Below are 111,953 nucleotides of genomic sequence, written 5' to 3'. Positions count from 1 at the left end.
CCCACGCATAAGACAGCCCGGAGTCGCCGAATTTGCGCTGCAGGTTCATCATCGTCAGGCCATAGCCCTCAACCGTGAGGATCAGCAAAAAGACGCAGAACACAACGTATAGCGCGCTTTCCAGCCACAGCCGCGCGCGCTCGGGCAGCAGGCGCACAACGAAATCAACGCCCAGATGCACCCGCTTGCGCATCGCGCGCGCCGCCCCCACGAAACACAGCCAGATGAACAGAAGCTGGGCCAGATCGACCGACCAAATCAACGGATGATCGAAAAAGCGCATCACCGCCGCGACAAAGACAAGAAGCGTGATGATGCTGAGCAAAGCGATGCCAGCCACCAGCTCCGCGCGCTCAAGTATCCGTGCCATATCGCTCTCCTGGGTTGGGGGGGCGCTGCGTAACCGGCGCAGGGCGCACGCAGCGCAGGTTGGCCGCATTGCGGGCGCGCCGGGACGCACCCGCGCCTTGGCCTAGCTGTTTGCCATCGCCTGCAATGTGTCGCGCAGATCGCCATAGCCCAGATCGTCATAGACGGGCGCGGTCGCCTCTTTGAACGGGGTGGTGTCGATATCGCGCACCGAAAGCCCCTTATCCTTCAGCGATTGCTCGATCGAGGCAAGGGAATCGCGTGTTCCGTATGAGGCAATATCGCCCGCCTTGAGCGTCTCATCACGCAGGATCGTCTTGAGATCGGGGGCAAGCGTGTCAAACCACGGCCCCGAGGTGACAATTCCGGTGATCAGATTGATATGGCCGGTCTTGGTGATATGGCTGATCACCTCGTAAAGCTTGGCCCCCTCGATTGCGGGGAACTGCGCTTCGGCCCCGTCGATGACATGGCTGGACAGCGCCGAATAGACCTCGCCCCAAGGCATCGGCGTGGGGGTGGCGCCCATTGCAGCAATCGTCTTGGTCCAAACTGGCGCGCCGGGGGTACGCATACGCACGCCTTTTAGATCGGCGGGCACATTGACCTCTTCTTGGGTAAGCACATGGCGCAGCCCCTGCCACCAGTTGAACGACAGCACTTGCAGTTGCGCGCCATCATGCAGCTTGCCCACCCAATCCTCAAACATCGGCGAGGTGACAACCTTGCGAATGCCGTCATAGCCGGGCGCAAGATAGGGCGCACCCAGCACGCCGAATTCCTTTTGATACAGCGCCAGCCGCCCGCCATCGACGACCACCGCCACCGGAGCCCCGGCGCGCGCCTGTTCCAGCACGTCCTCATCCGGGCCAAGCTGGGAATTGGGGAAAAGCTTGATCGTCAAGCGCCCATCCGAGGCCTTGGCGACATTGGCCTGCAGCGCCTCGAGCCCCTTATAAAGCGGATCGCTGGTGGCCAATGCGGTGTTGATGGACAGCGATTGCTCTGCCGCCATGGCGCGTCCGGCGAAAGACATCGCCCCCGCCGCTGTCGTCGCCGCCGCCACGCCCATCATCCCCTGAAGCGCCTGTCGGCGGTTCATTGCGGTCTTAAACATTTGGTCTCCTCCCATTTGTTTAGTCTGTCTTGGTCGTTATTTGCCCTGCGGTGCCCCACGTTTCTGGGGCCCACCTTGCGGCGCGTCAAAAAAGGCCGGCTTCTCAGCCACAACTTCGGGCAGATCTGTCAGAATGGCGCGCAGGTGATGGCGGATCGCCGCCTCGGCCTGCACCGGGTCGCCCTGCATGATCGCGCTCAACACCACCCCGTGCTGGGCCACCAGCTTCGCCATTGGAAAACGCTGCGTGCTGAGATGGCGCACCCGGTCCATCTGCGATTTGACGCTTTCCACCACCGCCCAGGCGTGGCTTTTGCCCGCCGCCTCGGCCAGCGTCTTGTGAAAGCGCTCATCCAGTTCGATAAAGCCGAGATGGTCCTGCTTGGCGGCGCATTTTTCCTGTGCCGTGATTAAACGCCCCAAAGCACGCCCCAGCGCAGGATCGGGCTTCGCCGCCAAAAGCTTGACGATATCGGCCTCGATTGCCTCGCGCACAAAGCGCGCATCCATCACCTCAGAAACGACGATACGGCGCACGAATGTGCCGCGCTGCGGACGCACCTCCACCAGCCCCTCTTCGGCAAGCTTGATGAAGGCCTCGCGCACCGGTTGGCGGCTGACCTCATAGCTTGCGGCAATCTCAGCTTCGGAAATTCGGGTGCCCGGTTCCAACTCGCCGCGAATGATGCGCTGGCGCAAAAGGCGAAACACCTGCGGTGAGACGGCTGCGGCAAGATCAAGCATGACGCGGGGTAGCTGTGCACTCATGGCGAGCCTCCTCTGGGTGGCAAATTTATACCATACTGCCATACTAGTCAACTACAGCAAAAGCTGCTAAAAAGGCCAAAGTCCCGGACCGAACCACCCGGAAATCCTGCGCGGGAGGACACGATGAGGCAAACATGGCGCTGGTTTGGACCGCACGATTCGGTGTCGCTCAGGGATATGTTGCAAGCCGGTGTTGAGGGCGTGGTCAGCGCGCTGCATCATGTGCCCACCGGCGCGATCTGGACCCCGCAAGAGATCGCGCAGCGCCAAAGCGAGATCGCGCAACTGCCCTCTGGCGCGCCCTCGGGGCTGGCTTGGGAGGTGGTGGAAAGTCTGCCCGTTACGGAAGAAATCAAGCGCCAGGACGGCGATTGGCGCGCCCATATAGCCGCCTATACGCGCAGCCTTGAAAACATCGCGCACGCCGGGATCAAGGTGGTGTGTTACAATTTCATGCCCGTGCTGGACTGGACGCGCACCGATCTGCACTGGCCGCGCCCGGACGGGGCCACCTGCATGCGCTTTGATCTGGTGGCGTTTGCCGCGTTCGATCTGTTTATCCTGCAACGCCCCGGCGCGCGCGACGATTGCCCCGCCGAGATTGCGGATCTGGCCACGGCTCGGTTCGCGCAGATGGATAAGGGCGCGCGCGCAGCCCTTGCGCGCAACGTGGTTTTTGGGCTGCCCGGCGCGGCGCAACAGGTCACGCTCAGCGATGTGCGCCAGCATCTTGCTGCCTATGACGCGATCCCGGCGCAGTGTCTGCGCGCGCATTTCATCGACTTCCTGAGCGAGGTCGTTCCGGTCGCAGAACGCTTGGGTCTACGGCTGTGCTGCCATCCAGACGACCCACCCTTTGATCTGCTGGGCCTGCCCCGGATCATGTCATGCGAGCAAGATTTCACCATGATCACGACAGAGGTGGACAGCCCCGCCAACGGGATCACGCTGTGCACCGGCTCGCTGGGCGCGCGCAGCGACGTCGATCTGACGGGCATGATGGAGCGGCTGGGGCCCAAGGTGCATTTCCTGCATCTGCGCAATGTCAAACGCGAGGGCACGCGCTGGCCCGGCTCATTTTATGAATCGCGCCATCTGGAAGGTGATGTGGATATGGTTGCGGTGATGGATGCGGCCTTGCGCGAAGAGGCGCGGCGCAAAGCCGAGGGGCGCGCGGATTGCTCGATCCCGATGCGCCCCGATCATGGTCAGGATATCCTAGACGATCTAAGCCGTGCCGCCCAACCCGGCTATCCCGCGATCGGGCGGCTCAAGGGACTGGCGGAGTTGCGCGGTATCCTCACGGCGCTGTCACATCCCACGATCCGCGCGCCATCGACCCAATTCTGGCCTTGACGGCATGCGATGACGGGCGCGAAGGTGGGCCGTGCTGGTTCGGACCTGTCGCTCCCGCGCGTTCAGGCCCCACGTTCAGGCCCCGCGTTCACGGGACGTGATCTGGATCAGCGCGCGCAGCCCTGATCAAGGCTAGGCTTGCCCAAGCACTTGGCATCTTTAGCAAAGGAGCCCCTCCATGCGCCCCGTTATGCCCCTCTGCCCCCTGCCCGACCCCGGCACGCCGCGCGTCAGGCTTGCGCCCGCGCGCGTCATGTTCTGCGGGGACTTGCAGTAATGGCACAGAGCACAGACAACACCGCCCACCTTGATCCTTATGAGGCACTTGGGCTGAGCAAAACCGCGACGCAGGCAGAGATCAAGAAAGCCTATCGCAAGCTGGTGCGCACAAGCCATCCCGACATCAACCCCGATGACGCGGGCGCCGAGGCCCGGTTCGTGCAAATCTCAGCGGCCTATGATCTGCTTAAAGACCCCGACACACGGGCGCGCTTTGATGCGGGGGAAATCGACGCTTCGGGGCAGGAAAAACCGCAGCGGCAGTATTATCGCGACTATGCTCAAAACCAACGCTCGACGCGCGATAGCGCAGGGTTTGAGGGCATGGACCCCGACGACATCTTCGCCCAGATGTTTCGCCAGCGCAGCGGCGGCGCGCAGCAAGGCCATGGGTTTTCGGCGCGCGGGCGCGATGTTGGCTACACGCTGGAAGTGCCGTTTCTGGATGCAGCGCGCGGCGGCTCTGCCCATATCAGCCTGCCCGGCGAAGGTCAGATTGATCTGAAAATCCCGGTCGGCTTGCGCGATGGCCAGACGCTGCGTTTGCGAGGCAAGGGCGGTGAGGGCTTTGGCGGTGGCCCGCGTGGGGATGCGCAGGTCAAGATCCACATCCAGCCCCACCCGCTGTTTCGCCGCGAGGACGACACGATCCTTTTGACCCTGCCGATCACCTTGGATGAGGCCATTCTGGGTGCAAAAGTCACGGTGCCTACGATCCACGGCGATGTGGCCCTGACGATCCCGAAAGGGTCAAGCAGCGGCAAGGTGTTGCGCCTGCGCGGGCGCGGTGTTGAGCGCAAGGGTCAGGCGGGCGATCAGCTTGTCGAGCTGCGTATCGTGCTGCCCAAGACGGTGGACGACAAGCTGGCGGCCTGCATTGAGGAATGGGCGAAAACCAACACCGAAAACCCGCGCGAGGCGATGCTGAAAGGAGTGCCGAGATGATGCAGGTATTCACCGTAACCGAGACGATTTCGCGTGTCACCCGGCTGACGCAAACCCGCCTGAGCGCCTATATCGAAGCCGAGGCCGTCACGCCCGCCCCTAGCCCCACTGGCCCGCTGTTTGACACGGGCGATCTGGCGCGGCTGGACCTGCTATGCGAGCTGGATGAACTCTATGACATGGGCCCCGAGGCTTTGGCGGTGCTGATCTCGGTGCTGGACCAGCTACACGCGGCGCGACGGGATCGCTCGGCTTTGCTGGAGGCGATCGGCAAGGAACCCCCCGAGGTGCGCGCCCGGATTGCCGCCACGCTGACGCAGGCGCAAAGTGACCCCGAGGGCGAACAATAGAGCGCCCTTTTGCGCAAACGCGAAAGGTTGGCGTGTTGAACCGGAAAGCGTGGTGATGGCGCCCCTAAGCGCAGTTGAGTGCGTCACATGGAATGTGCATCGCGGGCGCGGTGGCGATGGTCGGGTCGATCCGGGTCGGGTGCTGGATGTTCTGGGTCGCGAGGTCTGCGCCCATCAGCCCCATATCCTTGCGCTGCAAGAGGCCGATGGCGAAACCCCGCCCCATGCCGGTATTTTCGATCTCGCGCGGATCACGGCGCAAACTGGTCTGGTCTATGCCCATGACACCCCCGCCTTGCGCTGGGGCGATCAAAGCCACGGCTTTTTGGGCGCGATCCTGTTCGTGCATCCCTCTTTGCGCATTGTGGGTGCGGATGTGATCGACCTGCCGGGGCATTGTCATCGCGGCGCGGTCTCGTTGGAGCTGCGCAACGGGGCACAACCGCTGCGCATCATCACGGCGCATCTGTCGCTGAGCCAGATTTTGCGCATCGCGCAGATGCGCACCCTGGGCCAATATCTGCGCCGCCGCCCGGTGATGCGCACGATCTTGCTGGGTGATCTGAACGAATGGCGCCCTTGGGGCGGGTTGGCGTTTTCACGCGCGATTATCGGCACCCGGCTGGGGGGGCCGGTGCGGGCGAGCTTTCCCGTCAACCGCCCCTTGCTGCCGCTTGACCGCATCCTGAGCGACCGCCCCGAGCAAATCCGCGATCTGCGCGTGCTGGATGGGCCGGGCATTCGCGCCGCGTCGGATCATCGTCCGCTTGCAGGGCGAGTTCTACTTGACTGAGCGGCGCGGTACCATCCGCGCCATTACCCCATCGCGCAGCCACAGCGCATGAAACAGCGCCGCCCCGATATGCAGGCCAATCAGCACCACCAGCGCCAGACGGGTGATCGCATGGGTGGTTTTCGCGACCGTCTCCAACCCCGGATTGCGGCCCATCAGATCGGGCACCCCAAGCGCGTCGAGCCCTTCAATCGGAAAGCCCCCCGCCATCACACGCAGATAGCCCGACACGACCATCACAAAGACCAGCAGATACAACAGGGCATGGGTGATGCCCGCAATCCGGGCCTGCAAGGGCGCAACCGAAGGCGGCAAGGGCGGCGGCGGATAGCGCAGCCGAAAGCCCAACCGCACCAGCATCAGCAGGCCAATCACCACCCCCGCATTCTTGTGAAACAAGAACAGCGCGTCTTGCAGCCCGCGCGGCAGCCCCTTGACAATCATGATCTGACCCGCCGGGATCATCAGCAAAATCAGCGCCGCGATCAACCAATGCAACAGTCGCGCCGTGGGACGATAGGCAGGGCTGTCGAAAGTATCCTTGGGTGGCATCTTTTTGCTCCTCCCATGAGAATTCGCGACAAAATGCAGCAAGAGGACATAAAGTCATCCCAATCTGACCCGATCACGTTTACTTGACAATCCTAAAGGCGCAATAGCTTCCCTCTCATGACAACTCCCCTGACCTCACCTGATCGCATGACGCGTTTGATGCAGCCCTTGGGCGCGACCTCGCCCTCGGGGGCATGGATGCGGCTGCTTTGGCTGGCGCTGCCGCTAGGCGTGCTTTGCGCCGCTCTGGCTGCGCGTCTGGCGCCGAGCGGGGCAGCGGTGTCGGTAGGGCTGTTTGTGGCGGTGACCGCCCTCGCCGCCGCCCTGATGCGTCGGCGCTATGCCCATCCGCGTCTTGGCCTGTGCAACACGGTGACGCTGACGCGCGCGGCGCTGGCCTGCGCGCTGGTGGCACCTCTGGCGGGGGGCGGTTTTGCGACCACACACAGCGCGATCGACGCGCGCTGGCTGAGTGTGATCATCGCGACAATCGCGCTTGCGATGGATGGGCTGGATGGCTGGTTGGCGCGGCGCAGCGGGCTGTCTTCGGCGTTTGGCGCACGCTTTGACATGGAGGTAGACGCCGCCCTTGGGCTGATCCTGTCGCTGCTGGTGGTGGCCTCTGGCACGCTTGGAATCTGGGTGCTCGCATTGGGCACCATGCGCTACGCCTATGTTTTGGCCGGGCTTTTCCTGCCATGGCTAAACGCCCCCCTCCCCGAGCGGTTTCGCCGCAAGGCGCTCTGCGTGGTGCAGATCGGCGCGTTGATCATGCTCTTGATCCCCGGCCTTGGCGCGCTGGGCGCAACCCTGATCGCAACAAGTGCCACGCTGGCCCTTGCGGGATCTTTTGGCGCTGACATCCTTTGGCTGGCGCGGAGACGGCGGACATGAGCATTGCGCGTCGCGCCGCCTGTCTGCTCGGGGCCGCCTTGATCCTTGATCTCATGCTGGTCTTGCCAAACCAATCGCGCGGCTTGGTTGTGGCAACGGCGTTGCGCCTGCCGCTGGAACTGCCGGTGATCTTGCTGGTTTTGGCAGCGCTACCCCGGGACGCGAGGATCAGCTACGTCCTTCGCGTGGTTTTGGTGGCCGTGTTGGTGGCGTTGGTCGCGCTGAAACTGGCCGATATTGGCACGTTCACAGCCTTTGCCCGCCCCTTCAACCCGGCGGTCGATCTGTTCATGATTGAGGCAGGCACCCGATTTGGCATCAGCACGATTGGCCTGCCCTTGGTGATTTTGGCCGCTCTGGGCGGCGCGCTGGCGCTGGCGGGGCTGATCTGGACGCTGTGGTGGGCTAGCGGGCAGTGGCTTGGCCTTGCGAGCGGGCCCGTTGCGCGCAGCCTGACGGGAGTGGCCGCAGCTTTGGGCGTGCTGGTGATTGGCGCGCAGCAAAGCAATTCTCTGCCGCTACGCCTGCCGTGGTATGCGGGCACGACCCATCTTGCCAGCGCGCATCTGCGCAGCTTCACCCAGACCTTGGCCGATCTCAAACGCTTTCGCGCCGCCGCCGCAAACGATCCCTTCGCCGGGTCGGCAGGGCTGTTTGACCGCCTGCAAGGGCGCGATGTGCTGATCGTGTTTATCGAAAGCTATGGGCGCGCGAGCTTCGACAACCCGCTTTATGCGCCCACCCATGTCGCGACACTTGAAAACGCCGCGCCCAAGCTGGCGCAGGCGGGGCTGGCGATGCGCTCGGGCTGGCTGACCTCGCCCACCGAGGGCGGGCAAAGCTGGCTGGCCCATTCCACCTTGGAATCCGGCCTGACGATTTCGGATCAAACCCGCTATCGCGCGCTACTGGCCAGCCCCCGCCGCACGCTGTTTGATCTTGCCGCCGCCTCGGGGCTGCGCACCGCCGCCGTGATGCCGGGCATCACGCTAAGCTGGCCCGAAGGCCCGATGCAGGGCTTTCAAACCATCCTTGAAGCGGCGGATCTGGGCTATCAGGGTCAGCCGTTCAATTTCGTCACCATGCCCGATCAATATACGCTGTCGGCCTTTGATCGGCTGGTGGCGCGCGAGCCGCAGGCGGGGCCGCTATTTGCGCAGATCGTGCTGCTGTCCTCGCACGCGCCTTGGGTGCCAGTGCCCGAAATGATCGCTTGGGATCAGGTCGGTGACGGGCGCGTCTTTGATCGCTGGGCCCTGTCGGGCGATCCGCCCAAAGTGGTCTGGCGAGACCGCGACAGGGTGCGCGATCAATACCGCCAAGCGATCGATTATTCGCTGCAGGCGATCTTGTCTTACGCCGGGCGGCACGCCAACAAGCCGCCATTAATGGTGGTTCTGGGCGATCATCAGCCCACCCCCTTCGTGGCCCAGATCGACAGCAAAGACGTGCCCGTACATCTGATCGGCCCGCCCGATCTGATTGCGGATTTCGACGCTTGGAGTTGGACGCCGGGGCTGGTGCCCGATGCCCAAACCCCGGTCTGGCCGATGCGCGATTTCCGCGACCGGTTCATCAATGCGCTCACCAGTTTGCCGATCAAGGTGGCGCAATGATCGGGCTCGCCCTGCGTGTGGGGGCTGCGCTGGTGCTGCTGGCGCTGGCCTGGCATTTCGCCAATGGGGACGCAGCGCTAGAGCGCTTGGCGCAGGCCGATTGGCGCTGGCTCGGCGCGGCGGTGTTGGCGGTGAACCTGCAAACGGTGCTCTCGGCGCTGCGCTGGCGTTTGACCGCCAGAGCGTTGGGACAGCGGATTGATCGGGTGCAGGCGGTGGGCGAATATTACCTCGCCCAATTGGTCAATCAAACCGTGCCGGGCGGCGTCTTGGGCGATGCAGGCCGCGCCGTGCGCGCGCGCCATTCGGCCGATCTGCTGCGATCTGGCCAAGCCGTGGTGATTGAACGGCTGGCGGGGCAAATCGCGCTTGCGGCGGTATTGCTGCCAGCACTGGCGCTGACGGGACATGGGCTGTGGGCGCTGGGGCTTTTGGCGCTGGGCCTTGGTCTGGTCGTGGGGACGCGCGCGCTGCCAAGGTTGCGTGCCTTGCTCACGCCCCTGCGCCGCGCCCTTGCGGGGCGGGATGTGCGCAACCGACAAATCGCGCTTGGCTTTGCCATCGTGGTCGCGAACTTGGCGAGCTTTGCCTTTTGCGCCTATGCCAGCGGCACCGCGCTGCCGCTTGCGGCGATCCTCACCTTGGTGCCGCTGATCTTATCGGCGATGTTGGTGCCCCTCAGCATCGCGGGTTGGGGCTGGCGCGAAGGGGCTGCGGCGGCGCTGTTTCCCCTCGCCGGAGCCACCCCCGAGGCCGGTCTCGCCGCCAGCGCGGCGTTTGGCGCGGTCTTGCTGCTGTCCTCTGTGCCGGGCCTGTTCTGGCTGGCATGGCAACACCAAAGGATACGCACCGCTTAAGCCCGAGACGTTGTCGCACAGCACCGTCACCTTATATCGAAACGCAAAGACAGGAAACGACATGACACATCATAGCTTTTCACGGCGCGGATTTCTGGCAGCAGGCGCGGGCGGCGTTTTGGCCGCCACGATGGGCGCACGCCCGGCCCTTGCAGCGACCGACGTCGCCTTGCAACTGTCCTGGCTGCCCTCGGTGCAGTTTGGCGGCAGTTATATCGCGCAATCGCGCGGCTATTGGCGCGATCTGGGTCTGAATGTCGCGCTTAACCCCGGCGGACCAAACGCCCCGGTAGAGCCCCCCGTTGTGGCAGGCAGCGCCTTGATGGGCATTTCGGCCGCTGATTATACCGCCGCCGCTGTGGCCCAAGGCGCGCCCTTTCGCATCATTGCCGTCGCGATGCAGAAAAACCCCTTCGCCATCGCCTCGCTGCCCGCCAAGCCGGTTAATGTGCCCAAGGATCTTGAGGGCAAGAAGATCGGCATGGCGCTGGCCAATACGCCTGTTTTGAAGGCGCTGTGCAGCCTCAACGATGTCGATTTTGACGCGATCGAGATCGTTCCGACGCAATATGACGCCGCCCCCTTGCTGGCCGGTCAGGTCGATTGCCTGCTGTGCTGGGAGACCGATCTGCCCGTGGCGATGATCATGCGCGGGCTCAAACCCATAACGATGCTGATGGCCGATTACGGTTATGCGGTGCAATCGCAAACCTATATCGCGACCGACGATAGCATTGCCAACCGACGCGCTGATCTGATTGCATTGCTGCGCGGCGAAATCCACGGCTGGAGCGACTACCTTGCCGATCCCGCCGCCGCCGCCGCGCTGACGGTGAAAATGTTCCCCGATGCGGGCCTTGATCTGAAAACGCAAGAACTGCAAGCCGCGCGCCAAGTGCCGCTGATGTTTTCACCGGTGACCGAGGCTCATGGCTTTGGCTGGTTCACCGATGACAGCATCGCCGCCAATATCAAGACCTTGGCGCTGCTGGGTCAGGATGTCAGCCCCGATCTTTGGGACCGCTCGCTGCTTGAAGAGATCCATGCCAGCTGAGTCCCCGCCCCCGATCCAGTGTCGCGATCTGTCGCGCAGCTTTGGTCACGGGCCGGCGCGTGTGGACGCGCTTGAGCCGTTCAATCTGAACTTTGCGGCCGGTCAGACCACCGCGATTGTCGGTCCCTCGGGCTGTGGCAAATCCACGTTGCTGCGCCTGATCGCGGGGCTGGATACGCCGAGCACCGGCTCGGTGCGGATCGGTGGCGAAACCCCGTTGCAGATGCGCCAACGTGCTGCCCTGTCGGTGGCGTTTCAGGATGCGGCCTTGTTGCCATGGCGCAGCGTGCGCGGCAATATCGCGCTGGCGCGCAAGCTGGCGCATTTACCCCCCGATCCGGGCGGCGTAGATCGGCTGATCGCGTTGGTCGGTCTGGCCGGATTTGAAGAGCGCCGCCCCGCTGATCTCTCGGGCGGGATGCGCCAACGCGCCGCGATTGCGCGCTGTCTGGCGACCGATCCGCGCCTGTTGCTGCTGGATGAACCCTTTGGCGCGGTCGATGAGTTGACGCGCGCGCGCCTGAACCGCGAGTTGCCCGCGCTGTGGCAGGGGCATGGCGTCACGACCTTGCTGGTGACCCATTCGGTCTCTGAGGCCGTGTTGCTGTCGGACCGCGTCATCGTGCTGTCGCCGCGCCCGGCGCGAGTCGTGGCCGATATCGCGATTGATCTTGCGCGCCCACGAAATCCGGGCGCTGAGGCGGATGCGCTGATCGCCGCTGTGACCGAGGCGCTTGCCCAAAGCGCTCCGCCACGCCCCGAACCCTGCGTGAGCGCGCGATGACAATCGCGCTGCATCCGTTGCGCCAACGCAGCAGCGATCGGCTTTGGTTGGTGCTGGGTGTGCTTGTCGCGCTGCTCATCTGGGAGCTGTTGGCGCGCGCCTTTGCCCATACCTACCTGATCGCGAGCCCGGTCGAAATTGCGCGCTATCTTTGGGCCAATGCCGGGCTGGTTGCGCGTGCGGCGGGTATCACGGGGCTTACGGCTGCGATTGGGTTTGTGTTGGGCAATGCGGTTGCGATTGCGCTGGCTGCACTGGCGGTGCTGGTGCCGGGTCTGGCGCGGATGATCTCGGCGCTCGCCTTGGTGGTGTTTTGTCTGCCGCTGGTGGCGACCGGACCGATCTTGCGCGTCCTTTGGGGGCCCGGTCTGGGACCGCAAATCACGCTCGCGGCGCTGGCGGTGTATTTCACCACCTTTTTGCCGCTGATGGTGGGACTACGCGCGGCCCCGCCCAGCTGGTTTGATCTGGTGCGCAGCTATGGGCGCGGACGGCTGACCGCCCTGATTGAGGTGCGCGCCATGGCCTCGCTGCCCTATCTGTTTGCGGGGCTGCAAATCGCGGCCCCCGCGGCAATCCTTGGCGCAATGTTCGGCGAGTTCACCGGCGCCGAGCGCGGCATGGGCGTGCTGACATTGCGCGCGATGCGCAGCCTTGATGTTGCGGGCACCTGGGCACTGGCGAGCACGGCGGCGACGATTTCGATGCTGGCCTATGCGGGGCTGGGGCGGTTGGGACAAGCGCTCAACACCGGGCCGCCTCCGCTGATCCTTGCGCCGCTTCTTGAAGGTGGACGGCGCAAGGGATGGCGCGTGCTGGCGCATCCGATCCTTGTCGTTCTTGTCCTGATCGCGCTTTGGTGGCTGTCGATGGAGAGCGCCGGGCTCAGCCAATTTTTCGCCAAGCGGCCCGGCGATGTCTGGGCCTTTCTGATCACCGCCCCCGAGGCCGCTGCCCATCGCGCCACGCTTGGCTCGGCGTTGCTGGAAACGCTTGTGTTGGCGCTGCCGGGCTATCTTTTGGGCTTGGCGTTGGGGGTCGGGCTGGCGATGGCGATGGTACTGGCACCGCGGCTGGCGCGCGCCGTGATGCCCATCGCGATTGCCCTGCGCGCCATTCCGATCGTGATCACCGCGCCGCTGATTGTTATCGCCCTTGGGCGCGGCGCAACAGGCACCATTACAATCGTCGCCCTGATGATCTTTTTTCCCAGCCTAATCGCATGTTATCAAGGGCTTGCACGCACGCCGCGCCAAGTGCTGGAGCTGTTTGACAGCTACGCCGCCAGCCCATTGCGGCGCATGGCCAGCGCGCAATTCCCCGCCATGCTCCCTGCCTTTTTCGCCGCTGCGCGCATGGCCGTGCCCGCCGCAATTCTGGCCGCGACAACGGCGGAATGGCTGGCGACAGGGCGCGGGATTGGCGGGTTGATGGCACTTACCGCCTCGACCTCGGGCTACGGAATGCTGTGGAGCGCGGTGGTCGTGCTGGCGGGCGTTGCGGTGGCGGGCTATGTCGGCATTGCGCAGATCGAACGCGCGGTGCTGCGCATTTATGGCGCCGAGCAACTGACGCGCTAAAAGACCAAACTGGAGCCTGACATGACCCCTGCCGCCTTTGCCATTCCCGGTGACATCGCGCAACTGACGGGCGGTTTTTTGTATGAGCGCCACCTTCTCGAGGCGCTGCGCCGTGCCGGGCGCGCGGTGACTCATGTGCAACTGCCCGCCGGGTTTCCCGATGCCAGCGCGGAGGAAGCCGCCGAAGCGCGGGGAATTCTGACCGCCCTGCCCGCACAGACACCGGTGATTTTGGACGGGTTGGTTTTTGGCTCTATCGAGCCCACGACGCTGAAAGCGATGCGCGCGCCGATCATAGCGATGCTGCACCATCCTTTGGGGCTGGAAACGGGGCTATCTGCCGTACGCGCGCGTCATTTGCTGGCGCGCGAGGCCGAAAACCTCACTCTCGCTGCCCATGTCGTCGTGCCGAGCCCGCATACCGCGCAGATCCTGCAAACCGAGTTCGGTGTGGACCCCTCGCGCATCTCCATCGCCTTGCCGGGATTTGAACGCCCTGCTGCAATCGCGACACCGCGCCGCCGCCCGCCACTGATCTTGTCGGTCGGGCTGCTGGCCGCGCGCAAGGGTCATGACGTGCTGTTGCAAGCGCTGGCGCAGATCACCGATCTGGACTGGCAGGCCGAGATCGTGGGCAAGGCGCATGACCCCGCGATTGCATCAGCCCTATCTGCGCAACGCGACGCGCTGGGTCTGGACGAGCGCGTGCGGTTTAGCGGAGTTTTGGCGCGCCCCGATCTGGATCAGCGCTATCGCGCGGCGCATATCTTCGCGCTCGCCACGCGATATGAGGGCTATGGCATGGTGTTTGGCGAGGCGATGCTGCATGGACTGCCCATCGTCACCTGTCACACCGGCGCGGTTCCCGACACGGTGCCCGAAGGTGCGGGATTGCTGGTGCCAACGGATTCTCCCGAAGCCTTCGCGCAAGCGCTGCGCAGCGTGCTGAGTGACCCGGCCCAACATCGCGCGATGTCACACGCATCCGCAGCCGCCGGGGCGCGCTTGCCCACATGGGACGACACCGCTGCGGTGATGGGGCGCGTGTTGGATACGGTGGGCGCCGAGCATGAAGATCGACGCCCAAGCTATTGATCAGGAAACCGAAACGGCAGGCTCGGCTACAGTCTTGATCTGACACAGTTGCAAAGCCGCCTGCGCCGCTTCGCGCCCCTTTTCCACGAAATGCGCGTGAAAGAAGGCATGGTGTTGCCCCGTGGGTTGGTAGTGATGCGGCGTGAGCGAAACCGACAGCACCGGTACCTCGGTTTTCAACTGCACCTCCATCAAGCCAGTCACCACGGCTTGGGCGACAAATTCATGGCGATAGATGCCGCCATCCACCACCAGCGCCGCCGCAATAATCGCATCATATTTTCCCGAGCGCGCCAGTGTTTGCGCCAGCAGCGGCATCTCGAACGCACCGGGCACGTCAAAAACGTCCACCTCTGCCTTTGGTGCCGTCTCGGCCAGGGTTTCGGTAAATCCGGCAAGCGATTGATCCACGATATCACCATGCCAACGGGCCTTGATGAACGCGAATTTTGGGGATTTTGTCATAGCTCCAGATCCTTTCCAACATGACAAGATCCCAGAGCGTGAGAAACGCCCGGCCAAGGCCGTTCGCTCCCGTTCTCTACCATCCGGACTATACCGTCGGCCCCGGAATTCCACCGGATCTGCTGACCCATCCACCGGATGGCGCTCGCGGGCTTTTACCGCCGGTCGGGAATTGCACCCCGCCCTGAGAACGCCTTTGCGATACCCAAGGCGCGCTGTGCTGTCAAATGTGATTGGGGAGACGCGGGGACAGGCCAAGGCTGCCACCGGTGTCAGACGTCTTTGAGCAGCGATATTACGCGCTGTGTCGCGAGCGCATAGCCCTCGATCCCAAAACCCACGAGCACCCCATCAGCGCGCAGGCTGACATAGGAGTGATGGCGAAACGCCTCGCGCTTGTGCACGTTGGAGATATGGCACTCAAACACCGGCCCCTCAAAGGTGTTGAGCGCATCCAAAATCGCCACCGAGGTATGCGTGTACGCGCCCGGATTGATCACGATGGCGCAGGCGTTTTCGCGCGCGGCGTGGATCTGATCGACGATCTCGCCCTCGTGGTTGGACTGAAACAGCGCAATCTCAAAGCCCGCAGGCGTGGCCACGTCGGTGCAGATGCGCGTGACATCCGCAAGCGTGTCCGAGCCGTAAATCTCGGGTTCGCGCTTGCCCAGCAGGTTCAAATTCGGCCCGTTGAGCACATAGATGGTCTTTGACATAAGGCTTCTCCGCTTGCGCCGCGCCCCAAGGATCAGGCGCGCCTTGCCCACGTCTTTACCCTAACCCAAGGATAAACACAGCAAAAGATGGATCAGCGTGGCGATGGGCGTGAAACTCTGTCGTGGCGCGGGCGCGTGATTTATGATTGGAATTGGGCAAGCAACAGGCGTGCCAAGGCCTGCACAAACGCAACTCAAAGGCGGATCATGAGTAAAAATTCCTATTACGCGCCGACGGGCGGGCTGCCGCCGCAGACGCAAATTTCGACCGATCGCGCGATGTTCACGCAGGCCTATGCGGTCATTCCCAAAGGCACATTCAGCGATATTGTCACCAGCTTTCTGCCGTTCTGGGAAGCGACGCGGTTCTGGGTTCTCTCGCGCCCTCTTTCGGGGTTTGCCGAGACCTTCTCGCAATACATTGCCGAAGTGCAGCCGGGTGGTGGCTCGGATCGGCCTGAAACCGATGCGTCTGCCGAGGCGGTGCTGTTTGTCGTCTCGGGCGAGATCACGCTGACCATCGCAGGCAAGCCGCATGTGATGGGTCCGGGGGGCTATGCCTATTTGCCGCCGGGGTGTGAATGGACCTTGCACAACCGCGCCAGCGAACCCGCGCGCTTCCACTGGATCCGCAAGGCCTATGAGGTCGTCGAGGGGTTGGATGTGCCCGAGGCTTTCGTGACCAACGAAAACGACGTGCCCCCGACCCCGATGCCGGGAACCGAGGGCGCATGGGCCACCTCGCGCTTTGTCGATATGGCCGATATGCGCCATGACATGCATGTCACCATCGTCACCTTGCAGCCGGGTGCGGTGATCCCGTTTGCGGAAACCCATGTGATGGAGCATGGGCTTTATGTGCTTGAGGGCAAAGGGGTTTATCGGCTTAATCAGGATTGGGTCGAGGTCGAAGCAGGCGATTACATGTGGCTGCGCGCGTTCTGCCCGCAGGCGTGTTATGCGGGCGGACCGGGACCGTTTCGCTATCTGCTTTATAAGGACGTGAACCGGCATATGCGCTTTTCAGGTGGGTTTGCGCGCTAGGGCCTCTTAGTCGGGAACGGTTTCGATCACATAAGGGGTGGCCAGCCAGTGTTCCTCAAGGTTGGCCCCCGCCCCGATCCGGTCGATCACGGCGTAAAGCCCCGGAGCCTCAAACGGCGCGAGCACGCCATGCCAGACGCCGCGATGCAGGTTCACGGCTTGCCCCGGCTGCGTCAGGAAGGCCCTGATATTGCTGGGCGCGCCGTCCTTGTCCTCGGCCACGATCACCAGAAACCGGGTTTGCGTCATCGGGATAAACGCCTGACTGCCCGCGGGGTGACGTTCAAGCAGATCGACGACATAGGGCAGATGGCGGGCCTTGGCGTCAAACAGGCTGATCCCGGCATGCCCGTCTGAGAAATCGAGGCTCGCACGGTCGTGATAGCGCCCGCACATCCCGGCATTGATGATCTTGTCGGGCGCGCCGCTGATCTCGATCACGTCACCAAACAGCGCGAAATCTTTGCTATTCAAAGGACTTACATCAAGAAGTTGAGACATTTCGAGGATCCTTTTTGTCGCCCTTTGATGAGGTGTCAGTCTGATCGGAGCGTTCCGCCGTCTTGGTTTCACACGCATCCCATGATCGTGCAAGCGCGCCAAACTTGCCAGTAGCCCGCCTGCCCCTTGCCCCTGCGGCGGGTGCGGCCTAATTTGCGCCCAAACGACAAGCCCGGAGACCCCATGAGCCAGAAACGCAGCATTTTCGAGGAGGTCGGCGCGCAAGATGCCTCGACACGCAGCGAACCCAAGGGCGGGATGATCGACGCCAAACCCAAGGGTGCGCGCCGCGCGATCCGCGTCTGGCTGTTCATCATGTTCGCGCTGGTGGTGGCGATGATCGGCGTGGGCGGGGCGACGCGACTGACCGATAGCGGGCTGTCGATCACGCAATGGAAGCCGATCTCGGGGGCGATCCCGCCGATGCATCTGGCCGATTGGCAGGCGGAATTCACCAATTACAAGCAAAGCCCACAGTTCCAATACATGAACCCCGATATGACCCTGTCGCAGTTCAAGGGCATTTTCTGGTGGGAATGGGGGCATCGTCAGCTTGGGCGGATCATTGGCCTCGTCTGGTTTGCGGGCTTCATGTTCTTCTGGCTGACCAAGAAAATCCCGCAAGGCTGGTGGGGGCGGCTGTTCAGTCTTGGGATATTGGGCGGTATGCAGGGTGCGATTGGCTGGTGGATGGTGTCGTCGGGGCTGGTCGGACGGATGACCTCGGTGGCGTCCTATCGGCTGGCGACGCATCTGGGGCTCGCTTTTATCATCCTTGGCCTGATCGCGTGGTTCGCCTTTCAACTTGGGCGACCCCAAGCGCAACTGCTGCAAGCACGCCGCCTTGCCGAGCCGCGTTTAACGGGGCTTGGCACGGTGCTGATCGTGCTGGTCTTCCTCCAGATCATTCTGGGCGCGCTGACTGCGGGCATCGACGCCGGGCTGGCCTTTCCGACATGGCCCTCGATGAATGGCGAGTTCCTACCCTCGGAAAGTTTTGACTACACGCCGCTTTGGACGAATTTCTTTGAAAACCCCGCGCTGGTGCAATTCAACCACCGCATGATGGGCTATCTGGTCGTTCTGCTGGGCCTGTTCGCGGCATGGCGCGCGCGCAGCTCGGCCCATGTAGCCACGCGTCAGGCATTCGCGCTGATGGCGGCGATGATCGTGTTCCAGATGGTGTTGGGGATATCCACAGCGCTGGAACTGGTGCATTACTGGTGGCTGGGCCTGATCCATCAATTGGGCGCCGTTGTTACTTGGGTGCTGGTGATCCGCGCACGTCATAACGCGCGCTTCCCCCTCATCCGATCCATTCGGGAGGGACGAGCATGAGCGCGTTTGACGAACTCGCCGCGCATCAGCGCGAAACCGAGGCGCTAGGCAATATTTCGGGGCTTTTGGGCTGGGACCAAGAGGTGATGATGCCGCGCGGTGCGAGCGATCAGCGCGCCGAGGAAATGGCCGCGATTGAGAGCGTGCTGCACGCCCGGCGCACCGATCCGCGTATCGAGGACTGGCTGGTGCGCGCTGAGGCGACGGATGCAGCCCAATCCCGCATGCTTGATCTGATCGCGCGCAGTTACAATCGCTCTACCCGTATCCCTGCGCGGCTGGCGACGGAACTGGCCCGCCTCACCTCGCTGAGCCAAGGGATCTGGGCGCAAGCGCGCGCGGATGAAGATGCCAGCGCCTTCCTGCCCACGCTCGACGAGGTCGTGCGGCTGAAACGAGAAGAAGCGGCCTGTGTCTCAGATGGCGATCTGTATGACGCACTACTGGATGATTACGAACCCGGTGCAAGCGCCAAAGAACTGGGCGCGATGTTTGACCGGATGCGCGCCCCGCTGGTGGCATTGCGCGATCGGGTGCTCGGCTCTGAGGTCTCACCGCAGCCGCTGAACATGGTCTTCCCCGAAAACGCCCAGCTTCGCTTGGCGCGCATTTGCGCCAGCGCTTTTGGCTATGACTGGACGCGCGGACGGCTTGATATGTCGGTGCATCCGTTCTCATCTGGCGGAGGCGATGACGCGCGCATCACCACGCGAATTTCCGAAAGCGAGCCCTTCGGAAATATCTACTCCACGATCCACGAAACCGGCCACGCCACCTATGAACAGGCGATCGACCCGGCCTATCGCTTCACCCCGCTTGGGCATGGCGTGTCGATGGGCGTGCATGAAAGTCAGTCGCGCATTTGCGAGAACCAGTTGGGTCGCTCGAGCCCGTTCACCGGCTGGCTGTATACCCGCATGATTGAGGCGTTTGGCGATCTGGGTCTGGCGGGTCCCGAGGCGTTCCATGCGCTCGTGAACCGCGTCGAGATGGGTTTCATCCGCACCGAAAGCGATGAGCTGAACTACAACCTGCATATCATGCTGCGCTTCGATCTTGAGCGCGACCTGATCGCGGGCAAATTTGAAGTCGCCGATCTCGAAGAGGCGTGGAATACCCGCTTCAAGCACGATTTTGGCGTGAGCGTCGCCAAGCCTTCGCAAGGGTTTTTGCAAGATGTGCATTGGTCGCTGGGTCTGTTTGGCTATTTTCCGACCTATGCGTTGGGCAATGTCTATGCGGGCTGTCTCGATCAGGCAATGCGCGCCGCGGTGCCCGATCTCGATGCTGGGTTGGCCAAGGGCGATGCCAGCGCGGCCAAAGGGTGGCTGGATCAGAACCTGCGCCAATTCGGCGGGTTGCGCCCGCCGCGTGACACCATCGAGCACGCCTGCGGTTTTGCGCCCAATGAAAAACCCCTGCTCGACTATCTGAGCCAGAAATTCGAAGCTATCTATCGGCTTTGAGTTTAACCGCGAAAGGGACGCGACCCAGCGTCACACTAGGGAAATGCGGTGATCGTTGTTAAATTGGTGGCTCAGGCGATAAGGAGCCAGCATGACCCGTCACCAACTCGATCACTCTGCACAAGAACATATCGCCGACGGGGTCGTGCATGTTCTGGGCGTCGCTTTTGCCGTGGCCGGGGTCAGCGCGCTGATCGTCTGGGCGTCGCTCAGCATTCCGACAGGGCGCATCTGGCCTTTGACGGTCTACAGCCTTGGTCTGATCGCTTCCTTCTCGCTCTCGGCTGCGTATAATCTGACGCTACACGCGCCGACTCGTCGGATCTTGCGCCGACTGGATCACGCCGCGATTTATCTATTGATTGCCGCGACTTACACACCGATGGCGTTGATCGGAATGGGTGGAATTTCGGGCTGGATGCTGACCGGGGCAGTTTGGCTTTTGGCCACGATTGGCATGGTGATGAAGCTGGGCTTCTTTCACCGCTCCGAGCGCTCGGGTTTTATCCTGTATCTCGCGATGGGCTGGCTGGGTGTGCTGGCGGCTTGGCCCCTGTTCAGCGCGCTATCGGTGACCGCGCTGGTGCTGGTGGTGATCGGCGGGCTGACCTACACGCTGGGCACGATATTTTATCAAATCGACCGCATCCCGTTTTCGCGCGCGATCTGGCACAGCCATGTGCTGGCCGCCGCGGCCACCCATTACGCGGCAGTGATCGTAATCACCAGCGGCGCGGTCTGATCACAGCGGATCGATATCGCCTGCCGCGCGCTGAGCGTGGAAATCCGTCACAAACGCGGACAGTGTCCCTGCCGCAATCGCGTCTCGCAAACCCTGCATAAGCTCTTGATAGTAATGCAGGTTGTGCCAGGTCAGCAGCATGCCCGAAATCATCTCTTGCGAGCGAAACACATGGTGCAGATAGGCGCGTGAATAATTGGAACAGGCCGGACAGGTGCACGCCTCATCCAAGGGGCGCGGGTCATCGGCGTGACGGGCATTCTTGATATTTACCTGCCCATGACGCGTCCAAGCCTGGCCGGTGCGCCCCGAGCGTGAGGGCAGCACACAATCCATCATATCGATGCCGCGCTCCACCGCCCCCACGATGTCATCGGGCTTGCCCACGCCCATCAGATAGCGCGGTTTATCGGCGGGCAGCATGGCGGGCGCGTAATCGAGCACGCCAAACATCGCCTCTTGTCCCTCACCCACGGCCAGACCGCCGACCGCATAGCCTTCAAAGCCAATTTCCGTGAGTTTCTGGGCACTTTCAGCGCGAAGTTCACGTGTCACGCCACCTTGCTGAATGCCAAATAGCGCATATCCGGGCCGATCGCCAAACGCCTCACGGCTGCGCAGCGCCCACCGCATCGACAGCCGCATCGACTTGGCGACCTCGTCGTCGGTGGCAGGCAGAGCGGGGCATTCATCAAACGCCATCACGATATCCGAGCCCAGCAATTTCTGGATTTCCATGCTGCGCTCGGGCGTCAGCATATGTTTCGAGCCATCGATATGCGAGGCGAACCGTACCCCCTCCTCGGTCAGCTTGCGCAAGGACGCGAGGCTCATCACCTGAAAGCCGCCCGAATCCGTCAGGATCGGCTTGTTCCAGTTCATAAATTTATGCAGCCCGCCGAGGCGCGCGATCCGTTCAGCGGTGGGGCGCAGCATCAGGTGGTAGGTGTTACCCAGCAGAATGTCGGCCCCCGTTGCGGCCACCGATTCCGGCATCATCGCCTTGACCGTCGCCGCCGTGCCCACGGGCATAAAGGCGGGCGTGCGAATCTCGCCACGCGGCGTGGAAATCACGCCGGTGCGCGCAGCCCCGTCGGTGGCGTTAAGGGTGAAGCTGAATTTCGACATCTGGGCGCTCCTGCGGATCAGGGCGCGGGTGTAACGCGGATGGCGGCGGATGGGAAGACGGGCTCAGGCCAACAAGCGCCAGAAGAAAACCGCGCTCATCGTGAAACCCACCAGCGCAATCAGCGCGCGCACGACCGACCGGGGCAGCTTGCGCGCAATCGGCGCACCGGCATAGCCCCCCACCGTCGAGGCCAGCATCATCGCGACCGCGTAATGCCATTGCACCAAACCGCCCGCCGCAAACACGGCCACCGAAATCGCTGACAGCGCAAAGGAGAGCCCATTTTTTAGCCCATTCATCTCGTGCAGATCGACCATCCCCCACAGCGCGAACAGCGCCAGCAGAACGATCCCCAGCCCGCCATTGAAATAGCCGCCATAGATGCTAACCAGCAGCAGCCCGACCGAGCCAAACGGCGTCACCGCCCGGCTATTGCGCGCCGCCCAGCCCCGAATCTGATCGCCAAACAGAAAGGCCAGCGTGGCGGCCAGCAGCAGGAAGGGCACGACCAGCGAAAACGCTTTGTTGGACGAGACCAGCAACAAGAGCGAGCCGATCAACCCGCCCGCGAATGTCACCGCCAGCAGCTTGAGCATCCGCGTCTTGTCAAAGCGCGCCAGCTCGGCGCGAAAGCCAAGGGCACCGCCAAGATAGCCGGGAAACACCGCGACGGCGCTTGTCGCATTCGCCATCACCGGCGGCAGGCCGATAAAAACCAGCGCGGGGAAGGTCAGAAACGTGCCGCCCCCGGCAATCGTGTTAAGAACGCCCGCGCAAAAGGCCGCGATCACGATCAGCAAAATATCCATGTCTTCCCCCCGCGCCCGGTTCGCGCGCCTGCTCAGCTTTCGGCCTTCTTCTCCCAGCGCCCCGACTCTTCGCTCCAATATGCGGCCTTTGCGCCCGCCCCAGTCAAGGCGCGCCATTGCCCGCGCGCCACGTTCAGCGCCTGCGTGTCATTGCCGTCAAACAGGATCCAAACGCGTTTATGGGTCTCGGTCTCGGTGGCGCTGATCTCGGCCCCATCCAGCGCCATCAGCGCATCGCGCGCATCTCCCGCAGGCGCGGTGGTCAGCAAAAGCGGCTGCAACCCGTCATGCGGCCCGCCCGCCAGACCATGGGGCAAAAAGCTGGCTTCTCCCATCTGCCAAAGCCGCAGATCAAGCTGGTCGAGCCGCGCAAGGTCACGCCCGCGCAGCTCGATCTTCCAGCCCTGTTCAATCGCGCGGGTGGCGAGATTGCTCACCACCTGCTCAGGCGCCGAATGCGTCAGATGATAGAAATTGACCTGCCCCATCCTAGCCTTCGAATTTGTCGCGGATCAGCCGATCCAGCGTCATCACGCCCCAACCGGTCGCGCCTTTGGGGGCCAGATCGGTCGCTGCCGGGGGCAGCGCCACGCCCGCGATGTCGATATGGCACCACGGCACCTCATCCTTGACAAACCGCTTGAGGAACGCCGCCGCCGTGATCGAGCCCGCAGGCCGCCCGCCGGTGTTTTTCACATCGGCCAGACGCGATTTGATCAGCTTGTCATAGGCGGGTTGCAGCGGCAGGTGCCAAGCACCTTCGCCCTCGGCATTTGCTGCTTTAAGAATGTCGCCTACGAACTTGTCATCATTGGCAAAAAGACCTGCGTTCTCGTGGCCCAATGCGACAATCACAGCGCCGGTCAGCGTGGCGAGATTGACCATTGCGCAGGGCTTGAAACGCTCTTGCGCATACCACAGCACATCGGCCAGAACGAGACGGCCTTCGGCATCGGTATTGATCACTTCAATCGTGTCGCCCTTCATGGATTTCACGACGTCACCGGGGCGTTGGGCTTTGCCATCGGGCATGTTTTCGACCAACCCGACGAGGCCCACGACATTGGCCTTGGCCTTGCGCAGCGCCAGCGTGCGCATCACGCCCGACACAACGCCCGCGCCGCCCATATCCATCGTCATCTCTTCCATGCCCGCGCCGGGCTTGAGGCTGATGCCGCCCGTATCAAACACCACGCCCTTGCCCACCAGCGCGAAAGGGGCCTCATCACCGCCGCCATTCCATTGCATCACAACGACTTTCGAGGGGCTTTCCGAACCTTGACCGACACCCAGAAGCGCGCCCATGCCCAGCTCTTTCAGCTGTTCTTCCTCAAGGATCTCGACCTGCAGGCCCAGCTCGTGCATCGCGGCGAGGCGCGCGGCGAAGTCGTCAGTCGTCAGGATATTGGCGGGTTCATTGACCAGATCGCGGGTGAAGAACACGCCCTCGGCCAAGGCGGCATGGGGCGCGGCCTGTGCGGCGAGTTCCTCGGGGTTTGTCGACATGACGGTGACAGGGCCGAAAGCGCTATTTCCCGAGGTGTGATAGTTGAACTGATAGGCGCGCAGCGCCAGGCCAAAGGCGACATCGGCGGCCCGGTTCACACCCTCGGCCAGCACAATCGCGCCACGCTCGCCCAGCTTGGCCCCCACGGCCCCGCCCGCTTTGCGCGCCTGCGCCTGATCGGCGCGCCGCTCGAGACGCAGGATTTGCACCGCCTCGGCTGCCAGCCCCACCGGATAGCCCAAATCCATCGACTCGCCCGCCCCCAGCTTGGCGAAGCTGTCAGATTCCACCGCACGGCGCAGCGCGCCCTTCATTGCGCGATCCAGCTTGCGCCCGGTCGGGCCCAGCTTGCCTTCTTCGCCCACGCAAAGCGCGATCCGCCCCGCAAAGGCACTGAGCGCATCAAGGTCGATCTCTTTGAAAGCAATGGCAACGGGTTGGGTCATAAAGGTCTCCGAATTTCGCCCGCGCGCGACGCCTAGGCGCACCATGCTACAGGCGGGGGGGTGGCAATGTGATCTTGCGCGACCCTAGACCGACGCCCGGAAAATGAAAAGCGCCCCAACTGGCACCTTTCTTTGACCCGCGCGACAGGCTAGAGAGAGCAAAACCTCCCGGAGGATGGTAGGGCATTTGACGCAACTGGACCGATATCTGTTGTCCAAATTGATGGCGCTGTTCGGGTTCTTTGCACTCGTTCTGGTCTCTGTTTATTGGGTCAACCGGGCTGTGCTGATGTTTGACAGCCTGATTTCGGATGGGCAAACGGCGGTGGTGGTGCTGGAATTCACCGCGCTGACGCTGCCTTACGTGATCCGGATCGTGTTGCCGGTCGCGGCCTTTGCGGCCACGATCTATGCGGTCAATCGGCTGGATCAGGATAGCGAATTGGTGGTGATGCGCGCCACCGGGGCATCCAATTGGCGCCTTGCACGCCCGGTTGTGGTGTTTGGGCTGATTGCCTCGATCATGATGGCGATCTTGATCAACGTGCTGGTGCCCGCCGCAAAGCAGCGCCTTACCGAGCGCCGTCAGGAAGTCGCGCAAAACGTCACCGCTCAATTTCTGCGCGAGGGCAGTTTTCAGCACCCCGTCAAAGGCGTGACAATCTACATTCGCAAGATTTCGGAACTGGGAGAGTTGGAAGACCTGTTTCTGGCAGATCGACGCGATCCAGCCCGAGCGACAATCTACAGCGCCGACAAGGCGCTGATCGTGCGCTCTGACAGCGGGCCGAAACTTGTGATGCTGAACGGTATGGCACAAACGCTCCAGCAGCCCGGCGATCGTTTGGCAATCACCCGATTTGCGAATTTCACCTACGATATCGGGACTTTGTTCAACGTGAGCAGTAATAGCAAACGGTCGCTGGATGAGATCGGGACACTGACGCTGCTGCGAGGGGGCGCGCAACTCGCCGCGCAGAGTGACGCCAGCCCGCAGCAGATTCGTCTTGAGTTGAACCGCCGCATCAGCCAGCCGCTATTGGCCCCCATCGCCGCGCTGATCGGCTTTGCCGCGCTGATGATCGGGACGTTTTCGCGCTTTGGCATGTGGCGCCAGATCACGCTCGCGATCTTTGGCCTGATCGTGGTGCAAGCGCTGCAAAACGGCGTCGAAAGCGCGTCATCCTCTGATCCCGGGCTTTGGCCACTGTTATATCTGCCCGCATTGGGGGGCGGACTGATCGCGGTTGCGATGTTGTGGTGGTCCGGCAGGCCTTGGCGGATCCGCGCGACTGCTACTCTGCAAGAGGGTGGCTCATGACCCTAGCGCTGTATCTGGCAAGGCGGTTTTCGCGCGCGTTTCTCATTGTAGGGGCTAGTTTCTGGGGCATATTGTTCCTGATCGATATCGTCGAACAGGTGCGTCGTTTTTCTGACGCGCAGATGGGACTTGGACGTTTGGCGCTGATTTCGGCGCTCCATACCCCGGCCACGATGTATAATATTCTGCCCCTGATCGTGATGCTTTCAGCGGTCGCATTGTTCATCGGCTTGGCGCGCTCATCGGAACTGGTGGTGATCCGGGCGTCGGGGCGTTCGGCGTTGCGGATGTTGGCCGCGCCGCTGATTGTCGCAATGCTGCTTGGGGTCGCCGCCCTGTTCATCGGCAATCCTTTGGTCAGCGCGACAACGAAGCGCTATGAATCAATGGTGGAGCATTATCAGGCCAAAGAGGGCGAGGCCGTCTCGATCGGGCGTGAAGGCGTCTGGATGCGTCAAAGCGCAGGGCTCAGCAACGATGGCAAGGCGCTTGCGCAGGCGGTGATTCACGCCACGCGTGCCAATGCGAATGCAACGACGCTGTTCAATGTCACCTTTCTGATCTTTGAAGCCCCGCGCGGCCCGGTCCGGCGGATCGACGCCGCCAAGGCCGTGCTGGAACCCGGACATTGGCTGCTGGAAGACGTCAAAGATTGGCCACTGGGCAGTTCGACCAACCCCGAACGCGATGCCACGCGCCAAGCCAGCCTGACCCTGCCCTCGGACCTGACGGTGGAACGCATTCGCGACAGTTTCGGCAAACCCTCGGCTGTGCCGATCTGGCAGTTGCCCAGCTTTATCGCCGCCCTTGAAAACGCCGGATTCTCGGCGCGCCGTCATCAGGTCTGGTTCCAGATGGAACTGGCGCTGCCGCTGATGTTGGTGGGAATGGTACTGATTGCGGCCAGCTTTACGATGGACCATATTCGCTTTGGCGGGACGGGTGCCAAGGTGCTGATGGCGCTGGCGGCCGGGTTGGGGTTGTTTTTCTTGCGCAATATTGCGCAGGTTCTGGGAGATAATGGGCAGATTCCCGTCACCCTCGCGGCGTGGGCGCCCCCGGTGATCGGACTGATGTTACCTTTAGCGCTGGTGTTGCACCGGGAGGATGGATGATGGGGTCGCGCGATCTGAAAGCGGCGCTGGGGGCGGTGGTGCTGGGCGCGCTGACGCTTGCCAGCCCGGTAGCGGCCCAAACCGCCAGCCCAGAGGCCGCGCTCAGCCCAGCCGATGCAACAGCGATTCCCGCTTCCGATGAGTTGGCCACGCTGCTCGCCGATCGGGTGCAGATCGAGGGTAAAAACCGTCTCATCGCACAGGGCCATGTCGAGATGTATTACCGCTCGAACCGGCTAACGGCGTCGAGCGTGATCTATGATCAAGCGCAGGACAAGCTGTTCATCGAAGGCCCGATCCGTCTGGAGCAACCGGGCCAGACGGGCAGCGTGATCCTCGCCTCTCAGGCCGAACTGTCGCCCGATTTGCGCAACGGCATCTTGCTGAGTGCGCGCATGGTGATGGCGCGTGAATTGCAGCTTGCCGCCGCCTCGATCGAACGCAAGAACGGGCGCTACACCGTGCTCAACCGGGTCGTGACCTCGTCCTGCCGGGTGTGCGTCGCCGATCCCACCCCGCTTTGGGAAATTCGCGCCCGCAAGGTTGTGCATGATTCACAAACCCGTCAAATCGTCTTTTACGACGCGCAGTTTCGTGCAGGCGGCGTGCCTATCGCCTATCTGCCGCGCCTGCGTATGCCCGCCCCGGGCGTCAAACGGATGTCTGGTTTTTTGCGCCCGTCGTTTCGCACCACCTCAAGTTTGGGCGCAGGGATCAAGGTGCCGTATTTCTTTGCGCTTGGTCCCTCGCGCGATCTGACGGTAACCCCTTATGTCTCGGCGGCGCGCACGGAAACGCTGGGGTTGCGCTATCGCGAAGCCTATAATTGGGGCACACTGGAACTGAACGGCGCGGTGTCTAAGGATGACATCATCCCGGGCGCGACGCGGGGCTATCTGTTTGGTGATCTAAGCGCTCGCCTGCCAGATGATTTCAAACTCGGCGCTCAGCTGCGCTTGGTGTCAGATGATAGTTATCTGCTCAATTATGGCGTCACCAGCGATGACCGGCTGTGGTCGGGCGTGACATTGGAACGGGTGCGCGCGGGTGAGATGATCACCGCGCGGTTTGGCAACACTCGTTCGATTCGCGATGGGGAAAGCAACTCGACCGAGCCGATGCTGTCAGGCACCGCGCAATGGGTGCGCAGCTTTAGCCCGCAGGCTTTGGGCGGGCTGGCAACGGTGCGCTTTTCCACACTGGCCGCGCGGCGCGCCTCAACGTCCAGCATTGATGGCACCGACGCCGATCTTGTGCCAGATGGCCGCGACATGCTGCGCGGCTCGGTCTCGGCCAATTGGCAGCGCAACTGGCTGCTTGGCGGCGGGCTTCTTGGTAAGATTGAGGCACAATATAGCGGCGATCTTATCGAGACCCAGTCCGATCCCGCCTATCCCAAGATGATTTTGCGCGGCCAGCCAACTTTGGCCACCGAACTGCGCTGGCCTTGGGTGAAATCGAGCACCCGCGCGGCATATGTCATTGAACCGATTGCGCAAATCGCCTGGGCCCCGAACACGCTCAAAGCCTCGCCCAATGAAGACAGCCTGTTGCCGGAATTTGACGAGGGCAATCTTTTCTCGCTCACCCGCTACCCTGGAGAGGACGCCCGCGAAACCGGATTGCGCGCCAATCTTGGTGTCAGCTGGACGCGCTATGACGCCTCGGGCTGGTCGCTGGGCGTCACGGCCGGGCGCATTTTCCGCCAGCAGGATCTGGGCGCATTCGCAGGAATCTCGTCGCTGGCGGGGATCCGGTCCGATTGGCTGGTTTCCACCCAACTGAGCACGGCAAATGGGCTGATCTTTTCAAACCGGATGCTCTTTAACGATAATTTTTCGGTGTCGCGCGATGAGCTGCACGTGGCGTGGTCGCGAGAGCGCTATCACGTCACGGCGGGCTATCTTTGGCTGGATGCAAATTCTGACACCACGCTCACCACCGACCTGTCCGAGCTGACATTGGATACTGGCTATGACTGGGGCAACGGCTGGTCGGGCACCTTTGCGACCCGCTATGATCTGACCGCCAAGCAAGCGGCACGCGCGAATCTGGGGCTTCAGTATGTCAACGAATGTGTTTTGGTTGATCTTTCCCTCTCGCGCCGCTTCACTTCCTCTACTAGTGTAACCCCCGAGACGGATTTCGGCCTGTCGGTGCAACTTGTGGGCTTTGGCTCGACGCAAGGCAGCGCAGTGCGCCGCATGTGCGCGCGCTAGATCGCAGACCGAAGGCCGAATACGACGCGAATAAACGGATACAGGCACGCCATGACGATGATGACCCGACTGCTCCCCCTTCTGACCCTCGCGGTGACTCTGGTGTTTGGCGCTCTGCCCGGCTTGGCACAATCGAGCGGCAGTTTTTCCCCTGTGATCACCGTGAACGGCTCTGGCATTACCGCGTATGAAATCAATCAGCGCCTGCGCTTCATGCAGTTGCTGAACGCCGCAGGCACTACACCCAAAGACGCCGAAGAGGCTTTGATCCAAGACCGGCTGCGGATTTCGGCGTCCCATCAGGTCGGGCTGAAGCTGGATGAGGCAGGGCTTGAAAAGGGCATGGCCGAATTCGCCGGGCGCGCCAATCTGACCAACGAAAAATTCCTTGAGGCCCTAAAGCAAAACGGCGTCGATCCCGCGACCTTCCGCGATTTCGTGCGCGCAGGCATGCTGTGGCGCGAACTGGTGCGAGCGCGCTTCGGCGCCAAGGTATTCATCAACGACGCCGCCATCGACCGCGCGATGATGCAGGAATCGCAAGTGGGAAAAGGCGTAAAAGTCCTGATTTCCGAGGCGATCATTCCGGCACCGCCCGGCAATGAGCGCAACGCGATGGGACAAGCCCGGCAGTTGTCAGCAACGAAAGGCGAGGCCGCGTTTGCAGCCCTTGCCCGGAAATACTCAGCCACCGCCTCGCGCAATCGTGGCGGGCGGCTTGACTGGATGCCGATCGAAAACCTGCCCGTGCAGCTGCGCGCAGCAGTCCTTGCGCTCAAGCCGGGCACCGCGACAGCGCCGATCACGCTGAAGGGCGCTGTGGCCGTATTCATGCTGCGCGCCATCGGCGATGGCAGCGCGCCCAGCGGGCCACAATCGCTCAGCTACATGACCTTCAATCTTGGTGCAACGGGCAGCGAACAGGCGGCGAAACTCGCCGGTCGGGTCGCGACCGATGCGCGCCGCTGCAACGAGCTTTACACCATCGCCAAAGGCCTTCCTGCCAGCGCGCTGACCGCTCATGACGGGGTAACACAAGCACAGGTGCCCACCGATATCGGCCTGACACTGGCCCATCTGGATATTGGCGAAACCGAGGTGCTCTCGCGCGGCGGTTCGGACACATTGGTGATGCTGTGCAATCGCGAAAGCGTGCCCGGCAAGGACGAGGTCGCCCCGACGCGCGATCAGGTGCGCGCGCAGTTGGAAAACAACGCGCTCGCCTCCTATGCCGAGGGCTATCTGGCCGATCTTGAGGCCGATGCGGTGATCGTGCGCAAATGAGTGCGCCCGCCCTTGACCGCCCGGTGATCCTGAGCTGCGGAGACCCCTCGGGCATCGGCCCCGAACTGGCCGCCCGCGCTTGGGAGCATTTCGGTGCCCGTCTGCCCTTCGTATGGATCGGCGACCCTGCGCATCTGCCGCGCGGCACCAAAATCCGCGAGATCAGCCAGCCAAGCGAGGCGATCACCCATGCCAGCGCTGGCCTGCCGGTGCTGCCCCACCCGTTTCCCGCCGCCGCCGAGCCCGGCAAACCCGACCCGGCCAATGCGCGCGCGGTGATCGATGTGATCGCACGCGGCGTCGATTTGGTGATGCGTGGGCAAGGCTCGGCGCTGACCACCGCCCCGATTCACAAAAAGGCGCTGCATGACGGCGCGGGATTCGCATTTCCCGGCCATACCGAATTCCTCGCTCATCTGGCCGGGGTCGACCGTGTGGTGATGATGCTGGCCTCCTCCAATGCCAACCCGCCGCTGCGTGTGGTGCCTGCAACCATCCACATTGCGCTGGCCGATGTGCCAACAGCCTTTACCCCGCACCTGCTGCGCGAAACGGTGCGCATCACCGCCGAAGGGCTGCGCCGCGATTTCGGGTTTGAATCACCGCGCATCGCCGTGGCGGGGCTTAATCCGCATGCCGGTGAAGGCGGTGCGATGGGGCACGAAGAGCTCGACTGGATGATTGACGAAATCGCCAGCCTGCGCGCAGAGGGCTACGCGCTCTCGGGCCCGCTGCCCGCCGATACGCTGTTTCACGCCCGCGCGCGCCAAACCTATGACGCCGCGATCTGCGCCTATCACGATCAGGCCCTGATCCCGATCAAGACGCTCGATTTCGACGGCGGGGTGAATATTACACTGGGCCTGCCCTTCGTGCGCACCTCGCCCGATCACGGCACCGCCTATGATATCGCAGGGCTCGGGCGCGCCAATCCCGCCTCGCTGATTGCCGCACTGGAAATGGCCGCGCGGATGGGCGCGGCGCGACGGGATTAGGTCGATGCTCTTTCATCTAGCAATAAATACTCCCGCCGGAGGCACCTGCCGCCGGGGTCGCACGCTCCGCGGGGAGTATTTCAGGCTAGATGAAATGAGGAGCGTTTAAATGGCCGCGCTTGACGGATTGCCGACGCTGCGCGAGGTGTTGCGCACGCATGACCTGGTGGCCAAGAAAAGCCTGGGGCAGAATTTCCTTCTTGATCTCAATCTGACGGCGAAAATTGCGCGCGCGGCGGGCGATTTGAGCAGCGCGGATGTGCTGGAGATCGGCCCCGGCCCCGGTGGGTTGACGCGCGGGCTTTTGGCGGAAGGCGCGCGCCGGGTTCTGGCGATCGAGAAAGACTCGCGCTGCCTTCCCGCGCTGGCAGAGATCGCAGCCGCCTATCCCGGGCGACTTGAGGTGATTCACGGCGACGCGCTGGCGATCGACCCGCTGGCGCATCTGACGCCACCGATCAAGGTTGCGGCCAACCTGCCCTATAATGTGGGCACCGAATTGTTGGTACGTTGGCTGACCCCTCCCAGTTGGCCGCCGTTCTGGGAAAGCCTGACCTTGATGTTTCAGCGCGAGGTGGCCGAGCGGATCGTGGCCCAGCCCGGTGACAAGCATTACGGACGGCTCGCGATTTTGGCGCAATGGCGCACGCAAGCGCGCATCGTGATGGGCCTGCCGCCCGAGGCCTTCACCCCCGCCCCCAAAGTTCATTCCGCCGTGGTGCATCTGCGCGCCCTGCCCGAGCCGCTGTTTCCCGCCGATCCCGCGACCCTCAGCCGGGTCGTGGCTGCCGGGTTCAATCAGCGGCGCAAGATGCTGCGCGCCTCGCTGAAATCGGTGGCCCCCGATATCGAGGCCAAGCTGGAAGAGGCCGGGATCAAGCCGACCGAGCGCGCCGAGCAGGTCACGATCGAGCAATTTTGCCGCTTGGCCCGGATCGTGAAAGCCGCCAGCTGAGCCATCAACGAGGTTGCGCAATGCAAAAGACCCGCGCCAAGGCACGGGTCTTTTTGGTAGGTTTGGCGCAGAGATTACTCTGAGGAGGTTTCGGGCGCGGCCTCGACCGGCGCGGATTTGGGCTGGCGCGGCTTGCGCGGAGCGCGCGGGCGCTTGGGCTTTTCCGCCTTTTCCGTCACTGGTGCGGTCTCGCTATGCGCGCGGCTTTCGGGTGTGTCGACCAAAGCCGAAGACGCGTCTTCGTCAGGGGCGGGCATGGGCGGCATCATCGCGCTGCCCTCATCGGCCACTGCGCGTTGGCGCCGCCGCGGAGCGTCAGAGCGAGCTGTGTCCGCACGCGGCTGCTCGGTGCGGCCCGATTCCGTCTGAGTAGGCTCTGCCCGGCCAGAATCAGAGCGCGCGGAGTCAGATGCGTTGGGCGTTTGATCGCCATTCGAACTCGCGTTTTGACCGCTATTCTGGTCGTTATTCTGGCCATTACTTTGGCCGTTATCCGATCCGCCAGACTGGCCAGTGTTCTGACCATTATTCTGGCCATCACCGCCTTGGCTTTGTTGACGCTGCTGGTTGCGGGCCTCTTGCTCGCGCGCTTGTTCGCGCTGCGCCTCGCCCAGCATGCGTGTGTAATGCTCGGCATGTTGCAGAAAGTTCTGCTCGGCCACGCGGTCATTGGACAGTTGGGCATCGCGCGCCAGCGTCAGATATTTGTCGATGATCTGCTGGGGGGTGCCGCGCACCTTGCCTTCGGGGCCGGAGCTGTCGAAGACCCGGTTGACGACATTGCCCATCGAGCGTTGACGGTTCGACTTGTTGCGCGAACGGGATTTGGAAGATCTCATGGTTTTCTTTTGGCTTGTGGCACCTCAAGGGCGCATTTTCGGGGTCAGGCCCCGAAACGGGGCGCGTGCCGCGCGGGATGGCCGGATCAGGCACAGGCCAGAAAATGCCTGCTATTGATCCGCGACCCGCAGTGTGAAGCTGAGCCGTGCGAGGGGAGATACTCTCCAATCTGCACAAGGTTGCAGTAAACATGGGCCGCGCGCGGTTTCAAGCCTCTAATTGCGCAGATACGGCTATTTATCGGGAATTTGGTGTAATTTATCCATAGATCGGCGGAATTTGGCAAGAAAATCTGGCGCTCAGGCGCAGCCACAGCTGTCCGTATCGCCCGGTTGCAGCGCTGTAACCACGCGATCGCGCCCGTCAAAATCCTGACGTATCGCGATATCGTGAAAGCCTTGCGCGGCCAGAAGCGCGCGGACTGCGGCCCCTTGCGTTGGCCCGATTTCCAGCAAGATCCGCCCGCCCGCCATCAGCCGCGCCCCGGCCCCGCGCGCAATCGCACGGTAAGCGTCCAACCCGTCACCGCCCGGCGTCAACGCGCCCAGAGGCTCCCAGTCGCGCACATCGGCGCTTAGCCCCGCCATTTCGTCCTGCGCGATATAGGGCGGGTTCGACACGATCAGATCAAAGCGCCCCGGCACGGCAGAAAACCAGTCCGATTCAATCAGCGTGGCGCGAGGTGCGACGCCCAGCGTCTGCGCGTTCTCGCGTGCGATCTCAAGCGCGGCTGGCGAGATATCCGTACCGGTTCCACGCGCGAAGGGCATGGATTTGAGCAGCGAAATCAGGATGCAACCGGTGCCCGTGCCCAGATCCAGCAGGCTGACAAAGGGCTGTTCAAGCGCTGTGGCTACCAGCGTTTCGGTTTCCGGGCGCGGGTCGAGCGTATCGCGGGTGACACGAAATTCTTGCCCCCAGAACATCCGTTTGCCAGTGATCTGGGCGACTGGCTGATGCGCTGCGCGCGCTGCAATCGCGGCGTCCAGACGCATCTGCGCGCCCTCGGGTAGCGGGTCTTGCAACGCCAAGGTCAGCCGATCGGGCGCGACCCCCAAAGCATGGGCAAGCAAGCGGCGCGCATCGCCCGCAGCGCCCTCGATCCCGGCCTGCGTCAACTGGCGGGTGGCACCAACCAGCGCCTCTTGCGCCTTCACCCCTCCATCTCCGCCAGTTTGGCTGCCTGATCATCGGCGATCAGCGCCGAGATCACCTCGTCCAGCTCGCCCTCCATCATTTGCGCCAGCGCGTAGAGCGTGAGATTGATGCGGTGATCGCTCAGCCGTCCTTGGGGGAAATTATAGGTGCGGATGCGTTCCGAGCGATCCCCCGAGCCGACCTGCGATTTGCGGCTTTCGGCGCGCTCAGAGGCGGCGCGCTCACGCTCGACCTCAAACAGACGCGCGCGCAGAACGGCCATCGCATTGGCGCGGTTCTGGTGCTGGGATTTCTCGGAAGACGTGACCACGATGCCGGTCGGGATATGGGTGATGCGCACCGCCGAATCCGTCGTGTTGACGTGCTGCCCGCCTGCCCCAGAGGCCCGCATCGTGTCGATGCGAATATCGCTGGCGGGGATGTCGATATCGACCTCTTCGGCCTCGGGCAACACGGCCACGGTAGCCGCCGAGGTATGGATACGCCCGCCTGCCTCGGTTTCGGGCACGCGCTGCACCCGGTGTACGCCGGATTCGAACTTGAGCCGCGCGAACACGCCCGCGCCCTCGATGCGCGCGACCGCCTCTTTGACGCCGCCGAGTTCGGTCTGAGTCAGTTCCATCAGCTCAAAGCGCCAGCCATGTTTCTCGGCGTATTTCTGATACATCCGCAGCAGATCACCGGCGAACAACGCCGCCTCTTCGCCCCCTGTTCCGGGGCGAATTTCCAGAATAGCCGGGCGCGCGTCGGCGGCATCTTTGGGCAATAGCGCCAGACGCAAAGCCTGCTCCATCTCGGGGATGCGCGCCTTGAGTTGGGGCAGTTCTTCCTCGGCGAGACCCTTCATTTCGGGATCATCCAGCCAGCCCTCAGCCTCGGCCAGATCGGCGCGCGCGTGTTGCCACGCCTCGATCTGGGCGACGACGGGTTTCAGTTCGGAATATTCGCGGCTGATCTGGGCGATTTTCGCAGAATCAGCGCCACTGGAAAGCTGCGCCTCGAGATATTCGAAGCGTGCAAGGATCTGGACAAGTTTCTCTTCGGGCAACATGCAAGCGGTTTGGCGTGAAGCGCCCCGTTGGTCAAGTGGGCGCGAACGGAGCGCAGAAAACAGGGCCTAGCAAGGTGACGCACGCGCCCTGCCCTTCTAAAGCGGTTTCAGGGAGCGTTTTGCGAGTGAATACGACCATGCGCGCCAGACGGATCGCCGCAAGCCTTGCGCTTGGGGCACCGTTGCTTGCCACACCCGCGCTGGCGCAAGACCTAGGCTCACGCTTGCGTCATGACGCGCTCCCTTTACCCGGGCCATGCAATCCCTATATAAACAGTCGAGATATCCGCGAACCGCGAGAGAGACCCCATGACCGCCACTCCCGAAAACCCGCTTGAGGGCACGCCGCTGATCAAGCCCTCCAGCACCGATCATCCGCTTTATGAGCAGGTGGTGGATGCCTGTCGCACCGTCTATGACCCGGAAATTCCGGTCAATATCTATGACCTCGGCCTGATCTACACGATTGAAATCAGCCCCGAAAACGACGCCAAGCTGATCATGACGCTGACCGCGCCGGGCTGTCCGGTGGCCGGTGAGATGCCGGGCTGGGTGCAGGATGCGGTGGCCTCGGTCGGGGGCTTGCGCGATGTCGATGTCGAGATGACCTTTGATCCGCAATGGGGCATGGACATGATGTCGGACGAGGCGCGCCTCGAACTGGGCTTTATGTAACCATTCGTGATGCGCTTTATTGAAGGGCGGTGCGGGGCGATCCCGCGCCGCCCTTTGCATTTTTGCACACCCCCCTTGCGCGCCCTTGTCGCCCTGCCCGCGCGCCCCATTTCGGGGACAGGAAACCCTCTCCAATCAAGGATAAAGGCGCAATGACCGATATGCTGTTTACCCCCACAACGCTTGGCCAGATCGAGATCGCCAACCGTTTCGTCATGGCTCCGTTGACGCGCAACCGTGCGCCCGATCTGGTGCCTGTCGATCTGACGGTCGAGTATTACCGCCAGCGCGCCACCGCCGGGCTGATCATCTCCGAGGGCACGCAGATTTCGCCGATGGGTCAGGGCTATGCCTGGACGCCTGGCATCTACAATGACGCGCAGGTCGCGGGCTGGCGCAAAGTCACGGATGCGGTACATGGCGCGGGGTCCAAGATCGTCGCGCAGATCTGGCATGTCGGGCGCATTTCCGTGCCCCAACTGCTGGATGGGCGCGATCCGGTGGCCCCCTCGGCGATCTCGGCCGAGTCGAAAACCTTTGACGGCACCGGCTTTGTCGCAACGACCGTTCCCCACGCGCTGACGCAGGACGAGATCGCGGCGACGGTCGCGGATTATCGCAACGCGGCCGAATGCGCCAAGGCAGCAGGCTTTGACGGCGTCGAGATTCACGCCGCCAACGGCTATCTCATCGACCAGTTTCTGCGCGACACCTCAAACACCCGCACCGACAGCTACGGCGGCTCGATCGAGAACCGCACGCGGTTCCTGCGCGAAGTGGTCGAGACGGTCATCAGCGTCTGGGGGCCGGGCCGTGTGGGCATCCGCCTGTCGCCCTATTCGAACGCGAATAACGTCGGCATTTCCAGCGACACCCCCGAGCTGTTCGCCGCCGTGGTCGATTTCCTCAACACGCAAGATCTGGCCTTTGTGCATCTGATCGAGGGGCAAACGGGCGGTGCGCGCGACTGGCCAGAGGGTGCGATCGAGGCGCTGCGCAATCGCATCACCGCCCCCTATATCGCCAATAACGGCTATAGCCACGAGATGGCCGAGGCCGCGCTGGCCGATGGTGCTGCAGCGGTGGCGTTCGGGCGGCTGTTCATCGCCAATCCCGACCTGCCGCAGCGCTTTCAAACGGGCGCGGAGTTGAACCCGCTGGATGGCGAACACCTTTATGGTGGCGGGGCCGAGGGCTACACGGATTATCCCGCGTTGGGCTGATCTCGGGCAGACATGCCGTCACGACGACCAAAATGCAGGCTTTAGGGCCTGCATTTTACTATCCGCAGGCAAAATAGCTTGCATTCAATCAAGTGCAGGCATTATAACCTGCATATGGATCAGATCTGCGTTCTCACCGGCGATCTTGTCGCCTCATCACGCCTCTCAAGCTGCGCGCTGGACGCAGCACTTGAGGCTGTGGCGCAAGCCTGCCGCGATTTGGGCCCTCAAATCGGGGCGACGCGCTTTGCCCGCAACCGCGGCGATGGCTGGCAAATCGCGCTGGACACGCCGCGATTTCAGGCGCGCCTTGCGCTGCTGATCCGGGCGCGATTGCGCGCGGTTGGCCCGGAACTTTCGACCCGGATCGCGATTGCCCAAGGCGCAGGCACCCTCCCCCTCGGCACCGATCTGAACGCCGCGCATGGGCCAGTTTTCACGGCCTCGGGGCAGCTATTGGATGCCCTAGAAGGCCCGCGCATCGCCCATGCCGGGGGCGGCGCGCTGGGGGCGGCGCTGCGGCTGTTCGATCACATCTCACAGGGTTGGACACAGGCACAGGCGCGCGCGATGGTACCGATGCTGCGCCTCGATCCGCCCACCCAAACCGCCGCGAGCGCCGAAATCGGCATTACCCGCCAATCGCTGTCACAAGCCTTGCAAGGCGCGGGCTATGAAGCGATCCTTGATGCGGTAACCCTGATCGAGGACAGCGCATGATCGAGACCTTCACCGCCCTGATCTGCGCCCATGTGCTGGCCGATTTTGCGTTTCAAAGCAATGAAATGGTCGCAGGTAAAGCGCGTCGTCACATGCCCACACTGGCCACCCATCTGGCGATTTTACTGGGCTTAAGTACCTTGCTGCTGCTGCAACTCTCTGGCGCATTACTGGCCGCTCTGATCCTTGTCGGGCTAAGCCACTTCCTGATCGACATCGCCAAAACCTTTGCCCCCAAAAGCCGCGCGCTGATGGCGTTTATTGCCGATCAAGGCGCGCATCTGCTGGCCACCGCCGCGATTGCCGCCTCCTTCCCCGGCCTGTTTGCCGACGCGTTTTGGGCGGATCAAAGTTGGTTGCCCGGCCTGCTGGCGCTGATCGCAGGGGCGATCGTGGCGATCCGTGCGGGCGGCTTTGCCGTGGGGTTACTCATGGCGCGCTTTGACGATAGCGCCCCACCCGAGGGGCTGCCCCAAGGCGGCCGCCTGATCGGCCAGCTCGAACGCGGCGTTATTTTCTTGCTGGTGCTGGCCGGACAGCCTGCCGCTATCGGCTTTTTGATCGCGGCGAAATCGATCCTGCGCTTTGAGGCCGTGTCAAAAAACGGCGCGAACCCGAAAAGCGAATATGTCATTATTGGCACGCTGGCCTCGTTTGGCTGGGCCTTAGCGGGCTCTTATGCGACGCTCGCACTGATGAGCCACCTCGCCCCCCTTGGAATCCTACCCCCAGCGAACTAGATTTGAGTCACAAGGAGAGCCCCCATGTTTAACGTCCCCGGACAAGACCCTGTGACCATGACCGACGCCGCCGTGGCCCAAATCGCCAAGCTGATGGCGCGTGAAGACGCGGCTGGCTTTCGCATCGGCGTCAAAAAGGGCGGCTGCGCGGGCATGGAATACACGATGGAGGTCGCCGCCGAAGCAGGCCCGATGGATATCGTCGTCGAAAATGGCCCCGCGCGTGTACTGATCGCCCCGATGGCGCAGATGTTCATGCTAGGCACCGAGATTGACTATGAAACGGGTTTGCTGGAAAGCGGCTTCAAGTTCCGCAACCCGAATGTCGTCGAGGCCTGCGGCTGCGGTGAATCGATCAAATTCGCCGATATGGACGCAGCAGACGCCAAGGCCTAAGCCTGCGCGTTTTTGCCCTTTGCGCTGCCCTGCGCCCTGCCCTAATCTGCCGGTGTAATCATTCAGGGAGAGAGAGCGCATGCGCACCAAACTGGCCGCTGGCAATTGGAAAATGAACGGGCTTAAGGCGGATCTGGCCGAGGTCGAAACGCTGGTGGCAAACCACCCCGCGCCGCTTTGCGATGTGCTGCTCTGCCCACCCGCAACGCTGATTTCTGCGATGGCGCAGATTGCGGGGGCAAGCCTCGATGTGGGTGCGCAGGATTGCCACATGAAAGGTTCCGGCGCGCATACTGGTGATATTTCCGCCGCGATGATTGCCGATGCCGGGGGAAGCCACGCGATTGTCGGCCATTCCGAGCGCCGCGCCGATCACCACGAAAGCGACGTGCTGGTGCGCGCCAAGGCCGAAGCCGCGATCGAGGGCGGTCTGATCGCTGTCGTCTGCGTCGGCGAAACCGAGGCGCAGCGCGATGCCGGCGAGACGCTGACGATCATTGGCAACCAGCTCAAGGGCTCGCTACCCGATCATGCCACCGCCGCCAATTGCGTCGTGGCCTACGAACCGGTCTGGGCCATCGGCACCGGGCGCACGCCGATGCTGGAACAGATCGCCGAGGTTCATGATTTCATGCGTAACGCTTTGGTCAAACGCTTTGGCGCCGAGGGCGACGGGATGCGGCTGCTTTATGGCGGCTCGGTCAAACCCTCGAATGCGACCGAAATTTTCGCTGTCTCCAATGTCGATGGCGCACTTGTCGGCGGCGCATCCCTGAAAGCCGCTGATTTCGGCGCGATCATCGCCGCGCTGGACGCCGCCTGATCCGGCCCCCGCGCGGTATCCGTTTTCACGCGATACCGCGCGGCATCCGTTTTGCGCGAGACCGCGCGGGACCCGAACTTTGCGCGAGACCGCGCAGGGGCTTGACTTTGCGTTCAAACTCCCCCATTTGACCCTCAATGGTTGCTGCGCTGCCGCGTGAGTAAGCCTGCGCCCCTCCCTTGAGGCGCATCAGCAACCGCCAAACTTCCGTTCCCCATCACGCAGGGTTCTCAAGGCAAACGGCGAAACGCGCCGCGCGCCACCAACCCTGTTGCCCGCCTCCCGCTAGATCGGGACGTGCAGCACATCGCGCGCGCCATTCCGGCACGCGCCAAAGGAATTATTTTGTCCGACTTTGCAACTCTTGGCCTTGCGCCGACCCTGATCGAAGCCCTCACCCGCGCGGGGCTCACCCATCCCACCCCGATCCAGCAGCGCGCGATCCCGCTCGCTCTGTCAGGGCGTGACGTGATGGGTCTGGCCCAGACCGGCACCGGCAAGACGCTGGCCTTTGGCCTGCCGCTGATCGATCAATTGCTGGCCGAACCTGGCAAGCCCGCTCCGAAAACCGTCAAGGCGCTGATCCTTGCCCCCACCCGTGAGCTGGTCAACCAGATCGCAGATCACCTCAAAAAGCTGACCGACGGCTCCAAGGTCAAGGTCGCAACCGTCGTCGGCGGCCAGTCGATCAACCGCCAAATCGGCCTGATGCATCGTGGCAATGACATTCTGGTGGCAACACCGGGCCGTCTGATCGACTTGATGGACCGCCGCGCGGTGGACCTGTCGACCGTGCGCTATCTGGTGCTTGATGAGGCCGACCAGATGCTCGACATGGGCTTTATCCATGCGCTGCGCCGGATCGCGCCGAAACTGGGCACGCCGCGCCAGACCATGCTGTTCTCGGCCACGATGCCCAAGCAGATGGATGAACTCTCGCGCGCCTATCTCACCAACCCCGAGCGCGTGCAGGTCACCCCGCCCGGCAAAGCCGCCGATAAAGTCACTCAATCGGTGCATTACCTCGATGGCAAGTCCGCAAAAGGCGACAAGCTGCGCGATATTCTGTCGGCTGATCTCAAAGCGTTGACGCTGGTGTTTTCGCGCACCAAACATGGCGCGGAAAAGCTGATGAAGGGGCTTGTGGCCGATGGCTATAACGCGGCCTCGATCCATGGCAACAAATCGCAAGGCCAGCGCGATCGCGCGATCAAGGCATTCCGCGACGGCACGATCAACGTGCTGGTGGCCACCGATGTCGCCGCGCGCGGGATCGACATTCCCGGCGTATCTTACGTGATCAACTTCGATCTGCCCGAAGTGCCCGACGCCTATGTACACCGGATCGGGCGCACCGCGCGTGCGGGTCGTGAAGGTGAGGCAATGTCCTTCTGCACACCCGAAGATGTGGACCTGCTGGTTCAGATCGAAAAGCTGATGAAGATCGAGATCCCGACCGCCTCTGGCGAGCGTCCCAACGCCGTCAATCGCCCCTCGGTGCGCAACCAGCGCGGCAAATCGGCGGGCAAATCCAGCGGCGGACGTCGTGGCAATGGGGGCAATGGGGGCGGCCAGAAATTCGGCGCACCCAAGGCCAATCACGGCGCTCCTGCCGGCGCACCCGGTCAGGCCAAACGCCGCCGCCCGCGCCGCACCGCCGCCTAAGGGCGAATGAATTCCGCGCGGGCAGCCTCTGCCCGCGCGTGATGACCACAGCCCGGCATATGATCATTGACCATCCCCATCGCCTGCATGAAGGCGTAAACGGTTGTCGGGCCAACGAATTTCCAACCATCCTTGCGCAACGCTTTTGACAGAGCCTCCGAGGCGGGTGTCTTGGCGGGCACGTCACCGGGCGCATGTTCGGGGTGACCCGGCGCGAAAGACCAGATCCATTTGGCAAGCGAACCTTCGCGCGCCACCACCGCTTGCGCGCGCGCCGCGTTGTTGATCACCGCTTCAATCTTGCCACGATGGCGCACGATGCCCGCATCCCCGAGCAGACGCAGAACATCCGCCTCGGTGTAGCGCGCCACTGTGTTGAAATCGAACCCGTCGAAAGCGGCGCGGAAATTCTCGCGCTTGGCGAGGATCGTGCGCCAGCTTAGTCCCGCCTGAAACCCTTCCAGACACAGCTTTTCAAATAGGCGGATGTCGTCGCTGACAGGATAGCCCCATTCATCGTCATGATAGGCGATATAGGGCTCCCAGCCTTCGCACCAAAAGCAGCGGTTCACCCCGTCAGGTCCGGTAAAAATGCGTGACATACAACCCCCTCTTCCCGCCTGAGCATCCTAACAAGACGCGCCCTGCTTGGCCACTCACGCAAGGGGGCGCTGCCCCCGTTTGCCTTCGGCAATCTCCCCCGGGATATTTAGATCAAGAGGAAGAGCAAACCCGTCCGCTATTCCAAATTCTGCAAATATCCCGGGGGGAGTCCGAAGGACGGGGGGCAGCGCCCCCCCTCCCCGGTTTGAGCGTTATTTCACCACTGTTTCCGGCCCCATCGCCATCATTGGCAAGAAGGTCGAAATGATCGGCACATAGGTGATCAGGATCAGGAAGACGAACAGCACTGCAAGGAAGGGAGCCGAAGCCTTAACCACCCGCATAATCGGCATCCCCGCCACGCCAGATGTGACGAACAGGTTGAGTCCCACCGGGGGCGTAATCATCCCGATCTCCATATTGACCACCATGATGATGCCCAGATGGATCGGGTCGACTCCCAGTTGGATCGCAATCGGGAAGACCAGCGGAGCGACGATCAGGATCAGGCCCGAGGGTTCCATAAACTGCCCGCCGATCAACAGGATCACATTCACGATCACGAGGAACATGATCTTGCCCAAGCCTGCACCCAGCAGCGCTTCGGTGATCTTTTGCGGGATCTGCTCGTCGGTGAGTACATGTTTGAGGATCAGCGCATTGGCGATGATGAACATCAGCGTGATCGTCAGCTTGCCCGCCTCAAATAGCGTGTCGCGCGTGCCCTTGTGCCAGATCACCTCGATCAGGGCCTGCGGGCGTTTGAGCAGGCTGATCTTGGTGTCGCCCTGATCGAGCGGCCCCATGTCGCGATAGATGAAATTCGCCACAATCCAGGCATAGACAGCGGCCACGGCGGCGGCCTCGGTCGGGGTAAAGATACCGCCGGTGATGCCTGGGATGCCGTACAGCCCGACCATGATAATCGCGATCAGCATCAGCCCCCAGAAGGCGTCGCGGAAGCTGGCCCAGACCTCGCCCCAGCCCTGCCACTCGCCTTTGGGCAATTTACGCCGGATCGCGATGAACAGGATCGTGGCCATCAGCATCGTGCCTGCCAGAAGGCCCGGAATGACCCCGGCCAAGAACATCCGACCGACCGACACATCGGTGGCCGAAGCATAGACCACCATCACGATCGAAGGCGGGATCAGGATGCCCAGCGTGCCTGCGTTACAAATCACGCCAGCGGCGAAATCCTTGGAATAGCCGACCTGACGCATCGCGGCGATCACGATCGAGCCGATGGCGACGACAGTCGCGGGGGACGATCCCGAGAGCGCCGCAAACAGCATACAGGCAAACACCCCCGCAATCGCAAGGCCACCGGGCAGATGCCCGACCACCGCGATGGCAAAGCGGATGATGCGTTTGGCCACGCCCCCCGTCGACATAAAGGACGAGGCGAGAATGAAAAACGGGATCGCCAGCAGCGTCGCGTGATTGTCCATCGCATCATATAGCGACTGCGCCACCGAGGCGAGCGAGGCATCCGAAAAGATTAGCAAAAACAGCGTCGAGGCCAGCCCCAGCGACACCGCAATCGGCACGCCCACCAGCATGAAGCCGATCACCATCAAGAACAGGAATAGGATATCCATGCGCTCAGTCTTCCTTGTTCATATGGGCGACATCGGCGATCTGATCCTCGGCCTCATGGCTGACAATCAAGGCCGTGCGGGAGCCGCGCATAATGCCAATACCCGCTTGGATAAAGCGAAACAGCAGCAGCGCGACACCGAAGGGCAAAATGAAATAGGGCAGGAAACGGGGCAGTTTGTCATAGGTTTCGCCGTCATTGACCCAGCCCTCAAGGAAGGACAAAAACTGCGGGAACGGCACCTGATCGGTCATGTAAAACGCGCGATCACGGGTCTGGATAAAGCCGGTCGGGAACCAGCGCCCACCGGTCTGATTGAGCCCGGCAAACGGGGCCCAGTAATCCCACGCCCCTTTGAGCAACAGGACCGCATATAAAATACACAAAGCCGCCGCCAAAAGCGCCATCGCCTTGCGGGGGCGCAGCGGCAGCATATTGATCACCGCATCTACACCCAGATGCGCCGTGACCTTGACCGCATAAGACATACCCAGCAACACCAGCCAGACAAACAAGATCAGCGTCACCTCTAACCCCCAGATCAGCGAGGAGTTGAACACATAGCGCAGCACCACGTTGACGAAGGTGATCAGCGTCATCATCCCAAGGATCAGCGCAATCGCGCCCTCTTCGATATGGTGGATCACATAGGACAAACGAGAGCGCGGCTCATAGCGCTGGGTCATGGGGTCACTCCGGTTCTGGTGGGCCCAAAGGCGACAGGCGCGCGCGTGTGTGGGGTCGCGCGCGCCTGAATATCCGGGCAAATCTGTTGGGGTTTGCCCGGAATACTTGGATCAATAAACTTCGATCAATGCTTGGCGTTGATCGCTTGAGCGGCGTCGATGTTTTCCTGACCGACATCGTCGGTGAACTCGGCCCAGACCGGCTTCATCACATCAACCCATTCTTGACGCTGCTCGGGGGTCAATTCGCGAATAACCCCACCCGCATCAAGGATCGCCTGCTTGGATTGCGCTTCGACATCGTTGATCGCGGCGTTGCGTTCTTTGGTGACCCCATGCAGAATCGTTGCAAGCTGGTCGCGCATCGCCGGGTCAAGGCTGTCCCACCAATCGACCGAGGTCACGACCATGTAATCCAGCAGACCGTGGTTGGTTTCGGTGGTGCCGTCCTGCACTTCGTAGAACTTCTGGCCATAAATGTTGGACCAGGTGTTTTCCTGACCATCCACAACGCCGGTTTGCAGCGCCCCATAAACTTCCGAAAACGCCATCGGCTGCGGGCTGGCCCCGAGCGCCTTCATCTGCGCAATCAGCACATCAGAGGGCTGCACACGGAACTTCAGACCCTTGGCATCGCCGGGCACCAGGAGCGGCTTGTTGGCCGAGAACTGCTTGAGGCCGGAATGCCAGAAATCAAGCCCTTGCAAGCCGCGCTTGACCATCGCGTTCTTCATCTCCTGCCCGGTTTCCGAGTTCTGGAACTCGTCCACAGCAGCCATGTTCTTGAACATGAAGGGCAGATCGAAGATGCGGTATTTCTTGGTGAAGGTCTCGAATTTCGACAGGCTGGGCGCGGCCATTTGCACATCGCCCTGCAACATCGCCTCAAGCACCTGATCGTCGTTATACAGCGTCGAGTTCGGATAGACCTCAACACAGGCCTTGCCGTCCATTTCCGCATTCACCCGCTTGGCAAACAGCGCCGCCGCGATGCCTTTGGGGTGCTTGTCGGTGTTGGTGACATGGCTGAACTTGATGACCATTTCGCCCGGATCGCATTTTGTGGGATCGGCCGAAGCGATCGAAGCCGAAGCCAGCAAAGCGAGCGCCGAAACGGCGGCGGTGAATGTCTTCATGATGTCCTCCCAGACGTGTTTTTTGTCGCGCACCGGTCCTCTCCGGCACTTATGCGCAGCAAAGAGCCACTGGCGCGCACGATCAACAGTTTCGTGAAGGTGATGTGACGCAGGAATAATTGGCTTAAAAAACATATCGTTAGAAGAAGTTCTATCGAACTCCGCACCAAGCCTTGTGCGAAATTCCGCACAGATCGATGTCTTGGGACGCGAATCTTCGCGCACTGCCCTCCGGTGGACGCGCGGAGATGAGATGAAGATCACAGGGTCGCAGTGTCGATGTCGTTTAGAGGTATCTGCCTTTGTTTTAATACACTTCGCAAACATCATTATTGCAGATATTGAAAGCGGAATTTCTTGCTATGCAATATTCAATGCAGTTGGCGTCAGAGCGTACAAGGCACATTTTAATTGTGACGTTTGCACTTTGCATGCTCAACTCTGTCATCCACATCTTCCCAGTGTCGCTGATCGCGACCTTCGGCCCTTATCCAAGCGATTTTAATCCTAGACTTTCTGGCGTGGCTGGAATGGGGTGGATGTCTGCTTTTGCAGATTGCCCTTAATCTTCTTCTCCTCGTCTTTATCTACGGGCGTGAACTATCTCGCTTTATACGAAAGAGACGAAGTGGCCTTTTGCTAAAGCGTTTTGAATACATTGGGTATTTTTGGAGGCGGTATTTTTTTTCGGCGGCGCTGGCTGTCTTTCTGGAGCCGGGAACTTCTCTGAACAACATTCGCCAAGCCAGATCTTCTTGGCGCCGACGCTAAACGTGTCTCAACTCGCATTCACCCTCTGTCCGCTCCGTTCAAATCATCAAGCTGAACATAAAGCGCCCGCTACCCCCGGTAATCCTCGGGTCGCAGCCCATGCCGGGCGAGCTTGTCGTAAAAGGTCTTGCGCGGGAGTTTGAGGGCGGCGGCGGCCTCGGTGGCGTTGCCTCCGGCATGCGCCAAGGCCTCGGCGAGAAGGGATTTCTCGACGCTCGCCATCCGTTCGTTCAGGCCCAGCGGTTGCGCCTGTGCGGTCTGCGCGCCCAAACCCATCGCAAAGCGCATCGCCTCGGACATCAGCGCGCGCGAATTGCCCGGCCAGTCGCGCGCCATCAGGGCCGCGCTCAGATCGGGGGGGATTTCGGGGATCGCCAGATTGGCCTGCTCGCAGGCGGTCGCGACATAGTGGCGAAACAGGTCGGGAATATCTTCGGGGCGCTGCGAGAGCGAGGGCACGCGCAGACGCAACGCCTCAAGGCGCCAATAGAGATCGGGGTGAAAGCGGCCCGCGCGCGCCTGCGCCCCCAGATCGCGATAGGTGCCTGCAATCAGGCGCGTGGCGGGGCGGGTTTCCAGCAGTTCGATCAGCGCGAATTGCGCGGGTTGGGGAAGATCGGCCACCTCATCAAGATACAGCGTGCCGCCCTCGGCCTGCGCGAACCCGGCCTCAAGCGCGCTGGCATCCAGCTCGGCGGCGGCGCGTTTCACAAAGGGGCGGCGCGCGTGAGTGGACAGCAGATGGATCACCTCGGCGATCTTGGAATTGCCCGCGCCGGGAGCGCCGGTGATCAGCACCTCCGCCCCCGAGCGCGCGGCGCGGCGGGCACTTTCGCGCAGCTCTTCGGCGACGGGCGAATGGCCCACCAAGATGCGCGCCGCCGCATCGCCGCGCTTGCCCTCACGCTTGAACAGCCGGGTCTCCATGACCCGCGCGCGCAGCTCCAGCGCCTTCTCAACAACGGCCAGCAAGTCCTTGCCTGAACAGGGTTTTTCCAGAAAATCAAAGGCCCCGCCCGCCATCGCACGCACCGCCATTGGCACATCACCCTCGCCCGTCAGCAAGATCACCGGCAGATCGGGATCGGCCTTTTGCACCAGATCGAGCAGTGCAAACCCGTCCTTGCCGGGCATGCGAATATCGGTCACCACCACGCCCTCGAAGGCTGGCCCGATATGGTCCTTGGCCTCGATATAGCTGCTGGCAAGCGTGGGCCGCAGCCCCGCCAGTTCCAGCGTCTGGCCCAGCGCCTCGCGCACCGCGCGATCATCATCGACAAACAACACCCGGCGGATCATAGGCTGCCTTCTCTTTGGGGGGCCTCGCGCAGATCGACGCTGAACACCGCCCCGCCCGTGGCCGCGTTTTCGCCGCGCAAACTGCCGCCAAACCCTTGCACCAGACCGTAGGAAATCGACAAACCAAGGCCAAGCCCTTCGGCACTGCCGACCTCTTTGGTGGAATAAAACGGGTCGAAAATGCGCGTCGGATCGGCGATGCCGGGGCCGGTATCGGCGACGGTCAAGCGAATGCGATCCTCAGCGCGCGAGATCGCGATGCTGAGGCGGCGCAGGGGCGCGCCCTCCATCGCATCCAGCGCATTCGAGATCAGATTGAGAACCACTTGGCTGAGGCGCACCTCGCCCCCCATCACGATGGCGGGAAAATCGGGGCGCTGCCATTGCACGCTCACCTCGCCCTGTTTGATGCGGGCATCCAGCATTTCCAACGCGCTTTCCACCACCGCCGCAAGACCGACACGGCGCGCAGGTTCGCTTTCCTGACGGGCGAAGGCGCGCAGGTTGCGGATGATGCGCCCCATCCGATGCGCCATGGCGGCGATGCGCCCCAAGGTTTCGCCCGCCTCTTGCATGCGCCCTCGCTCCAGCAGCAACTCAGCATTCTCGGCCTAAGAACTGATCGCCATCACGGGCTGGCTCAACTCGTGGCTGATGCACGACGACATCTGGCTCAGCGCCGCCAGCTTGCCCGCCTGCACCAATTCAGCCTGCGTGCGCCGTAATTCCTCGTTCGCGGCGCTCAATTCGGCGGTGCGCGCGGCGACGCGCATCTCAAGCGCGGCGTTGGCAAGCGCGAGGGCGCGCCTGCGCTCCCACAGCGCGAGCAGCACCGCCCCAAGCGCCAAAATCCCCGCCGCCGTCGATAGCGCCGCCAGCCGCGCCGAGCGCAGAACCGGATCCGCCAGCGCCAAGGCATGCCCCGTCATGTCAATCACCGGCAGCGCGCGCGTGACTTCCAGCCCCGGCCCTATAAGCGAGCCATGCCCCGAGATCACCATGCGCCCCGCCAACTGGCGCGTTACCCAAGGCGCGCGCGGCGCAATCGCACCTGCGGGATAGGATTGCGGATCGGGATGCGTGGCCCGCTCCGAGGTCAGCACCAGATCGGTGCGGTTGGTGAGAAAGCTGACACCGTCGCGATCAGTGAACCAGACCGGCACCGGGTTGCCGCGCCCCTCGGCCTCGACATCGCCCGCGCGCAAGCGCAGCCGCACAATCGCAATTACCCCGCCTTCGGGCGCAAAAACCGGCGCGGCAAAGGTAAACAGGCGCTGGCCCGTGGCGGGGTCGACGAAATGATCCGAGCCGGTAGCGCCTTGTACCGCACGCGTCAGCGCCCGCGAGATATCGACATGCGCGGGTGCGTCAGGCGGCCCGGCCAGCACCGCCCCATCGGGCGCGATCAGCCAGATGTCGCGCGCCCCCGCGTGATCGGCCAAGCGCTGCAAGGTCAGGCTGACGGCCTCATCGCGCCACGCGCCCCCCGCGCGCCCCTCTTGGGCAAAACTTTGCGCCAACGCCACCACATCGGGATGATCTGCCGCCAGCACCGCCACTTCGCGAAACTGCAACAGCGCCGCAACAAGCCGATCCGAGGCGAGACGCAGATCGGATGCGCCTTGCACCTCGATCCGCGCCAGCCCTTCACGCATCGAAATACGCCAGACTGAAAAAGACGCCGTCAAAGTCAGCGCCAGCCAAAGCAGTAGCAGGGTGACGCGCAGCCGCATCTAGAGCGGGAAGGTATAGAGGATGAAATCGGATGCCGGCGCGAAACGATCATATAGCTTACGCGCGGTAGCGTTGCCCTCTTGCGTGGCAAGGCGCACCGCTTCGATACCGCCCTTGCGTGCCGCGTCTTGCACATGCTCGATCAACGCGCGCCCGACGCCTTGACCGCGCGCCTCTGGGCTGGCGAACAAATCATGGATGTAGCACAAGCGCTGTCCCTTGAGCGGGCGCAAGATCACCTCCCAATGCACCAGGCCAAGTGCGGTGCCATCAGGCGCACGCGCCAACGCGCCCCGCAGCGCGCTGTGTTCATCGCAAAGCCAGTCCCAGACCGTGTCGAGCGCGGGTTCGGGGGCGCTTTTGTAAAACGAGCAATAGCCGCGAAACAACGGCTCCCAGTCGGCGCGATCGTTGGGCGTGATTTGGGTGATCTGAACCATGATATCCTCCGCTGCGCTTATTGGTGGCGCGGCAGACGCCAAAGTGCAAGCGCGAGGCTTGCAACAGGCGGGCGTCTCGGGCCAATTGGGGCCATGCAACTGGAGCCGATATGCAGACCCTGACCCAATCGCCGCTGGATGCGGAATTCGTGCAAAACCCCTATCCGTTTTATGACCGTGTGCGCGCGGCCGGCCCGTTCGTGCATTGGTCCCATTACAAGATGCCCGTCACGGCGCGCGCGGTTGTTGTGGGCGCGGCGCTGCGCGATCGACGTTTGGGGCGCGAAATCCCGGCAGAACATGCCCACCCCACACCGCCCCATCTTGAAGCGTTTTACGCGCTTGAGCGCCATTCGATGCTGGAACTTGAGGCCCCGCACCATACGCGCTTGCGCCGCTTGGTGGTGCGCGCCTTTACCTCGGGGCGGATCGCGGCACTTGCGCCCGATATCACCGCGCTATGTCATCGCCTGATTGACGACATGCCCGATGGTGGCGGTGATCTGCTGAAGCATTTTGCCAAGCCCCTGCCCGTGATCGTGATCGCGCGGTTGCTTGGCGTGCCCGAAACCGATGCGCCCGATCTGCTGGCGTGGTCCAATGCGATGGTGCAGATGTATCAGGCGCGCCGCAATGACGTGCTAGAGGCCGAGGCCACGCAAGCCGCGCAGGCTTTCACCGACTATCTGAGCGCGCTGATCGAGACACGGCGCAAAGCGCCCGGCGATGATCTGCTATCGGGTCTGATCGCAGTGCAGGAAGACGGCACCCATCTGAGCCGCGATGAGTTGATCGCAACGGTGGTCTTGCTGCTTAATGCCGGGCATGAAGCGACTGTGCATACCATTGGAAATGGCGTGAAAACCCTGCTGGAGCAGCGCGATGCGCCCCTGCTGGGCGAGGATCGCGTCGATGGCACACTGGAAGAAATCCTGCGTTTTGATCCGCCGCTGCATCTGTTTACCCGCTGGGCCTATGAAGATGTCAGCTTTCAGGGTGAGGTGATCAAGGCGGGCACTCAGATCGGGCTGCTGCTGGCCGGGGCCAATCGCGACCCCGACACCTGGGACCGTCCCAACACGTTCAATCCGACGCGCCCGGTAAAGACCAATTTCTCGTTCGGGGCGGGGACGCATTTCTGTATTGGCGCACCGCTCGCGCGTCTTGAGATGCGCATCGCACTGCCGATCCTGTTCGCACGCCTGCCCGCGATGCGCTTGGCCCAGCCGCCGCTTTATGGCGATCTGTATCATTTTCACGGGCTGGAGGCGCTGAACCTGCGCTACTGAACGGATTTCCATCCGCAACGCGCGCATGCGAATACTGTTTCGCGCCAAACGCTTTTCCCTGCGGCATTTCCCCGCTATCACCGGGGTTCTGGCGAGGTTTGCGCCAGATCAAGGAAGACCGAGCGGGAAACCCCGTATCCGGACCCGATAAGTTGTGTTGCGATTTTAAATCCTGAGCCATGAACGAGAGTGCCGTGAACGAGATTCCCAAGGTCAAGACCCTGCCCGATGCCCAGACCGTGACCGAGGTCACCCATTGGACCGACCGGCTGTTTTCCTTTCGCGTGAGCCGCCCGCAAAGCTTGCGCTTTCGCTCGGGTGAGTTCGTGATGATCGGGCTGATGGGCGATAATGGCAAACCCTTGCTGCGCGCCTATTCCATCGCCTCGCCCAACTGGGACGAAGAGCTGGAGTTTTATTCGATCAAGGTGCCCGATGGGCCGCTGACCTCAAAGCTGCAACATATCCAGCCGGGGGACGAGGTCATCCTGCGCCCCAAACCCGTGGGCACGCTGGTGCATGACGCGCTACTGCCGGGCAAGCGGGTGTGGTTTCTGGCCACTGGCACCGGGATTGCGCCCTTTGCCTCGCTGATGCGCGACCCCGAGACTTATGAGAAATTCGACGAGGTGGTGATGATGCATACCTGCCGCACCATCGAAGAGCTGGAATATGGTCGCCAACTGGTTGAGAACCTCGTCAATGACGAGCTGATCGGCGAGATGGTCGAGGGCAAGTTGAAATACTACCCCACCACCACGCGCGAAGAATTCCCCCATATGGGCCGCATCACCACGAACTTGGAGAACGGCAAGGTGTTCAAGGATCTCGGCATCGCGCCGATGGACCCGGCCACCGACCGCGCAATGGTCTGTGGCAGCCTTGCGTTCAACAAGGACGTGATGGCCGTGCTTGAAGGGTTCGGACTGCGCGAAGGCGCCAATTCCGAGCCGCGCGAATATGTGGTCGAAAAGGCATTCGTCGGCGAGGGCATCTAGGTCGGACTCAGGCGGTCGGCCCTTTTCGCGCCCTTAGCTGAAATCCTCGCGAATGATATCTGACTTGGCGATGCCGAAAGAAATCAACATTTCCTCGATATCATCGACCATCGCATCCGGACCGCAGATATAGAACGGCGCATTGGCGGCGGTTGCGTGATTGCGCAGGAAATGGCGGTCAATCTTTTCGTTTTGCACACCCGGCCCCGGATTGGCCTCATCCGTGACAAGCCAGATCGTTTCCAGCCCCTCCATCGCCTCGAACTCTTTGCGCAAGATGATGTCGGCCTCGGTTTTGTTGGAGAAAATCAGGGTCGACCCGCCCAATGCCCCCTCACGCAACAGGCGCGCGCGCAGGATTGCGATGAACGGCGTGATCCCTGCGCCGCCCGCAATGAACGTGCCGGGGCCCGCATCATGAATAGCGCCCCACGGGTCCGAGATTTGCACCTTTTCGCCCGGCTGCAGCGTCGCGATTTGCGCCGTGACGCCCTCATGGTCAGGATAGCTTTTGATAATGAAATCCAGCGTGTCGCCCTCACTGCCATTAACGGGCGTGAACGGGCGGGCCTGATCGCTCCAACCCTCGCGCATCAAGCTCAGATCGACCGCCTGACCGGGAGTGCACGACAGGTCTTTCGGGCGCTTGAAACGTAGGTGATGGGTGTCGTGGGTGACGGATGCGCGCGATTGCAAGGTTAGGTCATGTGTCATGGGGCTCTCCTTTGCTGTCATAGGACAACGCGCGCCAAGCCTGACACGTTCCTGCGCGCACCCTCGCTAAAACGGAAAACCCCGCGCAACCTGAATTGCGCGGGGCTTGGTTTCGCGTGCGACAGCGGGGGCGTTACATGCCCAAAGCCGAGCGCACCTGATCCAGCACACCCTTCACCAAAGCGGGATTGTTGCGCGCACTTTCAACGGCGGTTTTGAGCGGCATCTTGGTCGCAGCAGGCAGCGCCGAGTCGTCGATCATCTTCTCGACCATATCGGCGTCAAACCCGTCAACCGTGAGCGCCTTGGCGGCATCCATCACACCGGGCACCGCGCCCTCGCCCGTCGCTGCGGCATTGCTTTGCGCATTGGCGGCGGTGTCATTAGCGGTTTGCGATGCGGTTTCCGCCGCATTGGTCGCAGCCGAGGCCGCATCTGCAGCCGCATTGGCGGCGTTGGTGGCGGCTTCGGCGGCAGATGTGGCGGCACTCGCGGCCCCCTCGGTCACCGAATCATCGGCATTCACCGTCGCTTGCGAGGCCGCGTTGGCGGCGGCATTGGCGGCATCGGTAGCGGCTTGCGCAGCTTGCGTTGCGGCATCGGCTGCCTCACTGGCGGCATCCGTGGCGCTTTGCGTTGCGGCATCAACCGTGGCCTTTGCAGCATCGCTGGCCGCTTGCGAGGCATCGCCCGCAGCCGCAGCCGCCTTATCCGCAGCCGTCTTGGCCGCATCCACTGCCGTTTTTGCCCCGTCAGCCGCCGATTGCGCCGCCTCACTGGTGGCATCAACCGCTGCATTCACGCCGTCTTTGGTGGATTGCGCGGCATCGCCAACGGCCTGTTTGGCGCCGTCGATCACTGAGCCGGGCGTTGTTTGCCCGCTTGTCTGCGCCTCTGGCGCGGCGGGGGGCATCGGATTTTGCGAAGTGGTGACAAAAACGGCAACGGCCGCAACGATCACAATGGCCGCAATAGCATAGCCTACATTCTTATTCATGGTGAAATCCCTCTTACTCAACTGACACTAATATTATGCACATACTTATGTCAGCGCGCTAAGATTGCCAAACGCAACCTCCCAAAACGGGCCGGTTTCCCACCGCTCTGCGCGCGCAAACCCGCCAATCTTGACAACGCGCATCCCTGCAGCCCGGTTCCCAACGCTTTGCGGTTGAAAGCCAAGGCGCGTAGGACTATGTTTTGCGCCTGAAATCATATTGGCTACAGAAGGATTCCCACCATAGCCCGCAGACCGCATAACGCCCCGCCGACCCGCGACACCGGACCCCGTGTCAATGGCCGTATCCGTTCGAACGAAATTCGCCTGATTGGGGCAGAGGGCGAGAATGTCGGCGTTGTGACGCCGCGCGAAGCGATGAGCATGGCCGAAGAGGCCGGTCTCGACTTGGTGGAAATCTCTCCCAATGCCGACCCGCCGGTCTGCAAAATCATGGATTTTGGCAAGTTCAAATATGAACAGCAAAAGCGCGAAGCCGAAGCCCGCAAAAAGCAAAAGATCATCGAGATCAAAGAGGTCAAGTTCCGGCCCGGTACCGATGTGCATGATTACGAAGTGAAAATGCGCAACGTGATCAAGTTCCTCGAGAATGGCGACAAGGTGAAAGTCACCCTGCGCTTCCGGGGCCGCGAGATGGCACACCAGAACCTTGGCCTTGAGCTGCTCAACCGCGTGCGCGACGATGTAGGCGAGTTGGGCAAGGTTGAATCGATGCCCCGTCTTGAGGGCCGCCAAATGGTGATGATGATCGGCTCGACGCGCTAAGACCGATCCAGTCTGAAATCGACAAAGCCCTCCCCATTTCGGGAGGGCTTTTTCATGGGCGCAGGCACGTGAGAGTCAGCCGGAAAGAGCCGCGCGCTTGATCAAGACGCGTTTGTTTTTGGCGTGACGCTCAATTTGCCCAAATCCCTGCGCGAGACATTGAATAGCTTGGAAATCTCATTCAGCGCAGGCTTCGGGATCGCGTCCAGCGCCTGATCTCTCAGAAACAGGCTTTCGCTTGGCACGCCGTTTGAAACGGCCACTCCATGGCGCTCTAGCTATGAAGTTGTCAAAGGTGCCGTCAGTTTGCGGCAAATCCAGCGAGACTCTCGTTGATAACACTCCCGTTGAGCAACGAGTCTGCCGCCCTCCCCCTGAAACTGCGCGTGTCTCGATCACTGTTTCCACTGATGTGTCAATGACAGAGGGCTGGGCGCACTTGAGACGGTTTTCAAACAATCCGTTAGGACGTCCCCTCGTGCGCCACGCATCACGCATCACCCGGATCAACAGCCTTGAGAAAAATTAAAGCGCCGCGGGAGGGAGACCCGCGGCGCATTTAGGGGAAAGACAAGGGAGAACGTCTATCCTCTGATCGGGTCCAATTGGCCGAAGCCGCGATTGGGAGATCTAGGACCCGATGCACTGATTGATATGGGAGTATCTCTGTGCTGAGATTGATTTATGTCAAAAACCACGCGGATGAAACTGCGACAAACTGTTCCGCGGGTCACGTTTCTGACAGAGTGGAGTGAGCCCTGCGTGAGATTTCCCCAGTTTTCTTGCAAATCCATGGAAACGCGGCGCAATTCTCGCCAAGAGCGCGGCGCAATGTCGCAGTTCCTGCCTTGCGCCACGCGCCTTTGACGCCCGCAAACTTGCGCCGGGCTGGAGTGCCAGTCGCACTCGTCCCGCAAGCTGCGCAGAGATACCTTTATTCTGCCGCCGTCTTGACCGCGGCGCTGCCAAATTCACATGAAACACATGCCCCACACCCCCACGCGCGGGCTTCGCGACAGCACATGCGCATGTTAGGACAGCATAAAGTCGAGCAAGAGGTTTTTATGGGCGAGCACCGCGTGATCCGGCGAAAGATGCACTCACAGGCTGGCATCGGGACTGGTCCTGCGCTGCTGGATACGGTGGGATGGATGCAAGATGGCACCCCGCAGCTGCGCGCCTTTTTCGCCCGCCCCTCAGCCCCCGAGCAGTTCATCGACACGCCAATCGCCGGTGCCGCCCGTCTGATCGAGGCGCGCGGTGTCGCAGGAGCCACGATGACCGTGCTGGCCCCCGACGCCCCCGGCCCCACCCAGATTGCGCTGCGCGGCGATGACGGGGCTCAGGTGCTGATGCCGCTCAACCCCGCCGCGCCCGATTGGGATATTTTTGAGGGGCGCAACTGCCTGTTTGGCCAGCGCCTTGAGGAAAGCGTCGAAACCGTGCTGGATTGGCTAAGCTGGCATCACGATCACCATGGGGCAACGGGGGCGGTGATCTTGAACCGCGCCCCGCCCGATAGCCCTGCTGGCAGCCCCGCTGATTTTGCCAAAGCGCTGCAAGAGGGGATGGATCTGCGCGAGCTGGATTTGCCGGTCGTGCTGCTGGAATGTGACTTGCCGTTGGGCAAGCCCGATCAAGGCCCAGAATCACACGTCTTTTTGGCTCCCGACGCACCGGGCAAAGACCGGATGGAGCCGCCCGCCCCCGATCCCTGGCGCGCCCCCTTGGGCGAGGCGCTGGTGTTTGAGATCGTCAAATGGCGCTTTTTTGCCAAGGCGGCGGCGGTGTTGATCCTCGATGTCACCGACCTGCTGCGCCCGCATGATCACACCAGCCCCACCGCGTTTGAGGCCGCGCAGGCCGCCGAAAACGGGGTGATCCTGCTGGCGGGTCACCGGATTTATCCTTGGCGCGTGCGTGAGGGCGCGTCCGAGCGTTTCCCCGATCACATCTGCCGCCCCTTCGATGCGCGCCGCGGCATTGCGCGCTGGGGATGCGCGCCTGCCAAAGCGGGTCTCGAAAGCACCTGGCGGCTGCTGCGCGTCAGCTATGCCAAGCCCGATCCGGGGCTGATCTACGGCTTCTGGCGCGCGATGGCGATTCGTGTGCCGGGCGTGTCGGCGGCGGAACTGGTGCCCAAGACCTCATTGGTCGAAGATGCCCAGCTGTTGGAGCTATCCAAGCAGGTCTGGGGCCATAAGCCGATCCGCCCGCCCGTGTCCAAAATCAAGGCGGCCCCGAAAAAGGCGCTCCATGCCGGGCGCACCGCGATCATCACCACGATGAAAAACGAAGGGCCCTTCATTCTAGAATGGCTGGCCTATCACCGCGCGATCGGGGTCGATGATTTCCTGATCTACACCAATGATTGCACCGACGGCACCGACACAATGCTGGACCTGCTGGAACGCAAGGGGATCGTGGCGCATCGTGAAAACCCGTTTCGCACGATGGTGGATATGAAGCCCCAGCACGCGGCCCTCGCCGCAGCGGAAAACGAGCCGATGATCCAGAATGCTGGCTGGTCGATCTGCATGGATGTGGATGAGTTCATCGATATCAAGATCGGTGATGGCACCCTGCCGGCACTGTATAAGGCGTTGGGCGAAGCGAATATGATTTCGCTGACATGGCGGCTCTTTGGCAATGATGACGTGCATCATTTCGAGGATCGCTTTATCACCGAACAATTCACCCGCTGCGCCCCCGAAGTCGTGCGCAAACCCCATCAGGCGTGGGGGTTCAAGACACTGTTTCGCAATGTCGATCTGTATAAAAAGCTGGGTGTGCATCGCCCCAAGGGGTTGGTGCCCGACCTGTGGGATCAGGTGAAATGGCTCAACGGGTCAGGCAAGCCGATGCCGCGTGAGATGTTTCGCAATGGCTGGCGCTCAACGCTGGACACTTACGGCTATGATTGGGTCCAGCTCAATCATTACGCGGTGCGCTCGGCGGAAAGTTTTCTGGTGAAACGCGACCGCGGCCGGGTGAACCATGTCGATCGGGACCAAGGGCTGAATTACTGGTTTCGCATGAACCACAATGCGCAGCTCGAAACCTCGATCCAGCGCATGCTGCCCGCCGCCAAGGCCGCGTTCGACCGGATGATGGCTGACCCCGAAATCGCCGCCGCACATGCCCATAGCGTTGCCTGCCACCGCGCCAAAATAGCGGAACTGATGGCGCGCCCCGATCAGGCAGAATTTTACGCCACGCTCACCTCGCAACGCTTTGAAAAACTCTCAACGCTGCTGACGCATTTCGGCTCTGCGGTGTTCAATGTCGGGCCCCATGTGATCCCGGAGGATCTGCATCTGCGCGACCTCCCGCGCGATTTCTTTTTCACCGTGGATCCGCCCGATGAGGCGGCACACTAAGGACGGCTCTCTGGATCGTGCGTGGGGACGCTCCGCGGGGAGTATTTAGGGGCTAGATGAAATGTGGATCTTGGGTTTCATCTAGCGCTAAATACTCCCGCCGGAGGCACTCCGAACCAGGCCAAGAACGCGACGGCGCGCCTTTCGCGCTTGCGCGCGCAGATGGGGGCGGGCATCTTGAGCGCATGCGCGCCCTTGCCATCACCTCCGTCAAGAACGAAGCGGCTTTCCTATTGGAATGGCTGGCCCATCACCGCACTGTCGGGTTTACAGATTTCCTTGTCTTCTCAAATGATTGCTCGGACGGCACGGCCGAGATGCTGGATCGTCTCGCGCAGTTAGGCTGGCTCACGCATCAACCCAATCCCGGCCCTTGGAACGCGGGGCCGCAATGGGATGCGCTCAAAGCCGCTGACCGCCATCCGCTGAAGGCCAGTGCCGATTGGATCGCAGTGCTGGATGTTGATGAGTTCGTTACGATCAAGACTGGCGATGGCACGTTGGGCGCATTGATTTCAGCCTGCGCACCGGCCACGGCGATTGCGATGACATGGCGGCTTTTTGGCAATTGCAGCAAGGTCGCGTTTGAGGATGCGCCTATCACCGAGCAATTCACCCGCGCCGCACCTGTTGGTATGCTTTGGCCGTGGCGCGCGTCGATGTTCAAGACCCTGTTTGCCAATGATGGCACCTATGGCAAGTTGGGGGTGCATCGGCCGCGTTCGCCCAATAGCGCGCGGCTGAAATCCGCGCTTTGGGTGGATGGGTCGGGACGCAAATTGCCCCCGCTCTATCAGCGCCAGAAGCTCTTTACGCCGCTGGGGAGCGATCCTTACGCGTTGGTGCAGCTCAATCACTACGCCTTGGGCGCGATGGAAAGTTATATCGTGAAATGTGATCGCGGCCGGGCCAATCGTGAGTCCGGGGCTTTTGATCTGTCTTATTGGGTGGAGCGCAATTTCTGCGACGATCGCGACACCTCTGCGGCGCGCTATGCGGGGCCTGCGGGGGCGTTGCGCACGGAATTGATGGCCGACCCGGAACTCGCGGCCCTTCATGCGCGTGCGGTCGCCTGGCGCATGGAGAGATTCGCGCAATTGATGCTGGAGGAACCCTATCGCGCGGTTTTTGGGCGGCTGCTGTTAACGCCGCCGAGCCGCCCGCTGGCGCCCGACGCGATGCAGCGCATGGTCACATTGGGTCTGCGCGCGAATGATGCCAAGAACGAAACAAAGCTGGCGAAGCAAGAGGATAGCTAGAGGGCACGACAACAATCCGCGACAATTCCCCCTAACTCCCTCATTTGTGCCCGGTTGAGGTAATGTTACATTAACCTAAATACGGTTTTGATCGAAGGACAGGCAAACTTCGATCGGATGCGGCGAATGAACAAGGACGAGCAGTTAACAATGGCGAATCTCAGCGAAAGCGAATGGAGCGCACGGCTCGAAGAAATGGCCGAGGAGACGGGCTATTTTGAACCGCTGGGGGGCGCGCATAGCGTCTTTTTTCATGACGACAGCCCGGTCTTGCTGGTGACGTTTGAAACACGCGCAGGGATTCGCGCCGATGGCGGCGATCAGTTGCCGCGCGGATACCGAATTGCGCGCGGGGCGGGGTTTTCGTCGCTGACGCTGATCTGCGATCATGACAGTTGGTTTCGCGACCCCGCTGTTTATGCCTATTTCGACCGCCTCGTCGATGAGGCGTTCTTCGAAGATTTCGACCGCGTGGTGTTTTACGGCGCGGGCCCGTGCGGCTATGCAGCCGCCGCCTTTTCGGTTGTCGCCCCCGGTGCCACGGTGGTTGCGCTGCAACCCCAAGCCACGCTTGATCCTGAGATTGCGGGATGGGATGATCGGTTTCGCGAAATGCGGCGCACCTCGTTTACCGATCGTTACGGATTTGCGCCGGAAATGCTGGAAGGGGTCGGGCAGGCATTTATCGTTTATGACCCGCTCCAAAGCCTTGATGCGATGCATGCCGCCCTGTTTGCCCGCCCTTGCGTGTCTTTGATGGCTTGTCGCAACATCGGTGCAAACGTCGAATGGATGCTGCGCGGGATGACCATTCTCGACGACATTCTGATTGCCGCCTGCCACGGAGAGTTGGACCACCAGAAATTCTGGAAACTCTATCGCGCACGGCGCAATCTGGCGCGTTTCTTGCGCCAGATTACCGCGCGGCTCAGCGATCAAAAACGCCCCTATCTTGAGGCATTGGTCTGTCGCAACGTAGCGCGCCGATTGAACGGGCCACGCTTTCGCGCGCGCCTCGGCGTGCTTGAGGCCGAACTGGCGGAACAGGGCATCACCCTGCCCGATCCCGCAAAGATCGGCGCGATTTAAGCAAATATCTCAGGCGTTTGAGGCCGGTGGCTCTGATGCCTCTTCGGGATCGTCCGCGACATCAATCTCTGAAATATGGGTGCGCACGCGACGCCGAGCATCTTTCGCGACCTGCGCCAGAACAACCTCATGCGGCACGAAAACCGGCGCTGGCGTGAAAGGTTCGACCACGGCGGCCATGTGGATGCCCAAAGCATCAAGCGCCGCAATCAGGGGCTTGTCCGCGCGCACCAGCAAGCGGTCATTATCAAGCTGGCAGGGCGCGTGGAACTGGCCCACGCAGAGCGCTGCGAGCACAAGATCGCCGCGCAATTCTGTAAGGGTTTCGGGCGTAGGACTTGCGGGCATCGGAGCCTCCGATCACTGAGTGTTCAAACCCAGACTATCGCGCGCCTCTGCCCAATCAAGCAAGCCCAGTTGTTCAGCAGTAAAAGCGGTCGCGGAACACGTGGCGCACGATCCCCTCGCGGGTGATCCCCATGGCGGCAAGTTCGGCATCTGTTTTCGCTTCGAGACGGGCGACTTCTTCTTGGCGCGACTGACGCTCCATGAAATGCATGAACCCTTCGGCAAAGCCGTGAACCAGCTTGCTGAGAATCGATTGTTCGCCACGTGCATTGGTGGTGATGAAAGCCATTGGAAACCTCCTGAAGTGTTGCTGTGTCAGGTCGTTTCCTCCCTGCGTCCAGAGATAGGTCAGCTTCGCTGTCCAGACCACCGCCAATCCCGCATTGCCGCCATGCACGCGCTGCAGTGCGGCGTAAACACATCCCTAAGAGCGGCGCCTATTGGCGCAGAATCTCTGGATTTGCCAGCGCGCGCGCGCTATGGGCTTGATCATGAACACACTCACGATCCCCCGCCCCGACGATTGGCACCTGCATCTGCGCGATGGTGCGATGCTGCAAGGCATCATCGGCGAAAGCGCGCGCGATTTCGCCCGCGCGATCATCATGCCCAATCTTGTGCCCCCGGTGGTCACGGGCGCGCAAGCCGCGGCCTATCGCGACCGCATTCTGGCCGCCCTGCCAGAGGGGGCCGCGTTTGAGCCGCTGATGACGCTCTATCTGACTGAAGATACCGATCCCGCCGATGTGGCCGCTGCCGCCGCTTCGGGGCTGATCAAGGCGGTGAAACTCTATCCCGCAGGCGCCACGACCAATTCGGATTCGGGCGTGCGCAATTTCGACAAGGTGCGCCCGGTTTTTGAGAAGATGGCCGAGATCGGCTTGCCGCTCTGCACACATGGCGAAGTTACCACGCCAGATGTCGATATTTTTGACCGCGAGTCGGTGTTCATCGACAGCGTTCTGGACCCGATCCGGCGCGCCACGCCCGGTCTGCGTGTCGTGATGGAACATGTGACCACCAAAGACGGCATCGACTATGTCGCCGCGCAAGGCGCGGATATGGGCGCCACGATCACCACCCACCACCTGATTATCAACCGCAACCATATCCTCGTGGGTGGGATCAAGCCGCATTACTATTGCCTGCCCGTCGCCAAACGCGAGCATCACCGCCGCGCCTTGGTCGAAGCCGCGACCTCGGGCAACCCGCATTTCTTCCTGGGCACCGACAGCGCGCCCCATTCCGACCCGGCCAAGGAAAGCGCCTGTGGCTGTGCGGGCTGCTTCACCGCCACCAATACGATGCCGCTTCTGGCGCATATCTTCGAGGCCGAGGGGCGGCTCGATGCGCTGGCCGCCTTTGCCAGCGAAAACGGCCCGCGTTTTTATGGTCTGCCGGTGAACGAGGCGACGCTGAGCCTGCACAAAAGCGAGCACCCCGCAACATGGCCCGCCAAGATCAACACCGGCGCGGGCCCCGTCACCCTGTTCGATCCGGGCTTCCCGGTCTATTGGCATGTAAAGAACTGAGTTTCATCTAGCCTGAAATACTCCCGCCGGAGGCTCCTGTCCGATCTGTGGGACGCTCCGCGGGGAGTATTTGGCGCTAGATGAAACCCACGCAAAAGGACAAAGCGATGATCCCCAGCACCTATCCCGCCCGCGAAGAAATTGCGCGCCTCACGGCCCGGATGCTTCTGGAAATCGAGGCGGTGCATTTCAACGCCGATGAGCCCTTTACGCTCGCCTCCGGCCTGCCCTCGCCGACCTATATCGATTGCCGCAAACTGATTTCGTTTCCCCGTATCCGCTCGACCTTGATGGATTTTCTGACCGTGACGGTGATGCGCGATGCCGGGTTTGAGGCGTTTGACAATATCGCGGGTGGCGAGACGGCGGGCATTCCCTTTGCCGCGATGGTGGCCGAACGCATGGCGCTGCCGATGACCTATGTGCGCAAGAAACCAAAGGGCTACGGGCGCAATGCCCGCATCGAGGGCGCAATGAGCGAAGGCCAGCGCGTGCTGCTGGTCGAGGATTTGACCACTGATGGCGGCTCAAAACTGAGCTTTGTCGATGCGATCCGCGAGACCGGCGCGACGTGCGGGCATACTGCGGTGATCTTCTATTACGGAATCTTTCCCGAAACCGTGCCGAACCTGCGCGAGCATGGCGTCGAGCTGCATCATCTATGCACCTGGTGGGACGTTCTGGCAGAGGCGCGCGATCAGGGCAGCTTCAGCAAGGACACGCTGGACGAGGTCGAAGCGTTTTTGACCGCGCCGCGTGCTTGGCAGGATGCGCGCAAGGGCGCATAGCGCGCGCGAATTTCTTGTGGATAAAACTGTGGACCGCTTGGGGGTAATTCTCCTGCGAATCTGTGATGGGCGCAGGCTGCCACCAAATGTGGTAGGGTCGAGGACACATGCCGCTTGATCTCGGCCGCAAGACAGACTTCACCCGCAGTTTTCCACATATTTATCCAGATACCCAAAGCGTCCCGCTCTCGTTAGAAGGGCGCAAGAACAACCGGGAGCAGGGCCTATGAACGATCAAACAAACCGACCCGATGAAAGCGCACCCGGCATCGAAGCTGCCCCCGCCCCGCCCCATAATATTGAGGCGGAACAACAGCTTCTGGGCGCGATCCTGACCAATAACGACATTTATGACCGCATCGCCTCGGTGATCAAACCCGAGCACTTCTACGAGCCGGTGCATCAGCGCATCTACGAGGTCGCCACCGCCAAGATTCAGAAAAACGCGCTGGCCTCGCCGGTCACGCTGAAAGCCTATCTTGAGGATGACGAGGGTCTCAAAGAGCTGGGCGGACCGGCCTATCTCGCGCGCATCGCGGGGGCGGCGATCTCGGCGCATGCGGCGCGCGATTACGCGGTGATGATCTATGAGATGGCGGTGCGGCGCGGGCTGATCGAGCTGGGCGGTGATATTGCCTCGCGTGCGGCACGCCCCACGATCGACGATGACGACCCGAAAATCCAGATCTCCGAGGCCGAGCAACGCCTTTACACCTTGGCCGAGGAAGGTCAGGCGCAAAAGGGCTGGACCTCGTTCCTGTCAGCGGTGACCGAGGCCGTGCAGTCGGCCAATGCCGCCTATCAGCGCGATGGCGGGTTGGCGGGCGTGTCCACCGGGTTGATTGATCTGGACAAGAAGCTGGGTGGTTTGCACCCCTCCGATCTGCTGATCCTTGCGGGGCGTCCCTCGATGGGTAAGACCTCACTGGCCACCAATATCGCGTTCAACATCGCCAAAGCCTATAAGCGCGGGCGGCGGTATGACGGGCAGGAAGGTGCGGTCGAAGGCGGCGTCGTAGGCTTCTTCAGTCTCGAAATGAGCGCCGAGCAATTGGCGGCGCGGATCTTGTCGGAAGCCTCGGAAGTGCCCTCGGAACGCATCCGGCGCGGCGACATGTCCGAGGGCGAATTCCGCCGCTTCGTCGAGGCCGCCAAGTCGCTCGAAACCTGCCCGCTTTACGTCGACGACACGCCTGCCCTGCCTATCGGTCAGGTGGCTGCGCGCTGTCGTCGTCTCAAGCGCACCTCGGGGCTGGATGTGGTGATCGTGGACTACCTGCAGCTGCTGCGCGGCACCGGACGGGGCGACAACCGCGTGCAGGAAATTGGTGAGATTTCGATGGGTCTAAAAGCCATCGCAAAAGAGCTGCATATCCCGGTGATCGCGCTGTCACAGCTTAGCCGGACGGTCGAAAGCCGCGAGGATAAACGCCCGCAACTCAGTGACTTGCGCGAATCCGGCTCGATCGAGCAAGACGCCGATGTGGTGATGTTCGTCTATCGCGACGAGTATTATCACGAACGCCTCAAGCCACAGGAAGACGACCCGAAATTCGCCGAATGGCTGCAAAAAGCCGAACGCGTGCATGGCAAGGCCGAGGTGATCTTGGGCAAGCAGCGCCACGGGCCAATCGGCACGGTGGATCTGTCGTTTGAAAGCCAGTTCACCCGCTTTGGCAACCTCGCGCGGCAATATCAAGGCGATGGCGGCGACGCCTTCTGATTGGCTCGCCTGCCTTAGCGCTCCGTCAGCTTCAATTCGATCCGGCGATTTTGCGCGCGCGCCTCGGGGGTGTCGGCTGTATTGACCGGGTCGAATTGCGCAAATCCGGCGGCGGCGAGGCGCTGGGGCGGAAAGCCAAGACTGTCCACCATATATTTCACCACCGACAGCGCGCGGGCCTGGCTGAGTTCCCAGTTATCCTTGAACTGGCCCGTGCCCGACAGCGGCGTGTCATCGGTGTGCCCATCAACGCGGATGATCCACGGAATATCGCCGGGAATTTCCGAGCGCAGTTGATCGAGCAGCCCCGTCACCTGCTTGATCTGCGCCTTGCCCGCATCTGACAGCGTGGCTGACCCTGCCGGGAACAGCACTTCGGAAGAGAACACGAACCGATCGCCCTCGACCTTTACGCCCGAGCGGCCCTTGAGCAGCTGCGACAGCTTACCGAAAAACTCCGAACGATAGTTTTGCAGATCCTTCGCCTCGGCCTCGGCCTTTTTGCGCGCGGCCTCTTCCAGATCGGCACGTTTCTTTTGTTCTGACGCGGCGCGAGCAAGAGCTGCGTTCAACTGCTGGCCCAGATTATCCAGTTGCACCTTAGAGGCGGCATCCTTTTGCTGCGCCTCATCGAGCACCGATTGCAGCTGCGCCAATTGCGTGCTCAGTGCCGCAACCTGCTGATTGAGCAGCGCCACTTTTTTGGCGGCATCATCCGAGATCTGCGTCTGTTCCTGCAGCGCCTTTTGCGCGGTCGCCTTTAGCGCGGCCTGTTTCTCGGCCTCGCTAAGCTGCTGATTAAGCTGAGATTCGATGTCTTTCTTTGCGGTTTGTGCGGCGGCCAGAAGGGTCAACGTGTCTTCCGCCTTTTTGCGCGCCTCTTCCAGTTGCAGTGTCATCGCCGCCACCGCATCGCCCGATTGCGTCAGCTTGGTGCGCAGATCGGCAATGGTTTCCTTGCTGAGGCGGATCTCGTCGGCCTTGGCGGTGGCATCGCTTTGCGCCGCGTCACGTTGCCCGATCAACTGCGCGACGCGGGCCTCGAATTCGGTGATCTTCTGACCCGCTGCGTCAAGGGCAGCCTTGCGATCAGCCAGTTGCGAGGTCAGCGTCGCGATCAGCGAATTTTGCTGATCGGCGGCGTCGCGGGCATCTTCCAACTCGCCCGTCAGGCGCTGCGTGCGCGTCTGTTGCAGCGACAGCGCGCGCGCCAGATTGCTGACCTGTTCATTCAGCGCCACCAGTTCACCCTCTTTGGTGCTCAGGGTGTCGCGCAGAACCGATTGCACGATCATGAAGATCGACAGCACAAACATCAGCACCAACAACAGTGCCGTCATCGCATCGACAAAGCCGGGCCAGATATTGCCCGAGAACCGGTTGTTATTGCGCCGCGCCAAGGCCATGGATCAGTCCTCGCGCGGGGGTTTATAGCCCAGAATGGCGCGGGTAAGCCCGGCGAAATCATGGCGCAGCTCGGCCATGCTTTCTTGCCGCCCGGCCGAAATTTCCTCGAGCATGCGCATCATTTGCTGATCAATCGAGCGCAGGCGCATCCGGGTTTCCGCCAGCGCTTCGGCCTCGGGCGCGCCTTCGGCGGTGCGTGCAGACAGGTTATCGAGCGCATAGATCAGCCGATCTTGTCCATCCGCCATATGCTGGAGCGAGCGCGCCTGAACCGCGCGGGCGTCAATCTCTCCGCCCATGCGTTCAGACAGGTCATGCAGGGCGTTGGACAGATGCGCGATACGCGCCTCGGTTTGCACCCGCCCGGCGTCTGATCGCACGAACAGAGTCTGGATTTGCTCCATCTGCTCGGACATGTGATCAAGGATGCCCGCCACCATCGAGCCCTCGCCGTCACCCCCTTCAAGCGCGGTGAAGGACAGCCGCGTGATCGAGGAAATCCATTCCTCCAACTCGCGGTAAAACCGGTTCTGGCCGTGATTGGCGAATAGCTCCAGCAGCCCCACCACCAGCGAGCCCGCAAGGCCCAACAGCGACGAAGAAAACGCCGTGCCCATGCCGCCAAGCTGCGCCTCAAGCCCCTTCATGAGGTTGTCAAACACGCCCATCGCGCTTTCGCCCTCTTTGGGGGCCAATGCGCGGATGGTTTCCACAACGGCGGGCACGGTCGTGGCCAGACCGTAAAACGTGCCCAACAGCCCGAGGAAAATCAGCAATGAGGTGATATAGCGCGTGATGTCGCGCGCCTCGTCGATCCGCGTCGCCACCGATTCCAAGATCGAGCGCCCCGAACTGGACGACACGGCGCGCCGCGCCTCACGCGAGCCGAGCAGCGAGGCCAAGGGGGCCAACATCGACGGCGCTGTCACCTCGGGGCGTCCGGGGCGATCTGCGGCAAAACTTTCGATCCAGTTCACCGCCTTGACCAGCTGTACCACCTGCCAGAAACAGGCAAGAATACCAAAGCCAAAGACCGTAACGATCACCCCGTTCAGCCAGGGATTTGCCAAGAAAATCGGGAAAATCCGGGAATAGGCGAAATAGCCCCCCGTCCCGACCAGTATCAACACCAACAGCATCAGCAGAACCTGACGCACGGGTTGTGAAAATTGTGGGTCTATCCGCACTGGCTCGTGCATGCCCTGCCCCTTTGCCTGTTTGGACAAAGACTAGCGATGCGCGCAGTCTTCGCCAAGCGTTAACACGTCAATTCACGCACGCGTGCCGCAAGTGCATCCAGCATCGTGTCGGGAATGCCCAATTCGTGCAAATGTGCCGCAGTATTGAACAAATAGTCGCGATTGGGGCCACGCCCGCCGGTCGATTGCGCGATGATCTGGGCCTGTTCTTCAAGGCTGAGCCCACCGCAATATTGATCGTGGTGCCGGTCGATCACATAGGTCACGGCCCGCACGCGCCGCCCATCGGCCAGATCCAGCGCGATGGCTTGCTCAAAATAAGCCGAGGTGACCAATTCGCGCGCACGCAGATAGGCCAGCACGCTATCTTCTTCGCCCGCGCGCACTGCAAACGCGACACCATCACACGCGCCCTCCCCCTCATCGAGCGCCAGCACCAGTCCCGGCGCTTCGGGCGTGCCGCGATGCACAAGCGAGCGCAGACAGAAAGAACGCGCAAAACCCGGAGCGCGGGCCAGCGCGCGTTCGGCAGGGTCAAAGCCAGGGTTCCAGATCAGCGAACCATAGCCAAAGATCCAGGTCGTGTTTGAGTCGGACTGGTTGTTCATCCTCAAGCGCATTACATGGGGAAGAGGATGATTGCAAAGAGGCACTGAGCGATGCGCAAGCTGATCTGGCTGGTAGTGATTTTGACGCTTGGCTATGCTGGCTATTGGTTTGTCGGGGCGCACAAGATCAAGGCGGGCGCGCAAGATATGCTGGCACAGGCCCAGCAGGAGGGTTGGGGAGATGCCAAAGGCGTGTCCTTGGCAGGCTTTCCATCGCGCTTTGATCTGACCTTCCAGCAGCCCCAATTGTTCGGCTCGGATGGCGCTTGGACTTGGTCGGCCCCCTATGCGCAGGTTTTCGCGCTGGGATATGCCCCCAATAAAATCATCGCCTATCTGCCTTCGGATCAAAAAATCGCCCTTGGATCTCAGGCTTACACGCTTAGCCTTGCTGATATGCGCAGCTCTGTGACGGTCGGCTATTCCTCGGCTTTGCCGCTTGAAAACGCGGTCACGGTGATCACAAGCCCGGTGCTGACGCCCCAAATGGGCAGCGCGCCAAGCCTGAGCGCCGATCAGCTACGTTTGGCAATTTCGCGCGAAGACAAGGCACAGGGCGCGCTGCCCGACCCCAATGACAAGGGCCAGTTGGTGATGCCGGGTGCAACCTATCGGCTGGGGGCCGAGGCGGTAAACCTTATGCTGCCCACCGCTCTGGTCGACAAACTGGCACCAAAATCGGGGCTTGGGGATACGATTGCGCGTCTCCATTTCGACGCGCTGGCGGGGCTGCGCGACCCGATCACAAAGGCTGCCGCCGATCAGGGCTTGCCGGGGCTGATGACATTCGCACTAAGCGATCTGTCGCTAAGCTGGGGCGGCAATGATCTGTCGGCCTCGGGCAATCTGCGCATTGATGCCAGCGGCTATCCCGAAGGCACGCTGCAAATCCGCTCTGCCACGTGGCGCAAATGGATTTCCATCGCGCAAGGGGTTGGGTTGATTGGGAAAGACGAGGTCAACGTGATCACCAGCGTGGCAACGATGCTGGCGGCGAAAGACCCCCAAGATGCGCTGGAAGTGCCGCTCATTTTCCAAAATGGTCAGATGAGCCTCGGGCCGATTCCTCTGGGTGCTGCGCCGCAATTTCCGCAGCAGCAGGGCTGATCTAGCGGCAATAAGCTCCGCTGCGATAGCTGGCTACATCGACATGCAGATGATCCTGATGGAAGCTGTCCGATTTCGGCCCCAGCACGGTGCCAAATGTCCCGCAGGCCGATTTGTGCATCTTGCGAATGATGCGCCGCTTGCCGTGCCAATCATCTTGCACAGTCAGCCGCGTGCCATCCCGCAGCACCACGCCAGACACGTCAATCGCGTTGCCCTTGGAATGCTCGCTCAGCTTGGCCCCTTTGCGCGAATTGCGCGTCCGACAGGAATACGAGGCCGCGATATTGAGCGTCGCAATGCCCCCGCCGCGCTTGCCCACGGCCGGTTTGATCCCGCGATCCACCCAACGCTTAAAGGCCGCCGCCGCAGTGCAATTGACCCGCGCGGGGGTGGATAGCGCAATGCCGGACACCGCCGTGATCTGCACCGGATCGGCGATACCGCAGGCTCCGGGCCCGTCGATCGGGGCAATGCGCGCGCCCTCCAGCCCGGCAATGCCACATAACGCACCCGAAGACGAATAACCCGCCGGTTCGCGCTCGGCCCTGCCGCAAGACACCAGTGCAAGCGCCGCAACTGCGATGATCGACCCGCGCGTCATCCGTCTTTCTTCGGAGCACGCCCGAAATCAGGTGCGTCGGTATCCTGCCCCGCCTCGATGATGCCGCGCCGGATCGCCCGGGTGCGGGTGAAATAGTCATGCAGCATGTCGCCATCGCCCATCCGGATCGCGCGCTGGAGCATGAAAAGTTCCTCGGTAAAGCGGCCCAGCACATCCAACGTAGCCTCTTTGTTGGTCAGGAAAACATCGCGCCACATCACCGGATCCGAGGCCGCGATACGGGTGAAATCGCGAAAGCCAGAGGCGGAGTATTTGATGACTTCTTCGTGGGTTACGCGGCGAAGGTGATCTGCCACACCGACCATGGTATAGGCAATCAGGTGGGGCGTATGCGACACCACGGACAACACCAGATCATGATGATCGGGGGCCATCTCATCGGTATTGGCGCCCATCGCCTCGACCAGCGATTTGAGCCGGGCAAGTGCCTCGGGGTCCGTGCCTTCAAGCGGCGTGAACAGCCACCAGCGATTGGTGAACAACGTCGCAAAGCCCGCGCGCGGCCCCGATTGCTCGGTGCCCGCCAGCGGGTGACCGGGAATGAAATGCACGCCCTGCGGGACATGCGGCCCGACCGCATCGATCACCGCGCGCTTGACCGAGCCGACATCCGTGAGCGTCGCGCCCGGGGCCAGATGGGGGGCGATTTCCTCGGCAATCGCGCCCATCACGCCAACAGGCACGCACAAAACCACCAGATCGGCCCCATCCACGGCCGCCGCTGCGGTGTCATGCACGCTATCGACAAGGCCGATGTCCAGCGCGGTCTCGCGCGTTTCAGCCGAGCGCGCATGCCCCGAGATGCTGCCCGCAAGCCCACCCTCGCGCAGCGCACGCGCCATCGACGAAGCGATCAACCCCAGCCCGATCAGCGCGACTTTCTGATAGATCACGCTCATGCGGTTTGACTCGCGCCGCCGGCCTTGAACACGCCGATCAGATGCGCGACACGGCGGCAGGAGGGCTCATCGCCCACAGTGATGCGCAAGCAGTTGGGCAAATTGTAGCCCGCCACGCGGCGCACGATCACGCCTTCGGATTTCAGCCAGTCATCGCAGGCTTCAGCCTCTTGCGTAGAGGCAAAGCGCGCGAGGATGAAGTTCGCCGTGGAAGTGTCTGATGGCACGCCCTTTTCCGCGAGCGCCTCGGCAAGCCAAGCGCGCAGACGGGTGTTGTCATCGCGGCATTTATTGACCCAATCCTGATCGCGAACAGCGGCCTCGGCGGTCTCGAGCTGCGCGGTGGCAAGGTTGAACGGACCGCGAATGCGGTTGAGAATATCGATGATCTCACGCGGGCCATAGCCCCAGCCCACGCGCAACCCGCCCAGACCATAGATCTTGGAAAACGTGCGCGTCATGAAGACGTTGGGCAGGCGCGTGGCCAGCTCTGCCCCGCCGTCATAGCCCTCGACATATTCGGCGTAAGCCCCGTCGATCACCAGCAGCGCCCCTTTGGGCAGACCATTGGCGAGACGTTCCAACTCGGCCAGACCAATCATCGTGCCCGTCGGGTTGTTGGGATTGGCGAGGAACACTAGCTTGGTCTTCTTGGTGCAAGCCGACAGGATCACATCGACATCGGTGGTGCGCTCGCGCTCGGCCACCTGCACAGGGGTGCCGCCCGCCGCTTGCGTGGCGATGCGATACATCAAGAACCCGTGCTCGGTGAAAATCACCTCATCGCGCGGCCCCACGAAGGACTGGCACAGCAGGTGGATGATCTCATCGCTGCCCACACCGCAAATAATGCGGTCGGGATCCAGCCGATGGACATCGCCAATGGCGCTGCGCAGCCGCACGTGATCGGTCGAAGGGTAGCGGTGCAGCGTGTGGGCGCATTTGGCAAACGCGTCCTTGGCCTTGTCAGAAGGGCCAAAGGGGTTCTCGTTCGAGCTGAGCTTGATGGCATCGGTGCGCCCTGCGACATGGGCCGCCCCGCCCTGGTACAGCTCGATTTCCATGATGCCGGGTTGCGGGCGGATGTGACTCGTCATGACCTGTTCCTCGAAATTCTCCTGATATCTAACGGCGCGCGGCGCGCGGGGCTAGTCACAAGATCACTGAAACGGCACCAAGCGCGAATTGCGCGGCCCCAGCGCAACGCTGTGGCCCGATAAACGAAAAAGGCCGCACCCGAAGGCGCGACCTTTCGCAAAAACCGGCGAAGACTGAAAAATCAGTTCTTCGCGTAGAATTCGACCACGAGGTTGGGTTCCATCTGAACCGCGTAGGGCACGTCACCCAGCTTGGGCGTGCGCACGAAGGTCGCAACCATCTTGTTGTGATCAACGTCGAGGTAATCGGGCACGTCGCGCTCGGGCGATTGCACAGCTTCGAGAACCAGCGCCATTTGCTTGGATTTCTCGCGCACTTCGATCACGTCGCCCTCTTTCACACGGTAGGAGGGGATGTTCACTTTCTTGCCGTTCACCATGACGTGGCCGTGGTTCACGAACTGACGTGCCGCAAAGACGGTCGGCACGAATTTCGCACGGTAAACCAGCGCGTCGAGGCGACGCTCGAGCAGACCTACCAGGTTCTCACCGGTGTCGCCGCGCACACGCTCGGCTTCGGCATAGATGCGGCGGAATTGTTTCTCGGTCAGATCACCGTAATAGCCCTTGAGCTTTTGCTTGGCGCGCAGCTGGGTGCCGAAATCGGACAGTTTGCCCTTGCGGCGCTGGCCGTGCTGGCCCGGGCCGTATTCGCGGCGGTTGACCGGCGACTTGGCGCGGCCCCAGATGTTTTCGCCCATACGGCGGTCGATTTTATACTTGGCAGACGTGCGTTTGGTCACGGCTGGACTCCTTCTTAGCGTTTCGAAGGGCGTTGTCCTCCTCCGGGGCCTCTCGGCGACCGGCGACAGGTTTCCTCTTGCGAGGTCCACCAACACCAATGAATGACCCGGCAGCGTTGGCTACCGGGATGGCGGGCTTATAGGAGCCCCCCCGAGAGGTGTCAACGCGGTTTTGACCTATTTCCTTGGCGCAGCGACAGCGCGATCCCGCCCAACACCAGCGCCGCCGCGATCCAGAAGCGCAGCGAGGGGGTCTCGGCCAGCAAGACCGCCCCGCCAAGGGCTGCGAGGATGGGCACGGAAAGCTGTGCGATCGCAGCAAGGCTGGCGGGGATTTGCGGCAGCACGCGGTACCACAGCGCATAGCCCAGCCCCGAGGTGATCGCCCCCGAGGTCAGCGCGGGTGCCCAGCCCCAGCTTGCGCCCTGCCCCCAATCGCGCGCCAGCCCCAGCCAGATCAGCGCCAGCGGCACCGCCAGCGCAAAGTTCAACGCACTCGCCACCAGCGGATCGCCCGCGCGCCGCCCGTTCAGCGAATACAGCCCCCAACCGACCCCCGCCAGCGCCATCAGCCCGAAGCCCAGCGGATCAAGATGTCGCCCGCCCGAGCTGGGCACCAGCAGCACCGCCAACCCGCCAAAGGCCAGCCCCGCGCCAATCCAACGCCAAAGCGAGATCGGCTCGCGCTGCACCAAGGCCCCCGCAAACATCGTGATCTGCACCATGCCGAACAGCGTCAGCGCCCCGACACCGGCATCAATCAGCCCGCTCGCGATGGAGAATCCATAGATATAGAGAAACAGCGTGGCCACACCCGCGCCCAAGGCTGCTGGGCGGATACGCATCCCGCGCCAGCTCTTGGCACCCAACGCCATCACCAGCAACACCACCGCCCCCGATCCCAACCGCACGACAGCGGTGAACGCAGGCCCCCACTCTGCCCCATGCACCGCCATCCGGTTGAGCACCGAATTGGCCGCAAAAGCGATCATCACAAGGACGGTGAGGGCGAAAAGGCGCATAAGGCTCCTTGTATCGCGACTAGGTGAGGCCCTATTTGCGCCGCGCAATGTAGGGCTGGGCGGTGCAATGCCCCGAACCACTGAAGCTGTTGTCGTAGCCGAGCGGCATCTGTTGGACCTGCACGTCCATCGTATCCTTGAGCAGCGTAACCGACTCGCTTACGCCGGGGATCGTATTTGCCACGCCGCGCGAACGCCCTTTTACGTTCTTTACCTCCCAACGGAAGGTGATGCGCGCGGGATTGTCAACCACGAGCTTGACGGGGATGCCTTTGCCATAGGTCTGCCAGATCAGCCCGTCGACCGCCTTCGCCTCGCCCGTCTGGGCGTTATAGGCGATCTCCAAAGTCTTCGACATGAAGCTCCGGCTATAGCGGTTGGTCAACTTGCATTTGTAAAGGGTCGCGCCAGCTTGTGCGGCCGTGGCGCCCATCATCAAAGTCGCAGCGATCAGTAATCTTCCCAAATACATGATTTATATCTCACAAATTGTTTGATCCGGCGCCAACTCGGCCATGGTGTGAACCGGTGAAATTCGCCTATTCGGGTTAGCGCGCCGGAAAAATCCTGTAAAGAAATGTCAGCGCCAAGGCCGCTCTCGCACCAACACCTTCGCGCGAGCGCGATGCGACTTTGCTGTCCTTCCCCCCTCGTCATCGCGGGCCGAGTAAGTCCGGACGCACCCGATTTGGCCGCAAGGGCAATCGTGACAAGAAAGGTAAGGGACACCAGACGAGCAAGGTCAAACGCAGCTAAGCCTGAAACGGCTATGCGTTCGCGCGCGGCACAATATGTCGATGCAACGTATATACATTGCATAACAATTTCTGTTAGCTTGAGCCTATTCAAGAAGGGAACGGCCGGGTGGACAAAAAGGACAAAGCAAAGAAATCGCGCAAGGATGGGCAATTGGTCATCCGGATCGCGACGCACGAACGCGATGCCTTTGTGGCGTTATGTGACACGCTCGACACAAGCGCTGCGCGCGAGTTACGCCGCTACATCCGCCGTTTCCTGAATGAACATGAGACAGACACATCTGATAGCTGAAAGGAGCCTGATCATGGCGAAGAAAGCAAAGATCAAAGACCTCAAGAAAGAAGTGAAACTGCGCAAAACGAAAGTTGAGCGTCAGGAGAAAAAGCTGAAATCGGCCAAGAAAGCGCTGAAGAAAGCTGCCTGACCCTTTCGCGCTCTGGCTGCGGCCCCGGTCGCGCCATAGCAATAAACAAAGCCCGGATCACCAAGATCCGGGCTTTCGTCATTTCAGAACGGCGTGCCCCCCAGAGGGGTGCGCACATTACCCTGCGAACACTCAGTCGCGGGTATACATGCCCTCATAAATGGGCGTCAGGGTTTCGGTCTCAAACAGTGACGAGACGGATGTGCCCGACCAGGTGTTCAAGATCGCTTGGGCAAACATCGGCGCGGTGGGCACGATGCGGATATTGGGGCAGGCTTTGACGGCCTCGCTCGGCTCAATAGAATCCGTGATCACCAGCGATTTCATCACCGATTTGCTGACCCGTTCAACCGCCGGGCCCGACAGCACGCCATGGGTGATATAGGCGTGGACCTCGGTGGCGCCCGCCTCCATCAACACTTCGGCGGCCTTGCACAAAGTGCCTGCAGTGTCACAAATATCGTCCACGATGATACATTTCTTGCCCGAGACATCACCGATCACCGTCATCCCCGCGATCTCGCCCGCCTTCTCGCGCCGCTTATCCACGATCGACAGCGGTGCCTCGATCCGCTTGGCCAGCTCGCGGGCCCGCGCCACGCCGCCCACGTCGGGCGAGACGACCATCACGTCATCCATCTTGCCCTTGAAGTGATGCAGGATATCCAGCGCGAAGACCGGGCTGGCATACAGGTTGTCCACCGGAATATCGAAGAAGCCCTGAATTTGCGCCGCGTGCAGATCCAGCGTCAGGATGCGGTCGATGCCGGATTCAGTCAGCAGGTTCGCCACCAGCTTGGCCGAGATCGGCGTGCGCGCCTTGGTGCGGCGATCCTGACGGGCATAGCCGAAATAGGGGATTACGGCGGTGATGCGATCGGCCGAGGACCGGCGCAGCGCATCCGACATGATCAGCAATTCCATCAGGTTGTCATTGGCCGGGTTCGAGGTCGACTGGATGATGAACATATCCTCGCCGCGCACGTTCTCATACACTTCGACGAAAATCTCGCCATCGTTGAAACGCTCAACCCGGGTATCGACCAACCCCACCGACATGCCCCGATGCATCGACATCCGCCGCGCTATGGATTGCGCCAGCGGGCGGTTCGAATTTCCGGAAATCAGTTTGGGTTCTGTGACAACAGACATCAGGGCAGGTCCTCGGGGCAGCGCCGGGTCGCCCCGACAGGATTCGGTTGATTGCGCCTGCCTTAGCACCGAGGTAGCGTGGCGGCAATTTCCACCGTCAAGAAAGTGTTATCAATGGCGCGGATCGATTATTTTTTCGGCGTATTCAGCCCCTGGACCTATCTCGCAGGCCAGCGACTCGAGGAAATCGCCACCCGGCACGGGGCGCAGATCGTCTATAAACCGCTGGATCTGATTGCGCTGTTTGCGCGCACAGGCGGCACGGCCCCGGCGCAGCGTCCGCAATGCCGGATGGATTATCGCATGCAGGAACTCAAGCGCTGGTCGGCCAAGCTTGGCATGGCGATGGATTTCACCCCGCCGTTTTTCCCGACCAATCCGGCGCCTGCCTCTTATGCGATCATCGCCGCACAACAGGCCGGCGGGGGCGATCTTGGCGGGCTGTCGCATGCGATTACGCGCGCCTGCTGGGCCGAGGGCAAGGATATCGCGCAGGACGAGGTGATCCGCGAGGCACTTGAGGCCAATGGGTTTTCCGGCGATCTGGTCACTTCGGGGCTGTTTGAGGGCGCGCTGACCTATGAGCGCAACCTGCAAGAGGCCGTGGATCGCGGCGCGTTCGGTGCGCCCTTTTATATCGTGGCCGAAAGCGATGAGCGTTTCTGGGGTCAGGACCGCCTTGAGTTTTTGGACGACCATCTGGGAACGCTGTAATGGTGCGCGACATCCGGCAAGGCGCTGAAATCGCGTGGCAAACCCTTGGTGTTGGCGCGCGGCCCGCGCTGGCGATCCACTGCACCTTGGGCAATTCCAAGCTGTGGGAAGGCGCGCTGACGCCACTTGCCCCCCAGATCAGTGCGATAACCTTCGATCAGCCCGGCCACGGCCAATCCGCGCCTTGGCGCGGTGATCCGTCCGAACCGGGTGCTTTCCAGACTCTGGTGACGCGCATCGCGGCGAGCTTCATCGAACGCCCGGTCGATCTGATCGGGCACAGCTTCGGTGCCTCGGTGGCCTTGCGCATCGCGGTGGGCGCGCCCGAGGCGGTGCGCTCGCTCACCCTGATTGAACCCGTGCTGTTCGCAGTTCTGCCCGAAAGCGACCCGGAATGGCAGGCGCTGCGCACCAAGCAGGACCATTTCGAGGCGATGATGACAGCAGGCGATCACGAGGCCGCTGCGCGCGGCTTTATGCGCGACTGGGGCACCGGTCAGCCTTGGGACAGCTATAGCGAGGCACAGCGCGCTCGCTTCATCGCCACGATGCCGATGGTGGAGAATATCAGCCGCGCGAATTTTGAAGATCCGGCGGGCATTGCGCGCGAGGGCGGGATTGAGGCGATCGACGCGCCCGTGATGATCATCCACGGCGACCAATCGCCCCCGACCATGCCGCGTGTGGCCGAGGCAATCGCGGCGCGCCTGTCCGATGTCGGCGTGGCCTGCATTCGCGACGCAGGCCATATGTTGCCCGTCACCCACGCGGCACAATGCGCCGATCTGCTTGCGGCCAATCTGGAACGCTCGTAGCTCTGGACGCGCCTGCCCCCCTCTGACAGAAAGACCCGATGGCCAAATCTGCCCCCTCTTTTCGTTGTGCTGAATGCGGTGCCACCCATGCCAAATGGTCGGGGCGCTGTGAGGCATGCGGCGCGTGGAATTCCATCGTCGAGGAAAGCCCGCTGTCCAAGGTGCCCGGCTCGGGGCTGGGCGGCGCCAAGGGCAAGCTGATCCAGCTTTCCGCGCTCGACACCAAAGAGGCCCCGCCCAAACGCGCCTTGGCTGGCATGCCTGAGCTGGACCGCGTGCTGGGCGGTGGACTGGTTCAGGCCAGCGCCATTCTGGTCGGCGGCGATCCCGGCATCGGGAAATCCACCCTACTGCTGCAAGCCGCCGCAGCTTTTGCCCGCAAGGGTCTGAAAACGCTTTATATCTCTGGCGAAGAAGCCGCGAGCCAAGTGCGCATGCGCGCCGCGCGCCTTGGTCTGGCCGATGCGCCGGTGGGCCTGGGGGCCGAAACCTCACTGCGCGATATTCTGACAACGCTTGAAGCCGAGCGCCCCGATCTGGTGGTGATCGACTCAATCCAGACGATGTGGTCAGACCGCGTCGAAAGCGCGCCGGGCTCGGTCAGCCAATTGCGCGCCGCCGCCCATGAATTGGTGAGTTTCGCCAAACGGCGCGGCACCGCCGTGATCCTTGTGGGCCATGTCACCAAGGATGGCCAAATCGCAGGCCCGCGCGTGATCGAGCATATGGTCGACACGGTGCTGTATTTCGAGGGCGAGCGCGGCCACCAGTTCCGCATCCTGCGCGCGGTGAAGAACCGCTTTGGCCCGGCCTCGGAAATCGGCGTATTCGAGATGACCGGCGCGGGTCTGGCCGAGGTCGCCAACCCCTCGGCGCTGTTTCTGTCCGAACGCGGTCAGGCCGCCCCGGGATCGGCCGTGTTCGCAGGCATCGAGGGCACCCGCCCCGTGTTGACCGAAATTCAGGCGCTCGTGGCACCCTCCTCGCTCGCCTCGCCCCGGCGCACGGTGGTGGGGCTCGATTCGGGGCGAATCTCGACGATTCTGGCGGTGCTGGAATCGCGCTGCGGCATCCCGTTTACCGGGCTGGATGTGTTTCTCAACGTCGCAGGCGGCATGAAAGTCATCGAACCCGCCGCCGATCTGGCCGCCGCCGCCGCGCTTTTGAGTGCCCGAGAAGACACAGCCCTGCCCGCAGATATGGTTATTTTCGGGGAAATCAGCCTTTCTGGTGCGCTTAGACCTGTCGGTCAGGCGGAAAACAGGTTGAAAGAAGCGGCAAAACTTGGTTTTTCACAAGCCATCGCGCCGACGGGGACAAAAGCCGAAGGCACAACCGGGATGTCCATGCGCAAGCTTGGGGATCTCGTGACTTTCACGGGCGAGATGTTCGGCGCGGGTTAGCGCGAGCAGCACAGGAGCGCAAATGGACGGGTTCACCATCGTTGATGCCATCGTGGCGATTGTCATCATTCTCTCGGCGATCCTCGCCTATTCCCGCGGTTTCGTGCGCGAAGGGCTGGCGATTGTCGGCTGGATCGCAGCAGCGGTCATCGCCTATGCCTTTGCCAATCAGGCCCGCCCGCTGGTGCAACAGATCCCGGGGCTCGACAAATTCATCGGCAATAGCTGCGAATTGGGCATGATCGGCGGCTTTGCGGTGGTGTTTGCCGTGGCTTTGGTGGTGTTTTCGATCCTCACGCCGCTGTTTGCCTCGGCGGTGCAACGCTCGGCCCTTGGCGGTCTCGATCAGGGGCTGGGGTTCCTGTTTGGCGTGCTGCGCGGCGTGATTTTGGTCGCCGTCGCCTTTGTCGTTTATGACCGCGTGATGGGCAATGACCCGGTGGCGATGGTCGATAATTCCCGCTCGGCCAAGGTGTTTGCGCGGATGTCAGGGCAGATGGATGAAACCATGCCCAGCGATGCGCCGGGCTGGATCGTGGCGCGCTATGAGGCGCTGGTGGCCACCTGCCCCGCCCCGCAAGGTGACGGCGCTGATCCTGCCCGTATTGATGAATTACCCAGCACTCCGGCGAATTGATGACGCCCGAATGACGGTTTTGATAGCGCGAGGGGTTAACACCTCTCGCGTTTCGCTTTAAACGGGCGACAACGCCCCTTCTTCCTGCGTTCATCGGAGCTGCCCCCATGTCCTGCCCCGCACCCGCCAAAACCCATTTCGCCGATCCCTTTGATGACGACAAGCTGCGTGAAGAATGCGGTGTGTTCGGCGTCGTTGGTGTCTCGGACGCGGCCAATTTCGTCGCCCTCGGCCTGCACGCGCTGCAACATCGCGGCCAAGAGGCAGGCGGTATCGTCGCCCATGACGCGGCCACCGGGTTCAACTCGGCCCATCGTTTCGGCTATGTACGCGACAATTTCACCAAATCGAGCTTGATGGAAACGCTGCCCGGCAATATCGCCATCGGCCATGTGCGCTATTCCACGGCTGGCTCCAAAGGGGCCGTGATCCGCGATATCCAGCCCTTCTTCGGCGAGTTCTCGATGGGCGGCTGTGCGGTGGCCCATAACGGCAATCTCACCAATGCCGACGCGCTACGCCGCGAGTTGATCGAGCGCGGCGCGATCTTTCAGTCCTCCTCGGATAGCGAATGCATCATTCACCTGATGGCGCGCTCGATCCAGCGCAAACATGCCGACCGGATCGCAGATGCGCTGCGCCGGGTTGAGGGCGCGTTCTCTATCGTGGCGATGACGCGCACCAAGCTGATCGGCGTGCGCGACCCGCTGGGCGTGCGCCCGTTGGTGCTGGGGAAGCTGGGCGAGAAGGGATATGTCCTGTCATCCGAAACCTGCGCACTCGACATCATCGGCGCCGAGTTCGTGCGCGAGATCGAGCCGGGCGAAATGGTCGTCATTCAGGACGGCAAGATCGACAGCTCGCGCCCCTTCGGGCCCTCCACGGGTCGCTTCTGCATCTTCGAGCATGTCTATTTCTCGCGCCCCGATTCCATCATCGGCGGGCGCTCGATCTATGAAACGCGTCACGATATCGGCATTGAACTGGCCCGCGAAGCCCCTGTCGATGCCGATCTGGTTTGCCCGGTCCCCGATAGCGGCACCCCGGCAGCGATCGGTTTCAGCCAAGAAAGCGGCATCCCCTTTGCCCTCGGGATCACGCGCAACCAATATATGGGCCGCACCTTCATCGAGCCGACCGAGCAGATCCGCAACATGGGCGTGCGCCTCAAGCTCAACGTCAACAAGGCTCTGATCAAGGGCAAGCGGGTGATCCTGGTTGATGACTCAGTCGTGCGCGGCACCACCTCGCGCAAAATCAAGGACATGATCCTCGATGCGGGCGCGAAAGAGGTGCATTTCCGTATCGCCTCCCCGCCCACCGCTTGGCCCTGTTTCTACGGCGTCGATACGCCCAATCGCGACAAGCTTCTGGCGGCCCAGATGACCGAAGAAGAAATGCGCGAATGGGTGGGCGTGGATTCGCTGAAATTCATCTCGCTCGACGGGCTTTACCGCGCCGTGGGCGAAGCTGGCGGGCGCAACAACGCTTGCCCGCAATATTGCGACGCCTGTTTCTCGGGCGAGTATCCGGTCACACCTTCGGATCAGATCGAGAAGGGTTTCGAGATGAAGGCCGCCGAGTAAGCCTTTCATCTAGCTAAAAATACTCCCGCCGGAGGCTCTGACGTTTGAGCCTTGCGGCGGGGTCATTTGATCGCGATAGGTTTTGGGCGTTCGCACCTTGCATGGCTCCACTGGAGCCCTGCATCCAGGGCGTTGCCCCGGATCGGTGCTCACTCCTCCTGACACCCGCTGAGTAGGCTTTGCGACTCGCCATCCTCGGAAATCCAATCCAGCGTCGCGCTTGAGCCTTTGGTCCACCAGACATAGCCCGCCTCGCCCTCGCCATCCTCGGCGTATTTCGCGCCGTCGGCCGAGCGGATATGGCTCATCACGACCATCCGCCCTTCCAGCATCAACACCACGCGCTGCGGATCGCTATCGTTGAGATAGGCGGCGGGGACACGTGCGCCGCGCTCACAGCTATAGATGCGCGTGATTACGCCATCTGCAGCCGAGGAATTGGTCAGCGGGGCCAGCTGCTCGGGCGCGGGCGCGGGCGCGTCGCTGGTGTCTTGCGCAAAAGCCGGTGCGGCCAGCAGCAGGCACAACGCGCAGGCAAACGCCCTCATGCTTGTTCCTCAACGCGATCGGCAAGGGCCTCGGCACGCGCGGCGATCTCGGCCAGTGTCTCGGTCACCTCCGAGGGCACCACGGCCACTTCGACGCGCGCAGGATTGGCCTGCAACTCGTCAATCTTGGCCTGCAATTCGCCCACCTTGTTTTGCGCCTCGCGCAGTTGATCATCAATCCCGGCTGCTTTGTCAGCCAGCATCAACCCGGCCATCAACAGCATCCGCGTCTCGGGCAGCCGCCCGATCTGGCCCAGCAAAACCTGCGCCTCATTGTCCAGCATCGCGGCCGCGGTGCGCAGGAAATGCTCTTCGCCCTGCTGGCAGGCCACCTGAAAATCACGGCCACCGATGGAAACGGTCAAGTCAGGCATCTTGCGACTCCTCTTCAGCCTGCGCGAGGATCGGGGCGAGCCCGTCAAGAATATCGCCCAACTCGTTGAATTCGCTGGCGCGCGCGGCGCGCAGGGCCGTCAACTCGGCCATCAAGGCTTCTTCTGAAAACGCCACGCCCTCATCCATCAGCTTGCGATTGGACGCGATCAGCGCGGTGTTCGCAGCCTTCAACGCAGCCACCTCTTTGAACGCGGCTTCCTGGGCGCGCACGGCGGCACCGTATTTGCGCTCCATCGCGTTCAGCGTGGTGTCCTGTTTTTCGCGGATCGCGCGCACGCGTTCAGAGAGCTGCGCATTGGCCTCGCGCTCGGCATCCAGCGCGGCCTGCATCTGTGCGAGGTCTGAACTGGGCGCCGCATCGGGCTCTTGCGGCCCGGCAAGCACCTCTGACTCAGGAGGCGCGGCGTCGGGGAGCGCGACCTCGGGCGGTGCCGTTTCGGGCGCTGCCATCTGTTCAAACGCCGCTTCTTGCAGGTGCTCTGGCTCGGCCTCTGGCTCGGCCGGCGCAACCCGCTTTTGTGCCAGCACCTCAACCCCGCGCCCGATCCTCTCAAGCGCAAAAGAGATGCGGCGTTCGTATTCGGCAATCTCGCTCATACGCGCCTCCTCATCGGTCTGCTGTCCCGCATTTGTCCCGAATCGCATTCGAGGGCAGGATTTTGCTCAGTTTAACCCTGTTGCATGAGCCAAGCCCACCCTTTTGCCTCAAGCACTTGTGGGCCAAGCTTGATCTTGCCCCGATCCCTGCTATCAGAGGGCCTAAATGCCCATCTGTTGCCTGAAAGGAACCGCCATGGAAATCGAAGAGCTGCGCAAGGCCCATCCCGAACATTGGAAACTGGCCTCGGCGATCCGCGCCCTCGCGATGGATGCGGTGCAAGCCGCCAATTCCGGGCATCCCGGCGCGCCGATGGGTCTGGCCGATGTTGCCACCGTGCTGTTCTCCAAGCACCTGAAATTTGACGCATCAGCCCCGAAATGGGCAGATCGTGACCGTTTCGTGCTGTCAGCGGGCCATGCCTCGATGCTGGTCTATGCGCTGTTGCATCTGTCGGGGGATCAACAAGTCACGCTCGAGCAGATCAAGAATTTCCGCCAGATGGGCGCGCTGACGGCGGGCCACCCGGAAAACTTCCTGCTCGACGCTGTGGAAACCACGACCGGTCCGCTGGGTCAGGGCATTGCGACCGCCGTGGGCATGGCAATCGCCGAGGAATCACTGCGCGCCCATTGGGGCAAAAAGCTTGTCGATCACCGCACTTGGGTGATCGTGGGCGATGGCTGCTTGATGGAAGGCATTTCCCAAGAAGCGATCGGTCTGGCGGGCATGCAAGAGCTGAACAATCTGATTGTGCTGTGGGACAACAACGACATCACCATCGACGGTCGCGTCTCGATGTCTGACAAGACCGATCAGCGCGCGCGCTTTGCCGCCTCGGGTTGGAGCGTGCTGCATTGCGACGGTCACGATCCGGTCGATATCGACCGTGCGCTGACTGCGGCCAAGAAAGCCAAGGGCCCGGTTCTGGTGGATTGCAAAACCATCATCGGCTTTGGCGCGCCCAATAAATCTGACAGCTACGCGGCGCATGGCTCGCCCCTCGGTGATGAGGAAATCGCGCGCACCAAGGCGATTTACGGTTGGAATCACGGCCCCTTCGAGATCCCCGCCGACATCAAATCGGCTTGGGAAGCGATTGGCAGCCGGGGCGCGACTGAGCGCGCCGAATGGGAAGAGCGGTTTGCGGCACTTTCCGACAACAAACGCGGGGAATTCACCCGCATCATGACCGGCACTGTCTCGAAAAAGCTGGTCGGCGCGATCCGCAATTTCAAGAAAGAGCAAGCCGAGGCCGCCCCCAAGGTCGCCACCCGCAAAGCCAGCGAGATGGTGTTGGGCGTGATCAACCCCGCCTGCCCCGAGACGCTGGGCGGCTCGGCTGATCTGACCGGCTCGAACCTGACGAAATCCAAGGAAATGTCGGTCTTCAACCCGGAGAACCGCAAAGGTCGCTACATCCATTACGGCATTCGTGAGCATGGCATGGCGGCGGCGATGAACGGCATGTTCCTGCATGGCGGCGTGCGCCCCTATGGCGGGACATTTTTCTGCTTTACCGATTACGCGCGCGGAGCGATGCGCCTGTCTGCACTGATGAAAGTGCCCACCGTTTACGTCATGACCCATGACAGCATCGGTCTGGGCGAAGATGGCCCGACCCACCAACCGGTCGAGCATCTCGCGATCTGCCGCGCCACGCCCAACACGCTGACCTTCCGCCCTGCCGATGTGGTGGAAACCGCCGAGGCGTGGGAAATCGCGATGAGCCAAGAGGGCACGCCCTCGATTCTGGCGCTGAGCCGGCAGAACCTGCCCACGCTGCGCACCGAATACAAACCGCAAAACCTGACGGCGAAAGGCGCTTATGTCATCGCCGAGGCCGAGGGCAAGCGTCAGGCGATCCTGATGGCCACCGGCTCCGAGGTGGAAATCGCGATGAAAGCGCGCGAGATCCTGCAAGCGCAGGCGATTGGCACGCGGGTCGTTTCGATGCCCTGCATGGAGCTGTTCGCCGCCCAAGACGAAAGCTATCGCAAGCGCATCTTGCCGCCCAATTCGGTGCGTGTCGCCGTTGAGGCCGCCGTGCGCCAGCCTTGGGATCGCTGGCTGCTGGGCGAGCGGGGCCGCGAGGCCAAGGCCGGGTTTGTCGGCATGGATCGCTTTGGCGCCTCTGCCCCGGCGGGTGAGCTGTATGAAAAATTCGGCATCACCCCCGAGGCTGTGGCCGACAAGGTCAAAGCCCTCCTCTGATGGCTCTGCCCACCATCAAGACCGTTTCGAGGGGGCCCGCCGTGGCCCCCTCTTTTCATCCCGACCGACCCGGTCTGGCGGTGGTCTTCATGCTGGGCGCGTTTTCGATGCTCACCCTGATGGATGCTTTCGCCAAGCTGCTGGGCCAGGGCTATCATCCGCTGCTGATCGTCTGGGCGCGTTTCGGGGTGAATGCGCTGGTACTGGGGGCGATTTTCGGGCGCTCGGTGCCGCGCCGGTTGCGCACCCGCCAGCCCGTATTGCAGGCCGGGCGCGCGCTGTTCCAGATGGGCGCGATCGTGTCGTTTTTCTTCGCGCTGCGCTATATCGGCTTGGCGCAGGCCACGGCCCTTGGTGATCTGAACCCGGTGATCGTGACGCTGGGGGCGGCGCTGTTTCTGGGCGAGCGGCTGGGCGTGCATCGCATCTTCGGGATCGCGGCTGCGTTCATTGGCGCGATGATCATCCTGCGTCCCGGCACCGGCATGTTTCACCCGGCAGCCCTACTGGCACTGCTGGCCGCATTCAGCTTTGCAGGCGCCGTTTTGCTCACACGGCAGGTGCGCGGCGATAGTGCGGCAACCTCGCAGCTTTGGTCCTCGTTGGTCGGGCTGGCGCTGTCCTCACTGGCCCTGCCCTTCATCTGGCAACCCATCGCTTGGGGAGATCTGTGGGTTTTCGCAGGCCTCGGGCTGGCGGGCAGCCTTAGCCAATTCCTGCTGATCCGGGCATTTTCGCTAGGCGAGGCGGGCACATTGGCCCCGTTTGGCTATTCGGGGCTGATCTTTGCCTCGTTCTGGGGCTGGCTGATGTTTGACCAACTGCCCGATAGCGCCACGATTCTGGGGGCGCTTGTGATCATCGGCGCGGGGCTTTATGTCTGGTCACGCGAGCGCCGCGCGGCGCGCCTTCCAACAGACAGCCCGCGATGAAAAACGACACGATTTCCCTTTCCGATCGCCTGTCCAACGCCGTTTTCGTGACGGTGATGAAGCTGGTGCAAATGCTGCCCTATGAGCGGCGCATCCCGCTGGCCGGGCGTTTGGTGGCGCGCGCCGCCCCCATGATCGGGTTTACCCGCCGGGTGCGCGAGAATTTGGCGCTGACCTGCCCCGATCTGCCCGAGGTCGAGGTCAAACGCCTTGAACGCGCGGTGCCTGACAATCTGGGCCGGATGCTGGCAGAGATCTATTCGGGCGAGGAATTTCTGGCCCGCGTGCGCGATCTGCCCATCGAAGGCCCCGGCGCCGAGGTCCTTGCGCGCGCCCATGCCGAGGGCCGCCCCGTGGTGCTGGCGGTGGGGCATTTTGGCAATTACGACGCTTGGCGCGGCGCGCTTGTGGCGCGTGGCTATCGGGTGGGTGCGATCTACCGCCCGATGAACAATGCCGCCTTTAACGCGCAATATGTCGCTGCGATCTCCGCCATTGCCGAGCCACTTTTCGCGCGCTCGCGGCGTGGGCTGGCCGAGATGATGAAATATCTGCGCGATGGCGGAATGGTGGCCTTCGGCTTTGATCAGTATTTCAAGCGCGGTGCGGATCTGACCTTTTTCGGCCAACCCGCACGCACGCCGCTGTCAGCGGCGGAAATGGCGCTCAAGATGAAGGCCGAGCTGATTCAAGTCTACGCGGTTCGTCAGCCTGACGGGCTGACCTTTCGCATCCTCGTTGACGCGCCTGTGCCCCATAGCGATGCCGAGACGATGACGCAGGCGCTCAACGACGCCCTTGAGGCGCGGGTGCGCGATCATATGGATCAGTGGTTCTGGATACATCGCCGCTGGAAGCAGCGCGGTTAACGGTCAGGCTTACTCAAGGCGACCCGCGGCCAGAATTTTGCCCGGCAGCGGCACGCCCTGCCCTGGTTGGGCCGCTTGCACTATCACCACGCCCGGATCAGCGCCATCCAGATCAACCTTGATCCGGGTCGGCGTCTTGCCGTCCCATTCCGCCACCGCATGCCATTCGGTCACGATGTTGCGGTAATCAATCGTCTGGCCTGCGTTTTCACCGCGCAAGATAGCGATGCGCGCCTCGGGCATGTAGCGCACGATTTGCACCACAGCGGGCGCGCTGAGCGGTGGGTCCGCCGAAAGCAACACCTCATAGTCGCCGTCTGCGCCGCTGATTTTCAAATGAACCGGCTGGCGCACGGCGCTTTGCTGGGCAATCGCAACTTTCAATTCGTCTTTTTGCACGCCAACCAGCGCCGTCGTGCCGCCCACAATCATTTGCGGCGTGTAGACGGTGCGCTCTCGGGCGGCGCGAGCATAGGCTTTTTGGCGCGCGGTGAATTCGGCTTTGCCAAAGGGATCTTTCCAGCCCAGATAATCCCAGTAATCGACATGCAGCGCGAGCGCGATCACGTCATCGCGATCGGCATATGTCTCAAACAGCGCATCTGCGGGCGGGCAAGATGAACAGCCCTGCGAGGTGAACAGTTCAACCACGATCGGGTCATGCGCGGGCGTATCGTCGCTAGGCGACACTTGTCCCGCCATTGAGCGCACCAACGCATCCGCAGCGTTGCGCCGCATTCCCGGTGGGGCATCGGGCTTGATGAGCGGCGTCTCGGCAGGCTTGGCTGTGGGCGCGGATTGGGGTGCGCTTGGCGCGCTGTCTTGCGCAAAAACGGTTTCTGGCAGCCAAAAGCTACCCAATGCCAAACCAAGGCAGACCGTCACCGAAGCGCTGATACCTGCGCGTGCCATTGAAACCCTTCCAAACTCTCGTCCTTATATCTAGCGTTGACGACCACACCAGAGCCAATCAAGGTTTTGCGAGAATTCGTTGCGTAACTGTTGCGCAGGGTGCCCCCCCCCCGCGCGCGGACGAACTTGCAGACCTTGGCACCCTTTGCGGACCAAATTCGCCGTCTTTGTGTGCAACGGTATACAAAAAGTAGCACGCGCCTCTTGAACGCGCGCCCCGCTTGGGGCAAACACTGTCTCAGCGACACCCTTAGGACCCATGAAGGGAGGCCATCTCATGCCCATCGTCACCGGTAAAGACTCTGCCAAGACCCGCCGCGAGCTAAGCGTCGGCTCCAAGACATTCACCTATTATTCGATCCCCGCCGCCACCGAGGCCGGTCTGGGCGAATTCACCAAACTCCCCGCCTCTCTCAAAGTGGTGCTGGAAAACCTGCTGCGCTTTGAGGATGACGGGTTCACCGTCTCGCTTGAAGACATCAAGGCGTTTGGCGAATGGGCCAAGCAAGGCGGCAAGAACCCGCGCGAGATCGCCTATCGCCCGGCGCGTGTTCTGATGCAGGATTTCACCGGCGTTCCCGCCGTTGTGGACCTCGCGGCCATGCGCGACGGCATCAAGGGCCTTGGCGGCGATGCGCAAAAGATCAACCCGCTGGTGCCTGTCGATCTGGTGATCGACCACTCGGTGATGATCGACGAATTCGGCAACCCGCGCGCCTTCCAGATGAACGTGGATCGCGAATACGAGCGCAATATCGAGCGCTACCAGTTCCTCAAATGGGGCCAGACCGCGTTTGAAAACTTCCGCGTGGTGCCGCCGGGCACCGGCATCTGCCACCAGGTGAACCTGGAATATCTGGCCCAAACCGTTTGGACCGACAAGGATCAGACCGGCGCTCAGATCGCCTATCCCGATACGCTGGTGGGCACCGATTCCCACACCACCATGGTCAACGGCGCGGCCGTTCTGGGCTGGGGCGTTGGCGGGATCGAGGCCGAGGCCGGGATGCTGGGTCAACCGATCTCGATGCTGATCCCCGAGGTCGTGGGCTTCAAGCTGACGGGCGCGATGGTCGAAGGCACCACCGGCACCGACCTAGTGCTCAAAGTCGTCGAAATGCTGCGCGCCCATGGCGTGGTTGGCAAATTCGTCGAATTCTACGGCGAAGGTCTGGATCATCTGCCGCTGGCACAGCGTGCCACGATCGCCAACATGGCACCGGAATATGGCGCAACTTGCGGCTTCTTCCCGGTTGATGACGAAACCTTGCGCTATCTGGAACAAACCGGTCGCGACAAGGACCGCATCGCGCTGGTCGAAGCCTATGCCAAGGCCAACGGCATGTGGCGTGGGGCCGATTACGCGCCGATCTATTCGTCGACGCTGGAACTCGACATGGGCACGATTGTGCCTGCGATCTCGGGCCCCAAACGCCCGCAAGATTACCTGCCGCTGACCACCGCTGCTGCGGCGTTCGCGAACGTAATCAACGAGTTCCGCGGCAAGGACGACTCGGAGGCGGCACATGACATGGCGGCTGAGGGTCCGATTCCAACCAAAACGATCAAAGCCAAGTCCGCCAAGGTCGCGGGCGAAGATTACGAGCTGCACGACGGTTCGGTCGTGATCGCCTCGATCACGTCCTGCACCAACACCTCCAACCCCTATGTGATGATCGCTGCCGGTCTGGTGGCGCGCAAAGCCCGCGCTCTGGGTCTGAACCGCAAGCCTTGGGTGAAAACTTCGCTCGCACCCGGGTCGCAGGTCGTGTCGGAATATCTTGAGGCCGCAAACCTGCAAGAAGATCTTGACGCGGTGGGCTTTGACCTTGTGGGGTATGGCTGCACCACCTGTATCGGCAACTCCGGCCCGCTGCAGCCCGAGATCTCCAAGGCGATCAACGACAATGACCTGATCGCAACCTCGGTTCTGTCGGGCAACCGCAACTTTGAAGGGCGCATCAGCCCCGATGTGCGCGCCAACTACCTCGCTTCGCCCCCCCTTGTGGTGGCCTATGCGCTGGCCGGTGACATGAATATCGACATCACCTCGCAGCCGCTGGCGCAAACCCCCGATGGCAAGGATGTCTATCTCAAGGACATCTGGCCGACCGACAAGGAAATCGCCGATCTGGTCCAAAAGGTCGTCACCCGCGACAAGTTCATCGACAAATACGCCGATGTCTTCAAAGGCGACGAGAAATGGCAGGCCGTGGACGTGTCAGGGGGCGAGACCTATGACTGGCCGCCGACCTCGACCTACATCCAGAACCCGCCCTATTTCCGGGGCATGTCGCCCGAGGCTGGCGTGATCTCGGATGTCAAAGGTGCGGGCATTCTCGCCGTGCTGGGCGATTTCGTGACCACCGACCACATCTCGCCGGCAGGCTCGTTCAAACCCGATACGCCTGCGGGCAAATATCTGGTCGAGCGTCAGGTCGCACCGAAAGACTTCAACTCCTACGGCTCGCGTCGTGGCAACCACGAAGTCATGATGCGCGGCACCTTCGCCAATATCCGCATCAAGAACGAGATGCTCGATGGTGTCGAGGGCGGCTATACCAAGGGCCCCGATGGCAAGCAGACCTCGATCTACGACGCCGCGATGGCCTATGCCGAGCAAGGCAAGCCGCTGGTGATCTTTGGTGGCGAACAGTATGGCGCGGGCTCGTCGCGTGACTGGGCGGCCAAGGGCACCAACCTGCTGGGCGTCAAGGCCGTGATCGCGGAAAGCTTTGAGCGTATCCACCGCTCGAACCTTGTTGGCATGGGCGTGATCCCGTTCGAGTTCACCGAAGGCCAGACCCGCAAGGATCTGAACCTGACGGGCGCGGAAGAGGTCACGATCACTGGGCTCGAAGGCGATATCAAACCGCAGTCGATCGTGCCCTGCACCATCACCTACGCGGACGGCTCGACCAAAGAGATCAAGCTGAAAAGCCGGATCGATACCGCGGTCGAGATCGAATACCTGCGCAATGGCGGCGTGCTGCAATATGTGCTGCGCAATCTGGCCAAAGCCTGATTTCAGCGTTGAGAGAATTGGAAAGGCCCCGCATTCGCGGGGCCTTTTTGATTACTCAGCGCGATCGCAGATAATGTCTGCCCAATGCCGATTCACCGAGAGTGCGATCGAAACCAGCACATACCCCCAGCCGACAAACGGAATCATCCGCAAGGACAGTGCCGCAAGCAGCTTGGAAAAGGCTTTTTTGCCGGCCTTTTCGATGAACATTTCGAGGAAGGTCTTTTCGCCAAACAATGTCAGGAGTTTCTTGCAGCCGTCAAAAAATCGTTCGATATCCTTTTTCTTGACTGCATCGGCCATGTCATCCATCGACTGCTCGCCGCCGATCGCCTTCAGCACTTCCTCGATTATCTCCGACTCATCAAGAAGCCCAAGCGCGTCCAGGAAAATCTCCCAAGCGGTTCTTGCTGCCGCGGGACAGGTTGTCTTTGATGGGATCTGTTCGATGGGGATCGCCACCACCTGATCTGGACTTGGGATCGGTGCGATACCAGCCAGAAGCATAGCATCATAGAGCGTCTCTTGGCCTTCTATGACGAACGGGCGCAACTCCTCGGCAGGAATCTCGACTGCGGCATCAGCAAGCTGGCGTCGCCCTTGGAAATCGGTGTCCTGCCAAGCCTTTGCGGTTTGCGCGTTGATCGGGAACGAAGCCTCTGCCACATTTGCAGCAAGCGTATCTGCAATGGAGCGCGAGGCGTCGAGGGCGGCTTTGAAACGCTCGAAATCTTGGGCGAATGCGACGCCGGGAAATATCCCTGTGGCCAGTGGGGCGAGCAGGGCCGTGCCCAAGACTTTGCGGCGACAAAATACGGGGGAAGCAATCATCTCTCAAACTCCGAACAGCCATAAATGAAGCTCTTCGGGTAAGGATGACACAGGATGACCTTACGTCAACAATTAATCCGCCAAGCGGATCGGGAACTCCGCCAGCAATGCGGCCTGCTCCGCGCTCAGCGCTTCGGTGCGCACGATTTGGGTGTGGATCGAAAACACCACCGCGCGGGTTTGTGGCAAGCGCACAAGGCCCTGTCGCTCCACCCGGATGAATTTAGAGGCCGCGTTTCCATGGTCATATTCGTATTCCGAGCGCGGATCGGCGAGAAACGCATCGGAATGAGACGCCGTGCCGCGCATCAGCCCGCGCCCCGGCTGCACCCCATCCATCAGGCGTTGCACCCGCGCGCCCAGATCGTCGGTGTAAATCTCGATCGGTTTGTGGATGCGCATCATCGCGCGGCCAAATTTCTCGGTCAGCCGCCAGCCAGAGGGGAAACACAGCACGCCGCCAGTCAGCACATGTTCGCCCTGCCCCGTGCCCTCAGGATCGGCTTGCAGAAGGCACAGATCCTCTTGCACCAGCCGCCCCAGCGTCATCAACGGCTGCGTTGGATCAAGCGCCACGACGCGCCCATCGGGGCACATAGCCTGCGTGTCTTGCAGATCAAAGCCAAGACTGGGCAGGATGCCCAAGATCATCTGATAGAGCTCAGCGGCGGCGGGTTCGGCACTTGGGGCCAGCGCATGTACCTGATCGGGCGTCTCATTCAGCAGCCGTTCGCGCAGCGCCATTTGCGCGCCATAGGCGCTGTCGACCTCTAGCCAATTCTCCGGGTCTAACGGCACCACGCCGGGCAGCCGCCGAGTGCGCGCCTCCATCCAGGGCGCAAAGCTGAGCGATGTTTGCAAGATCGGTTCCATCGCGCCAACCTGCCGTGCAATGCGCGCCCTCGCAAGTCGCGTTTTTGCAATTGCGGGCTTGCACCGCGCGTAACACCCCCCATATCGGGATCAGACAATGTAACGAGGCTTAACATGACCCGAGACGACACCCGCGCACTTTATATCGAACAGCGCATCGCCAATGAAAAGAAATCGGCGCTGGCCGCCTATGCGATCTGGTTCTTCCTGCCGATGCTGGGCGTGCACCGGATGTATCTGGGGCGCGTCGGCTCGGGCGTGATCATGCTGCTGATGACCGGGATTGGCACATTGCTGGCGCCGATCCTGATTGGCTATGTCCCGCTGGCGCTGGTCGGGCTGTGGTGGCTGATCGATGCGCTGCTGATCCCCGGCATGATCAGCCAAAGCATGGCCGAGACCCGCTGGCGCTTGATGCAGGAAAGCTAAAGATCGAGTTCGGCCTCGATCGCGGCGATTTGGGCATGGGTGTCGATGGCCAGCTCAGAGATATTCTGCAAGCCGCGATCTTCGAGCACGGCACTGTCGGGATGGCTGTCGAGCCAAGCCTGAATGCGACTGTCGCGCGCCTCTAAGAGCGCCTCGAATTGCGGGCGATAGAGGCTGACCATCGCGCTAAGCCACAGGTTCACGGCCCAGTTCGGATGCGCCAGTTCAATCGCGAAATGGTCCAAGAGACGGATCATGTCAGAGGCACGATAAAACGTCTCGTCGGTCACCCAGCGATTGGTGGTGAAAATCCGCAACGGCGTGCCTTTGGCGTTTACGCTGATCGCACCGAAATGGGCAAATCGCGCGCCCGTATCATCTGGCGCATCGGCGGGAATTCTCGCGCCGGGCAAATCCCAAGGCGTAAGGTTCAGGCCCAACGCGTCAGGGCGCACGAACAGATGAAAATGCCCGTTTTCGCTGCTGAGCATCTCATCGGCGGCATGGGCGTGATAGAAATACTGGCAATGGGTTTCGGGGTCAAAAATGTCGCCCTTGGGATAGCGCTCCCATGTGGTGAAGGTGCCCTGATCGCGCAGCACTTCGGACAGCACGCTCATGCCCGATTTGCGCAGCACGGTTTCGCACTCGATCACTGTCTCGGCGGCGTCATGCATTTCTTCAAGGCGCCCGCGCGGCAGCTTTCTCAGCACGGGCGGTGCGATTTCAGCGCCAGAGCGCGCAATTTGACCCATACTAACCCCTCACTCGACTGCAGCAGGTCTTATAAAAGCGGGACCGGCCAACCGACCGGTCCCGTTCATTTCACTACACCACCAGATCAGAGCGGCGGCAAGCCCAGGTCGACACGCACCTGCGCCTCGCGCGAGGTCTTGAGACCGACCTGACGGCCCTCTTCGATTGCGATCTCGGCGGGCACGCCCTTGGAGGCGCGATACAGCGCCCACATCGCGCCGACGCGGTTGGCGCTCTCGCAATGCAACAAGATCGGGTAATTCGCCGGATCATCCGCAATCTTGGCGAATTCCGCGACCTGATCGGCAGTCGGTGCTTTGGTCGGAACGGCCATATGGATGTAATTCATCCCCGCCGTCTTGACCAAATCGCCTTCGTTGGGCGCGCCCTCATCGGGCTTGAGCAGGCTCACAACGGTCTTGAAGCCCATCATCTTGAGCATCGGGATCCCGGTCGGGTCAATAAAACCACCCGTGCCGATATAGGGCGAGGCACGCAGGTAATTCACCACGATATTGGGCATCTCGTTGCCATAGGGGGCCTGCGCGGCCTTGACCGTTGTGTCAAAGGGGCCTTTGGCCATCGGTGCCGCATCGGCGGCTGTTGCGGCTGCCGCACCCGGCGCACAGGGGTTGGCCGCTGCTGCGCCCGGTGCGCAAGGGTTGGCAGGCACTGCCGCCGGGGCGCAAGGATTGACCACTGCGGCGGGCGCACAGGGGTTGGTGGCCTGCGCCGAAGCTGCCATCGGCAGTGCGGCGCTCATCGCCAGCGCCGTCATCGGCACCATTGCTGCGCGCAGCAGGCTTTTACGAGTCTTGGTCTTTCTCAGTTTCATCAGTCTTTCCTCCCTCAAAAAATCGTCAAATCACGTTGGCCACAGGTCACGCTTGGCGCGTGGCTGCGGTCATGGTCAGGTCATCGGCCTCGTCATCGGGTGCACAGACCTCCTCGGACGTCAGCGGGCCGCCACGTGCGCGCTCCATCATCGTGCCAAGCCGGAAACCGATTGCGGCCAAAACCACCAGCACCAGCAGAACCACCCATTCGGGCAGGCCGAACAGCTGCGGCAAGGTTTGCGCCGCCGGACCCTGACCGGCCATATAAAAGCCCATCAGCGGCTCATACACCCAAGCGAAAGCCGAGGTGCCAATCACCATGCCCACGGCGAAAACCACCGCGTCGATGCGCCCCGAGGCCACGCCAACCACCGAGGTGCCCGGGCAATAGCCCCCAAGTGCGAACCCGGCCCCGATCAGCAGACCACCCGCAAGGATCGCCCAGAAGAACATTGTCGGAATGAACACCGCATTGCCCGCCATCAGCCCCATCGAGCGCAGGATATACAGCCCGATTGCCGACACCAGAACGGCAGTGAACATCACCTTGAACACCGAGAAATCCCGCAGCGAAAACTGCGCCGTCAGCTTGCGCGCGCTGCCAAAACCGGCGGCCTCAAGCGCGTAGCCAAACAGCACACCCGACAGCAAACCTGAGGCCACGCCGCCATCATAAAACGGAATACTCATTGCCAGACCCTCCGCATGAGAAAGGACACGGCAAAGCCTGCCGCGAAAAATCCGATCAGGAACACGAAACCTGCCACGGCAAGCGTCGCGCCGCCCGACAGCCCCACACCCGAGGTGCAGCCGCGCGCCAGACGCGCGCCAAAGCCCACCAGCGCGCCCCCGATCAGCGCATACATCAAGCGATTGCCGCTGGACGTCGAAGGCCCGCGCTCCACCTTGACCGAAATCCGCCCGGCCCCTTTGGCGCCCAGAAACGCGCCGATCAGCACGCCCACGACTTCCCAGGTGATCCAGGACATCAGCGGATTGCCCGCCTTCATGAACGGCCCGAAATAGGCGTTCTCTGCGGTCGCGGTTGGGGCGACCCATTCATTGGCTTGCGCTGCGAATCGCGTCACGAAACCAGAAGCTCCCAGCCCGTGGCCGGTAATGATAAAGGTCAGCAAAAGCGCTAAACCCAGCACAATTCCCGCTGAAAGCGGTGACCAAAATGGCTTTGGAGCGTCTCTCATGGCAGTCTCCCTTTCTCCCATGCCGATATATTCAAACATGATGATACAAGAAGATGTGATGCAAGCAACGGATTTACTCGCCGCAGCGCAGCATCTCACCCGACTGGCACATTACTGCGAGACCGCATCGCGCCCGCTAGGCAAGCCCTCGCGGGGGGCGTATCTTGATCCCTCTGGTCCCGGGACAGCGCCCGCGACATCCTCGCGAAAAGGTGACCAAGATGGCCGGGGCGGAAAACATCTCGACAATCGCGGCGATCCGCTTTGGCTATGGGTTGTCGCCCGACCAGCCTGCGCCACGCGATGCGCAGGCGCTGCTAAGCCAGCTTGATGAACCTGATAGCGCCGCAGCGCGCTGGCCGCTGCGTGGAACGGAATTTATGCGCCAACAAATGCGCGATATGTATGCGGCGCAGAAGGCCCAGCGTGAGGGCGATCCGACCCCCCAGACCCGGATCAGAGCCACGAGAGATATTCTCAATACGCAGGTGCTGAACGGGTTGCGCGCCCAGCTTGCCCGCGCCAGCCTGTCGCCTCAGGGGTTTCGCGAACGGCTGCCCTATTTCTGGTGCGATCACTTCACTGTGACCGCAAAGAACACCGTCACTGCCACTGCGCCCGATGCCTTTGCCAAAGAAGCGATTCGCCCCCATCTGACGGGCACATTCGCGCAAATGCTGCGCGCTGCCGTGACCCATCCGGCGATGTTGATGTATCTCGATCAAACCCGCTCGATCGGGCCACAAAGCGCCTTTGCCCAAAAGCACAAAAAAGTCGGGCTGAATGAAAATCTGGGGAGAGAGGTGTTAGAGTTGCACACTCTGGGCGTCTCGGCCCCCTATACGCAAACGGATGTGCGCGAGTTTTCCAAGCTATTGACCGGACTGGGGTTCAACGCGCAACAGGGCTTTGCCTTTCATCCAAATTGGGCGCAACCGGGGGCCGAACTGGTGCTGGGGCGGCATTATGGCGGTGAAACCCCGGCCAAGCTTAGCGACATTTACGCAGCCCTTGACGATATCGCACTCAGCCCGGCCACGGCGCATCATCTGGCCCATAAGCTGGCAGTGCATTTCGTGGCCGATCAGCCCGATCCAGACCTCGTTGCCCATATCGCCTCGGCCTATAGCGCCCATAATAGCGACCTGCGCGCCACCTACGCGGCGATGCTCGAGCATCCCGCTGCGTGGGTGCCACTTGGGGGCAAGGCACGCCAGCCGTGGGATTTCATCGCCGCCAGCCTGCGCGCCATCAATCCCCCCGCCGCCTTGATTGACAGCCTCGACGACAAAAAGACTCGCTCGCGGTTTTACGCCCCGCTCAGAGCGATGGGGCAATCCTATCACAAGCCCCTTGGTCCGAATGGCTGGGCCGAAGACGCCACCGCGTGGATCACCCCGCAAGCGCTGGCCACACGGATCAACTGGTCGATGCGCATGGCGGCCCTTCACGAACGCCACCTGCCCGATCCGCGCCAGTTCGTCCAGACCGCCTTGGGCGATGCGGCAAGCCCAACCTTGGTGCAAGCCGCCGCGCGCGCCGAAAGCAAACGCGAGGGGATCGGACTGGTCCTTGCCTCGGCCAATTTCAACCGCCGCTAGAGGGGTCCTCGCGATGACACACCCACCTGTCCGCCCGATCTCTCGCCGCCTGTTTTTGCGCTCCGCCTCGCTGATCGGCTGCTCGGCCGCCGCATGGCCCCTGCTCAGCCCCGTGACCTTTGCCTCTGCCCCCGGAGATGAGCGCCTTGTGGTCATCATTTTGCGCGGCGCGATGGACGGGCTGGATGTGGTGCGCCCGATCGGCGACCCCGATTACGCCACCTACCGCAAACCCAGCCTGACCGACGGCAAGACCGGCCCCGCGCTGAATGATTTTTATGCGCTCCACCCGGCGATGTCCGATTTGATGCCGCTGTGGACCGCGGGCGAGCTGGGCTTTGCCCATGCCGTCGCCACGCCCTATCGCGACAAGCGCAGCCATTTTGACGGGCAGGACATTCTTGAGGCGGGCACGGGGCTGGATGTGCTTGAACCGCAGGTGCGCGATGGCTGGCTCAACCGGATGCTGCAAGCGGTGCCCGATCTGAAATCTGACACCGCCTATGCGGTCGGGCGCGATGAGATGAAGGTGATCGAGGGGCCCGCCCCGTCGATGAGCTGGGCCCCCAAAACACAGCTTCGCATCAGCGACCAAAGCCAGCGCCTGCTCGAGCGCGTCTATGAAGAGGACCCGCTGTTTCACGCAGCCGCCCAAGAGGCGCTGGAGATTTCCGCGCGTCTGGAGGCCGAGAAAACGGCTGAAAAGAACGGCATGGCACGCCTGCCCAAGATCAAGGGACAGGGCGCTGATCTGGCCGCCTTTGCCGCGGCCCGGCTGCGCGAAGACACCCGGATCGCCACCTTCTCGATTGGCGGCTGGGATACCCATCGCAACCAGCGCAATGTGCTGGCCGGGCGGCTGAGCGATCTGACGGGCGCAATCCTTGCGCTGAAATCCGGGCTGGGCCGCGACTGGGGGAAAACGACGGTGCTCGCGATGACGGAGTTCGGCCGCACCGCGCGCGAAAACGGCACCGCTGGAACCGATCACGGCACCGGAGGCGCGCTAATCATGGCGGGCGGAGCCATTCGCGGCGGGCGCGTCTATGGCCACTGGCCCGGTCTGGCCGATCACGCGCTATTTGAGCAACGCGACCTGATGCCCACCGCCGATGTGCGCGCCTATGCCGCTTGGGCGATGCGCGGCATGTTCGGCTTTGAGAAGGGGCTGCTGGAAAGCACCGTCTTCCCGCGCCTGGATATGGGGGACGATCCTAGGATCATCGCGTGAGGGGGGCAGAGCTGCGGGATTGGCGCGAGATCTTCTGGGGTTGGTTTGCGGACAAAACAAACCTAAATCCTAAACGACCCATCAGCCTTCAAATGACATGTGTGCTCTACTTAGTGTTTGAATGAGCCCCTCGAAGAAACCTGTTGAGGTGACGTGTATTAGGCCTTCAGGTTCAGCGATGTCGCCTTCATCAAAGAAGAAGTCACCCGGTTGCTTTATTGTAAATGGCAAATTGGGTGTCTTGAGCAGTTCCTCGTAACTTGAACCCTGCCCGTGTTTCAGCACGTTCACCGCCAAGTAATATTACCAGACATCGTTCGCGAGTTCAGTCTGACCGACTTTGGTTAGGTGTGCCTTCAACTGCTTGAAGAACGGGCCCCTTGGGAACTGGGGCTGCAGCCGCGCCTCAAAGAGAGAAAAGACACCGACGGCAGCAACTTCAATCTGAACAGTCGCCATTCGTAGGCCATTCACAAAAACTGTTTGCCCGCCTTGTTCGTCCATTAGCTTGTGTAATTCTCAAACGTCCTCGTAGAATTTTCGTGCTGTTACTTCAGCCGCTGCGAGTAGTAACGGCACACCATCTATTGCTCCCATCGAGTATCTCCTAGACCGTACGGTTTCATGAGATTGAGCCAGCACTAAGAGTGTCAGTAAGAGTGTAGAACCTCAAACAGGGCTCCAAGCCGACTATCGCCACGACGGGGACGCGCCCGCTCGCGCGCCCCGGTTTCGTGCCCCAGCGGGTCGCCCCCAAAAATCACACCCCGCTGTCAATGGGTTCAAACGCCTCGGCGCGGGCGCGTTGCCAGCGGTTGAGATAGCCAAAGCGGTCATCGTCCTCGCGCAGCAAGAAGCCCTCGGGCATGTAGGGATAGACCTCGTCGCCAACCTTGAAATCGCGGTCGGTGACGCGCACCAGCAGGTGGTGGGGCAGGAATTGCCCCGGATGGGTCAGCCCCGCAGCGCCGGTCATCTCGCTGAGCGCCTTCATTGTGTTGCGGTGGAAATTGGCCACGCGGGTCGCCTTGTCGGGCACCACCAAGGCACGCTGGCGGATCTTGTCTTGCGTGGTCACGCCGGTCGGGCAGCGGTTGGTGTGACACGATTGCGCCTGAATACAGCCCACCGCGAACATGAAACCGCGCGCCGAATTGGCCCAATCCGCGCCAATCGCCAGCGTCTTGGCGATGTGAAAAGCGGTGACCAGCTTGCCGCTTGCGCCGATCTTGATCTTGTCGCGCAGCCCCGCCCCGCGCAGGGTGTTGTGCACAAACACCAAACCCTCAACCAGCGGGAAGCCCATATGGTTGGCAAATTCCAAAGGCGCGGCCCCGGTGCCACCCTCTTTACCATCCACAACGATGAAATCGGGCGTGATGCCGGTTTCCAGCATCGCCTTGACGATGCACATGAATTCGCGCCGATGGCCAACGCACAGCTTGAAGCCAATCGGCTTGCCGCCCGACAACTCACGCAGTTTGGCGATGAAATGCATCATCTCGATGGGCGTATCAAAGGCGGAATGCGACGCGGGCGACACACAATCCACCCCCATCGGAATATCGCGGGCTTCGGCGATTTCGGGCGTGATCTTGGCGGCGGGCAGCATGCCGCCATGGCCGGGTTTGGCACCTTGTGACAGCTTGATCTCGATCATCTTGACCTGCGGATCCCCCGCGCGCATCGCAAATTTCTCGGGGTTGAAACTGCCATCATGGTTGCGACAGCCGAAATAGCCCGAGCCCAGTTCGTAGATCAGATCGCCGCCACCCTCGCGGTGATAGCGCGAAATGCCGCCCTCGCCCGTGTCATGGGCAAAACCGCCCGCCTTGGCACCCCGGTTGAGCGCCATGATCGCATTGGCCGACAGTGCCCCGAAACTCATCGCCGAGATGTTGTAAATCGAGGCGTTATAGGGCTGCTTGCAATCGGGACCGCCAATTTCGACGCGGAAATCGCTATTCTCGATATGGCGCGGTTTGACCGAATGGGTGATCCACTGATAGCCCGATTCCGAGACCCGCATCCTTGTGCCAAAAGGCTTGGCGTCTTCGATATCCTTGGCGCGCTGATACACGATCGTGCGGGTAGCACGCGAAAACGGCACCTCATCATCATCGCTCTCGATCAGATATTGCCGGATCTCGGGGCGAATTTCTTCGAATAAAAAGCGCAGATGGCCCAAAATCGGGTAGTTGCGCGTAATCGCATGGCGTGTCTGGATGATGTCATTCACCCCCACCAACGACAAAAAGCCAAAGATCACTGCGGCAATCAAAAACCAATCTGTCAGAATAAGTCCCGTAAGTGCGCCCAATGTCAGCAAGATACAAATGGCGAGCGGCGAAAAGCGAATAAAGCGGGTATACATGCCCCCTCCTCGGGGTTGATGACGTTTCGTCTTGGCAGCCACTTTAGCGCGCAAGGCCCCAGAGTCGAGGCGCAACGCCCCGCCCCATGACGCCGCGAAAAGGCCCGCATTTGAGCCCCCAACAAGGGGGTAAAGCCGCCAAAACCACCAAATGCGCAATTGCACACATGCCTAGCGTTCTCTCTTGGCAAGATCGTTGCGTATGATCCGCGAATTGCACCCCAATAGCGCGCCGCGAAGCGGGATCACTTATACGCGAGAGCGCGCCTGTCTTAGCGCTGGCCTATCTTAGCGCTGCAATGTCGAAAGCGCTTGGAAGACAGCACCTTGCGCGGTGTCCTCAAAATGGGCGCGGATGTGAAACACATCGGCCAAAAGCGCGCGACTGAGCACTGTGGCAGGGGGGCCATCGGCCACCAGACGCCCGCGATCCATCACCCAAACGCGGGTGCAATGGCGCGCGGCCAGTCCCAGATCATGCAGCGAACACAGCACCGCCCCGCCTGCGTCGGCATGCGCACGAAACACCTCCATCGTCTCGATCTGGGCGGCCGGATCAAGACCCGCGATGGGCTCATCGGCGAGGATCAGCGGGCTTTGTTGGGCCAGAGCGCGCGCAATCAGCACCCGCGCCTGCTCTCCGCCCGAAAGCTGCGTGGCGATGCGCGCGCGATAATTCTCAAGGCCCATCCGGGCCAGCGCCGCCGCGACCGCCTCTGCCCCCTGCGCCCCGTGATCGCGCCCATGCGGCAAACGCCCCAGCGCCACCAGCTCGGCCACCGACAGCCCCCAAGCGATCTCGCGCGCTTGGGGCAACCACGCGGCTGCGCGCGCCCGCGCCATCGGATCAAGTCGCGCCAGAGAGCTGTCGCCTTGATGCGCAATCAGCCCAAGTGCTGCGCGCATCAGCGTCGTCTTGCCCGCCCCGTTTGGCCCGATCAAACCGATCAGCTCTCCGGGGCCAATGCTGGCGCTCACGGTATCAACCACCGGGCATTGGCCGCGCAACGCCGTGAGGTTTTCAAGCTGTAGCATCATGTTTCCCGCCCCATCTTGCGGATCATCGCAAGGAAGAACGGCGCCCCCACGATCGCGGTCAGCACGCCCAGTTTCAGGTCACGCTCGGGTGCGATCACGCGCGTCGCGATATCGGCGGCCAGCAGCATCGCCGCCCCCCCAAGCGCCGAGGCAGGCAGCAGCCGCGAGGGCCGCGCGCCCAGCGAATGACGCAGCAGATGGGGCACGACCAGCCCGACAAAGCCGACCGCCCCCGCAACAGCCGTCGCCGCCCCCACCATCAGCGCGCTGCCAAACACGATCTGCAAACGCAGCCGTTTCAACGACACGCCCATCGAGGCCGCCGCATCCTCGCCAAGGCTCAACGCATCCAGCCCCGGCCCCGTCGCGAGCAAAATCACCGCCCCCAAAATCAGGAACGGGGTCGCCAAAACCACATGGGTCATCGAGCGATCCGCCAGCGAACCCATCAGCCAAAACACGATCTCGGCTGCGGCATAGGGCGATGGCGCAAGGTTCAACACGAGCGCCGTCGCCGCCCCCGCCAAGGCCGACACCGCAATCCCCGCTAGGATCAGCACCAAGGCGCGCCCCTCACGCCCGGCCAGTGCCAGTATCAACGCAACCGCCACGCCCGCGCCCGCAAGGGCCGCAAAGGGCAGCGCCAGCGCGAAAGCAGCATAAAGCCCGGTTTGAATGGCAATCACCGCACCAAGCGCCGCCCCCGCCGAGGTGCCAATCAGCCCCGGCTCGGCCAGCGGGTTGCGCAAGAACCCCTGCATCGCGGCCCCAGACAGACCCAGCGCCGCCCCCACACCCACGCCCAACAGCGCGCGCGGCAGGCGCAATTCGCGCATCACCAGACCCGGCGCGCCCTCGCCTGTAAACAGCGCGCGCAGCCCCTCCATCGGACCGATCCCAGACGGACCGATCAGCAGCGAGGCCAGAAACAGCCCCGCAACCGCCAGCGATAACCAGATGAGGATCGCGCGATAACTCATTGCGAAACCTTGCTTTGTTCTATTTTACGCCCCAGCGCCGCCAGATCGGCCACCGCCCCCAACATCGCAGGCGCTCCACAGGTCCAGCGGGCATCACGCAACCCGCGCTGCGTAGGTAAATCGCGCAACACCGGATGATCAAGCACCGATTGCGCCCGGCTGGTGCCCATGCTGCCTTGCGAGCCGCCGACAATCACCAGATCGGGATGATCCATCACCAGATCCTCCAGCGGCAACCGTCCACCGAAATCAAGCCCCGGCCCGCTGACCACATTGTCAAACCCCGCCAGCGCCAGAATTTGCCCCTCCAACGTGCGCGGCCCATAGCCATAGCCCGAAGGCCCAATCACCGCCGCGCGCAACCCCTTAGCCGGGCGCTTGATTGCAGCCAAACGCGCATTGAAATCCGCCAACATCTTGGCCGCGCGTTTGGGGTGGCCCAGCAACGCGCCCATCTTGGTGATGCGGGCGCGAATTTCGGGCAATGAGGTCGAGGGCGGCAATTGCTCCACGCGAATGCCCAGCGTCTTGAGCATTCGGATCGTGTCAGGGTTCGACCATGTGTCGGCCAGCACCAAATCAGGACGCAGGATCGAGATTTCCTCGGCCCGGCCATAGTTTAGAGGGTATTCCTCAGCCTGTTTCCAATGCACCGACATGCCCGGATCGGTCGCGAAGTGGCTAAGCGAAACGATCTGCCCCGGATCAGCCAGCGCCAACGCCAGCTGATCGGTGCATAGGTTCATTGAGACCACGCGCATGGGCAGATCAGCTGGTTGCGCCCAAGCGGGAACCGCCACCCAAAGGGCGGCGGTCACCAGGGCGCGCCAAGCGGCCCTACGAGGATCAAAACGTCGCACGCACCCCAACATAGGCAGCGCGATCCGAGGTGCCAAAACCCGGCCATAGCTCGTATTGCGCGTTGAACAGGTTCTCGATGCGCAGATAGGCCTGTTTGCCATCCCCAAAATCGTAGCTGATCTGCGCATTGGCCACCGCGTAATCCGGCAGGCTCTGGCGATCTGTGACAAAACGCAGATCCGCGCCTGCCGTGAAGGTGTCACTCAGCTTCGCGCTTAGTCCCGCAGTCAGCGTGTTGCGCCCAAAGGATGTGTTCCATGTCGAGCCCGCCGATAGGCCTGCCGGGTTCTTCCAGTCCAGATAGGTATAGCCGATCTGGTAGTCGATCTTGGCATTGATCGCCCCTTTCAGACCCAGCTCCAGACCTTGGCGCGTGGCTTTGCCTGAGGTCTGGTAATAGCTGCCCGCCGCGTAGTCGATCAGGTTGTCGACTTCGATCCGAAACAGCGTGGCGGTCAGGGTTTGCTTGCCGAATTTGCGCTCCAGCCCCAGATCATAGCTCATCGATTTTTCCGGCTTGAGGCTGGTGGAGCCGCCATAGCCAAACATCTCATAGCCAGAGGGCGCGCGGAAACCGTTCCCGACAGAGCCACGCACCAGCGTGTCCGCACTGGCTTGCCAGGTCACACCCAACCGCCCGGTGTTGAACCCGCCAAATTGCGAATGCGTATCATGGCGCGCAGAGGCAACGACGCTGACATTCTTGATCGGATCAACCGCATATTCCGCAAACACCCCGGTATCCGACGTCAGCACCTGCCCCGTGACATAGGTGCCGGTGTAGGATTCGAGCTTGCGATCGGCCCCGATTGTCAAACGGCCCGCCCCCAGATCGGTCGCGGCTTTCCAGTCAATCTTGCGACGCTTGCCGCTATAGCCGTAGTCATAGATCGGATAATAGCGCGAGGTGGTGTAATAGGTCAGCCCGATCTCGTGATCGAACCGCCCCGTAGTAAATTGCGCGAACACACGCGCGCCGCGTTCCTTGTGCAGCGTGAATTCATTGTCATCGACGGGCGGCGTGGAAAAACCGTCATCGAACTCGCCCCTGTCGTTTTGCGCAAACCCGGTGATCCCGACGAGCAAGTTCTCGCTAAGGCGCTTTTGCGCACGCAGGCTAAGCCGGTTGGCACGGTAACCGTCTTTTTCGGTGTTGCCGTTTGCCGCATCCGCCGCCGAATATCCGGCCGTGTAGATCTTGGACACCTGCACCGCCAATTCATCATCGCCCTGTTTCCACCCAAAACTATAGGCGGCATTGGCCGTTTGATAAGACCCCAGCTCCAAAGCGACGCGCTGGGTGATCCCGTCCTTAGTCGGGCGCGGCGTTTCAAGATTGATCACGCCTGCCACTGCCTGACCGCCATAGACCGCCGATTGCGAGCCGCGCAGGATCTCGACCCGGTCATAGTTCAAGCTGTTGAAGCGACCGAGATCGGGCAGGACTTGCGGTGCCGAGGGGTCGGACACATCGATCCCATCCACCAGCACCTTGACGTAGTTTTGCGACACACCGCGGATCGAAAACCCGGTCTGTGCGCCCATCGGGCCGCGCGCCAGAATGCCCACGCCCGGCGTCTGTGCAATCAGATCGGCCAGTCGGGTTTCGCCGGCGCGCTCCATTTCAGCCTTGGAAATCACGGTGACCGATTGCCCGGTCTTATCGCTCGAGCGCGGCTCAAGCGCGCCGTAATAGATCACGATCTCATCAAGGGCGAAGGGTTGATTGTCTTGCGCCCATGCCGGGCTGACAAGGGCGGTTCCAAGCAGAAGAGTTGCGGTGAAACGGGTGTAGGTCATATCCAAATCCTTCGGAACGCAGCGCGTGGCTTACGTGAAGTTTACAGTGCAAGTCTTTGGAAATATGAGAATCTCCGCCGACGGTGAAACTGTCACCACAAGCGGAATACCGCCTCTCCCGCGCACCCCGCACGGGTCGAAAGGATGAGCGCCTCGGCAGGTCTCCTGGCTTGCGGGTCGTCGCTCGGGCTGGCCTTCCCGGATCATAGACCCAGTGGCTCAGTCAGCCGTCACTCACCGCTCACAGTTGCGGGGGCAGCCCCGGAATGAACGCAAGCTGCGCCGCACCGGGTTCCCTTTTCATCCGCTTGCGCGGAACCGAAGTGCTGTCGAAATGCCGCGCCCAGCGCCACGTGTCAAGAAAAATTCATCACTTGTGAGGCGCACCAAGGCGGCGGTTGAACCGGATCGAGGACATCAGCGCCAGCCCGATCAACCCCGCCCCCACCAGCCCGGTGATTACCTCGGGGACATGCATCAAGGTCTGAAAAAACATTACCAGCGACAAGATCAGGATCGACCAGAACGCACCATGTTCGAGATAACGGAACTCTGAGAGGGTGTTGCGCTCGACCAGCATCAGCGTCATCGAGCGCACATACATCGCCCCCACACCCAGCCCGATCGCGATCAGGAACAGGTTTTGGGTCAGCGCAAAGGCCCCGATCACGCCGTCAAAACTGAACGAGGCATCCAGCACTTCGAGATAGAGAAACCCGCCAAGCCCAGCGCGCGCCGTTTCCGCGGCAAGGCTCGCACGATCCAGCACCTGCCCCAGCACCTCCACGGCCAGAAAGGTGGCCAGACCTGCCACTGAAGCGAACAGGAAATCCCCCTCGCGCCCATCGGGCAGCCAAAGGGTGAAGCCCAAGATCACCAGCAGCACAAAGCCAATCTCAAGTCCGCGTACCGAGGCACAGGCGCGCATCCGACATTCGAGCGTGTGAATCCAATGCACATCTTTGCCCTCGTCGATGAAATAGTTCAGCGCGACCATCATCAGGAACGATCCGCCAAACCCGGCAATCGACAGATGCGCGCCGTCAATGATGCGCGCATATTCGGCGGGCTGTTGCGCCGCCAGTTGGATCGCCTGCCAGGGCCCGATACCTGCCGCGATCACAACCACTAATAGCGGGAACAGAACGCGCATTCCAAAGACCGCAATCACGATCCCCCAAGTGAGAAAGCGCTTTTGCCAGATCGGGCTCATCGTCTTGAGTTTGTTGGCGTTCACGATGGCATTGTCAAAGCTGAGCGAGATTTCCAGCACCGCAAGCACCGCCGCGATCAGCAAGAACGAGAATGCCCCGCCCCAAGTGCCCTCGTGATGATAGCCCAGCGCAAAAGCGCCGATCAGCGCCACGATTGTGACCACGAAGGCCCATGTGAAATATCGCAACGCGGTCGTCATGCTGGCTCCTGCTGGCGTGACCGCGAGATAAGAAGCCCCCGGCATCCGCGCAAGGTGTCACGTCGCGGGAGTTCGCTGCTGTGGCACGATTGTCCTTACGCCGCTACAGCCCCGCCTCGTCCAGCCAGCCTTTGATGCGCGCGGCATTCACGCCCAGATCAAAGGCGCCAAAAACCAGATGCCCACTGATCGTCAGCGTACCACTACCGGCTTGCGTATCTTTGCCGACATAAAGATTGGTGATGTCAGGAAAGCCCCACAGCGCCGAGCGGGTCACATAGCTGATATGGCCCGTGGCGACCGACCCGTTGAGCACCCGCGTGCGCGCACTGGCCCGGATGATCTTGTCAAGCGCGACCATTTGCGCCTTGGGGTCCGACACATCGCGCACCGCCACGATCCCGCCCTTGGACGGATAATCGCCCGCCGCTTGCGGGGCCGTTTGGCGGTGAAAACGATCGCTGGGCAAAGGTGCAAGGCGCACATAGGCATCCCCCAGCACCACAAGCACCGCGATCAGCGCCAGGATGATCTGCAACACTCTCATCGGCCCTCCTTGCGCAACCCCCAGCCCGCCAGTGCCATCAACTCGGTCGCGACATGCGCCCCCGCGATGGCCGTCGCTCCGGTCGGATCATAGGGGGGCGAGACCTCGACGACATCGCCGCCGATCATGTTGATCCCCTTGAGGCCGCGCAGCAGCGCCGCCGCCTGCCAACTTGCCAGACCGCCCCAAACCGGCGTGCCGGTGCCGGGCGCAAAGGCCGGATCAAGGCAGTCGATATCAAAGGTTACATAGGTCGGGCGATCCCCCACCACTTTGCGAATGCGCGCCAAACTAGCCTCGATCCCGTCTTGATGCACCGAGGGCGCATCGAGGGTACTCACGCCCAGCGTATCGGGATTATCGGTTCGGATGCCCACCGAAACGGTCGTTTCCGGCGCCACCAAACCCAGTTTCAGCGCCTTGTACAAAAAGGTGCCGTGGTCGATCCGGCTCATATCGTCATCTGCCCAAGTGTCGGAATGGGCATCGAACTGGATCAGCGCCACGGGGCCGTGCTGCGCCGCAATCGCGCGCAAGATCGGCAGGGTGATAAAGTGATCCCCCCCCAGCGTGATCGGCACAACCCCGGCGTTGATGATGCCCGCAAGATGCGCCTCGATCCGGGCCGGCACCTCGGGGACATTGGCATAATCAAACGCCATATCGCCGTAATCGACGATCGAAAGTTCACTCAGCGGGTCATAGCCCCAGCCATAAGGTGCATCGAAGGCTTGCAAGGTGCTTGCCTCGCGGATCGCGCGCGGGCCAAACCGTGTGCCGGGGCGATTGGTGACCGCCTGATCAAAGGGAATGCCCGTGACTGCAATCTGCGCCCTGCGCAGATCTTTGCTAAGGCGGCGACGCAGGAAACTTGTCGCCCCGCCAAAGGCATTCTCGAAACTCAGGCCGCGCAGTTCAGCACGCGTAAAAGCCTGATCGATCTGTGTCTTCGCATCTTCCAGTGCCATGCTATCCCCCGGTTGTTGCTCTCAGATGTGGCGCGGCGCGTGCGCAACGTCAAGCGCGCCGCGTTTTATACAGCGCCTCCCTGCCACCCCCCCCGATTGATCACATCCCATCCGATCATGATCTGAATCGAGCAGCTCGCGCTTTCGTAAGTTTAAAATGCCTGCGCACCAAAACCACAGCCAAGCCCTTCACGTTGCTCACCGAGCAGAAACAAGGCTGGCGACAAGATCAAGCGGCGCGCGGGGGCAATCTGGCGCGCCGCCTTCTTTTGCGAACCGCCACCACACCCATGCCGCTGGCAGCACGAAAAAGGGCGGGCCAAGACCCACCCTTTCACGAAGCAATCCAGTGAACCGGCTTATTCGGGTTCGCAAATCTCAGCGCGCAGAATGCCCAGAATGGTGCGCCAGACCAGCCCCACGATCAGCACCGTCAGCGCCACCAAAAACACCATCCCCAACCGCTCATGCGCGATCGAATGGGCGTATTCGCCATGCAGGAAGGTCGCGATGGTCAGTGCGGCCAGCGGAAAGCTGAGCGCCCAGAAGCTCATGGCGAAAGGCAGGCGCAGGATGCGCGGGATCTGCACCGCCACAAGGGCAGCAAACACATAGGCCAGCGATAGCAGGATATGGGCGAACGGATCGACGCCATGACCGATCACCGCGCCCGGCGTAACGGCCTCCCCCGTCAAACGCAGCCAAGAAATGAAAGCTACGGCGGGCGGCGCGACCATAATCACCAGCGTCGGTTGCAACTTACCCGGCATCGGGTCGTGAAACACCAGCCGGTTGAACACCAGCGTCAACAGGATCAGCCAAAAGATCATGCCTGCCGAAAAGAACAGCCAACTGATCTCGGTGAACCCAAGCTGCGCCCCCGCCACCGGAACAATCACATTGCCCACCGCCGGGATGAACCAAGCCGGATTTAACTGACCATGCAGGAAGGAGCGCGTGCCAATCCAGTTGGTCACAACCGAGAGCGTCAATGTCCCTTGCAGCAGCGTGCCCACGATCCATAGCGTCAGCGCAAGCGCGTGCGACACGCTCATCGCGATGATCGCCAACAGCAGCAGCGACACCGCGATGGTCGGAAAGAATGCCAGCCGGATCGGGTGATGCCACTCGTCCTTGACGGCTTGGGGGTATTTCACCGCCTTGGCGAGGTAAAACGCAGCGATCAGCACAAAGACGACCGCTGTGAAGGCAAACATCCCCTGATAAGGCAGCGGCCCCAGCCCCATCGGCTTGGCGGCCGCGCGCAGAGCCAGCGTGAAACCGCCCAGCCCCATCGTGGTGGCAAAAAACGTGATCGGGAAATGTTCCAGCCGGTTATGGGCGCCGCTTGGCGCCATCTCAGTCGTGCTCATTTTGCGCCCTCCATATGGTCTGCGCTTTGGCGACCCTTGGTCAAAGATTGAACAGTATAAACAAGGATCGCGCTTCCGATAGCCCCAGCGCCTGCGACACCAAGAAGCACGATCCAGTCAATCGCCCCCCCGATATCGACAAAGCCCGAATGGGTGGCCCATTGCACCACCACCACCACCACCGCCGCGACCGCGCCAAAGGGCATGAACATCTACGCCAGCAGGAATTTGCGTGCAGCATAGCGTTTTAGGGTGACTTCAGGGCGACTTGCTGCATCAGCCAGGACATCCACAGCTCTTCGAGCGGTGAGATCACACCGAGGAAGGGCAGAGCCAGACGGTTCTGATAGTCGAACTCGACCGCGTCGCAATCCAGTTTCAGCCCGGTGGCCACGACCCGAAAAGCAGAGGCGACCACCTCGCCGCCCTTGGTGGTGACAAGCTGTGCCTCGGGGTCGATGGCGGCGGCGTAATCTTGCCCCCATGTCACGCCCAAGGGCTGCCACCATCAGACGGTTAACCAGCCCCGTCCCCGCAGCCCCCGAGCCCACAATCACGATCTTTGCCTTGGTCTGCACCAAGACCTCGGCGCTGACATAATGGCGCATCTGTGATGTGTTATTTAGCGAGCCTGAACTGACACAAATCAAACAGGCCGGGCAAATTATCACGTATGAGTGAAGCGACCCAAGCCCCGGAGGCATAAATGCGGCTGACCACTCGAAGCAACCTCGCGATGCGTGTGCTGATGTTTTGCGCGGTAAATTCGGACCGGATCGTGCGCAAACACGAGATCGCCGTGGTCTGCAATGCCTCGGAAAATCATCTTGCACAGGTGGTGAACACACTGGCCCAGACCGGGTTTATCCAGACCCATCGCGGACGCTCTGGCGGCTTGGAACTTGCACGCGCACCTGAAAAAATCGGGGTGGGCGATGTGCTGCGCACCTTCGAGGGAATGCTGCCCTTCGCCGAATGTTTTGACGCCAAAACAAACACCTGCCCCCTCAGCGAGGCCTGTTTGCTGCGCGAAGCGCTGATCGAGGCGCTTGAGGCGTTCTACGGCGCTCTTGATCGCAAGACGCTGGCCGATCTGGTCACCGACAACGCCGCACTTGAGGCGATCTTGCATCTTGATCGCGGCGAAAGCATGCGAATCTGCAGCACACGCAACACGCTGGCCGCGACCCGTTAGGCAGGTTTTCTCCTGCGAGGAGCCGCGTCATAGTTTTGCCAAAGTTCTCAGCCCAGCCTGCCATTCGTGTCGGTTCTGTCACAGTTTCATGACAGCCGATCACGGGATTGCGCAGATAATTCAGTTTTTCTTGACCCCCCCTTTAACCTGACCAAGCCTGAGCCTAATTGTCGCACCACAAGCGGGACTCACCCCGCACAACGCGACTCATGATGAGGCAAGTGTCATGCAACAGCAATCGGGCGGCCAATCCGGTCAACAACAACAGGGCGCAACGCCCCGTCCCGGCCAGCAACAAGGCCAGGCAGGCGGCGCGCAGCAGCAAGGCGGAACGGTCTTTAACGACTGGGCGTCGATCTAAGATCGCCTCGGCGACGCGCCCTCACTTGGGCGCTAGTCACCCCTCCTGACCGGCGCTATTTTTCGCAATCTTGCGCCGGTTTCCAGCTCGACTTGCGCACCCTCGCGCCCCACGCCACTCTGCCCCATCGCGATTGCGTGTAGGTGTTAGATGAGTGACGAAATTACCTCAATTTCCGGTCTCGGCCCTGCCAGCGCGCAGGGCTTTGCCCGCGCCGGGATCACCAGCGCGCAGCAGTTGCGCGCGCTTGGCGCCCATGAGGCCTATCGTGCTTGGCTGGCAGCGGGCAATGGCGCGCATTTCATCGGCTATTACGCGCTGCACATGGCGCTGCAAGGTCGGCCCTGGAATGATTGCCGGGGGGCGGAAAAAGCAAATCTGCGCAAATCCTTTGACGCGCTCTGCACCGAAGCCAAAGCCGCACCACCCCCAAAAGACAAGGGCCACACCCGATTGGATGCGGCCCTTGATGATATCGGTTTACGCAAAAAGCGCTGATTAGCCGACGAGTTCGAGACCCGAGAAGAAGAACGAGATTTCCTGCGCCGCGGTGTCGGGAGCATCCGAGCCATGCACCGAGTTTTCGCCCACGGAGAGCGCGAATTCCT

The 111,953-nt window shown here is 61.8% G+C and carries 113 protein-coding genes and 2 riboswitches (1 of these 115 running past the window's edge); of the genes, 54 read left to right on the top strand and 59 right to left on the bottom strand.

The window, feature by feature from the left end:
* The 3 genes from QZ571_RS04705 to QZ571_RS04695 all read right to left on the bottom strand — a co-directional run.
* A protein-coding gene (locus tag QZ571_RS04705; RefSeq protein WP_295532429.1) for a TRAP transporter small permease crosses the window boundary here: on the bottom strand, window positions 1-370 show its 5' portion. Its footprint begins 134 nt before the window's first position; 370 of the gene's 504 nt are visible here — the first part of the coding sequence; its start codon is at window positions 368-370; its stop codon lies off the left edge, out of view.
* Window positions 371-472: 102 nt separating this feature from the next.
* Window positions 473-1,486, bottom strand: a complete 1,014-nt coding sequence (locus tag QZ571_RS04700; RefSeq protein WP_295532426.1) for a C4-dicarboxylate TRAP transporter substrate-binding protein — start codon at window positions 1,484-1,486, stop codon at window positions 473-475.
* A gap of 36 nt (window positions 1,487-1,522) precedes the next feature.
* Complete coding sequence (locus tag QZ571_RS04695) at window positions 1,523-2,254, bottom strand: GntR family transcriptional regulator (protein WP_295532425.1); 732 nt, start codon at window positions 2,252-2,254, stop codon at window positions 1,523-1,525.
* Between the two features lie 123 nt (window positions 2,255-2,377).
* Here QZ571_RS04695 and uxuA point away from each other — a divergent pair, with 123 nt between their 5' ends.
* The 4 genes from uxuA to QZ571_RS04675 all read left to right on the top strand — a co-directional run bounded on the left by uxuA (window position 2,378) and on the right by QZ571_RS04675 (window position 5,977).
* A complete protein-coding gene (gene uxuA, locus QZ571_RS04690; RefSeq protein WP_295532423.1) occupies window positions 2,378-3,610 on the top strand; it encodes a mannonate dehydratase in 1,233 nt (410 codons plus the stop codon).
* 276 nt (window positions 3,611-3,886) lie between these two features.
* Window positions 3,887-4,834, top strand: coding sequence for a J domain-containing protein (locus QZ571_RS04685; RefSeq protein WP_295532421.1), 948 nt, complete (start codon window positions 3,887-3,889; stop codon window positions 4,832-4,834).
* A complete protein-coding gene (locus QZ571_RS04680) occupies window positions 4,831-5,184 on the top strand; it encodes a hypothetical protein (protein WP_295532419.1) in 354 nt (117 codons plus the stop codon). The genes QZ571_RS04685 and QZ571_RS04680 overlap by 4 nt, the downstream gene beginning before the upstream one ends.
* A gap of 55 nt (window positions 5,185-5,239) precedes the next feature.
* A complete protein-coding gene (locus tag QZ571_RS04675) occupies window positions 5,240-5,977 on the top strand; it encodes an endonuclease/exonuclease/phosphatase family protein (RefSeq protein ID WP_295532417.1) in 738 nt (245 codons plus the stop codon).
* Here QZ571_RS04675 and QZ571_RS04670 read toward each other — a convergent pair.
* Window positions 5,966-6,529: a cytochrome b gene (locus QZ571_RS04670; RefSeq protein ID WP_295532415.1), complete on the bottom strand. Its 564-nt coding sequence runs from the start codon at window positions 6,527-6,529 to the stop codon at window positions 5,966-5,968. The genes QZ571_RS04675 and QZ571_RS04670 overlap by 12 nt on opposite strands.
* A 117-nt stretch (window positions 6,530-6,646) precedes the next feature.
* On the opposite strand from QZ571_RS04670, the gene QZ571_RS04665 reads away from it, so the two are divergent.
* The 7 genes from QZ571_RS04665 to QZ571_RS04635 all read left to right on the top strand — a co-directional run bounded on the left by QZ571_RS04665 (window position 6,647) and on the right by QZ571_RS04635 (window position 14,409).
* Window positions 6,647-7,423 (top strand): CDP-alcohol phosphatidyltransferase family protein, encoded by a 777-nt coding sequence (locus tag QZ571_RS04665; protein ID WP_295532413.1) that lies wholly within the window; start codon window positions 6,647-6,649, stop codon window positions 7,421-7,423.
* A complete protein-coding gene (locus QZ571_RS04660) occupies window positions 7,420-9,039 on the top strand; it encodes a sulfatase-like hydrolase/transferase (RefSeq protein ID WP_295532411.1) in 1,620 nt (539 codons plus the stop codon). The genes QZ571_RS04665 and QZ571_RS04660 overlap by 4 nt, the downstream gene beginning before the upstream one ends.
* Window positions 9,036-9,896 (top strand): lysylphosphatidylglycerol synthase transmembrane domain-containing protein, encoded by an 861-nt coding sequence (locus tag QZ571_RS04655; protein ID WP_295532409.1) that lies wholly within the window; start codon window positions 9,036-9,038, stop codon window positions 9,894-9,896. Before QZ571_RS04660 ends, QZ571_RS04655 begins: the two co-directional genes overlap by 4 nt.
* A gap of 61 nt (window positions 9,897-9,957) precedes the next feature.
* On the top strand, window positions 9,958-10,950 hold the full coding sequence (locus QZ571_RS04650) for an ABC transporter substrate-binding protein (protein ID WP_295532407.1): 993 nt from the start codon (window positions 9,958-9,960) through the stop codon (window positions 10,948-10,950).
* Entirely contained in the window at window positions 10,940-11,734 is a 795-nt protein-coding gene (locus QZ571_RS04645) for an ABC transporter ATP-binding protein (RefSeq protein WP_295532405.1), read from the top strand. Before QZ571_RS04650 ends, QZ571_RS04645 begins: the two co-directional genes overlap by 11 nt.
* The gene (locus tag QZ571_RS04640) at window positions 11,731-13,314 is read left to right on the top strand and encodes an ABC transporter permease (protein WP_295532403.1); all 1,584 of its coding nucleotides are present in this window, start codon (window positions 11,731-11,733) and stop codon (window positions 13,312-13,314) included. The genes QZ571_RS04645 and QZ571_RS04640 overlap by 4 nt, the downstream gene beginning before the upstream one ends.
* Before the next feature lie 21 nt (window positions 13,315-13,335).
* Window positions 13,336-14,409, top strand: coding sequence for a glycosyltransferase family 4 protein (locus QZ571_RS04635; protein WP_295532401.1), 1,074 nt, complete (start codon window positions 13,336-13,338; stop codon window positions 14,407-14,409).
* On the opposite strand, the gene QZ571_RS04630 is transcribed toward QZ571_RS04635, so the two are convergent.
* Both QZ571_RS04630 and aroQ read right to left on the bottom strand, forming a co-directional pair.
* A complete protein-coding gene (locus tag QZ571_RS04630) occupies window positions 14,410-14,874 on the bottom strand; it encodes a 6,7-dimethyl-8-ribityllumazine synthase (protein WP_295532399.1) in 465 nt (154 codons plus the stop codon).
* A gap of 67 nt (window positions 14,875-14,941) precedes the next feature.
* Window positions 14,942-15,070: riboswitch (FMN riboswitch) on the bottom strand.
* A 76-nt stretch (window positions 15,071-15,146) separates the two neighbouring features.
* Entirely contained in the window at window positions 15,147-15,590 is a 444-nt protein-coding gene (aroQ, locus tag QZ571_RS04625) for a type II 3-dehydroquinate dehydratase (protein ID WP_295532397.1), read from the bottom strand.
* 207 nt (window positions 15,591-15,797) lie between these two features.
* On the opposite strand from aroQ, the gene QZ571_RS04620 reads away from it, so the two are divergent.
* Window positions 15,798-16,634 (top strand): bifunctional allantoicase/(S)-ureidoglycine aminohydrolase, encoded by an 837-nt coding sequence (locus QZ571_RS04620; RefSeq protein WP_295532395.1) that lies wholly within the window; start codon window positions 15,798-15,800, stop codon window positions 16,632-16,634.
* 6 nt (window positions 16,635-16,640) lie between these two features.
* Here the strand turns inward: QZ571_RS04620 and QZ571_RS04615 are convergent, their stop codons facing one another.
* Window positions 16,641-17,135, bottom strand: a complete 495-nt coding sequence (locus QZ571_RS04615; protein ID WP_295532393.1) for an ureidoglycolate lyase — start codon at window positions 17,133-17,135, stop codon at window positions 16,641-16,643.
* Between the two features lie 183 nt (window positions 17,136-17,318).
* Between QZ571_RS04615 and ctaA the strand changes: the two genes are divergently transcribed.
* The 3 genes from ctaA (at window position 17,319) to QZ571_RS04600 (ending at window position 20,681) form a co-directional block, all read left to right on the top strand.
* On the top strand, window positions 17,319-18,473 hold the full coding sequence (gene ctaA, locus QZ571_RS04610; protein WP_295532390.1) for a heme A synthase: 1,155 nt from the start codon (window positions 17,319-17,321) through the stop codon (window positions 18,471-18,473).
* Window positions 18,470-19,939 carry a carboxypeptidase M32 gene (locus tag QZ571_RS04605; protein WP_295532388.1) on the top strand — a complete coding sequence of 490 codons (1,470 nt, stop codon included), beginning with the start codon at window positions 18,470-18,472 and terminating at the stop codon, window positions 19,937-19,939. The genes ctaA and QZ571_RS04605 overlap by 4 nt, the downstream gene beginning before the upstream one ends.
* A 91-nt stretch (window positions 19,940-20,030) precedes the next feature.
* Window positions 20,031-20,681 (top strand): hemolysin III family protein, encoded by a 651-nt coding sequence (locus QZ571_RS04600; RefSeq protein WP_295532386.1) that lies wholly within the window; start codon window positions 20,031-20,033, stop codon window positions 20,679-20,681.
* On the opposite strand, the gene tgt is transcribed toward QZ571_RS04600, so the two are convergent.
* The 4 genes from tgt to QZ571_RS04580 all read right to left on the bottom strand — a co-directional run bounded on the left by tgt (window position 20,682) and on the right by QZ571_RS04580 (window position 24,572).
* Complete coding sequence (tgt, locus tag QZ571_RS04595) at window positions 20,682-21,809, bottom strand: tRNA guanosine(34) transglycosylase Tgt (protein ID WP_295532384.1); 1,128 nt, start codon at window positions 21,807-21,809, stop codon at window positions 20,682-20,684. It lies immediately after the preceding gene.
* Window positions 21,810-21,872: 63 nt separating this feature from the next.
* A complete protein-coding gene (locus QZ571_RS04590; protein WP_295532382.1) occupies window positions 21,873-22,619 on the bottom strand; it encodes a sulfite exporter TauE/SafE family protein in 747 nt (248 codons plus the stop codon).
* Window positions 22,620-22,651: 32 nt separating this feature from the next.
* Window positions 22,652-23,107, bottom strand: coding sequence for a DNA polymerase III subunit chi (locus QZ571_RS04585; RefSeq protein ID WP_295532380.1), 456 nt, complete (start codon window positions 23,105-23,107; stop codon window positions 22,652-22,654).
* Between the two features lies 1 nt (window position 23,108).
* A complete protein-coding gene (locus tag QZ571_RS04580) occupies window positions 23,109-24,572 on the bottom strand; it encodes a leucyl aminopeptidase (RefSeq protein WP_295532378.1) in 1,464 nt (487 codons plus the stop codon).
* 187 nt (window positions 24,573-24,759) lie between these two features.
* On the opposite strand from QZ571_RS04580, the gene lptF reads away from it, so the two are divergent.
* The 6 genes from lptF to rsmA all read left to right on the top strand — a co-directional run bounded on the left by lptF (window position 24,760) and on the right by rsmA (window position 32,461).
* Complete coding sequence (gene lptF / locus QZ571_RS04575) at window positions 24,760-25,893, top strand: LPS export ABC transporter permease LptF (RefSeq protein ID WP_295532448.1); 1,134 nt, start codon at window positions 24,760-24,762, stop codon at window positions 25,891-25,893.
* Complete coding sequence (lptG, locus tag QZ571_RS04570; RefSeq protein ID WP_295532358.1) at window positions 25,890-27,008, top strand: LPS export ABC transporter permease LptG; 1,119 nt, start codon at window positions 25,890-25,892, stop codon at window positions 27,006-27,008. Before lptF ends, lptG begins: the two co-directional genes overlap by 4 nt.
* Complete coding sequence (gene lptD, locus QZ571_RS04565; RefSeq protein ID WP_295532356.1) at window positions 27,008-29,227, top strand: LPS assembly protein LptD; 2,220 nt, start codon at window positions 27,008-27,010, stop codon at window positions 29,225-29,227. Before lptG ends, lptD begins: the two co-directional genes overlap by 1 nt.
* Before the next feature lie 51 nt (window positions 29,228-29,278).
* Entirely contained in the window at window positions 29,279-30,511 is a 1,233-nt protein-coding gene (locus tag QZ571_RS04560; protein WP_295532354.1) for a peptidylprolyl isomerase, read from the top strand.
* Window positions 30,508-31,506, top strand: coding sequence for a 4-hydroxythreonine-4-phosphate dehydrogenase PdxA (gene pdxA, locus QZ571_RS04555; RefSeq protein WP_295532352.1), 999 nt, complete (start codon window positions 30,508-30,510; stop codon window positions 31,504-31,506). The genes QZ571_RS04560 and pdxA overlap by 4 nt, the downstream gene beginning before the upstream one ends.
* 109 nt (window positions 31,507-31,615) lie before the next feature.
* Complete coding sequence (gene rsmA / locus QZ571_RS04550; RefSeq protein ID WP_295532350.1) at window positions 31,616-32,461, top strand: 16S rRNA (adenine(1518)-N(6)/adenine(1519)-N(6))-dimethyltransferase RsmA; 846 nt, start codon at window positions 31,616-31,618, stop codon at window positions 32,459-32,461.
* 74 nt (window positions 32,462-32,535) lie between these two features.
* Here rsmA and QZ571_RS04545 read toward each other — a convergent pair whose 3' ends face one another.
* From QZ571_RS04545 to prfA, 3 genes are all read right to left on the bottom strand, one after another.
* Window positions 32,536-33,300, bottom strand: coding sequence for a DUF4167 domain-containing protein (locus QZ571_RS04545; protein ID WP_295532348.1), 765 nt, complete (start codon window positions 33,298-33,300; stop codon window positions 32,536-32,538).
* 300 nt (window positions 33,301-33,600) lie between these two features.
* Window positions 33,601-34,458, bottom strand: a complete 858-nt coding sequence (prmC, locus tag QZ571_RS04540; RefSeq protein WP_295532346.1) for a peptide chain release factor N(5)-glutamine methyltransferase — start codon at window positions 34,456-34,458, stop codon at window positions 33,601-33,603.
* Window positions 34,455-35,510, bottom strand: a complete 1,056-nt coding sequence (gene prfA, locus QZ571_RS04535; protein WP_295532344.1) for a peptide chain release factor 1 — start codon at window positions 35,508-35,510, stop codon at window positions 34,455-34,457. The genes prmC and prfA overlap by 4 nt, the downstream gene beginning before the upstream one ends.
* Before the next feature lie 309 nt (window positions 35,511-35,819).
* On the opposite strand from prfA, the gene QZ571_RS04530 reads away from it, so the two are divergent.
* The 7 genes from QZ571_RS04530 to QZ571_RS04500 all read left to right on the top strand — a co-directional run bounded on the left by QZ571_RS04530 (window position 35,820) and on the right by QZ571_RS04500 (window position 41,752).
* Entirely contained in the window at window positions 35,820-36,185 is a 366-nt protein-coding gene (locus tag QZ571_RS04530; protein ID WP_295532342.1) for an SUF system Fe-S cluster assembly protein, read from the top strand.
* 152 nt (window positions 36,186-36,337) lie between these two features.
* The gene (locus QZ571_RS04525; RefSeq protein WP_295532340.1) at window positions 36,338-37,408 is read left to right on the top strand and encodes an alkene reductase; all 1,071 of its coding nucleotides are present in this window, start codon (window positions 36,338-36,340) and stop codon (window positions 37,406-37,408) included.
* Between the two features lie 114 nt (window positions 37,409-37,522).
* Window positions 37,523-38,128, top strand: coding sequence for a MarR family transcriptional regulator (locus QZ571_RS04520; RefSeq protein ID WP_295532338.1), 606 nt, complete (start codon window positions 37,523-37,525; stop codon window positions 38,126-38,128).
* Window positions 38,125-38,868 (top strand): DUF3307 domain-containing protein, encoded by a 744-nt coding sequence (locus QZ571_RS04515; RefSeq protein ID WP_295532336.1) that lies wholly within the window; start codon window positions 38,125-38,127, stop codon window positions 38,866-38,868. The genes QZ571_RS04520 and QZ571_RS04515 overlap by 4 nt, the downstream gene beginning before the upstream one ends.
* A gap of 24 nt (window positions 38,869-38,892) precedes the next feature.
* Window positions 38,893-39,264, top strand: coding sequence for an iron-sulfur cluster assembly accessory protein (locus QZ571_RS04510; RefSeq protein ID WP_295532334.1), 372 nt, complete (start codon window positions 38,893-38,895; stop codon window positions 39,262-39,264).
* A 79-nt stretch (window positions 39,265-39,343) separates the two neighbouring features.
* Window positions 39,344-40,087, top strand: a complete 744-nt coding sequence (gene tpiA, locus QZ571_RS04505; RefSeq protein WP_295532332.1) for a triose-phosphate isomerase — start codon at window positions 39,344-39,346, stop codon at window positions 40,085-40,087.
* Window positions 40,088-40,432: 345 nt separating this feature from the next.
* A complete protein-coding gene (locus tag QZ571_RS04500) occupies window positions 40,433-41,752 on the top strand; it encodes a DEAD/DEAH box helicase (RefSeq protein WP_295532330.1) in 1,320 nt (439 codons plus the stop codon).
* Here the strand turns inward: QZ571_RS04500 and QZ571_RS04495 are convergent.
* From QZ571_RS04495 to QZ571_RS04460, 8 genes are all read right to left on the bottom strand, one after another.
* Window positions 41,749-42,354, bottom strand: a complete 606-nt coding sequence (locus QZ571_RS04495) for a DNA-3-methyladenine glycosylase I (RefSeq protein WP_295532328.1) — start codon at window positions 42,352-42,354, stop codon at window positions 41,749-41,751. The two genes, QZ571_RS04500 and QZ571_RS04495, sit on opposite strands and share 4 nt — an antisense overlap.
* A gap of 213 nt (window positions 42,355-42,567) precedes the next feature.
* Window positions 42,568-43,956 (bottom strand): TRAP transporter large permease, encoded by a 1,389-nt coding sequence (locus tag QZ571_RS04490; protein ID WP_295532326.1) that lies wholly within the window; start codon window positions 43,954-43,956, stop codon window positions 42,568-42,570.
* A 4-nt stretch (window positions 43,957-43,960) separates the two neighbouring features.
* Window positions 43,961-44,641, bottom strand: coding sequence for a TRAP transporter small permease (locus QZ571_RS04485; RefSeq protein ID WP_295532324.1), 681 nt, complete (start codon window positions 44,639-44,641; stop codon window positions 43,961-43,963).
* Window positions 44,642-44,766: 125 nt separating this feature from the next.
* Window positions 44,767-45,777 carry a DctP family TRAP transporter solute-binding subunit gene (locus tag QZ571_RS04480; RefSeq protein ID WP_295532322.1) on the bottom strand — a complete coding sequence of 337 codons (1,011 nt, stop codon included), beginning with the start codon at window positions 45,775-45,777 and terminating at the stop codon, window positions 44,767-44,769.
* 840 nt (window positions 45,778-46,617) lie between these two features.
* Entirely contained in the window at window positions 46,618-47,847 is a 1,230-nt protein-coding gene (locus QZ571_RS04475; RefSeq protein ID WP_295532320.1) for a sigma-54 dependent transcriptional regulator, read from the bottom strand.
* Entirely contained in the window at window positions 47,844-48,422 is a 579-nt protein-coding gene (locus tag QZ571_RS04470; protein ID WP_295532318.1) for an ATP-binding protein, read from the bottom strand. Before QZ571_RS04470 ends, QZ571_RS04475 begins: the two co-directional genes overlap by 4 nt.
* Window positions 48,423-48,458: 36 nt before the next feature.
* The gene (locus QZ571_RS04465) at window positions 48,459-49,502 is read right to left on the bottom strand and encodes a hypothetical protein (protein ID WP_295532316.1); all 1,044 of its coding nucleotides are present in this window, start codon (window positions 49,500-49,502) and stop codon (window positions 48,459-48,461) included.
* Between the two features lie 78 nt (window positions 49,503-49,580).
* Complete coding sequence (locus tag QZ571_RS04460; protein WP_295532314.1) at window positions 49,581-50,021, bottom strand: GNAT family N-acetyltransferase; 441 nt, start codon at window positions 50,019-50,021, stop codon at window positions 49,581-49,583.
* 110 nt (window positions 50,022-50,131) lie between these two features.
* On the opposite strand from QZ571_RS04460, the gene QZ571_RS04455 reads away from it, so the two are divergent.
* Together QZ571_RS04455 and QZ571_RS04450 are read left to right on the top strand one after the other, a co-directional pair.
* On the top strand, window positions 50,132-51,310 hold the full coding sequence (locus QZ571_RS04455; protein ID WP_295532312.1) for a cytochrome P450: 1,179 nt from the start codon (window positions 50,132-50,134) through the stop codon (window positions 51,308-51,310).
* Window positions 51,311-51,489: 179 nt separating this feature from the next.
* Window positions 51,490-52,308, top strand: a complete 819-nt coding sequence (locus tag QZ571_RS04450; protein WP_295532310.1) for a ferredoxin--NADP reductase — start codon at window positions 51,490-51,492, stop codon at window positions 52,306-52,308.
* A 33-nt stretch (window positions 52,309-52,341) separates the two neighbouring features.
* Here the strand turns inward: QZ571_RS04450 and QZ571_RS04445 are convergent, their stop codons facing one another.
* On the bottom strand, window positions 52,342-53,022 hold the full coding sequence (locus tag QZ571_RS04445; RefSeq protein WP_295532308.1) for an FAD-binding oxidoreductase: 681 nt from the start codon (window positions 53,020-53,022) through the stop codon (window positions 52,342-52,344).
* A gap of 133 nt (window positions 53,023-53,155) precedes the next feature.
* Window positions 53,156-54,019 carry a hypothetical protein gene (locus tag QZ571_RS04440; RefSeq protein ID WP_295532307.1) on the bottom strand — a complete coding sequence of 288 codons (864 nt, stop codon included), beginning with the start codon at window positions 54,017-54,019 and terminating at the stop codon, window positions 53,156-53,158.
* Between the two features lie 243 nt (window positions 54,020-54,262).
* On the opposite strand from QZ571_RS04440, the gene infC reads away from it, so the two are divergent.
* The 4 genes from infC to QZ571_RS04420 all read left to right on the top strand — a co-directional run bounded on the left by infC (window position 54,263) and on the right by QZ571_RS04420 (window position 60,533).
* The gene (gene infC / locus QZ571_RS04435; RefSeq protein WP_295532446.1) at window positions 54,263-54,805 is read left to right on the top strand and encodes a translation initiation factor IF-3; all 543 of its coding nucleotides are present in this window, start codon (window positions 54,263-54,265) and stop codon (window positions 54,803-54,805) included.
* A 1,064-nt stretch (window positions 54,806-55,869) separates the two neighbouring features.
* The gene (locus QZ571_RS04430) at window positions 55,870-58,185 is read left to right on the top strand and encodes a glycosyltransferase family 2 protein (RefSeq protein WP_295532305.1); all 2,316 of its coding nucleotides are present in this window, start codon (window positions 55,870-55,872) and stop codon (window positions 58,183-58,185) included.
* 185 nt (window positions 58,186-58,370) lie between these two features.
* Window positions 58,371-59,444, top strand: a complete 1,074-nt coding sequence (locus QZ571_RS04425) for a glycosyltransferase family 2 protein (protein ID WP_295532304.1) — start codon at window positions 58,371-58,373, stop codon at window positions 59,442-59,444.
* 150 nt (window positions 59,445-59,594) lie between these two features.
* Complete coding sequence (locus tag QZ571_RS04420; RefSeq protein ID WP_295532302.1) at window positions 59,595-60,533, top strand: phosphoadenosine phosphosulfate reductase; 939 nt, start codon at window positions 59,595-59,597, stop codon at window positions 60,531-60,533.
* Between the two features lie 9 nt (window positions 60,534-60,542).
* On the opposite strand, the gene QZ571_RS04415 is transcribed toward QZ571_RS04420, so the two are convergent.
* Together QZ571_RS04415 and QZ571_RS04410 are read right to left on the bottom strand one after the other, a co-directional pair.
* On the bottom strand, window positions 60,543-60,881 hold the full coding sequence (locus QZ571_RS04415) for a hypothetical protein (protein WP_295532299.1): 339 nt from the start codon (window positions 60,879-60,881) through the stop codon (window positions 60,543-60,545).
* A 73-nt stretch (window positions 60,882-60,954) separates the two neighbouring features.
* The gene (locus QZ571_RS04410) at window positions 60,955-61,170 is read right to left on the bottom strand and encodes a hypothetical protein (RefSeq protein WP_295532298.1); all 216 of its coding nucleotides are present in this window, start codon (window positions 61,168-61,170) and stop codon (window positions 60,955-60,957) included.
* Between the two features lie 199 nt (window positions 61,171-61,369).
* On the opposite strand from QZ571_RS04410, the gene pyrC reads away from it, so the two are divergent.
* The 3 genes from pyrC (at window position 61,370) to QZ571_RS04395 (ending at window position 64,924) form a co-directional block, all read left to right on the top strand.
* Entirely contained in the window at window positions 61,370-62,413 is a 1,044-nt protein-coding gene (pyrC, locus tag QZ571_RS04405) for a dihydroorotase (protein ID WP_295532444.1), read from the top strand.
* 107 nt (window positions 62,414-62,520) lie between these two features.
* A complete protein-coding gene (locus QZ571_RS04400; protein WP_295532295.1) occupies window positions 62,521-63,201 on the top strand; it encodes an orotate phosphoribosyltransferase in 681 nt (226 codons plus the stop codon).
* Between the two features lie 226 nt (window positions 63,202-63,427).
* The gene (locus QZ571_RS04395) at window positions 63,428-64,924 is read left to right on the top strand and encodes a replicative DNA helicase (RefSeq protein ID WP_295532293.1); all 1,497 of its coding nucleotides are present in this window, start codon (window positions 63,428-63,430) and stop codon (window positions 64,922-64,924) included.
* Between the two features lie 14 nt (window positions 64,925-64,938).
* Here the strand turns inward: QZ571_RS04395 and QZ571_RS04390 are convergent, their stop codons facing one another.
* From QZ571_RS04390 to QZ571_RS04380, 3 genes are read right to left on the bottom strand one after another with little or no spacing between them, the layout of a single operon-like run.
* Window positions 64,939-66,330 carry a peptidoglycan -binding protein gene (locus QZ571_RS04390; RefSeq protein WP_295532291.1) on the bottom strand — a complete coding sequence of 464 codons (1,392 nt, stop codon included), beginning with the start codon at window positions 66,328-66,330 and terminating at the stop codon, window positions 64,939-64,941.
* Window positions 66,331-66,333: 3 nt separating this feature from the next.
* On the bottom strand, window positions 66,334-67,530 hold the full coding sequence (locus tag QZ571_RS04385) for a biopolymer transporter ExbB (RefSeq protein ID WP_295532289.1): 1,197 nt from the start codon (window positions 67,528-67,530) through the stop codon (window positions 66,334-66,336).
* Window positions 67,531-67,589: 59 nt separating this feature from the next.
* Window positions 67,590-68,138: a gamma-glutamylcyclotransferase gene (locus QZ571_RS04380; protein ID WP_295532287.1), complete on the bottom strand. Its 549-nt coding sequence runs from the start codon at window positions 68,136-68,138 to the stop codon at window positions 67,590-67,592.
* 51 nt (window positions 68,139-68,189) lie between these two features.
* On the opposite strand from QZ571_RS04380, the gene QZ571_RS04375 reads away from it, so the two are divergent.
* The gene (locus QZ571_RS04375; RefSeq protein ID WP_295532285.1) at window positions 68,190-69,245 is read left to right on the top strand and encodes a DUF2125 domain-containing protein; all 1,056 of its coding nucleotides are present in this window, start codon (window positions 68,190-68,192) and stop codon (window positions 69,243-69,245) included.
* Between the two features lies 1 nt (window position 69,246).
* On the opposite strand, the gene QZ571_RS04370 is transcribed toward QZ571_RS04375, so the two are convergent.
* The 6 genes from QZ571_RS04370 to QZ571_RS04345 all read right to left on the bottom strand — a co-directional run bounded on the left by QZ571_RS04370 (window position 69,247) and on the right by QZ571_RS04345 (window position 74,163).
* On the bottom strand, window positions 69,247-69,849 hold the full coding sequence (locus tag QZ571_RS04370) for an extensin family protein (protein WP_295532283.1): 603 nt from the start codon (window positions 69,847-69,849) through the stop codon (window positions 69,247-69,249).
* Window positions 69,846-70,769 carry a prephenate/arogenate dehydrogenase family protein gene (locus QZ571_RS04365; protein ID WP_295532281.1) on the bottom strand — a complete coding sequence of 308 codons (924 nt, stop codon included), beginning with the start codon at window positions 70,767-70,769 and terminating at the stop codon, window positions 69,846-69,848. The genes QZ571_RS04370 and QZ571_RS04365 overlap by 4 nt, the downstream gene beginning before the upstream one ends.
* Window positions 70,766-71,866, bottom strand: a complete 1,101-nt coding sequence (gene hisC / locus QZ571_RS04360) for a histidinol-phosphate transaminase (protein ID WP_295532279.1) — start codon at window positions 71,864-71,866, stop codon at window positions 70,766-70,768. Before hisC ends, QZ571_RS04365 begins: the two co-directional genes overlap by 4 nt.
* Window positions 71,867-72,048: 182 nt before the next feature.
* Window positions 72,049-72,669: a 30S ribosomal protein S4 gene (gene rpsD / locus QZ571_RS04355; RefSeq protein ID WP_295532277.1), complete on the bottom strand. Its 621-nt coding sequence runs from the start codon at window positions 72,667-72,669 to the stop codon at window positions 72,049-72,051.
* Between the two features lie 161 nt (window positions 72,670-72,830).
* Complete coding sequence (locus tag QZ571_RS04350; protein WP_295532275.1) at window positions 72,831-73,691, bottom strand: DMT family transporter; 861 nt, start codon at window positions 73,689-73,691, stop codon at window positions 72,831-72,833.
* 31 nt (window positions 73,692-73,722) lie between these two features.
* A complete protein-coding gene (locus QZ571_RS04345) occupies window positions 73,723-74,163 on the bottom strand; it encodes a hypothetical protein (protein WP_295532273.1) in 441 nt (146 codons plus the stop codon).
* A 392-nt stretch (window positions 74,164-74,555) separates the two neighbouring features.
* Here QZ571_RS04345 and QZ571_RS04340 point away from each other — a divergent pair, with 392 nt between their 5' ends.
* Window positions 74,556-74,741, top strand: coding sequence for a hypothetical protein (locus QZ571_RS04340; protein WP_295532271.1), 186 nt, complete (start codon window positions 74,556-74,558; stop codon window positions 74,739-74,741).
* A 265-nt stretch (window positions 74,742-75,006) separates the two neighbouring features.
* Here QZ571_RS04340 and QZ571_RS04335 read toward each other — a convergent pair whose 3' ends face one another.
* On the bottom strand, window positions 75,007-76,026 hold the full coding sequence (locus tag QZ571_RS04335; RefSeq protein WP_295532269.1) for a ribose-phosphate pyrophosphokinase: 1,020 nt from the start codon (window positions 76,024-76,026) through the stop codon (window positions 75,007-75,009).
* Between the two features lie 114 nt (window positions 76,027-76,140).
* On the opposite strand from QZ571_RS04335, the gene QZ571_RS04330 reads away from it, so the two are divergent.
* From QZ571_RS04330 to purF, 5 genes are all read left to right on the top strand, one after another.
* Window positions 76,141-76,740 carry a 2-hydroxychromene-2-carboxylate isomerase gene (locus tag QZ571_RS04330; RefSeq protein ID WP_295532267.1) on the top strand — a complete coding sequence of 200 codons (600 nt, stop codon included), beginning with the start codon at window positions 76,141-76,143 and terminating at the stop codon, window positions 76,738-76,740.
* Window positions 76,740-77,555 carry an alpha/beta hydrolase gene (locus QZ571_RS04325; protein ID WP_295532265.1) on the top strand — a complete coding sequence of 272 codons (816 nt, stop codon included), beginning with the start codon at window positions 76,740-76,742 and terminating at the stop codon, window positions 77,553-77,555. Before QZ571_RS04330 ends, QZ571_RS04325 begins: the two co-directional genes overlap by 1 nt.
* A gap of 38 nt (window positions 77,556-77,593) precedes the next feature.
* The gene (radA, locus tag QZ571_RS04320; RefSeq protein WP_295532263.1) at window positions 77,594-78,958 is read left to right on the top strand and encodes a DNA repair protein RadA; all 1,365 of its coding nucleotides are present in this window, start codon (window positions 77,594-77,596) and stop codon (window positions 78,956-78,958) included.
* A 22-nt stretch (window positions 78,959-78,980) separates the two neighbouring features.
* Window positions 78,981-79,595 carry a CvpA family protein gene (locus tag QZ571_RS04315; protein ID WP_295532261.1) on the top strand — a complete coding sequence of 205 codons (615 nt, stop codon included), beginning with the start codon at window positions 78,981-78,983 and terminating at the stop codon, window positions 79,593-79,595.
* A gap of 107 nt (window positions 79,596-79,702) precedes the next feature.
* Complete coding sequence (purF, locus tag QZ571_RS04310) at window positions 79,703-81,181, top strand: amidophosphoribosyltransferase (RefSeq protein ID WP_295532259.1); 1,479 nt, start codon at window positions 79,703-79,705, stop codon at window positions 81,179-81,181.
* Between the two features lie 149 nt (window positions 81,182-81,330).
* On the opposite strand, the gene QZ571_RS04305 is transcribed toward purF, so the two are convergent.
* From QZ571_RS04305 to QZ571_RS04295, 3 genes are read right to left on the bottom strand one after another with little or no spacing between them, the layout of a single operon-like run.
* Window positions 81,331-81,729, bottom strand: coding sequence for an MliC family protein (locus QZ571_RS04305; RefSeq protein ID WP_295532257.1), 399 nt, complete (start codon window positions 81,727-81,729; stop codon window positions 81,331-81,333).
* Entirely contained in the window at window positions 81,726-82,103 is a 378-nt protein-coding gene (locus QZ571_RS04300) for a cell division protein ZapA (RefSeq protein WP_295532256.1), read from the bottom strand. Before QZ571_RS04300 ends, QZ571_RS04305 begins: the two co-directional genes overlap by 4 nt.
* On the bottom strand, window positions 82,096-82,722 hold the full coding sequence (locus QZ571_RS04295; protein WP_295532254.1) for a hypothetical protein: 627 nt from the start codon (window positions 82,720-82,722) through the stop codon (window positions 82,096-82,098). Before QZ571_RS04295 ends, QZ571_RS04300 begins: the two co-directional genes overlap by 8 nt.
* A 196-nt stretch (window positions 82,723-82,918) precedes the next feature.
* Between QZ571_RS04295 and tkt the strand changes: the two genes are divergently transcribed.
* From tkt to QZ571_RS04280, 3 genes are read left to right on the top strand one after another with little or no spacing between them, the layout of a single operon-like run.
* Window positions 82,919-84,937: a transketolase gene (tkt, locus tag QZ571_RS04290; protein ID WP_295532252.1), complete on the top strand. Its 2,019-nt coding sequence runs from the start codon at window positions 82,919-82,921 to the stop codon at window positions 84,935-84,937.
* Window positions 84,938-84,978: 41 nt separating this feature from the next.
* On the top strand, window positions 84,979-85,869 hold the full coding sequence (locus QZ571_RS04285) for a DMT family transporter (RefSeq protein WP_295532250.1): 891 nt from the start codon (window positions 84,979-84,981) through the stop codon (window positions 85,867-85,869).
* On the top strand, window positions 85,866-86,738 hold the full coding sequence (locus tag QZ571_RS04280) for a lysophospholipid acyltransferase family protein (protein ID WP_295532248.1): 873 nt from the start codon (window positions 85,866-85,868) through the stop codon (window positions 86,736-86,738). Before QZ571_RS04285 ends, QZ571_RS04280 begins: the two co-directional genes overlap by 4 nt.
* A gap of 9 nt (window positions 86,739-86,747) precedes the next feature.
* Here QZ571_RS04280 and QZ571_RS04275 read toward each other — a convergent pair whose 3' ends face one another.
* Window positions 86,748-87,650 (bottom strand): thioredoxin family protein, encoded by a 903-nt coding sequence (locus tag QZ571_RS04275; protein ID WP_295532246.1) that lies wholly within the window; start codon window positions 87,648-87,650, stop codon window positions 86,748-86,750.
* A 277-nt stretch (window positions 87,651-87,927) separates the two neighbouring features.
* Between QZ571_RS04275 and acnA the strand changes: the two genes are divergently transcribed.
* Window positions 87,928-90,675 (top strand): aconitate hydratase AcnA, encoded by a 2,748-nt coding sequence (gene acnA, locus QZ571_RS04270; RefSeq protein WP_295532244.1) that lies wholly within the window; start codon window positions 87,928-87,930, stop codon window positions 90,673-90,675.
* Between the two features lie 51 nt (window positions 90,676-90,726).
* Here the strand turns inward: acnA and QZ571_RS04265 are convergent, their stop codons facing one another.
* Both QZ571_RS04265 and QZ571_RS04260 read right to left on the bottom strand, forming a co-directional pair.
* Window positions 90,727-91,506, bottom strand: coding sequence for a hypothetical protein (locus QZ571_RS04265; protein WP_295532243.1), 780 nt, complete (start codon window positions 91,504-91,506; stop codon window positions 90,727-90,729).
* Window positions 91,507-91,578: 72 nt separating this feature from the next.
* Window positions 91,579-92,379 (bottom strand): DUF3445 domain-containing protein, encoded by an 801-nt coding sequence (locus QZ571_RS04260; protein WP_295532241.1) that lies wholly within the window; start codon window positions 92,377-92,379, stop codon window positions 91,579-91,581.
* A gap of 114 nt (window positions 92,380-92,493) precedes the next feature.
* Here QZ571_RS04260 and QZ571_RS04255 point away from each other — a divergent pair, with 114 nt between their 5' ends.
* Window positions 92,494-92,808, top strand: a complete 315-nt coding sequence (locus QZ571_RS04255; RefSeq protein WP_295532239.1) for a TM2 domain-containing protein — start codon at window positions 92,494-92,496, stop codon at window positions 92,806-92,808.
* On the opposite strand, the gene QZ571_RS04250 is transcribed toward QZ571_RS04255, so the two are convergent.
* The 4 genes from QZ571_RS04250 to QZ571_RS04235 all read right to left on the bottom strand — a co-directional run bounded on the left by QZ571_RS04250 (window position 92,805) and on the right by QZ571_RS04235 (window position 95,602).
* On the bottom strand, window positions 92,805-93,563 hold the full coding sequence (locus QZ571_RS04250; protein ID WP_295532237.1) for a hypothetical protein: 759 nt from the start codon (window positions 93,561-93,563) through the stop codon (window positions 92,805-92,807). The genes QZ571_RS04255 and QZ571_RS04250 overlap by 4 nt on opposite strands.
* An 86-nt stretch (window positions 93,564-93,649) precedes the next feature.
* A complete protein-coding gene (locus QZ571_RS04245; RefSeq protein ID WP_295532235.1) occupies window positions 93,650-94,399 on the bottom strand; it encodes a protein tyrosine phosphatase family protein in 750 nt (249 codons plus the stop codon).
* A gap of 46 nt (window positions 94,400-94,445) precedes the next feature.
* Window positions 94,446-95,090, bottom strand: coding sequence for a DUF6691 family protein (locus QZ571_RS04240; protein WP_295532233.1), 645 nt, complete (start codon window positions 95,088-95,090; stop codon window positions 94,446-94,448).
* On the bottom strand, window positions 95,087-95,602 hold the full coding sequence (locus QZ571_RS04235) for a YeeE/YedE thiosulfate transporter family protein (RefSeq protein ID WP_295532231.1): 516 nt from the start codon (window positions 95,600-95,602) through the stop codon (window positions 95,087-95,089). The genes QZ571_RS04240 and QZ571_RS04235 overlap by 4 nt, the downstream gene beginning before the upstream one ends.
* A 221-nt stretch (window positions 95,603-95,823) precedes the next feature.
* On the opposite strand from QZ571_RS04235, the gene QZ571_RS04230 reads away from it, so the two are divergent.
* Both QZ571_RS04230 and QZ571_RS04225 read left to right on the top strand, forming a co-directional pair.
* A complete protein-coding gene (locus QZ571_RS04230; protein ID WP_295532229.1) occupies window positions 95,824-97,203 on the top strand; it encodes a DUF1800 domain-containing protein in 1,380 nt (459 codons plus the stop codon).
* 13 nt (window positions 97,204-97,216) lie between these two features.
* Entirely contained in the window at window positions 97,217-98,434 is a 1,218-nt protein-coding gene (locus QZ571_RS04225) for a DUF1501 domain-containing protein (protein WP_295532227.1), read from the top strand.
* An 81-nt stretch (window positions 98,435-98,515) separates the two neighbouring features.
* On the opposite strand, the gene QZ571_RS04220 is transcribed toward QZ571_RS04225, so the two are convergent.
* The 12 genes from QZ571_RS04220 to QZ571_RS04165 form a co-directional block, all read right to left on the bottom strand.
* On the bottom strand, window positions 98,516-98,719 hold the full coding sequence (locus tag QZ571_RS04220) for a hypothetical protein (protein WP_295532225.1): 204 nt from the start codon (window positions 98,717-98,719) through the stop codon (window positions 98,516-98,518).
* Between the two features lie 475 nt (window positions 98,720-99,194).
* The gene (locus QZ571_RS04215; RefSeq protein WP_295532223.1) at window positions 99,195-100,808 is read right to left on the bottom strand and encodes an FMN-binding glutamate synthase family protein; all 1,614 of its coding nucleotides are present in this window, start codon (window positions 100,806-100,808) and stop codon (window positions 99,195-99,197) included.
* A gap of 288 nt (window positions 100,809-101,096) precedes the next feature.
* A complete protein-coding gene (locus QZ571_RS04210; RefSeq protein ID WP_295532442.1) occupies window positions 101,097-101,843 on the bottom strand; it encodes an ABC transporter ATP-binding protein in 747 nt (248 codons plus the stop codon).
* Window positions 101,843-102,826 carry an iron ABC transporter permease gene (locus QZ571_RS04205; RefSeq protein WP_295532221.1) on the bottom strand — a complete coding sequence of 328 codons (984 nt, stop codon included), beginning with the start codon at window positions 102,824-102,826 and terminating at the stop codon, window positions 101,843-101,845. The genes QZ571_RS04210 and QZ571_RS04205 overlap by 1 nt, the downstream gene beginning before the upstream one ends.
* Window positions 102,823-103,644 carry an ABC transporter substrate-binding protein gene (locus QZ571_RS04200; protein WP_295532219.1) on the bottom strand — a complete coding sequence of 274 codons (822 nt, stop codon included), beginning with the start codon at window positions 103,642-103,644 and terminating at the stop codon, window positions 102,823-102,825. Before QZ571_RS04200 ends, QZ571_RS04205 begins: the two co-directional genes overlap by 4 nt.
* Before the next feature lie 28 nt (window positions 103,645-103,672).
* Complete coding sequence (locus tag QZ571_RS04195) at window positions 103,673-105,487, bottom strand: TonB-dependent siderophore receptor (protein ID WP_295532217.1); 1,815 nt, start codon at window positions 105,485-105,487, stop codon at window positions 103,673-103,675.
* A 137-nt stretch (window positions 105,488-105,624) separates the two neighbouring features.
* A riboswitch (cobalamin riboswitch) is annotated at window positions 105,625-105,825 on the bottom strand.
* A 32-nt stretch (window positions 105,826-105,857) separates the two neighbouring features.
* Window positions 105,858-106,901 carry a DUF475 domain-containing protein gene (locus tag QZ571_RS04190; RefSeq protein ID WP_295532215.1) on the bottom strand — a complete coding sequence of 348 codons (1,044 nt, stop codon included), beginning with the start codon at window positions 106,899-106,901 and terminating at the stop codon, window positions 105,858-105,860.
* Between the two features lie 103 nt (window positions 106,902-107,004).
* Entirely contained in the window at window positions 107,005-107,448 is a 444-nt protein-coding gene (locus QZ571_RS04185) for a DUF1499 domain-containing protein (RefSeq protein WP_295532213.1), read from the bottom strand.
* On the bottom strand, window positions 107,445-108,416 hold the full coding sequence (speB, locus tag QZ571_RS04180; protein ID WP_295532211.1) for an agmatinase: 972 nt from the start codon (window positions 108,414-108,416) through the stop codon (window positions 107,445-107,447). Before speB ends, QZ571_RS04185 begins: the two co-directional genes overlap by 4 nt.
* 359 nt (window positions 108,417-108,775) lie before the next feature.
* Entirely contained in the window at window positions 108,776-109,789 is a 1,014-nt protein-coding gene (locus tag QZ571_RS04175; RefSeq protein WP_295532209.1) for an SLAC1 anion channel family protein, read from the bottom strand.
* The gene (locus QZ571_RS04170) at window positions 109,786-110,001 is read right to left on the bottom strand and encodes a DUF5368 family protein (protein ID WP_295532207.1); all 216 of its coding nucleotides are present in this window, start codon (window positions 109,999-110,001) and stop codon (window positions 109,786-109,788) included. Before QZ571_RS04170 ends, QZ571_RS04175 begins: the two co-directional genes overlap by 4 nt.
* Before the next feature lie 35 nt (window positions 110,002-110,036).
* Window positions 110,037-110,279, bottom strand: coding sequence for a hypothetical protein (locus tag QZ571_RS04165; RefSeq protein WP_295532205.1), 243 nt, complete (start codon window positions 110,277-110,279; stop codon window positions 110,037-110,039).
* 216 nt (window positions 110,280-110,495) lie between these two features.
* Here QZ571_RS04165 and QZ571_RS04160 point away from each other — a divergent pair, with 216 nt between their 5' ends.
* The 3 genes from QZ571_RS04160 (at window position 110,496) to QZ571_RS04150 (ending at window position 111,843) form a co-directional block, all read left to right on the top strand.
* Window positions 110,496-110,984: an Rrf2 family transcriptional regulator gene (locus tag QZ571_RS04160; protein ID WP_295532203.1), complete on the top strand. Its 489-nt coding sequence runs from the start codon at window positions 110,496-110,498 to the stop codon at window positions 110,982-110,984.
* A gap of 226 nt (window positions 110,985-111,210) precedes the next feature.
* The gene (locus QZ571_RS04155; RefSeq protein WP_295532201.1) at window positions 111,211-111,345 is read left to right on the top strand and encodes a hypothetical protein; all 135 of its coding nucleotides are present in this window, start codon (window positions 111,211-111,213) and stop codon (window positions 111,343-111,345) included.
* A gap of 150 nt (window positions 111,346-111,495) precedes the next feature.
* The gene (locus QZ571_RS04150; RefSeq protein WP_295532199.1) at window positions 111,496-111,843 is read left to right on the top strand and encodes a TfoX/Sxy family DNA transformation protein; all 348 of its coding nucleotides are present in this window, start codon (window positions 111,496-111,498) and stop codon (window positions 111,841-111,843) included.
* On the opposite strand, the gene QZ571_RS04145 is transcribed toward QZ571_RS04150, so the two are convergent.
* A partial coding sequence (locus tag QZ571_RS04145) for a nucleoside-diphosphate kinase (protein WP_295532440.1) occupies window positions 111,844-111,953 on the bottom strand: 110 nt, incomplete at its 5' end.

The organism is uncultured Thioclava sp. (genome assembly GCF_913064665.1).
Taxonomy (GTDB): Bacteria; Pseudomonadota; Alphaproteobacteria; order Rhodobacterales; family Rhodobacteraceae; genus Thioclava; species Thioclava arctica.
This window is presented reverse-complemented; position numbering and strand designations above follow the sequence as displayed.

Bases quoted from the DNA above. Each gene is read 5' to 3' on its own strand.
- QZ571_RS04700 (WP_295532426.1), bottom strand. From the start codon at position 1,486: ATGTTTAAGACCGCAATGAACCGCCGACAGGCGCTTCAGGGGATGATG.
- QZ571_RS04695 (WP_295532425.1), bottom strand. From the start codon at position 2,254: ATGAGTGCACAGCTACCCCGCGTCATGCTTGATCTTGCCGCAGCCGTC.
- uxuA (WP_295532423.1), top strand. From the start codon at position 2,378: ATGAGGCAAACATGGCGCTGGTTTGGACCGCACGATTCGGTGTCGCTC.
- QZ571_RS04685 (WP_295532421.1), top strand. From the start codon at position 3,887: ATGGCACAGAGCACAGACAACACCGCCCACCTTGATCCTTATGAGGCA.
- QZ571_RS04680 (WP_295532419.1), top strand. From the start codon at position 4,831: ATGATGCAGGTATTCACCGTAACCGAGACGATTTCGCGTGTCACCCGG.
- QZ571_RS04675 (WP_295532417.1), top strand. From the start codon at position 5,240: ATGGCGCCCCTAAGCGCAGTTGAGTGCGTCACATGGAATGTGCATCGC.
- QZ571_RS04670 (WP_295532415.1), bottom strand. From the start codon at position 6,529: ATGCCACCCAAGGATACTTTCGACAGCCCTGCCTATCGTCCCACGGCG.
- QZ571_RS04665 (WP_295532413.1), top strand. From the start codon at position 6,647: ATGACAACTCCCCTGACCTCACCTGATCGCATGACGCGTTTGATGCAG.
- QZ571_RS04660 (WP_295532411.1), top strand. From the start codon at position 7,420: ATGAGCATTGCGCGTCGCGCCGCCTGTCTGCTCGGGGCCGCCTTGATC.
- QZ571_RS04655 (WP_295532409.1), top strand. From the start codon at position 9,036: ATGATCGGGCTCGCCCTGCGTGTGGGGGCTGCGCTGGTGCTGCTGGCG.
- QZ571_RS04650 (WP_295532407.1), top strand. From the start codon at position 9,958: ATGACACATCATAGCTTTTCACGGCGCGGATTTCTGGCAGCAGGCGCG.
- QZ571_RS04645 (WP_295532405.1), top strand. From the start codon at position 10,940: ATGCCAGCTGAGTCCCCGCCCCCGATCCAGTGTCGCGATCTGTCGCGC.
- QZ571_RS04640 (WP_295532403.1), top strand. From the start codon at position 11,731: ATGACAATCGCGCTGCATCCGTTGCGCCAACGCAGCAGCGATCGGCTT.
- QZ571_RS04635 (WP_295532401.1), top strand. From the start codon at position 13,336: ATGACCCCTGCCGCCTTTGCCATTCCCGGTGACATCGCGCAACTGACG.
- QZ571_RS04630 (WP_295532399.1), bottom strand. From the start codon at position 14,874: ATGACAAAATCCCCAAAATTCGCGTTCATCAAGGCCCGTTGGCATGGT.
- aroQ (WP_295532397.1), bottom strand. From the start codon at position 15,590: ATGTCAAAGACCATCTATGTGCTCAACGGGCCGAATTTGAACCTGCTG.
- QZ571_RS04620 (WP_295532395.1), top strand. From the start codon at position 15,798: ATGAGTAAAAATTCCTATTACGCGCCGACGGGCGGGCTGCCGCCGCAG.
- QZ571_RS04615 (WP_295532393.1), bottom strand. From the start codon at position 17,135: ATGTCTCAACTTCTTGATGTAAGTCCTTTGAATAGCAAAGATTTCGCG.
- ctaA (WP_295532390.1), top strand. From the start codon at position 17,319: ATGAGCCAGAAACGCAGCATTTTCGAGGAGGTCGGCGCGCAAGATGCC.
- QZ571_RS04605 (WP_295532388.1), top strand. From the start codon at position 18,470: ATGAGCGCGTTTGACGAACTCGCCGCGCATCAGCGCGAAACCGAGGCG.
- QZ571_RS04600 (WP_295532386.1), top strand. From the start codon at position 20,031: ATGACCCGTCACCAACTCGATCACTCTGCACAAGAACATATCGCCGAC.
- tgt (WP_295532384.1), bottom strand. From the start codon at position 21,809: ATGTCGAAATTCAGCTTCACCCTTAACGCCACCGACGGGGCTGCGCGC.
- QZ571_RS04590 (WP_295532382.1), bottom strand. From the start codon at position 22,619: ATGGATATTTTGCTGATCGTGATCGCGGCCTTTTGCGCGGGCGTTCTT.
- QZ571_RS04585 (WP_295532380.1), bottom strand. From the start codon at position 23,107: ATGGGGCAGGTCAATTTCTATCATCTGACGCATTCGGCGCCTGAGCAG.
- QZ571_RS04580 (WP_295532378.1), bottom strand. From the start codon at position 24,572: ATGACCCAACCCGTTGCCATTGCTTTCAAAGAGATCGACCTTGATGCG.
- lptG (WP_295532358.1), top strand. From the start codon at position 25,890: ATGACCCTAGCGCTGTATCTGGCAAGGCGGTTTTCGCGCGCGTTTCTC.
- lptD (WP_295532356.1), top strand. From the start codon at position 27,008: ATGGGGTCGCGCGATCTGAAAGCGGCGCTGGGGGCGGTGGTGCTGGGC.
- QZ571_RS04560 (WP_295532354.1), top strand. From the start codon at position 29,279: ATGACGATGATGACCCGACTGCTCCCCCTTCTGACCCTCGCGGTGACT.
- pdxA (WP_295532352.1), top strand. From the start codon at position 30,508: ATGAGTGCGCCCGCCCTTGACCGCCCGGTGATCCTGAGCTGCGGAGAC.
- rsmA (WP_295532350.1), top strand. From the start codon at position 31,616: ATGGCCGCGCTTGACGGATTGCCGACGCTGCGCGAGGTGTTGCGCACG.
- QZ571_RS04545 (WP_295532348.1), bottom strand. From the start codon at position 33,300: ATGAGATCTTCCAAATCCCGTTCGCGCAACAAGTCGAACCGTCAACGC.
- prfA (WP_295532344.1), bottom strand. From the start codon at position 35,510: ATGTTGCCCGAAGAGAAACTTGTCCAGATCCTTGCACGCTTCGAATAT.
- QZ571_RS04530 (WP_295532342.1), top strand. From the start codon at position 35,820: ATGACCGCCACTCCCGAAAACCCGCTTGAGGGCACGCCGCTGATCAAG.
- QZ571_RS04525 (WP_295532340.1), top strand. From the start codon at position 36,338: ATGACCGATATGCTGTTTACCCCCACAACGCTTGGCCAGATCGAGATC.
- QZ571_RS04520 (WP_295532338.1), top strand. From the start codon at position 37,523: ATGGATCAGATCTGCGTTCTCACCGGCGATCTTGTCGCCTCATCACGC.
- QZ571_RS04515 (WP_295532336.1), top strand. From the start codon at position 38,125: ATGATCGAGACCTTCACCGCCCTGATCTGCGCCCATGTGCTGGCCGAT.
- QZ571_RS04510 (WP_295532334.1), top strand. From the start codon at position 38,893: ATGTTTAACGTCCCCGGACAAGACCCTGTGACCATGACCGACGCCGCC.
- tpiA (WP_295532332.1), top strand. From the start codon at position 39,344: ATGCGCACCAAACTGGCCGCTGGCAATTGGAAAATGAACGGGCTTAAG.
- QZ571_RS04495 (WP_295532328.1), bottom strand. From the start codon at position 42,354: ATGTCACGCATTTTTACCGGACCTGACGGGGTGAACCGCTGCTTTTGG.
- QZ571_RS04490 (WP_295532326.1), bottom strand. From the start codon at position 43,956: ATGGATATCCTATTCCTGTTCTTGATGGTGATCGGCTTCATGCTGGTG.
- QZ571_RS04485 (WP_295532324.1), bottom strand. From the start codon at position 44,641: ATGACCCAGCGCTATGAGCCGCGCTCTCGTTTGTCCTATGTGATCCAC.
- QZ571_RS04480 (WP_295532322.1), bottom strand. From the start codon at position 45,777: ATGAAGACATTCACCGCCGCCGTTTCGGCGCTCGCTTTGCTGGCTTCG.
- QZ571_RS04475 (WP_295532320.1), bottom strand. From the start codon at position 47,847: ATGATCCGCCGGGTGTTGTTTGTCGATGATGATCGCGCGGTGCGCGAG.
- QZ571_RS04470 (WP_295532318.1), bottom strand. From the start codon at position 48,422: ATGCAAGAGGCGGGCGAAACCTTGGGGCGCATCGCCGCCATGGCGCAT.
- QZ571_RS04465 (WP_295532316.1), bottom strand. From the start codon at position 49,502: ATGCGTGAAGGGCTGGCGCGGATCGAGGTGCAAGGCGCATCCGATCTG.
- QZ571_RS04460 (WP_295532314.1), bottom strand. From the start codon at position 50,021: ATGGTTCAGATCACCCAAATCACGCCCAACGATCGCGCCGACTGGGAG.
- QZ571_RS04455 (WP_295532312.1), top strand. From the start codon at position 50,132: ATGCAGACCCTGACCCAATCGCCGCTGGATGCGGAATTCGTGCAAAAC.
- QZ571_RS04450 (WP_295532310.1), top strand. From the start codon at position 51,490: ATGAACGAGAGTGCCGTGAACGAGATTCCCAAGGTCAAGACCCTGCCC.
- QZ571_RS04445 (WP_295532308.1), bottom strand. From the start codon at position 53,022: ATGACACATGACCTAACCTTGCAATCGCGCGCATCCGTCACCCACGAC.
- QZ571_RS04440 (WP_295532307.1), bottom strand. From the start codon at position 54,019: ATGAATAAGAATGTAGGCTATGCTATTGCGGCCATTGTGATCGTTGCG.
- QZ571_RS04430 (WP_295532305.1), top strand. From the start codon at position 55,870: ATGGGCGAGCACCGCGTGATCCGGCGAAAGATGCACTCACAGGCTGGC.
- QZ571_RS04425 (WP_295532304.1), top strand. From the start codon at position 58,371: ATGCGCGCCCTTGCCATCACCTCCGTCAAGAACGAAGCGGCTTTCCTA.
- QZ571_RS04420 (WP_295532302.1), top strand. From the start codon at position 59,595: ATGGCGAATCTCAGCGAAAGCGAATGGAGCGCACGGCTCGAAGAAATG.
- QZ571_RS04415 (WP_295532299.1), bottom strand. From the start codon at position 60,881: ATGCCCGCAAGTCCTACGCCCGAAACCCTTACAGAATTGCGCGGCGAT.
- QZ571_RS04410 (WP_295532298.1), bottom strand. From the start codon at position 61,170: ATGGCTTTCATCACCACCAATGCACGTGGCGAACAATCGATTCTCAGC.
- QZ571_RS04400 (WP_295532295.1), top strand. From the start codon at position 62,521: ATGATCCCCAGCACCTATCCCGCCCGCGAAGAAATTGCGCGCCTCACG.
- QZ571_RS04395 (WP_295532293.1), top strand. From the start codon at position 63,428: ATGAACGATCAAACAAACCGACCCGATGAAAGCGCACCCGGCATCGAA.
- QZ571_RS04390 (WP_295532291.1), bottom strand. From the start codon at position 66,330: ATGGCCTTGGCGCGGCGCAATAACAACCGGTTCTCGGGCAATATCTGG.
- QZ571_RS04385 (WP_295532289.1), bottom strand. From the start codon at position 67,530: ATGCACGAGCCAGTGCGGATAGACCCACAATTTTCACAACCCGTGCGT.
- QZ571_RS04380 (WP_295532287.1), bottom strand. From the start codon at position 68,138: ATGAACAACCAGTCCGACTCAAACACGACCTGGATCTTTGGCTATGGT.
- QZ571_RS04375 (WP_295532285.1), top strand. From the start codon at position 68,190: ATGCGCAAGCTGATCTGGCTGGTAGTGATTTTGACGCTTGGCTATGCT.
- QZ571_RS04370 (WP_295532283.1), bottom strand. From the start codon at position 69,849: ATGACGCGCGGGTCGATCATCGCAGTTGCGGCGCTTGCACTGGTGTCT.
- QZ571_RS04365 (WP_295532281.1), bottom strand. From the start codon at position 70,769: ATGAGCGTGATCTATCAGAAAGTCGCGCTGATCGGGCTGGGGTTGATC.
- hisC (WP_295532279.1), bottom strand. From the start codon at position 71,866: ATGACGAGTCACATCCGCCCGCAACCCGGCATCATGGAAATCGAGCTG.
- QZ571_RS04350 (WP_295532275.1), bottom strand. From the start codon at position 73,691: ATGCGCCTTTTCGCCCTCACCGTCCTTGTGATGATCGCTTTTGCGGCC.
- QZ571_RS04345 (WP_295532273.1), bottom strand. From the start codon at position 74,163: ATGTATTTGGGAAGATTACTGATCGCTGCGACTTTGATGATGGGCGCC.
- QZ571_RS04335 (WP_295532269.1), bottom strand. From the start codon at position 76,026: ATGTCTGTTGTCACAGAACCCAAACTGATTTCCGGAAATTCGAACCGC.
- QZ571_RS04330 (WP_295532267.1), top strand. From the start codon at position 76,141: ATGGCGCGGATCGATTATTTTTTCGGCGTATTCAGCCCCTGGACCTAT.
- QZ571_RS04325 (WP_295532265.1), top strand. From the start codon at position 76,740: ATGGTGCGCGACATCCGGCAAGGCGCTGAAATCGCGTGGCAAACCCTT.
- radA (WP_295532263.1), top strand. From the start codon at position 77,594: ATGGCCAAATCTGCCCCCTCTTTTCGTTGTGCTGAATGCGGTGCCACC.
- QZ571_RS04315 (WP_295532261.1), top strand. From the start codon at position 78,981: ATGGACGGGTTCACCATCGTTGATGCCATCGTGGCGATTGTCATCATT.
- purF (WP_295532259.1), top strand. From the start codon at position 79,703: ATGTCCTGCCCCGCACCCGCCAAAACCCATTTCGCCGATCCCTTTGAT.
- QZ571_RS04305 (WP_295532257.1), bottom strand. From the start codon at position 81,729: ATGAGGGCGTTTGCCTGCGCGTTGTGCCTGCTGCTGGCCGCACCGGCT.
- QZ571_RS04300 (WP_295532256.1), bottom strand. From the start codon at position 82,103: ATGCCTGACTTGACCGTTTCCATCGGTGGCCGTGATTTTCAGGTGGCC.
- QZ571_RS04295 (WP_295532254.1), bottom strand. From the start codon at position 82,722: ATGAGCGAGATTGCCGAATACGAACGCCGCATCTCTTTTGCGCTTGAG.
- tkt (WP_295532252.1), top strand. From the start codon at position 82,919: ATGGAAATCGAAGAGCTGCGCAAGGCCCATCCCGAACATTGGAAACTG.
- QZ571_RS04280 (WP_295532248.1), top strand. From the start codon at position 85,866: ATGAAAAACGACACGATTTCCCTTTCCGATCGCCTGTCCAACGCCGTT.
- QZ571_RS04275 (WP_295532246.1), bottom strand. From the start codon at position 87,650: ATGGCACGCGCAGGTATCAGCGCTTCGGTGACGGTCTGCCTTGGTTTG.
- acnA (WP_295532244.1), top strand. From the start codon at position 87,928: ATGCCCATCGTCACCGGTAAAGACTCTGCCAAGACCCGCCGCGAGCTA.
- QZ571_RS04265 (WP_295532243.1), bottom strand. From the start codon at position 91,506: ATGATTGCTTCCCCCGTATTTTGTCGCCGCAAAGTCTTGGGCACGGCC.
- QZ571_RS04260 (WP_295532241.1), bottom strand. From the start codon at position 92,379: ATGGAACCGATCTTGCAAACATCGCTCAGCTTTGCGCCCTGGATGGAG.
- QZ571_RS04255 (WP_295532239.1), top strand. From the start codon at position 92,494: ATGACCCGAGACGACACCCGCGCACTTTATATCGAACAGCGCATCGCC.
- QZ571_RS04250 (WP_295532237.1), bottom strand. From the start codon at position 93,563: ATGGGTCAAATTGCGCGCTCTGGCGCTGAAATCGCACCGCCCGTGCTG.
- QZ571_RS04245 (WP_295532235.1), bottom strand. From the start codon at position 94,399: ATGAAACTGAGAAAGACCAAGACTCGTAAAAGCCTGCTGCGCGCAGCA.
- QZ571_RS04240 (WP_295532233.1), bottom strand. From the start codon at position 95,090: ATGAGTATTCCGTTTTATGATGGCGGCGTGGCCTCAGGTTTGCTGTCG.
- QZ571_RS04235 (WP_295532231.1), bottom strand. From the start codon at position 95,602: ATGAGAGACGCTCCAAAGCCATTTTGGTCACCGCTTTCAGCGGGAATT.
- QZ571_RS04230 (WP_295532229.1), top strand. From the start codon at position 95,824: ATGGCCGGGGCGGAAAACATCTCGACAATCGCGGCGATCCGCTTTGGC.
- QZ571_RS04225 (WP_295532227.1), top strand. From the start codon at position 97,217: ATGACACACCCACCTGTCCGCCCGATCTCTCGCCGCCTGTTTTTGCGC.
- QZ571_RS04215 (WP_295532223.1), bottom strand. From the start codon at position 100,808: ATGTATACCCGCTTTATTCGCTTTTCGCCGCTCGCCATTTGTATCTTG.
- QZ571_RS04210 (WP_295532442.1), bottom strand. From the start codon at position 101,843: ATGCTACAGCTTGAAAACCTCACGGCGTTGCGCGGCCAATGCCCGGTG.
- QZ571_RS04205 (WP_295532221.1), bottom strand. From the start codon at position 102,826: ATGAGTTATCGCGCGATCCTCATCTGGTTATCGCTGGCGGTTGCGGGG.
- QZ571_RS04195 (WP_295532217.1), bottom strand. From the start codon at position 105,487: ATGACCTACACCCGTTTCACCGCAACTCTTCTGCTTGGAACCGCCCTT.
- QZ571_RS04190 (WP_295532215.1), bottom strand. From the start codon at position 106,901: ATGACGACCGCGTTGCGATATTTCACATGGGCCTTCGTGGTCACAATC.
- QZ571_RS04185 (WP_295532213.1), bottom strand. From the start codon at position 107,448: ATGAGAGTGTTGCAGATCATCCTGGCGCTGATCGCGGTGCTTGTGGTG.
- speB (WP_295532211.1), bottom strand. From the start codon at position 108,416: ATGGCACTGGAAGATGCGAAGACACAGATCGATCAGGCTTTTACGCGT.
- QZ571_RS04175 (WP_295532209.1), bottom strand. From the start codon at position 109,789: ATGAGCACGACTGAGATGGCGCCAAGCGGCGCCCATAACCGGCTGGAA.
- QZ571_RS04170 (WP_295532207.1), bottom strand. From the start codon at position 110,001: ATGTTCATGCCCTTTGGCGCGGTCGCGGCGGTGGTGGTGGTGGTGGTG.
- QZ571_RS04160 (WP_295532203.1), top strand. From the start codon at position 110,496: ATGCGGCTGACCACTCGAAGCAACCTCGCGATGCGTGTGCTGATGTTT.
- QZ571_RS04155 (WP_295532201.1), top strand. From the start codon at position 111,211: ATGCAACAGCAATCGGGCGGCCAATCCGGTCAACAACAACAGGGCGCA.
- QZ571_RS04150 (WP_295532199.1), top strand. From the start codon at position 111,496: ATGAGTGACGAAATTACCTCAATTTCCGGTCTCGGCCCTGCCAGCGCG.